The 115,343-nt window shown below is 74.4% G+C and carries 100 protein-coding genes and 1 tRNA gene (2 of these 101 running past the window's edge); 74 read left to right on the top strand and 27 right to left on the bottom strand.

The features are described 5' to 3' along the window. From ald to RSE42_RS10435, 3 genes are all read left to right on the top strand, one after another. Positions 1–911: the 3' portion of an alanine dehydrogenase gene (gene ald / locus RSE42_RS10445; RefSeq protein ID WP_415296095.1), read on the top strand. 205 nt of this gene lie to the left of the window's left edge; only the last 911 of its 1,116 coding nucleotides appear in the window; the start codon falls outside the window, past its left edge; the stop codon is at positions 909–911. A 100-nt stretch (positions 912–1,011) separates the two neighbouring features. Next, positions 1,012–1,647 (top strand): GNAT family N-acetyltransferase, encoded by a 636-nt coding sequence (locus RSE42_RS10440; RefSeq protein WP_415296094.1) that lies wholly within the window; start codon positions 1,012–1,014, stop codon positions 1,645–1,647. 78 nt (positions 1,648–1,725) lie between these two features. After that, complete coding sequence (locus RSE42_RS10435; RefSeq protein ID WP_415296093.1) at positions 1,726–3,867, top strand: M3 family metallopeptidase; 2,142 nt, start codon at positions 1,726–1,728, stop codon at positions 3,865–3,867. A 91-nt stretch (positions 3,868–3,958) separates the two neighbouring features. On the opposite strand, the gene RSE42_RS10430 is transcribed toward RSE42_RS10435, so the two are convergent. Further along, positions 3,959–4,678, bottom strand: a complete 720-nt coding sequence (locus RSE42_RS10430) for a response regulator (RefSeq protein WP_415296091.1) — start codon at positions 4,676–4,678, stop codon at positions 3,959–3,961. Then, a complete protein-coding gene (locus tag RSE42_RS10425) occupies positions 4,675–6,003 on the bottom strand; it encodes a sensor histidine kinase (protein WP_415296089.1) in 1,329 nt (442 codons plus the stop codon). The genes RSE42_RS10430 and RSE42_RS10425 overlap by 4 nt, the downstream gene beginning before the upstream one ends. A gap of 167 nt (positions 6,004–6,170) precedes the next feature. On the opposite strand from RSE42_RS10425, the gene RSE42_RS10420 reads away from it, so the two are divergent. From RSE42_RS10420 to RSE42_RS10410, 3 genes are all read left to right on the top strand, one after another. Further along, complete coding sequence (locus RSE42_RS10420) at positions 6,171–6,629, top strand: hypothetical protein (RefSeq protein ID WP_415296087.1); 459 nt, start codon at positions 6,171–6,173, stop codon at positions 6,627–6,629. Positions 6,630–6,870: 241 nt separating this feature from the next. After that, positions 6,871–8,589, top strand: coding sequence for a multicopper oxidase family protein (locus RSE42_RS10415; RefSeq protein WP_051027723.1), 1,719 nt, complete (start codon positions 6,871–6,873; stop codon positions 8,587–8,589). A 766-nt stretch (positions 8,590–9,355) separates the two neighbouring features. Further along, positions 9,356–10,729 carry a M20/M25/M40 family metallo-hydrolase gene (locus RSE42_RS10410; protein ID WP_415296086.1) on the top strand — a complete coding sequence of 458 codons (1,374 nt, stop codon included), beginning with the start codon at positions 9,356–9,358 and terminating at the stop codon, positions 10,727–10,729. A gap of 18 nt (positions 10,730–10,747) precedes the next feature. Here the strand turns inward: RSE42_RS10410 and RSE42_RS10405 are convergent, their stop codons facing one another. Together RSE42_RS10405 and RSE42_RS10400 are read right to left on the bottom strand one after the other, a co-directional pair. Continuing rightward, positions 10,748–11,596, bottom strand: coding sequence for a fructosamine kinase family protein (locus RSE42_RS10405; RefSeq protein WP_415296085.1), 849 nt, complete (start codon positions 11,594–11,596; stop codon positions 10,748–10,750). Positions 11,597–11,626: 30 nt separating this feature from the next. Further along, a complete protein-coding gene (locus RSE42_RS10400) occupies positions 11,627–11,860 on the bottom strand; it encodes a DUF5703 family protein (protein ID WP_009861400.1) in 234 nt (77 codons plus the stop codon). 101 nt (positions 11,861–11,961) lie between these two features. Between RSE42_RS10400 and RSE42_RS10395 the strand changes: the two genes are divergently transcribed. After that, a complete protein-coding gene (locus tag RSE42_RS10395; RefSeq protein ID WP_034651396.1) occupies positions 11,962–12,273 on the top strand; it encodes a hypothetical protein in 312 nt (103 codons plus the stop codon). 31 nt (positions 12,274–12,304) lie between these two features. Here RSE42_RS10395 and RSE42_RS10390 read toward each other — a convergent pair whose 3' ends face one another. Further along, positions 12,305–13,273: an aldo/keto reductase gene (locus RSE42_RS10390; protein ID WP_034651393.1), complete on the bottom strand. Its 969-nt coding sequence runs from the start codon at positions 13,271–13,273 to the stop codon at positions 12,305–12,307. Between the two features lie 141 nt (positions 13,274–13,414). Here RSE42_RS10390 and RSE42_RS10385 point away from each other — a divergent pair, with 141 nt between their 5' ends. Continuing rightward, complete coding sequence (locus RSE42_RS10385) at positions 13,415–14,290, top strand: undecaprenyl-diphosphate phosphatase (protein WP_034651390.1); 876 nt, start codon at positions 13,415–13,417, stop codon at positions 14,288–14,290. A gap of 16 nt (positions 14,291–14,306) precedes the next feature. Here RSE42_RS10385 and RSE42_RS10380 read toward each other — a convergent pair whose 3' ends face one another. After that, the gene (locus RSE42_RS10380; protein ID WP_415296081.1) at positions 14,307–15,371 is read right to left on the bottom strand and encodes a CorA family divalent cation transporter; all 1,065 of its coding nucleotides are present in this window, start codon (positions 15,369–15,371) and stop codon (positions 14,307–14,309) included. Positions 15,372–15,490: 119 nt separating this feature from the next. Here RSE42_RS10380 and mshC point away from each other — a divergent pair, with 119 nt between their 5' ends. Beyond that, a complete protein-coding gene (gene mshC / locus RSE42_RS10375; RefSeq protein WP_085387864.1) occupies positions 15,491–16,765 on the top strand; it encodes a cysteine--1-D-myo-inosityl 2-amino-2-deoxy-alpha-D-glucopyranoside ligase in 1,275 nt (424 codons plus the stop codon). A 46-nt stretch (positions 16,766–16,811) separates the two neighbouring features. On the opposite strand, the gene RSE42_RS10370 is transcribed toward mshC, so the two are convergent. Next, on the bottom strand, positions 16,812–17,678 hold the full coding sequence (locus tag RSE42_RS10370; protein WP_021482086.1) for a PAC2 family protein: 867 nt from the start codon (positions 17,676–17,678) through the stop codon (positions 16,812–16,814). A gap of 63 nt (positions 17,679–17,741) precedes the next feature. Further along, positions 17,742–19,664, bottom strand: a complete 1,923-nt coding sequence (locus RSE42_RS10365; RefSeq protein WP_415296079.1) for an alpha/beta hydrolase domain-containing protein — start codon at positions 19,662–19,664, stop codon at positions 17,742–17,744. A 283-nt stretch (positions 19,665–19,947) separates the two neighbouring features. On the opposite strand from RSE42_RS10365, the gene RSE42_RS10360 reads away from it, so the two are divergent. The 29 genes from RSE42_RS10360 to RSE42_RS10220 all read left to right on the top strand — a co-directional run bounded on the left by RSE42_RS10360 (position 19,948) and on the right by RSE42_RS10220 (position 54,545). Next, positions 19,948–20,628, top strand: coding sequence for an HAD family hydrolase (locus RSE42_RS10360; protein ID WP_260679284.1), 681 nt, complete (start codon positions 19,948–19,950; stop codon positions 20,626–20,628). A 73-nt stretch (positions 20,629–20,701) separates the two neighbouring features. Beyond that, entirely contained in the window at positions 20,702–21,880 is a 1,179-nt protein-coding gene (locus RSE42_RS10355) for a site-2 protease family protein (protein ID WP_415296077.1), read from the top strand. Positions 21,881–21,951: 71 nt separating this feature from the next. Continuing rightward, positions 21,952–23,094: a tRNA (adenine-N1)-methyltransferase gene (locus tag RSE42_RS10350; RefSeq protein ID WP_081599748.1), complete on the top strand. Its 1,143-nt coding sequence runs from the start codon at positions 21,952–21,954 to the stop codon at positions 23,092–23,094. 180 nt (positions 23,095–23,274) lie between these two features. Next, positions 23,275–24,933, top strand: a complete 1,659-nt coding sequence (gene arc / locus RSE42_RS10345) for a proteasome ATPase (protein WP_021479740.1) — start codon at positions 23,275–23,277, stop codon at positions 24,931–24,933. An 86-nt stretch (positions 24,934–25,019) separates the two neighbouring features. Then, a complete protein-coding gene (gene dop / locus RSE42_RS10340) occupies positions 25,020–26,657 on the top strand; it encodes a depupylase/deamidase Dop (protein WP_144723334.1) in 1,638 nt (545 codons plus the stop codon). A 150-nt stretch (positions 26,658–26,807) separates the two neighbouring features. Further along, positions 26,808–27,008, top strand: coding sequence for a ubiquitin-like protein Pup (locus RSE42_RS10335; protein WP_021479766.1), 201 nt, complete (start codon positions 26,808–26,810; stop codon positions 27,006–27,008). A 19-nt stretch (positions 27,009–27,027) separates the two neighbouring features. Further along, complete coding sequence (gene prcB, locus RSE42_RS10330; RefSeq protein WP_082774448.1) at positions 27,028–27,951, top strand: proteasome subunit beta; 924 nt, start codon at positions 27,028–27,030, stop codon at positions 27,949–27,951. Beyond that, on the top strand, positions 27,948–28,724 hold the full coding sequence (gene prcA / locus RSE42_RS10325; RefSeq protein ID WP_171467938.1) for a proteasome subunit alpha: 777 nt from the start codon (positions 27,948–27,950) through the stop codon (positions 28,722–28,724). The genes prcB and prcA overlap by 4 nt, the downstream gene beginning before the upstream one ends. Positions 28,725–28,730: 6 nt before the next feature. Next, positions 28,731–30,092, top strand: a complete 1,362-nt coding sequence (gene pafA / locus RSE42_RS10320; protein WP_021479769.1) for a Pup--protein ligase — start codon at positions 28,731–28,733, stop codon at positions 30,090–30,092. Positions 30,093–30,105: 13 nt separating this feature from the next. Beyond that, positions 30,106–31,176, top strand: coding sequence for an FKBP-type peptidyl-prolyl cis-trans isomerase (locus RSE42_RS10315; RefSeq protein ID WP_253705613.1), 1,071 nt, complete (start codon positions 30,106–30,108; stop codon positions 31,174–31,176). Beyond that, positions 31,173–31,943, top strand: coding sequence for an imidazole glycerol phosphate synthase subunit HisF (hisF, locus tag RSE42_RS10310; RefSeq protein ID WP_043651192.1), 771 nt, complete (start codon positions 31,173–31,175; stop codon positions 31,941–31,943). Before RSE42_RS10315 ends, hisF begins: the two co-directional genes overlap by 4 nt. Positions 31,944–32,195: 252 nt before the next feature. Continuing rightward, entirely contained in the window at positions 32,196–34,103 is a 1,908-nt protein-coding gene (locus tag RSE42_RS10305; RefSeq protein WP_378223157.1) for an ABC transporter ATP-binding protein, read from the top strand. Next, the gene (locus RSE42_RS10300) at positions 34,100–35,989 is read left to right on the top strand and encodes an ABC transporter ATP-binding protein (protein ID WP_415296073.1); all 1,890 of its coding nucleotides are present in this window, start codon (positions 34,100–34,102) and stop codon (positions 35,987–35,989) included. Before RSE42_RS10305 ends, RSE42_RS10300 begins: the two co-directional genes overlap by 4 nt. 117 nt (positions 35,990–36,106) lie before the next feature. Beyond that, positions 36,107–36,541, top strand: coding sequence for a phosphoribosyl-AMP cyclohydrolase (gene hisI / locus RSE42_RS10295; RefSeq protein WP_137280679.1), 435 nt, complete (start codon positions 36,107–36,109; stop codon positions 36,539–36,541). Further along, a complete protein-coding gene (locus tag RSE42_RS10290) occupies positions 36,538–38,115 on the top strand; it encodes an anthranilate synthase component I (protein WP_061267739.1) in 1,578 nt (525 codons plus the stop codon). The genes hisI and RSE42_RS10290 overlap by 4 nt, the downstream gene beginning before the upstream one ends. Beyond that, positions 38,112–38,753: a Trp biosynthesis-associated membrane protein gene (locus RSE42_RS10285; protein ID WP_415296071.1), complete on the top strand. Its 642-nt coding sequence runs from the start codon at positions 38,112–38,114 to the stop codon at positions 38,751–38,753. The genes RSE42_RS10290 and RSE42_RS10285 overlap by 4 nt, the downstream gene beginning before the upstream one ends. A gap of 86 nt (positions 38,754–38,839) precedes the next feature. Next, the gene (locus RSE42_RS10280; protein WP_228075274.1) at positions 38,840–39,115 is read left to right on the top strand and encodes an HGxxPAAW family protein; all 276 of its coding nucleotides are present in this window, start codon (positions 38,840–38,842) and stop codon (positions 39,113–39,115) included. Beyond that, positions 39,112–39,651 carry a DUF4190 domain-containing protein gene (locus tag RSE42_RS10275; RefSeq protein ID WP_415296069.1) on the top strand — a complete coding sequence of 180 codons (540 nt, stop codon included), beginning with the start codon at positions 39,112–39,114 and terminating at the stop codon, positions 39,649–39,651. Before RSE42_RS10280 ends, RSE42_RS10275 begins: the two co-directional genes overlap by 4 nt. Positions 39,652–39,663: 12 nt before the next feature. Continuing rightward, entirely contained in the window at positions 39,664–40,095 is a 432-nt protein-coding gene (locus RSE42_RS10270) for a DUF2752 domain-containing protein (RefSeq protein ID WP_415296067.1), read from the top strand. Between the two features lie 186 nt (positions 40,096–40,281). Further along, the gene (gene trpC, locus RSE42_RS10265; protein WP_043651188.1) at positions 40,282–41,094 is read left to right on the top strand and encodes an indole-3-glycerol phosphate synthase TrpC; all 813 of its coding nucleotides are present in this window, start codon (positions 40,282–40,284) and stop codon (positions 41,092–41,094) included. Positions 41,095–41,233: 139 nt separating this feature from the next. Then, on the top strand, positions 41,234–42,490 hold the full coding sequence (trpB, locus tag RSE42_RS10260; RefSeq protein ID WP_144683841.1) for a tryptophan synthase subunit beta: 1,257 nt from the start codon (positions 41,234–41,236) through the stop codon (positions 42,488–42,490). Further along, a complete protein-coding gene (trpA, locus tag RSE42_RS10255) occupies positions 42,487–43,389 on the top strand; it encodes a tryptophan synthase subunit alpha (RefSeq protein ID WP_076404781.1) in 903 nt (300 codons plus the stop codon). Before trpB ends, trpA begins: the two co-directional genes overlap by 4 nt. Further along, positions 43,386–44,399: a prolipoprotein diacylglyceryl transferase gene (gene lgt, locus RSE42_RS10250; RefSeq protein ID WP_415296064.1), complete on the top strand. Its 1,014-nt coding sequence runs from the start codon at positions 43,386–43,388 to the stop codon at positions 44,397–44,399. The genes trpA and lgt overlap by 4 nt, the downstream gene beginning before the upstream one ends. Positions 44,400–44,537: 138 nt before the next feature. Then, positions 44,538–49,121, top strand: coding sequence for a glutamate synthase large subunit (gene gltB, locus RSE42_RS10245; protein ID WP_061267745.1), 4,584 nt, complete (start codon positions 44,538–44,540; stop codon positions 49,119–49,121). Next, positions 49,114–50,580 (top strand): glutamate synthase subunit beta, encoded by a 1,467-nt coding sequence (locus tag RSE42_RS10240; RefSeq protein WP_415296062.1) that lies wholly within the window; start codon positions 49,114–49,116, stop codon positions 50,578–50,580. Before gltB ends, RSE42_RS10240 begins: the two co-directional genes overlap by 8 nt. A 112-nt stretch (positions 50,581–50,692) precedes the next feature. Continuing rightward, the gene (gene pyk / locus RSE42_RS10235; RefSeq protein ID WP_021480418.1) at positions 50,693–52,123 is read left to right on the top strand and encodes a pyruvate kinase; all 1,431 of its coding nucleotides are present in this window, start codon (positions 50,693–50,695) and stop codon (positions 52,121–52,123) included. 157 nt (positions 52,124–52,280) lie between these two features. Continuing rightward, a complete protein-coding gene (locus RSE42_RS10230; protein ID WP_415296060.1) occupies positions 52,281–53,147 on the top strand; it encodes a DNA polymerase beta superfamily protein in 867 nt (288 codons plus the stop codon). Between the two features lie 58 nt (positions 53,148–53,205). Next, entirely contained in the window at positions 53,206–53,562 is a 357-nt protein-coding gene (locus RSE42_RS10225) for a hypothetical protein (protein WP_170982112.1), read from the top strand. A gap of 158 nt (positions 53,563–53,720) precedes the next feature. Further along, positions 53,721–54,545 carry an alpha/beta fold hydrolase gene (locus RSE42_RS10220; RefSeq protein WP_171467933.1) on the top strand — a complete coding sequence of 275 codons (825 nt, stop codon included), beginning with the start codon at positions 53,721–53,723 and terminating at the stop codon, positions 54,543–54,545. A 33-nt stretch (positions 54,546–54,578) separates the two neighbouring features. Here RSE42_RS10220 and RSE42_RS10215 read toward each other — a convergent pair. Then, positions 54,579–54,652 (bottom strand) — tRNA-Leu (locus tag RSE42_RS10215). A gap of 190 nt (positions 54,653–54,842) precedes the next feature. On the opposite strand from RSE42_RS10215, the gene RSE42_RS10210 reads away from it, so the two are divergent. Next, positions 54,843–55,463 (top strand): ANTAR domain-containing response regulator, encoded by a 621-nt coding sequence (locus tag RSE42_RS10210; RefSeq protein ID WP_044144409.1) that lies wholly within the window; start codon positions 54,843–54,845, stop codon positions 55,461–55,463. Between the two features lie 235 nt (positions 55,464–55,698). Then, positions 55,699–56,364: a GNAT family N-acetyltransferase gene (locus RSE42_RS10205; RefSeq protein ID WP_255438184.1), complete on the top strand. Its 666-nt coding sequence runs from the start codon at positions 55,699–55,701 to the stop codon at positions 56,362–56,364. A 37-nt stretch (positions 56,365–56,401) separates the two neighbouring features. Here RSE42_RS10205 and RSE42_RS10200 read toward each other — a convergent pair whose 3' ends face one another. Beyond that, the gene (locus tag RSE42_RS10200) at positions 56,402–56,785 is read right to left on the bottom strand and encodes a hotdog fold thioesterase (protein ID WP_043651213.1); all 384 of its coding nucleotides are present in this window, start codon (positions 56,783–56,785) and stop codon (positions 56,402–56,404) included. Between the two features lie 100 nt (positions 56,786–56,885). Between RSE42_RS10200 and polA the strand changes: the two genes are divergently transcribed. Then, positions 56,886–59,591: a DNA polymerase I gene (gene polA, locus RSE42_RS10195; protein WP_085387879.1), complete on the top strand. Its 2,706-nt coding sequence runs from the start codon at positions 56,886–56,888 to the stop codon at positions 59,589–59,591. Between the two features lie 10 nt (positions 59,592–59,601). On the opposite strand, the gene RSE42_RS10190 is transcribed toward polA, so the two are convergent. Then, a complete protein-coding gene (locus tag RSE42_RS10190) occupies positions 59,602–60,459 on the bottom strand; it encodes a class I SAM-dependent methyltransferase (RefSeq protein ID WP_034651011.1) in 858 nt (285 codons plus the stop codon). A gap of 203 nt (positions 60,460–60,662) precedes the next feature. On the opposite strand from RSE42_RS10190, the gene RSE42_RS10185 reads away from it, so the two are divergent. After that, positions 60,663–61,688: a 6-phosphofructokinase gene (locus tag RSE42_RS10185; protein ID WP_034651013.1), complete on the top strand. Its 1,026-nt coding sequence runs from the start codon at positions 60,663–60,665 to the stop codon at positions 61,686–61,688. Between the two features lie 217 nt (positions 61,689–61,905). Next, positions 61,906–63,387, top strand: a complete 1,482-nt coding sequence (gene rpsA, locus RSE42_RS10180; protein ID WP_021483115.1) for a 30S ribosomal protein S1 — start codon at positions 61,906–61,908, stop codon at positions 63,385–63,387. A gap of 199 nt (positions 63,388–63,586) precedes the next feature. On the opposite strand, the gene RSE42_RS10175 is transcribed toward rpsA, so the two are convergent. Further along, positions 63,587–65,548, bottom strand: coding sequence for an ABC transporter ATP-binding protein (locus tag RSE42_RS10175; RefSeq protein ID WP_415296056.1), 1,962 nt, complete (start codon positions 65,546–65,548; stop codon positions 63,587–63,589). Between the two features lie 154 nt (positions 65,549–65,702). Between RSE42_RS10175 and RSE42_RS10170 the strand changes: the two genes are divergently transcribed. The 3 genes from RSE42_RS10170 (at position 65,703) to RSE42_RS10160 (ending at position 67,561) form a co-directional block, all read left to right on the top strand. After that, a complete protein-coding gene (locus RSE42_RS10170; protein ID WP_415296054.1) occupies positions 65,703–66,236 on the top strand; it encodes a MarR family winged helix-turn-helix transcriptional regulator in 534 nt (177 codons plus the stop codon). Positions 66,237–66,305: 69 nt separating this feature from the next. Then, a complete protein-coding gene (coaE, locus tag RSE42_RS10165) occupies positions 66,306–66,947 on the top strand; it encodes a dephospho-CoA kinase (RefSeq protein ID WP_415296053.1) in 642 nt (213 codons plus the stop codon). Then, positions 66,944–67,561, top strand: coding sequence for a pyroglutamyl-peptidase I (locus RSE42_RS10160; RefSeq protein WP_415296051.1), 618 nt, complete (start codon positions 66,944–66,946; stop codon positions 67,559–67,561). Before coaE ends, RSE42_RS10160 begins: the two co-directional genes overlap by 4 nt. A 52-nt stretch (positions 67,562–67,613) precedes the next feature. Here the strand turns inward: RSE42_RS10160 and RSE42_RS10155 are convergent, their stop codons facing one another. Next, positions 67,614–68,960 (bottom strand): choice-of-anchor A family protein, encoded by a 1,347-nt coding sequence (locus RSE42_RS10155; RefSeq protein WP_415296049.1) that lies wholly within the window; start codon positions 68,958–68,960, stop codon positions 67,614–67,616. 241 nt (positions 68,961–69,201) lie between these two features. Here RSE42_RS10155 and uvrB point away from each other — a divergent pair, with 241 nt between their 5' ends. The 3 genes from uvrB to RSE42_RS10140 all read left to right on the top strand — a co-directional run bounded on the left by uvrB (position 69,202) and on the right by RSE42_RS10140 (position 73,726). After that, the gene (gene uvrB / locus RSE42_RS10150) at positions 69,202–71,310 is read left to right on the top strand and encodes an excinuclease ABC subunit UvrB (RefSeq protein ID WP_031315536.1); all 2,109 of its coding nucleotides are present in this window, start codon (positions 69,202–69,204) and stop codon (positions 71,308–71,310) included. Positions 71,311–71,587: 277 nt separating this feature from the next. After that, entirely contained in the window at positions 71,588–72,586 is a 999-nt protein-coding gene (locus tag RSE42_RS10145) for a TerC family protein (protein ID WP_391515581.1), read from the top strand. A 6-nt stretch (positions 72,587–72,592) separates the two neighbouring features. Continuing rightward, the gene (locus RSE42_RS10140; protein WP_415296047.1) at positions 72,593–73,726 is read left to right on the top strand and encodes a TerC family protein; all 1,134 of its coding nucleotides are present in this window, start codon (positions 72,593–72,595) and stop codon (positions 73,724–73,726) included. 13 nt (positions 73,727–73,739) lie between these two features. Here RSE42_RS10140 and RSE42_RS10135 read toward each other — a convergent pair whose 3' ends face one another. Beyond that, positions 73,740–74,039, bottom strand: coding sequence for a YciI family protein (locus RSE42_RS10135; RefSeq protein ID WP_043651151.1), 300 nt, complete (start codon positions 74,037–74,039; stop codon positions 73,740–73,742). A gap of 121 nt (positions 74,040–74,160) precedes the next feature. Then, positions 74,161–74,868 carry an MBL fold metallo-hydrolase gene (locus RSE42_RS10130; protein WP_415296045.1) on the bottom strand — a complete coding sequence of 236 codons (708 nt, stop codon included), beginning with the start codon at positions 74,866–74,868 and terminating at the stop codon, positions 74,161–74,163. 174 nt (positions 74,869–75,042) lie between these two features. Between RSE42_RS10130 and uvrA the strand changes: the two genes are divergently transcribed. Continuing rightward, positions 75,043–78,039: an excinuclease ABC subunit UvrA gene (gene uvrA / locus RSE42_RS10125; protein WP_051027439.1), complete on the top strand. Its 2,997-nt coding sequence runs from the start codon at positions 75,043–75,045 to the stop codon at positions 78,037–78,039. 113 nt (positions 78,040–78,152) lie between these two features. Here uvrA and RSE42_RS10120 read toward each other — a convergent pair whose 3' ends face one another. Continuing rightward, positions 78,153–78,638: an OsmC family protein gene (locus RSE42_RS10120; protein ID WP_085388754.1), complete on the bottom strand. Its 486-nt coding sequence runs from the start codon at positions 78,636–78,638 to the stop codon at positions 78,153–78,155. 133 nt (positions 78,639–78,771) lie between these two features. On the opposite strand from RSE42_RS10120, the gene uvrC reads away from it, so the two are divergent. From uvrC to RSE42_RS10075, 9 genes are all read left to right on the top strand, one after another. Further along, a complete protein-coding gene (gene uvrC / locus RSE42_RS10115) occupies positions 78,772–80,886 on the top strand; it encodes an excinuclease ABC subunit UvrC (protein ID WP_061267762.1) in 2,115 nt (704 codons plus the stop codon). A gap of 19 nt (positions 80,887–80,905) precedes the next feature. Continuing rightward, the gene (gene rapZ, locus RSE42_RS10110; protein ID WP_051028082.1) at positions 80,906–81,892 is read left to right on the top strand and encodes an RNase adapter RapZ; all 987 of its coding nucleotides are present in this window, start codon (positions 80,906–80,908) and stop codon (positions 81,890–81,892) included. 8 nt (positions 81,893–81,900) lie between these two features. Next, positions 81,901–82,866 carry a gluconeogenesis factor YvcK family protein gene (locus tag RSE42_RS10105; protein WP_198163065.1) on the top strand — a complete coding sequence of 322 codons (966 nt, stop codon included), beginning with the start codon at positions 81,901–81,903 and terminating at the stop codon, positions 82,864–82,866. 139 nt (positions 82,867–83,005) lie between these two features. Further along, positions 83,006–83,986 (top strand): DNA-binding protein WhiA, encoded by a 981-nt coding sequence (gene whiA, locus RSE42_RS10100; protein WP_034655142.1) that lies wholly within the window; start codon positions 83,006–83,008, stop codon positions 83,984–83,986. Between the two features lie 362 nt (positions 83,987–84,348). Next, positions 84,349–85,353, top strand: a complete 1,005-nt coding sequence (gene gap, locus RSE42_RS10095; RefSeq protein ID WP_043654032.1) for a type I glyceraldehyde-3-phosphate dehydrogenase — start codon at positions 84,349–84,351, stop codon at positions 85,351–85,353. Positions 85,354–85,510: 157 nt separating this feature from the next. After that, on the top strand, positions 85,511–86,710 hold the full coding sequence (locus RSE42_RS10090; RefSeq protein WP_415296041.1) for a phosphoglycerate kinase: 1,200 nt from the start codon (positions 85,511–85,513) through the stop codon (positions 86,708–86,710). A gap of 71 nt (positions 86,711–86,781) precedes the next feature. Then, positions 86,782–87,579 carry a triose-phosphate isomerase gene (tpiA, locus tag RSE42_RS10085; protein WP_085387882.1) on the top strand — a complete coding sequence of 266 codons (798 nt, stop codon included), beginning with the start codon at positions 86,782–86,784 and terminating at the stop codon, positions 87,577–87,579. Positions 87,580–87,787: 208 nt separating this feature from the next. Continuing rightward, positions 87,788–88,030 (top strand): preprotein translocase subunit SecG, encoded by a 243-nt coding sequence (gene secG / locus RSE42_RS10080; RefSeq protein WP_021481808.1) that lies wholly within the window; start codon positions 87,788–87,790, stop codon positions 88,028–88,030. A gap of 130 nt (positions 88,031–88,160) precedes the next feature. Next, entirely contained in the window at positions 88,161–88,508 is a 348-nt protein-coding gene (locus RSE42_RS10075; protein WP_415296039.1) for an RNA polymerase-binding protein RbpA, read from the top strand. 28 nt (positions 88,509–88,536) lie between these two features. Here RSE42_RS10075 and RSE42_RS10070 read toward each other — a convergent pair whose 3' ends face one another. The 6 genes from RSE42_RS10070 to tkt all read right to left on the bottom strand — a co-directional run bounded on the left by RSE42_RS10070 (position 88,537) and on the right by tkt (position 96,147). After that, on the bottom strand, positions 88,537–89,229 hold the full coding sequence (locus RSE42_RS10070) for an O-methyltransferase (RefSeq protein WP_085387883.1): 693 nt from the start codon (positions 89,227–89,229) through the stop codon (positions 88,537–88,539). Beyond that, positions 89,226–90,020, bottom strand: coding sequence for a 6-phosphogluconolactonase (pgl, locus tag RSE42_RS10065; RefSeq protein WP_415296037.1), 795 nt, complete (start codon positions 90,018–90,020; stop codon positions 89,226–89,228). The genes RSE42_RS10070 and pgl overlap by 4 nt, the downstream gene beginning before the upstream one ends. Continuing rightward, positions 90,017–90,934 carry a glucose-6-phosphate dehydrogenase assembly protein OpcA gene (gene opcA, locus RSE42_RS10060; RefSeq protein WP_415296035.1) on the bottom strand — a complete coding sequence of 306 codons (918 nt, stop codon included), beginning with the start codon at positions 90,932–90,934 and terminating at the stop codon, positions 90,017–90,019. Before opcA ends, pgl begins: the two co-directional genes overlap by 4 nt. Positions 90,935–91,037: 103 nt before the next feature. Beyond that, positions 91,038–92,579, bottom strand: a complete 1,542-nt coding sequence (gene zwf / locus RSE42_RS10055) for a glucose-6-phosphate dehydrogenase (protein ID WP_085387885.1) — start codon at positions 92,577–92,579, stop codon at positions 91,038–91,040. 144 nt (positions 92,580–92,723) lie between these two features. After that, a complete protein-coding gene (gene tal / locus RSE42_RS10050; protein WP_034655764.1) occupies positions 92,724–93,863 on the bottom strand; it encodes a transaldolase in 1,140 nt (379 codons plus the stop codon). A gap of 121 nt (positions 93,864–93,984) precedes the next feature. Further along, positions 93,985–96,147, bottom strand: a complete 2,163-nt coding sequence (gene tkt / locus RSE42_RS10045) for a transketolase (RefSeq protein ID WP_415296033.1) — start codon at positions 96,145–96,147, stop codon at positions 93,985–93,987. Between the two features lie 353 nt (positions 96,148–96,500). Here tkt and RSE42_RS10040 point away from each other — a divergent pair, with 353 nt between their 5' ends. From RSE42_RS10040 to RSE42_RS09980, 13 genes are all read left to right on the top strand, one after another. Then, entirely contained in the window at positions 96,501–97,529 is a 1,029-nt protein-coding gene (locus RSE42_RS10040; protein ID WP_415296031.1) for a heme o synthase, read from the top strand. A gap of 30 nt (positions 97,530–97,559) precedes the next feature. After that, complete coding sequence (xerD, locus tag RSE42_RS10035; protein ID WP_085387888.1) at positions 97,560–98,513, top strand: site-specific tyrosine recombinase XerD; 954 nt, start codon at positions 97,560–97,562, stop codon at positions 98,511–98,513. A gap of 331 nt (positions 98,514–98,844) precedes the next feature. Continuing rightward, positions 98,845–99,660, top strand: coding sequence for a ParA family protein (locus tag RSE42_RS10030; protein ID WP_051028084.1), 816 nt, complete (start codon positions 98,845–98,847; stop codon positions 99,658–99,660). Beyond that, complete coding sequence (locus RSE42_RS10025; RefSeq protein WP_415296029.1) at positions 99,644–100,573, top strand: segregation and condensation protein A; 930 nt, start codon at positions 99,644–99,646, stop codon at positions 100,571–100,573. Before RSE42_RS10030 ends, RSE42_RS10025 begins: the two co-directional genes overlap by 17 nt. Then, on the top strand, positions 100,570–101,346 hold the full coding sequence (gene scpB / locus RSE42_RS10020) for an SMC-Scp complex subunit ScpB (RefSeq protein WP_415296027.1): 777 nt from the start codon (positions 100,570–100,572) through the stop codon (positions 101,344–101,346). Before RSE42_RS10025 ends, scpB begins: the two co-directional genes overlap by 4 nt. Before the next feature lie 349 nt (positions 101,347–101,695). Next, entirely contained in the window at positions 101,696–102,463 is a 768-nt protein-coding gene (locus RSE42_RS10015; protein ID WP_081600364.1) for a pseudouridine synthase, read from the top strand. Positions 102,464–102,536: 73 nt separating this feature from the next. Further along, positions 102,537–102,899 (top strand): chorismate mutase, encoded by a 363-nt coding sequence (aroH, locus tag RSE42_RS10010; protein WP_043660429.1) that lies wholly within the window; start codon positions 102,537–102,539, stop codon positions 102,897–102,899. Then, the gene (gene cmk, locus RSE42_RS10005; RefSeq protein WP_415296025.1) at positions 102,896–103,660 is read left to right on the top strand and encodes a (d)CMP kinase; all 765 of its coding nucleotides are present in this window, start codon (positions 102,896–102,898) and stop codon (positions 103,658–103,660) included. The genes aroH and cmk overlap by 4 nt, the downstream gene beginning before the upstream one ends. A 56-nt stretch (positions 103,661–103,716) precedes the next feature. Next, complete coding sequence (locus RSE42_RS10000) at positions 103,717–104,355, top strand: lysophospholipid acyltransferase family protein (protein WP_415296023.1); 639 nt, start codon at positions 103,717–103,719, stop codon at positions 104,353–104,355. A gap of 14 nt (positions 104,356–104,369) precedes the next feature. Continuing rightward, positions 104,370–105,290, top strand: coding sequence for an EamA family transporter (locus tag RSE42_RS09995; RefSeq protein WP_085387892.1), 921 nt, complete (start codon positions 104,370–104,372; stop codon positions 105,288–105,290). A 69-nt stretch (positions 105,291–105,359) separates the two neighbouring features. Continuing rightward, positions 105,360–105,731, top strand: coding sequence for an iron chaperone (locus RSE42_RS09990; protein ID WP_415296022.1), 372 nt, complete (start codon positions 105,360–105,362; stop codon positions 105,729–105,731). Positions 105,732–105,815: 84 nt separating this feature from the next. Next, positions 105,816–107,342, top strand: a complete 1,527-nt coding sequence (gene der, locus RSE42_RS09985; RefSeq protein ID WP_081600160.1) for a ribosome biogenesis GTPase Der — start codon at positions 105,816–105,818, stop codon at positions 107,340–107,342. Then, entirely contained in the window at positions 107,339–108,427 is a 1,089-nt protein-coding gene (locus RSE42_RS09980; RefSeq protein WP_415296019.1) for a hypothetical protein, read from the top strand. Before der ends, RSE42_RS09980 begins: the two co-directional genes overlap by 4 nt. A 21-nt stretch (positions 108,428–108,448) precedes the next feature. On the opposite strand, the gene RSE42_RS09975 is transcribed toward RSE42_RS09980, so the two are convergent. Continuing rightward, positions 108,449–109,012, bottom strand: coding sequence for an NADPH-dependent FMN reductase (locus RSE42_RS09975; protein WP_034656331.1), 564 nt, complete (start codon positions 109,010–109,012; stop codon positions 108,449–108,451). Then, the gene (locus RSE42_RS09970; RefSeq protein ID WP_114553277.1) at positions 109,009–109,641 is read right to left on the bottom strand and encodes a YczE/YyaS/YitT family protein; all 633 of its coding nucleotides are present in this window, start codon (positions 109,639–109,641) and stop codon (positions 109,009–109,011) included. The genes RSE42_RS09975 and RSE42_RS09970 overlap by 4 nt, the downstream gene beginning before the upstream one ends. Before the next feature lie 57 nt (positions 109,642–109,698). On the opposite strand from RSE42_RS09970, the gene RSE42_RS09965 reads away from it, so the two are divergent. Continuing rightward, positions 109,699–110,166, top strand: a complete 468-nt coding sequence (locus tag RSE42_RS09965; protein WP_034656327.1) for a MarR family winged helix-turn-helix transcriptional regulator — start codon at positions 109,699–109,701, stop codon at positions 110,164–110,166. Between the two features lie 58 nt (positions 110,167–110,224). On the opposite strand, the gene RSE42_RS09960 is transcribed toward RSE42_RS09965, so the two are convergent. From RSE42_RS09960 to RSE42_RS09950, 3 genes are all read right to left on the bottom strand, one after another. Continuing rightward, a complete protein-coding gene (locus tag RSE42_RS09960; RefSeq protein WP_415296017.1) occupies positions 110,225–112,081 on the bottom strand; it encodes an amidase family protein in 1,857 nt (618 codons plus the stop codon). 68 nt (positions 112,082–112,149) lie between these two features. Then, a complete protein-coding gene (locus tag RSE42_RS09955; protein ID WP_415296015.1) occupies positions 112,150–112,899 on the bottom strand; it encodes a cohesin domain-containing protein in 750 nt (249 codons plus the stop codon). Between the two features lie 172 nt (positions 112,900–113,071). Then, on the bottom strand, positions 113,072–114,589 hold the full coding sequence (locus RSE42_RS09950; protein ID WP_415298878.1) for an MFS transporter: 1,518 nt from the start codon (positions 114,587–114,589) through the stop codon (positions 113,072–113,074). A 196-nt stretch (positions 114,590–114,785) separates the two neighbouring features. Between RSE42_RS09950 and RSE42_RS09945 the strand changes: the two genes are divergently transcribed. After that, a protein-coding gene (locus tag RSE42_RS09945) for an alpha/beta fold hydrolase (protein ID WP_051028337.1) crosses the window boundary here: on the top strand, positions 114,786–115,343 show its 5' portion. It continues 279 nt past the right edge of the window; 558 of the gene's 837 nt are visible here — the first part of the coding sequence; its start codon is at positions 114,786–114,788; its stop codon lies off the right edge, out of view.

Raw genomic sequence — 115,343 nt, 5'->3', positions numbered from 1 at the left:
AGCTCGTCTGCAAGGTCAAGGAGCCGGTCGCGAGCGAGCACCGCTTCCTGCGCGACGACCTCCTGCTCTTCGCCTACCTCCACCTCGCGGCCGACGCGGCGTGCACGCGCGCCCTGCTCGACGCCGGCACCATCGCGGTCGCCTACGAGACCGCCCGGGCCCCGGACGGCACCCTCCCGCTCCTGGCGCCCATGAGCGAGGTCGCCGGACGCATGGCGACCCAGGTCGGCGCGTGGCTCCTCCAGCGCCCGGCAGGCGGCCGCGGCGTCCTGCTCGGCGGCGTGCCCGGGACGCGACCCGGCCGGGTCGTCGTGCTCGGGGGCGGCACCGCGGGGCGCCACGCCGCCGAGATCGCCGTCGGCATGCGCGCCGAGGTCACGGTCGTCGACCTCGCGCTGCCCGTGCTGCGCGCCGTCGACCGGGAGTTCTCCGGGCACGTGCGCACCGTCGTGTCGAGCGCGTACGCGATCGAGCGCGAGGTGCTGGAGGCCGACCTCGTCGTCGGCGCCGTGCTCGTCGCGGGGGCGCGCGCCCCGCGCCTCGTCACCGACGACCTCGTCGCGCGCATGCGGCCCGGCGCCGTGCTCGTGGACGTCGCCGTGGACCAGGGCGGGTGCTTCGAGGGGTCGCGGCCCACGACCCACGACGACCCGACCTTCGCCGTCCACGGCACCACGTTCTACTGCGTCGCGAACATGCCCGGCGCGGTTCCCGTGACGAGCACGCTCGCGCTGACCAGCGCGACGCTCCCGTACCTCGCGGCGCTCGCGGACGGCGGGGTCGACGCGCTGCGGGAGGACCCGCTCCTGCGGTCGGGGGCGTCCACCCACCGCGGCACGCTCCTCAACGCGGCGGTGGCCGCCGCGCACGACCTGCCGTGGACGCCCGTGGAGGACGCCCTGCGCCGGTGACGCACCCGGGTCCGGGACGGTCGAGAGCGGACGTCGCTGCGCGTCCCCGGGCCGGGAATCCGGGTGACGCCGTGCGGCGCGGCGTGCCAGGCTCGGGCGGGTGCACCCCTTCGCCCTCGACGACGGCCACGTCCACCTGTCCACCCCGACCCTCGACGACGTCGACGCGATCACGGCCGCGTGCCAGGACCTGGACGTCGCTGCGTGGACGGTCGTGCCGTCGCCGTACACGCGCGCGGACGCGGTGCAGTTCGTCGAGGAGTACGTCGGTCCCGGGTGGGAGCGCGGGGACGTCCTCACGTGGGGCGTGCGCGAGAGCGCGGGCCGGTCGGGCATCCCCGGCCCCGACGGCGTGGCCCCGCTCCTCGGCATGATCGGCCTCAGCCTCGACGACGCGCCCGAGGGCCGGCGGTCGGCCGAGATCGGCTACTGGACCGCCCCCGGCGCCCGGGGGCGGGGCCTCATGACGGCCGCGGGCCGCCTCGTCGTCGACTGGGCGTTCGACCCCGAGGGGGCGGGTCTCGCGCGGCTCTTCTGGCAGGCGTACGTCGGCAACTGGCCCTCGCGCCGGACCGCGTGGCGCCTCGGGTTCCGGGTCGAGGGCACGGTGCGCGGCTTCGCGCTCCAGCGCGGCGAGCGGCGCGACGCGTGGCTCGGCACGCTCCTGCCCGACGACCCGCGCGAGCCGGCGGAGCCGTGGCCGGCGGACGCGCCGCCGTCGGGCCGCGCGGCCTGACGCCGTACCGCCGCCGTGCTCCCGGGCGGCGGGGTGTCCGTTTCCGTCCCGCCTGCCCGCGGGGTCAAGATGGGCACCATGACCTCCGAGCCCACGACGCCCGCCGACGCGCCCGCGCCCACCACCGCGCCGGCCCTCCTCGACCTCGACCCCGCCAACCCGTTCGCGGCGCCGTCGGTGCTGCCGTACGAGCTGCCCGACTACGACGCGATCCGTGAGGAGCACTACCTCCCGGCGCTGCGGGCCGCGACGGCCGCGCAGCGCGCGGCGATCGAGGCGGTCGCGACCGACGACGCGCCGCCCACCGCCGCGAGCGTGCTCGAGGCGCTCGAGCGGTCGGGCCGCGACCTCGCGCGCGTGCTCAACGCGTTCTACAACCAGCTCTCGGCCGACGCGACGCCGGGCCTGGAGCAGATCGAGGAGGAGTTCGCGCCCGAGCTCGCCGCGCACCACGACGCGATCTACATGGACGCGCGCCTCTACGCCCGCGCCCGCGCGCTCCAGGACGCGGTGGACGCCGGCGAGCAGACCCTCGAGCCCGACGCCGCGTGGCTGCTCCGCACGCTGCTCGTCCGGTTCCGCCGCTCGGGCGTGGAGCTCGACGCGGAGCAGCAGGAGCGCCTGCGCGCGCTCAACGGCCGCCTGACCACGCTCGAGGCCGCGTTCGGCCGCAAGCTGCTCGCGGGCGCGAACGCCGCGAGCGTGCTCGTCACCGACCGGGCGGAGCTCGACGGGCTCGCCGAGGACGCCGTCGCGGGCGCGGCGGCGGCCGCCGCCGCGCGCGGGCACGAGGGCGCGTGGCTGCTGGAGATGCAGCTCCCCACCCAGCAGGGCGTCCTCGCCTCGCTCGCGCGCCGCGACGTGCGCGAGCGCGTGCAGCAGGCGTCGGAGTCACGCGGTGCGAGCGGCGACGACCACGACACGCGCGAGATCGTGCTGGAGACCGTGCGCCTGCGCGCCGAGCGCGCGCGCCTGCTGGGCTACGAGCACCACGCCGCGTACGTCGCCGAGGACGCGACCGCCAAGACGACCGAGGCCGTGAACGCGATGCTCGCGCGGCTCGCCCCTGCCGCCGTCGCGAACGCGCGCCGCGAGGCGGCCGACCTCGAGACGGCGCTGCGGGCCGACGAGCCGGGCGCGACGCTGCGCGCGTCCGACTGGTCGTTCTACGCCGAGCGCGTGCGCAAGGACCGCTACGCGCTCGACGACGCGCTCTTGCGCCCGTACCTCGAGCTCGAGCGCGTCGTGCACGACGGCGTGTTCCTGGCCGCGAACCGCCTGTTCGGCATCTCCTTCGCCGAGCGCCACGACCTCGTCGGGTACCACCCGGACGTGCGCGTCTTCGAGGTTTTCGACGCCGAGACGCCGGGGGAGCCGGGCCAGGGCCTGGGTCTCTTCCTCGCCGACTGGTACACGCGCGAGTCCAAGCGCGGCGGCGCCTGGATGAACAACCTCGTCGACCAGAACCACCTGCTCGGGCAGAAGCCGGTCGTCGTCAACAACCTCAACATCGTCAAGCCGCCGGCCGGCCAGCCCACGCTGCTCGTCTGGGACGAGGTCATCACGCTCTTCCACGAGTTCGGGCACGCGCTGCACGGCCTGTTCTCCGACGTGCGCTACCCGTCGCAGTCCGGCACCGAGGTGCCGCGCGACTTCGTCGAGTACCCCTCGCAGGTCAACGAGATGTGGGCGTGGGAGCCGACGGTCCTGCGCTCCTACGCGGTGCACCACGTCACGGGCGAGCCGATGCCCGCCGAGTGGGTCGACACCATGCTCGCCTCGCGCCAGTTCAACGAGGGCTTCGGCACGACCGAGTACCTCGCCGCTGCGCTGCTCGACCAGGCCTGGCACCAGGTCGGGCCCGACGGCGTCCCCGCGTCGGAGGCCGACGTCGTGCCGTTCGAGGCCGCCGCGCTCGAGGCGGCGGGCGTCGCGTTCGCGCCCGTCCCGCCGCGCTACCGCACGACGTACTACAACCACGTGTTCGGGGGCGGGTACGCGGCCGGGTACTACTCGTACATCTGGTCCGAGGTCCTCGACGCCGACACGGTCGAGTGGTACCGCGAGAACGGCGGCCTGTCGCGCGAGAACGGCGAGCGCTTCCGCCGCGTGCTGCTCGCGCGCGGCGGCTCGCAGGACCCGCTCCAGTCGTTCCGTGAGCTCCGCGGCCGCGACGCCGACATCGCGCCGCTCCTCGCGCGCCGCGGCCTCGACGCCTGAGGTGTGGGCCCCTCCCGTCGCGAGGTAGAGCCGTGGTAGCGCGAGGTAGAGGCCTGGTCATGACCACGCCTCTACCTCGCGGACCTCGGCTCTACCTGGGCGGGGTGCCCGGGCGGACCAGGCCGGTCTCGTAGGCGACGACGACGAGGCCGGCCCGGTCCCGCACCCCCAGCTTGGCGAGGATACGGCCCACGTGCGTGCGGGCCGTCGCCGGGCTCATGAACAGGGCCGCGCCGATCTCGTCGTTCGTCAGGCCGCGGCCGACGTGCGCGAGCACCTCGCGCTCGCGGTCCGTGAGCCGGTCGGCGACCGCGGCGACAAGCGCCTCTTCCCGTCGCCCGGCGTCCACCGCCTGCGCGACCACGCGCGCCGTCACCGCGGGGGAGAGCAGCGCGTCGCCCGCCGCGGCAGTGCGCACCGCGCCGCGCAGCTCGTCCGGGCTCGCGTCCTTGAGCAGGAAGCCCGACGCCCCCGCCCGTAGCGCCGCGAAGAGGTTCGTGTCGTCGTCGAACGTCGTGAGGACCACGACGCGCGGTCCGGCCGCCGCCCCGTCCGCGCCCGTCGCGCCGTCCGGTAGCCCCGAGCCGGGGGCCGCGTCGTCGACAATCTGCCGCGTGGCCGCGATCCCGTCGAGCACGGGCATCTGGAGGTCCATGAGAACGACGTCGGGGCGCACGCGGCGCGCGAGCGCGACACCCTCGCGACCGTCGGCCGCCTCGCCGACGACCTCGACGTCGTCCGCGCGCTCGAGCAGCGCGCGGATGCCCGTCCGCACGAGGGGCTGATCGTCGACCAGCACGACGCGGATCACGGGGCACCCCCGCCTGAGGAGTGCGGGTCCCGCACGGCGGCCGTCCCGCGCACCGCGGCGCCGGGCGTGACCGGCACGCGCGCCCGCAGCCGGAACCCGCCGCCGTCGGGTGCGTCGGTCTCGACCGTGCCGCCCAGGACCGCGACGCGCTCGCGCAGCCCGCGCAGCCCGAGCCCGCCACGGTCCGTGGCGTCACCCGCGCCCCGTGCCCCGGGGCCGTCGTCGCGCACCTCGACCGCGAGCACGTCGCCCGGTGCACCAGGCGCACGCTCCAACGCCACGCGGACGACGGCGGCGTGCGCTCCGGCGTGCCGCAGCACGTTGGTCAGGCCCTCCTGGACGACCCGGTACGCCGCCGCGCCCGCGGCGGTGCCCTCCGCGGTCCCCGAGGGCAGGTCGACGTCGAGGGTGACGTCGAGCCCGGCCGCCCGGGCCGTGAGCGCGAGGTCGTCGAGCCGGTCGATGCGCGCCTGTTCCGCGAGCCCCGCGGGCGCGGCCGTCCCGCGCAGCGCGCGCACCGTGGCGCGCAGGTCCGCCAAGGCGGTCGTCGTGGCCGTCCGGACGAGCTCGAGCTCGGCCCGCGCGGTCGCGAGCGCGTCCGACTGTGCGGCACCGACGGCGTCCACGTCGTCGAGTGCCTCGCGGGCGACGTTCGCGTGCAGCGAGACGACGGCGAGGTGGTGCCCGACGACGTCGTGCAGGTCGCGGGCGACGGCCTCCCGGTCGTGCGCGAGCCGGTCGGCGGCCTCGAGCTGGAGCGTCTGCTCGCGCAGCGCGTCCGCGTGGCGCCGCTGCTCGTCGCGCTGCCGGCGGGTGAACGACCCGTGCCCGAGGGCGATCGCCGCGGCCATGAGCGCCACGGTCGTCGCCAGCTCGTAGCCGATGACGTACCGGACGTCGTCGCCCTCGGCGAGCCGGAAGTACGTCGAGGTGACGACGAGCGCCGCCGCGACCCCGACGGCCCAGCCGAGCCGGCCCGCGACGGCCGCCGAGTACAGGGCGACCGAGACGGGCAGGGCGAGGCCGATCGCGGGCAGGTCCAGCGTGTAGTAGGCGCAGATGACGAGCGCGGTCGCGACGAGGACCCCGACGGGGAAGCGGCGCCGGCCGAGCACGAGCAGCCCCAGCACAAGGGCGATCGGGTACGCGACCCACGGGTCGGCCCGCGTGCCCCCGACGTCGGCGGCGATGGCGAACGCGACGACGTCGAACACCGCGAACCCCAGCAGAACGTCGACGAGCCACGGCGGGGGCGACGAGCGCGACGGCCGGGTCGCGGGAGGCGACCCGGCGGGCCGGTCGTGCGGGAGATCGCGAGACGTCACGACCACCGAGTCTAGGAAGACACACCCTGACGCGCGTCCGTCGTGGGGCGGGTCCAGGTCAGGGGTCGGCTACGTCGAGACGCGTACGCCCGGGGCGCGGGACGACGCATCGCGTCACGCGCCGGGGCGGACGCGGCGCCGCACCGCCGCTCCCTAGCGTCGACGTCATGAACCCGACTCCCGGACCCGCACCCCACCGCCCGGTCCCGCCCGGCCCGCCGCGCCCCACGCTCGGCGAGACGGTCCGCTCGCTGAGCTGGCCGCTCGTCCTCGGGCTCGGCGCGCTCGCGCTCGTCCGACCGCTCCTGAGCGTCACCGGCCTCGACGGCGCGATCGGACGGCCCGCGGCGCCCCTGCTCGCGACCCTCGTGCTCACGATCGTGTGGGTCGGCGCGATCGTCGTCGCCCGCCCGGCGCACCCGCTCGCGACCGGCGTGGCCGTCGGGCTCGCCTACGGTGTCCTCGCGCTGATCCTCAGCGCCCTGCTGTCGCCGATCCTCACCGGCGAGCTCCAGGGCCCCGTCGCGCACCCCGTCGCGATCGTTCCGATGCTGCTCACCAACGCGGCCTGGGGCGCGTTCGCGGGAGCCATGGCGCTCGGTCTCCTCGCGGCCCGACGTCGTTGAGGCCCCACCAGCCGACGTCTCGCCGCGCCACCCCGCTTCCCCGACTCCGAGACCGCCCCGTCCCTGGCACCACCCCGAGCCGCGGCCGCGCGCGCTCGGGGTCGGCTCCGGGCATGCGTACGCTGCCGAGCGGACGCGCCCGGCACCGCCCGGTACCTAGCGTCGACAGCGTCGCCCGCACCGCCGGGCCGCCGTCGAACCGCACCCGCCGCCCGCCGTCGTCCACCCTGGAGAAGACCCGATGACGACCACGCACACCACCCCGCCGCCCGCCGTCCCCCCGACCCCCGGGGCACCCGGCGGACCGCCCGGACGTCGCCCGCGACGGCGGCGTGGCCCGCTCGTCCGCGTCCTCCTCGTGCTCGGGCTCGTCGTCGTCCTGCTCGTCGGGGCCGTCGCAGTGGTCGTGGGCGTCGCGTGGGCGCGCGCCGCGACGAGCACGGCGGGAGCCGTGGAGTTCACGCGGCCGCTCGCCGTCCCGCCGCTCGCGGAGTCGCGCGTGGAGGACGGCGTGCGCGTCTTCGAGCTCGAGGCGCGCGAGGGCGTCGCCGACCTCGGCGCGTCCGCCCCCACTCCGACGATCGGGCTGAACGGCGACTACCTGGGGCCCACCTTGCGGGCCGCGCGCGGGGAGCGCGTGCGCGTCGACGTGACTAACGCTCTCGACGAGACGACGACGCTCCACTGGCACGGCATGCACCTGCCGCCCGCGATGGACGGCGGCCCCCACCAGATGGTCGAGCCGGGCGAAACGTGGTCGCCCACGTGGACGATCGACCAGCCCGCCGCGACGCTCTGGTACCACCCGCACCTGCACGGGCAGACCGCGAGCCAGGTGTACCGCGGGCTAGCGGGGATGTTCCTCCTCGACGACCCTGCCGCCGCCGACGGCCTGGCCGCCGACCTGCCGCACGAGTACGGCGTCGACGACGTCCCCGTCATCCTCCAGGACAAGAGCTTCCACGCCGACGGGCGGCTCGACGACGCCGTCTCCTTCCTCTCGCCGGTCGGCCCGCTCGGTGGCACGGTGCTCGTCAACGGCACCCCGGGGCCCTACCTCGACGTCGCGACCGAGCGCGTCCGTCTGCGCCTGCTCAACGGCTCCGACTCACGCGTCTACGACGTCGGCCTCGCCGACGGCGGCACGGTCCAGCTCATCGGGACCGACGGTGGGCTGCTCCCCGCTCCGCAGTTGGTCGAGCGCGTGCGCCTCTCCCCGGGCGATCGGGCGGAGGTCGTCGTGACCATGACCCCGGGGCAGCGCGCGGTCCTGCGCAGCTTCCCGCCCGAGCTGGGCGTCAACCCGATGTTCGAGCGCTTCTCGGGCGGCGAGGACACCCTCGACCTCCTCGAGCTCCGCGCGGCCGGCACGCTCGAGCCGAGCCCCGACATCCCGGGCACGCTCGGCGCCGCCGACCCCGCGGACGCGCTCGACGAGTCCGACGCCGTGCGCACCCGCCGCTTCCAGCTCGCCGGTACCGCGATCAACGGGCGCTCCATGGACATGGCGCGGATCGACGAGGTCGTCACGGTCGGCGAGACCGAGGTGTGGGAGGTCACCGGGCTCGACGACACCCCGCACAACTTCCACGTGCACGACGTCCGGTTCCGCGTCCTCGACGTCGCAGGACAGCGGCCCGGGCCGGACCTCGCCGGGTGGCAGGACACGGTCTACGTCCAGCCGGGGCACGTGACGCGCCTGCTCGTCCGGTTCGACGCCGCCGAGGGCACGACCGATCCGACCACCCCGTACATGTTCCACTGCCACCTCCTCACGCACGAGGACCGCGGCATGATGGGCCAGCTCGTCGTCGTCGCCCCGGGCGAGCAGGCGCCGTCCCGTATCGACGTCCCCGACGGCGGCACCCATCAGGAGCACGACGCCGACGCGCTCCCGGGCGACGGCACCGGCCCCCGCCACACCCTCGCACGGGACGGGAAGCACGACCCTGACCACTGACCCGTCGAGGTAGAGCCGTGGTTGTGCGAGGTAGAGCCGTGGTTGTGCGAGGTAGAGCCGTGGTCACCCTGCCCGACGGCGTGTGGTCGCCCTGGGTGGTCGTGGTGGGTGGTGGTGCCGCGTCTACCATCCGCCGTTCTTTCCTCGCGGCTCCCGCCAAGCCCGCCACGACGCGGCACCACCACCCACCCCGCCCGGCGTCGTCTTGCCTCGGTCTGTGCTCGCCCCGGGTGGCTGCCCGCGGGACCGTCGATCTCGCGACTTGCGCTTCGCGGTCCACTTCTCTCGCGTCGCACAGCGGCGCTCACGGCTGCACCGTGGTGCCGCGCCCTGGCGGCGCGCAGGTGATCTTGACGCGTCTCGTGCGTCTCGTGCGTCTGGTGCGTTCGGGTGCTTGCCCGATCCGCGCCGCTCACCGCCCGGGTTCAGCCCGGGCGACCCGACGGCCCTCGGCGGGGCCGACCACCTCGGATGGTGACCCAGCCGCAATGGTGGCCCCGACCGCGACGGGCGACCGGCCGCCGTCGGACACGACCACGGCTCTACCCGACCGGGCAGCGTTCTGCTTCGGTGGACCACGGCTCTACTTCGCGTGACCAGGGCTCTATCTCGCGTGACCAGGGCTCTACCTCGCGTGACCACGGCTCTATCTCGCGTGACCAGGGCTCTACCTCAGCCCACCGGGGTCCTCGCTCGGCGTGTCCGGCATACGGGCGGTCGGGCGGGGCGGTCCGCACGCCCGACGGCGACGGGTAGCGTGTCGCTCATGACCGCTCCGCACCCGGACTCCCTGGCCAGCGCCCCCGCGGCGACCGACGCGACCCCCGGCGCGGTGCCGCGCGCCGAGGACGAGGTCGTGCGGATCTGCCGCGAGCTGCTGCGGATCGACACGTCGAACTTCGGCGACGGGTCGGGCCCGGGGGAGCGGGCCGCCGCGGAGTACGTCATGGAGCTGCTGCACGAGGTCGGGCTCGAGCCGGAGCTGTTCGAGTCGGAGCCCGGCCGGGCGAGCGTCGTCGTGCGGCTCGAGGGCGCGGACCCGACGCGACCGGCGCTCGTGCTCCACGGCCACCTCGACGTCGTCCCCGCGCAGGCGGAGGACTGGTCGGTGGACCCGTTCGCGGGCGAGGAGATCGACGGCCTGCTGTGGGGGCGCGGCGCCGTCGACATGAAGGACATGGACGCGATGATCCTCGCGGTCGTGCGCCAGATGGTGCGCGAGGGCCGCAAGCCCGCGCGCGACGTCGTCGTCGCGTTCTTCGCGGACGAGGAGGCGGGCGGCGCCTACGGGGCGCGCTACGCCGTCGACCACCGGCCCGAGCTGTTCGAGGGTGCGACCGAGGCGATCAGCGAGGTCGGCGGGTTCTCGGTCGAGGTCGGGGGGCGGCGGGCCTACCTGCTCCAGACGGCGGAGAAGGGCATCGCCTGGCTGCGCCTCGTCGCGGAGGGCCGCGCCGGGCACGGGTCGCAGGTGAACGACGACAACGCGGTGACGCGGCTCGCCGAGGCGGTGGCGCGCATCGGGACGCACCACTGGCCGAACACGCTCACGCCGACGGTCGACAAGCTGCTGCGCGGCGTCGCGGACCTCACGGGCCTGCGGTACGACTCCGAGGACTCCCGGTCGATCGAGGCCCTCGTGGCCGCGCTGGGCCCGGCGTCGCGGTTCGTCGGCGCCACGGTGCGGCACACGTCGAACCCGACGCAGCTCTCCGCGGGCTACAAGGCGAACGTCATCCCCGGCCGCGCCGAGGCGGCGATCGACGCGCGCCTCCTGCCGGGCCACGAGGAGGACGGGTTCGCGACGCTCCGCGCGCTCGCGGGCGAGCACGTGCGGGTCGAGGAGATCCACCGCGACATCGCGCTCGAGGTGCCGTTCGAGGGCGACCTGGTGGACGCCATGGTGGACTCGCTGCTCGCGGAGGACCCGGAGGCGACGGTGCTGCCGTACACGCTGTCGGGCGGCACGGACAACAAGTCGCTCGCCCGCCTCGGGATCACGGGCTACGGCTTCGCGCCGCTGCGCCTGCCCGCCGACCTCGACTTCTCCGGCATGTTCCACGGCGTCGACGAGCGCGTGCCCGTCGACTCGCTGCGGTTCGGCGTGCGGGTCCTGGACCGGCTCCTGCGCACCTGCTGACCGACGGGCGTCGCGCGGTCAGGTCTCGCCGAGCAGCGCCCGGACGGAGGAGCGCAGCTGCGCGCGGTACCCGCCGCCGAACAGCACCGCGTGCACCGCGACCGGGTACACCTGGTGCAGCGCGACGCGGTGGCGCCACCCGCGCGCGAGCGGGTGCGCGGCGTCGTACGCGGCGAGGATGTCGTCGAGGAACGGCGCGCCGAACAGCGCGAGCATCGCGAGGTCGGCCTCGCGGTGCCCGCCGTGGGCGGCCGGGTCGATGAGCACCGCCTCGACCGCGCCCGCCGAGCCGCCCGTGCGGTCGTCCGGCCCGCCGCCCCGGCCTGGCGCCCACAGCACGTTGCCCGACCAGAGGTCGCCGTGCACGCGCGCCGGCGCGTCGTCGAGCGCCGGGCGGGCGAGGTCGGGCAGGCGCGCGGCGAGGCGGTCGAGGAGCCGCTCGTCCTCGGCGTCGAGCGCGCCCCGGTCGCGGCCCTGCCGCGCGACCGGCAGGAGGCGCGCCTCGGCGTAGAAGGTCGGCCAGTCCGGCCACGCACCCGTGGGCAGCGGCAGCGGGTCGTCGAGCGGGCCGAAGAACGCCTCACCGGACCACCCCGGCGGGGCCGCACCCCAGGCCGGCGCCCCGGCGTCGTGCACGACGGCGAGCGCCCGCCCGAACGCGCGGGCCGCCTCGCGGGTCGGCGCGGTCGTCGGCACGCGCTCCAGGTCGAGGTGGTCGGGGCCGACGTCGAGCACGCGGGCGACGCGCGGCCCGCCCGGGACGGCGAGCCACGCCAGCCCGGCGGCCTCGCAGCGGAAGAACCCTGCCGGGGCCGCGGCGCGCGACTTCGTGAAGACGGCCGGCGCCGCCTCGTGCTCGCCGCTCACCGGGCCGCTCTCACCGGATCGTGCTCGTGCTCACAGCGTCGAGCTGACCCGGATGATCTTGCGCCGCAGCCAGACCCGGCGCTCGCCCCCGACGTACAGCCGGGTGCGGGCGAGCTCCCAGCGCCCGTACTCCGCCTCGTCGGTGAGGAGCCTGCTCGCGTCCGAACGGCTCGTGGAGCGGTCGATCGTCAGGACGCGGTACTCGTACTGCCCGCCGTGCGCGGCCCATCCGGACCTCCGGCGTGACGTCGGCCTCTCCTCCACGTGCCACCGTCCTCTCTCGCCTGTCTCGGTCGCGGGCCGGGTGGTGGGACCGACCCGGCCAACGAGTGCCATTGTGCCCCTCTCGGCGCTACCGTCAGGGTATGACCGCTGACCCGCGTGCCGCGCTCGACCGGTTCATCGCCGCGCTCGAAGCCCACTACAACGCCGTCGCCGCACGTCGCGGGGAGGACGACCCCGCGGTCGACGACGCCTACTACGTCCTCGGGGACGCCTTCGAGGTGTACGACGAGGCGCTGGGACAGGTGCACGGGGAGGCGACGCCGTTCTACCTCGCGGAGGAGGACGACGACGAGGACGACGAGGACGACGACGCGGAGGAGGACGACGACCTCGACGACACGCTCGACGACGACGTCCTCTCCGGCGAGCTCGAGACCGACGGCGCGCGCTGAGACGCCCGAGGTCGCCGAGGGAGGGGCGGGGTCACCACCGCTCGGGGTAGCCGACGTCGAGCGCGCTCACGTCGTCGAGCGCTGCGCGCACGGCGTCGGGCAGCACGAGGTCGGTCGCGGCGAGCGACGTGCGCAGCTGCGCGGGGGTGCGCGCACCGACGACCGCGCTCGCGACGGCGGGGCGCCCCAGGAGCCAGGACAGCGCGACGTCGAGCGGCGCGCGGCCCAGGCCCTCCGCGGCGGTCACGACGGCCTCGACGATCCCCGACGACGCGTGGTCGAGGTACGGCTCGACGAACGCGGCGAGGTGCGGGGACGCGCCCCGCGAGTCGGCGGGGAGCGAGCGCCGGTACTTGCCGGTGAGGACGCCCCGCCCGAGCGGGGACCACGCGAGCAGGCCCAGGCCCAGCGACTCGGCGGCGGGGACGACCTCGCGCTCGGCACCGCGCTGGAGCAGCGAGTACTCGAGCTGGACGGCGGCGAGGCCGACGTCGTCGGTCCCGCCGAGCAGGGTCGCGGCCCGCGCCGTCGCCCACCCCGGGTGGTTGGACAGCCCGACGTAGCGCGCGCGCCCGGACGTCACCGCGTGGCGCAGCGCCGACAGCGTCTCGGTGAACGGCGTGCGCGGGTCGGGCGCGTGCACGAGGAACAGGTCGACGTGGTCGGTGCCCAGGCGCGCGAGCGAGTCGTCGAGCGAGTCGAGGAGCGCACCGCGGGACGCGTCGACCACGGGGCCCGACGGCGTGTGGCGCACCCCCGCCTTGGTGCACAGCAGGACGTCGCGCCGGTCGACCTTCGCCCCGAGCAGCGACCCGAGGAGCGACTCGGCGTCGCCGTCGGCGTAGGAGGCGGCCGTGTCCACGAGGGTGCCGCCGGCGTCCACGAAGTCCCGCAGCTGCTCGGCCGCGTCGAGCTCGTCCGTGTCCCGGGCCCACGTCATGGTGCCGAGCCCGAGCTCGGACACGCGCAGGCCGGTGCTGCCGAGGTGGCGGTTCTCCATGGTTGCCGAGGGTACCGGCGGGGGCCCGCGGGCGACCGTCGGGGCGCGCGGTCGGGGACCTGGTCGGCCCAGGTTCACCCGCTCGGCCTCGGGCCTGCAGGTGCGCGGCTGCGGCGCCCCGAGCGGGTATCGTGACCGCTCGTGAACGCGTGGGAAGCCGTCCTCCTCGGCCTCGTCCAGGGCCTGACCGAGTTCCTCCCGATCTCGTCGAGCGCCCACCTGCGCATCGTCGGCGAGCTGATCGGGTCGCAGGACCCGGGTGCCGCCTTCACGGCGATCACGCAGATCGGGACCGAGACGGCGGTGCTGCTGTACTTCCGGCGGGACATCGCGCGCATCTGCGCCGCGTGGTGGCGCTCGGTGCGCGGCGACCACGGCACGGACTGGCGGGCGCGGCTCGGCCGGCACGACCACGACGCCGCGATGGCCTGGTACATCGCGCTCGGCTCGGTGCCCATCGTGCTGCTCGGCCTGCTGTTCCAGGACGCGATCGAGAACACGTTCCGCAACCTCTACCTGACGGCGCTCATGCTCGCGGTGTTCGCGCTCCTGCTCGGCTGGGCCGACCGGGTGGGCGCCAAGCGCCGCACGCTGCGCGAGCTCTCGGCCGGGCAGGCGGTCGCGTTCGGCTTCGCGCAGGCGCTCGCGCTCGTCCCCGGCGTCTCGCGCTCGGGCGGCACGATCACCGCCGGCCTGCTCATGGGCTTCACGCGCGAGGCGGCGGCGCGCTACTCGTTCCTCCTCGCGATCCCGGCCGTCATGGGCTCGGGCTTCTACCAGCTCTTCAAGTCCGCGGACGAGCCGGCCCCCGGGGCCCCCGGCGCCGGGGCGACCCTCATCGCGACGCTCGTCGCGTTCGTCGTCGGGTACTTCGTCATCATCGCGTTCCTCAAGATCGTCTCGACCTTCAGCTACACGCCGTTCGTGGTCTACCGCCTCGTGCTCGCGGCGCTCGTCGTGCTGCTCCTGCTCGTGGGCGTGCTGGAGCCGGGCGGGACGGCCGTCTCGACGCCGTGACCCTCTCGGGCCGCGGTCAGAGCCAGCCGACGCGCTTGAAGACCCGGTAGAGCACGACGCAGCCGCCCGCCATGAGGGCGAGCGCGAAGGGGTAGCCGAACACCCAGTGCAGCTCCGGCATGTTGCGGAAGTTCATCCCGTACACGCCCGCGACGATCGTCGGGTACACGAGGATCGCCGCCCACGCCGAGATCTTGCGCATGTCCTCGTTCTGCCGCACCGAGACCTGGGTCATGTGGACCTGGAGCATGTCCGAGAGCAGGTCGTCGTGCGCGTCGAGGTGCCGGTCGATCCGTTCGACCGTCGTCACAACGCGCTCGAGCATGCGCCGGTTCACCCCGAGGTGGTCGGGGACGTCCGGGTCGAGCAGCTCGGGCAGCTCCGCCGTGACGGGCATGAGGGCGCGCCGCGCCTCGGTGATCTCGCGCTTGAGGTCGTAGATGCGCTCGACCGGGTCCTCGCGCTGCTGGTCGAACACCACGCGCTCGGTGTCGGCGACGGCGTCGCCCAGGCCCAGCTCGACCTGCGAGGCGCCGCCGACGATGGCGAGGACCGCGGCGGAGACGATCCGCTGGACGGGCGAGCCGTGGGGGTCGCCGGGCGCGGCGACCTTGTCGAGCATGATCGCGTGCACGTCCGCGTCGCCCTCCTCGGCGGTGAGGACGAGGCCCGGGCCGAGCAGCGCGGCGAACTGGCCCGTGTGCACCTGGCGGTCCGACTCGGTGAACCATGCCGTCGGGGTCACCAGGAGGAGCCAGTCCGCCGCGACGCGGCGCACGTGCGCCAAGGGGTGGCGGTTGTGCCGCGCGAGGTCCTGCCGCGTCGGGCCCACCCCGGTCGTGACCTGGGCCGCGGCGTCGAGCACGGCGTCGAGGTCCTCCAGACGCGCCCAGGTCACCGTGGCGCGGGCGGCGTGCCGGTCGCCAGGAGTGTCCAGGGTGCCGGGATCGGCCGGGTGCACGCCGTCGGCGCCGGGCTCGACCGTCCACGCCGCGACGGCGCGCACGGTCGGTCGTCGGGGCGCGGGGGCGGGCGCGCCGTCGGGCGGGGTGCCCGTCCGCGGCTCGGTGGGGTTCGTCACGTCCGCATTGTCCCGCGCCCCGCACGGACCTGCCCGGTCGCCGTCCGGCACGGCCTCGCGCGCGGCCCGCGTGCCGGACGGCGGTCCGACGCCCGCGCCCCGGCGGCTAAGGTTGACGCGTGCACAGCTGGCCCGCCCCGCAGATCCCCGAGCTCCCCGGACGAGGCCTCCCGGTCCGGGTGCACGACTCGTCGACCCGTGAGCTCGTCGTCGCCGCCGCGGGCGAGGACGCCACGCTGTACGTGTGCGGCATCACGCCCTACGACGCGACGCACATCGGCCACGCGGCCACCTACGTCGCGTTCGACCTGCTCGTGCGCGCGTGGACGGACGCCGGGCACCGCGTGCGCTACGCGTCGAACGTCACCGACGTCGACGACCCGCTGCTGGAGCGTGCCGCCGCGACCGGCGTCGACTGGCGCGCGCTCGCCGTCGAGCAGACCGCGCTGTTCGCCGAGGACATGACGGCGCTCGGCGTCGTCCCGCCCGACGTCTACGAGGGCGCGGTGGAGACGATCCCCGCCGTCGTGGACGCGGTGACCCAGCTCCTCGACGCGGGCCTCGCGTACCGCGTCCCGGTCGAGCCCGGCGCCGGCGGCACGGACCCCGGGCTGGGCGACGTCTACGCCGACCTCTCTGCCGACCGCGCGTTCGGCTCGGTCTCACGCCTCGCGCGCGACGTCATGGAGCACCTCTTCGCCGAGCGCGGCGGCGACCCCGACCGCGAGGGCAAGAAGGACGCGCTCGACCCGCTGCTGTGGCGCCGCGAGCGCCCGGGCGAGCCCGCGTGGGACGGCGGCGCGCTCGGCACCGGCCGCCCCGGCTGGCACGTGGAGTGCGCCGTCATCTCGCGCGACGGGCTCGGCCTGCCGTTCGACGTGCAGGGCGGGGGAGCGGACCTGCTGTTCCCGCACCACGAGATGTCGTCGTCGCACGACCGCATGCTCGCGGGCGGCGGTGCGCCCCGCGCGCACGTGCACGCCGGACTCGTCGCGTACGAGGGCGAGAAGATGAGCAAGTCGCGCGGCAACCTCGTGCTCGTGTCGAACCTGCGGGCCACGGGCGTCGACCCGATGGCGATCCGCCTCGCGCTGCTCGCGCACCACTACCGCGGCGAGTGGGAGTGGACCGACGACGACCTGCCCGCGGGCGTGCGACGTCTCGAGACGTGGCGCGACGCCGTGTCGGGCAACGGTGGCCCGGACGCGACCGCGACGCTCGCGGCCGTGCGCGCCGCGCTCGCCGACGACCTCGACGCCCCGACGGCGCTCGCCGCCGTGGACGCCTGGGCCGCGGAGTCGCTGCGCCCCGGTCGTGACACCTCGCGCGACGAGGAGGGTGCCCCGGGCGTCGTCGCGCGCGCGGTGAACGCCCTGCTGGGCGTCCGGCTCTGACGAGCCGCCCCGCGCTGGCACCGCCGCCCGCGAGGCGGGCCGTGCGTCAGACGGTCGGGCCCTTGCCCGGGTTGCCGCGGTCGCGGCGGCGCAGGTAGCGCTCGAACTCGCGCGCGATGGCCTCGCCGCTCGCCTCGGGGAGCTCGGCCGTGTCCTTCGCCTCCTCGAGCTGCTGGACGTACTCCGCGATCTCCGCGTCCTCCGCGGCGAGCTCGTCGACGCCGTGCTGCCACGCCTCGGCGTCCTCGGGCAGGTCGCCCAGCGGGATCGGCTCGGACAGCAGCTCCTCGATGCGCGCGAGGATCGCGAGCGTCGCCTTGGGCGACGGCGGGTGCGCCACGTAGTGCGGCACGGCCGCCCAGAGCGACACCGACTGCATCCCGCGCTCCGCCGCGGCGTGCTGGAGCACGCCGACGATGCCCGTCGGCCCCTCGTACGTGCTCGGCTCGACGTCGAGCACGGCCTGCAGGCCCACGCTCTCCGACGTCGCCGTCATGGGGATGGGCCGCGTGTGCGGCACGTCCGCGAGCAGCGCGCCGAGCGTCACGACCGTGCGCACGCCGTGCTCCTCCGCGACGTCGAGCAGCTCGCGGCAGTACCGGCGCCAGCGCATGGACGGCTCGATGCCGTGCACGAGCACCACGCGGCGACCCGTCGGCGACAGGACCGCCGACGCGATCGTCGTCGTGGGCCACGTGATCTCGCGGCGGCCGTCGTCGTCGGTCGTGACGACCGGGCGGTTCACCTGGAAGTCGTGGTACTCCTCCGGGTCCAGCTCGTCGACGTCCTCGGCGCCCCACACCTCGTGCAGGTGCTGGAGGGCGGCCGTGGCGGCGCTCCCGGCGTCGTTCCAGCCCTCGAACGCCGCGATCATCACGGTCTGGCGGGTGCCCTCGGTCGCGTTCTCGGTCATCACCCCAGCCTATGCGGCCGGGCCCGACGGCGTCGGGGCGGGTTCGCGCCCGGCGTAGCCGCCTCAGCCGCAGTCGAGCGCCGGGTAGGCGACGTCGTCCGACGACGACCGCCCGTCTCCCGTGGTCGTCACCCGCGCGCTGCCCGCGTCGAGCGTGTCCGAGCGCGCCGAGAACGACTGGTACGCGGACGCGCCGGGCGCGACGCCCGCCAGGGTGCGCTCGCCGAACGGCGTGCTCAGCGTGACGTCCGCGGGCACCGCGCCGTCGTTCGTCGCGCGGACCGCGACGTACGCCCGCCCGGCCAGGCACCGCGGGACGGCGGTCGCGGAGACGTCGGGGCCGTCGAGTGCGGCGGACAGCGCGAGGACGCCGAGCACGGCCGTGGTCGAGCGCACGACGCTCGCCGACGCGCCGGCGTCCTCGATCGCCGTGGAGCCGAGAGCGAGCGCCTCCTGGACCAGGGTCTGCGCCGCGTCCCAGTCACGCCGGTCCGCGGCCTCGAGCGCGCGCCGCATCCGGACCTGGACCTGCGCCCCGGCCTCCGGCTCGACCGTGCCCGCGGCGACGCGCTCGTCGACGAGGTCGACGACGTCGGTGTACCAGGAGGGGTCGGCCGCGACGTCGGCACCCACGAAGCCCGCCTCCACCGCGGCACGGGTCGACGCGACGACGGCGTCGCGGTAGTCCTCGGCGTCCGGGTACCAGGCCGCGAGCGTGGCGTCGTCCACCGGGCGCGAGCCGCCGTCGAGGAAGCAGAACCCGGGCCCGGCGTTGGCGCCGGAGTTGATCCGCGTCGGGACGTCCTGCTGCGCGAGCCGGACGCCGCCCAGGCCGAGGCCGCGCTCGTCGCGCACCACCTGGCGCGGCGCCTGGTCGGACAGCGTGATGGGCGCCGCCGACGGCGGGGTCGTCCCGTCCGCGACCCACGCGGCCACGTGGTCGTACACCGACGCCTGGACCAGGTGCTGGGGCACGCGGGAGCCGGACGGCTCCTCGCACGTCTGCGGCGTCCCGGGGTAGCCGCCGGGCGCGGAGCCGACGTCGCGGATCCGCAGCCGCCCGTAGTCGGTGATGAGCTTCCAGTCGCCGTGCGACGCGCCCGCGACCTCCCAGGTGCGCCGCACGTCGGTGTCGGGCTGGCGCTGCGCCGCCCCGAGGAGGTCGATCGCGACGTCGGTCTCGCTGTTGACCTTGAACACCGGCGTCTCGAGGTCGTCGCGCAGCAGCCCGCCCCCGCCGTGCAGCACGACGGCGTCGACGACCCCCGCGAGCGGGTCGACCGAGTTCACGTACGACCACAGCCGCCCCGCCGACTGCGAGTGCCCGGTCGCGACGACGCGCTCCGCCTCGAGCGGACCGAGCGGCGCCGTGCCCGCGGGGTCGCGCACCGCGGCCACGGCCTGGCTGAAGACGTCCCACGAGAGGGTGTCGTCGGTCACGGTGCCGCCGTCGGTGAGGTCGAGCGTGCCGTAGCGCTCGGGGCTCCAGGCCCGCAGGCCGGTGGGCGAGTGCACGCCCGCCCGCTGCGCCGACACCCCGACCCACGCGTAGCCCTCGCGCACCAGGTGCTCGTGCGTCTGGAACCAGTCGACCTCCTGGTCCCACTGGTTCGAGACGTTGTACCACTCGGCGATCACCGTGCCGTTGAACGTCGCGGGGTCGACGGGCCGGCGCACCACGACGCGGGTGCGGAAAGCGTGCCCGGTGCTGAGGACCGTCGCGTCCGTCACGCCGTCCGCCTGGTAGCGGGTCGCCTCGCCCTCGACGAAGAACTCCTCCTCGACGTAGCCGCGCGCGGCCAGGTCGTAGTCGGTCGCGAGGAAGGGGTACCCGTGGGCAGGGTCGCCGGGCGCCGTCGTCGTGGGCACCGGGCCGGTCACCACGGGGTCGGGGACGGCGGCGCTCGCGGGGAGCGCGGTCCCGGCGAGCACGAGCACCCCGGCGAGGGCGAGCGCGAGCGGGCGGCGGACGGGGGGTGCGGACATGGCGACTCCTTCGTCGGGCCCGACGGCGGTGGCGGGCGCTCAGCAGCCTAGGGAAGCCGCACGCTTCTGTCGACCGGCGCGCGAGTTCGGGAGCAGGATCGCCAGAAGCCGTCGCGCGCGACCGCACGCCCAGGAACGGCGGCGCGCCCGCGGCGGTGGCGTCCGGTTAGGGTCGAGGGTGCAGGGGTTCGTCGTACGACCGTTGATGGAGACCGCTTTGCCTTTTCGCCCTGACAGCACGTCCGCAGGTCAGCGCTCTGCCGAGCGTCCCGACGCCTCGGCGTTGCCCGAGGCGGTCCTGTGGGACATGGACGGGACGCTCGTCGACACCGAGCCCTACTGGATCGCGGCGGAGCACGAGCTCGTCGGCGCGCACGGCGGCACGTGGACGCACGAGGACGCGATGTCGCTCGTCGGCAACCCGCTGCGCGAGTCGGCGCGCATCCTGCGCGAGCGCGGCGGCGTCGACCTGCCCGTGGACGAGATCGTCGCGTTCCTCATCGGGCGCGTGATCGAGCAGGTGCGCGTCGAGGTGCCGTGGCAGCCCGGCGCGCGCGAGCTCCTCACGGCGCTGCGCGAGGCTGGCGTGCCGTGCGCGCTCGTCACGATGTCCTACCGCGAGCTCGCCCAGCCCGTCGCCGAGATGGCGCCGCCGGACGCGTTCCAGGTGCTGGTCTGCGGCGACGAGGTCGAGCGCGGCAAGCCAGACCCGGAGCCCTACCTCCTCGCGGCGCAGCGCCTGGGCGTCGACGTCACGCGCTGCGTCGCGATCGAGGACTCGCCCGCGGGGATCGCCTCGGCCCGCGCCGCGGGGGCCGCGACGCTGGGTGTCGAGGCCGTGGTCCCGGTGCTCCCGGCGCCGGGCCTGAGCCGCACGCCGTCGCTCGAGCTCGTCGACGTCGCGCTCCTGTCGCGGCTCGTCGCGGGCGACGTCGTCGACCTCATGGAGGACGACGCCGCCTGAGGCGCCGCCCGGCGGCCTGCCCGACGGTGCGCGGGCCGTCGGGACGAACCCGCCGAGCGCATAGGCTCTCAGGGTGGACGGACCCGAACCTCGAGCACCCCGCACGCCCGCACCGGCAGGCCCGCGCACGAAGGGCTGGGTGATCGGCCGCGTCGTCGGCGCACCGGTGATCCTCACGCCGTCCTGGTTCCTCGCCGCGGCGATCCTCACGGTCCTCTTCGCGCCGACGGTGCAGCGGCTCGCCCCGCACCTGGGCCCCGAGATCTACCTCGTGTCCTTCGCGTTCGTGCTGCTGCTGTTCGCGTCCGTCTTCCTGCACGAGGTCGCGCACGCGCTCGTCGCGCGCGCCCGGGGCCAGCACGTGACCGAGCTCGCGGTGACGCTCTGGGGCGGCCACACGGCGTACTCCGGGACGTCGTCGCGCCCGCTCGACGGCTTCCTCATCTCGGTCGTCGGCCCGCTGACCAACCTGGCGCTCGCGGTCGTGTTCTGGGTGACGTTCCAGGCGCAGCCGACCTTCTCCGTGCCCGCCCTCCTGCTGTACGCGGCCGCGTTCTCCAACGCGTTCGTCGGGTTCTTCAACCTCCTGCCCGGCCTCCCGCTCGACGGCGGCCAGATCCTCGAGTCCGCCGTGTGGGCCGCGACCGGGTCGCGGACGAAGGGCACGGTCGCGGCCGGCTGGGTCGGGCGCGCGGTCGCCGTCGGGGTCGTCGCGTGGGCGCTCGTGTGGCCGCTGACCTACGGCGGACGGCCGGACCTGTGGACCGTCGCCTGGGCGGCGCTCATCGGGGCGTTCCTGTGGAGCGGCGCGGGGCAGGCCATCACCGTCGCGCGCACCCGCGAGGCGGTGTCCGGGCTCACCGTCCGCAGCCTCGCGCGCCCCGCGGTCGCCGTGCCGTCCACGGCGACGGTCGGCGCGGTCGGGCGCTCGGTGGCGCTCGCGGGCGGTCCGCACGTGGTGGCCGTCCTGGTGGACGGCGCAGGCAGGCCCCTCGGGTACGTGGACCCCGCCGCGGCCGCGGCCGTGCCGCCCGACGCCGCCGAGACGACCCCGGTCGGCGCGGTCGCCGTGCCCCTGCCCGGGGCCGCGACGATCGACGCCCACAGCGCGGGGCAGGACATGCTCGCCGAGCTCTCGCGCGTCGGGCGGGACGCGGCGGTCGTCGTCGTGACCGACGGCGGCCGCGTCGTCGGCGCGCTCGAGGTCGCCCGGGTCGTCGCGGCGCTGCGGGACGCCCGGCACGGGCGGTGACCGGCGCGTCGTCCGCGCGCACGACCGACCGGCGTCGGGCGTGGGGCGGGCGGCCCGTAGGATGGTCGCCCGTGACCTCCGAGCCCGCCACCACGCCCGGCCACCCGACCCCGCAGCCCGGTGGGGACGGCGCAGCCGCCCCCGCGCACGGCGCGTCCGACCGCCCCGGTGCGACGGGCGCGGACGAGCGCCGCGGCCCGCTCCGCGTGGGGGACAAGGTCCAGCTCACGGACCCGCGCGGTCGCCTGCACACCATCACGCTCGCGCCGGGCGCGACGTTCCACACGCACAAGGGCTACCTGCGGCACGACGACCTCATCGGCCGCCCCGAGGGCAGCGTCGTGCGCAACACCGCCGAGATCGAGTACCTCGCGATGCGCCCGCTCCTCGCGGACTATGTGCTCTCGATGCCCCGCGGCGCGGCGGTCGTCTACCCGAAGGACGCCGGCCAGATCGTCGCGATGGCGGACATCTTCCCGGGCGCGCGCGTCGTCGAGGCGGGCGTCGGGTCGGGCGCGCTGACGATGTCGCTGCTGCGCGCCGTCGGCGACGCGGGCGAGCTCCACTCGATCGAGCGGCGCGAGGACTTCGCCGCGATCGCGCGCGGCAACGTCGAGACGTTCTTCGGTGGCGAGCACCCGGCCTGGACGCTCTCCGTGGGCGACCTCGCCGACGTGCTCCCGACCGTCGCCGAGGACGGCACGGTCGACCGCGTCGTGCTCGACATGCTCGCGCCCTGGGAGAACCTCGACGTCGTCGCGCGCGCGCTCGTGCCCGGCGGCGTCCTCGTGTGCTACGTCGCCACGACGACCCAGCTCTCACGCCTCGCGGAGGACCTGCGGGCCGACGGCCGCTACGCGGAGCCCGTCGCGTGGGAGTCGATGGTGCGGGGCTGGCACCTGGAGGGTCTCGCGGTGCGGCCGCAGCACCGCATGATCGGGCACACCGGGTTCCTGCTCACCGCACGGCGCCTCGCGGACGGCGTCGCGCCGCCCGAGCGCAAGCGCCGCCCGGCCAAGGGCGCGTACCCGACCGACGCCGAGCAGTGGTCGCCCGAGGAGCTGGGCGAGCGCCCGGTCTCCGAGAAGAAGATCCGGCGCGTGCGGCGCGACGTCGGCCAGGGCCCCGAGCAGACGACCGGTCCGGGCGCGGAGCACGGCGTGCAGAAGGGCGCGGAAGACGCCGACGGGGCGCCCGACGTGTCGGGCGCGTGACGGTCCGGTAACGATCGGGGCGCCGCCGTCTCACCCTGGGTGTCGTCCGTGTGCACGGGCGAGACTTGTGCCTAAGGTCTACACCCGACCGCCGGACGATGGTCGGCACGGGCGCCTCGCGAGGCCCGTCGTCCGCCGTCCACCCGTGGTCGGGCGAGCCGGCGGCGAGAGGGACACCCGATGAGCGAGACATTCGGCCGTAGCGACCAGGCCCCGCAGGACGGCGCGCGCGAGCTCGCGCTGCTGTCCGCGAAGAACGAGAGGCTCGCCGAGGCGCTGCGCGCGGCCCGGGACCAGATCCTCGACCTCAAGCGGCAGATCGACGACCTCGCCAAGCCCCCGGGGACGTACGCGGTGTTCCTCGCCGCGCACCCGGACGGGTCGGTCGACGTGTCCGCCGCCGGGCGCAAGATGCACGTCGGCGCGAGCCCCAGCCTCGACGTCCAGCGCCTGCGCCCGGGCCAGGAGGTCAAGCTCAACGAGGCGATGACCGTCGTCGCCGCGGGCGGCTACGAGCGCACGGGCGAGATCGTCACGGTCAAGGAGATCCTCGACGCCGACCGCGTGCTCGTCGTCGGCCGGGCCGACGAGGAGCGGGTCGTGCGGCTCGCCGGGTCGGTCGCGCGCACGACGCTCCGCGTGGGCGACTCGCTCACCATCGACACGCGCAGCGGCTTCGTGTTCGAGGTCATCCCGAAGTCCGAGGTCGAGGAGCTCGTCCTCGAAGAGGTCCCGGACATCGAGTACGAGGACATCGGCGGTCTCGGGCCCCAGATCGAGCAGATCCGCGACGCCGTCGAGCTGCCCTTCACGCACCCCGACCTGTTCCGCGAGCACGGCCTGCACCCGCCCAAGGGCGTGCTGCTGTACGGGCCGCCCGGGTGCGGCAAGACGCTCATCGCCAAGGCCGTCGCCAACTCGCTCGCGCACACGGTGGCGCGGGCGCGCGGCGAGCAGGTGGAGGACGGCTCGGGCGCGGCGCGCAGCTACTTCCTCAACGTCAAGGGCCCCGAGCTGCTCAACAAGTACGTGGGGGAGACCGAGCGGCACATCCGGCTGATCTTCGCCCGCGCTCGGGAGAAGGCGTCGCAGGGGACGCCCGTCGTCGTGTTCTTCGACGAGATGGAGTCGCTGTTCCGCACCCGCGGGACGGGGCTGTCGTCCGACGTCGAGACGACGATCGTGCCCCAGCTCCTCGCCGAGATCGACGGCGTCGAGCGGCTGGACAACGTCATCGTCATCGGTGCGTCGAACCGCGAGGACATGATCGACCCCGCCATCCTGCGGCCGGGGCGCCTCGACGTGAAGATCAAGATCGAGCGGCCCGACGCCGAGGGCGCCAAGGAGATCTTCGCCAAGTACCTCACGGAGGACCTGCCGATCCACGCGGCCGACCTCGCCGAGCACGGCGGCAACCAGCGCGAGGCCCTCGACGCGATGATCCGCTCGGTCGTGGAGCGCATGTACTCCGAGGAGGAGGAGAACCAGTTCCTCGAGGTCACCTACGCCAGCGGCGACAAGGAGATCCTGTACTTCAAGGACTTCAACTCGGGCGCGATGATCCAGAACGTCGTGGACCGGGCGAAGAAGTCGGCGATCAAGGACCTCCTCGCCACGGGACAGCGCGGCATCCGCGTCGACCACCTGCTCGCCGCGTGCGTCGACGAGTTCAAGGAGAACGAGGACCTGCCGAACACCACCAACCCCGACGACTGGGCGCGCATCAGCGGGAAGAAGGGCGAGCGCATCGTCTTCATCCGCACGATCGTGCAGAAGAAGGGCGAGGGCGGCTCGCCGCGCACCATCGACACGGTCACCAACACCGGCCAGTACCTGTAGCGGGGCGTGGTCGCGCCGCCCCGTGGACGGCGCGGCGCGGCGTCGGAGGGCGGACATAGGGTGAGCGCGTGAGCGTACGACGGGTCATGGGGATCGAGACGGAGTACGGCGTCCTGCAGCCGGGGAAGCCGATGGCGAACCCGATGCTCATGTCGAGCCAGGTCGTCACCACGTACCGGGCGCTCGCCGCGCGCAGCGACGGCGCCCGGGGCCGGGCGCGCTGGGACTACGACGACGAGGACCCGCTGCAGGACGCGCGGGGGTTCCACGTGCCGCGCGCGTCGGCGCACCCGTCCCTCCTCACGGACGACCCGTCGCGGCCCGCGCCGTCGGGTCCGGTCGACCGGGCCGCGGAGGGCGGCAGCGCCGAGGCCTCCCTCCAGGAGGTGGCGCGACCGACGACGGAGGAGTACGACGACCCGAGCGCGGCGAACGTCATCCTCACCAACGGCGCCCGGCTCTACGTGGACCACGCGCACCCCGAGTACTCCTCGCCCGAGGTCACGGTGCCGCACGACGTCGTGTGCTGGGACGTGGCGGGGGAGCGGGTCATGCTCGCCGCGTCGCGCGAGCTGGCCCAGGTGCCGGGCGGCGGCGTCGTGCTCTACAAGAACAACGTCGACGGCAAGGGCGCGAGCTACGGCACCCACGAGAACTTCCTCGTCGACCGCGAGGTGCCGTTCGGCGTCCTCGTGGAGATGCTCACGCCGTTCCTCGTGACCCGGCAGGTGTTCGCCGGCTCGGGGCGCGTGGGGCTCGGCCCGGCGGGGGAGGAGCACGGGTTCCAGATCTCCCAGCGCGCCGACTACGTCGAGGCGGAGGTCGGGCTGGAGACGACGCTGCGCCGTCCCATCGTCAACACGCGCGACGAGCCGCACGCGGACCGGCAGCGCTGGCGCCGGCTGCACCTCATCATCGGCGACGCGAACATGTTCGAGACCGCGACCTACCTCAAGACGGGCACGACGTCGCTCGTGCTCTTCGTCGTCGAGCACCTGGAGGAGCTCGGCCCGGAGGTGCGCGCCCGCCTGGCCGGGTTGCGCCTCGCGGACCCGGTCGCGGACGTCCAGCGCGTGAGCCGCGACCTCGAGCTGACGCGTCGTCTCGCCCTCGCCGACGGGCGCGAGCTGACGGCGCTCGAGGTCCAGCGCGAGTACCTGGAGGTCGCCGCCGACGCGGCGGAGCGCCTCGCGGGACCGGACGGGGTCGACGCCCCGACGCGCGACGTGCTCGCGCGGTGGCGCTCGGTGCTCGACCGCCTGGCGACCGACCGCGACGCGTGCGGGCGCGACGTCGAGTGGGTCGCGAAGCTCCGGCTCCTCGACCGCCTGCGCGAGCGCGACGGCCTCGACTGGGGCCACTCGCGTCTCGCGGCGATGGACCTCCAGTGGTCCGACGTGCGGCCCGAGCGCGGCATCTACCACCGCCTCCTCGCCGCCGACGCCGTGGACCGGGTGGTCACCGAGCGCGAGGTCGGCGCGGCGGTGCACCACGCGCCCGAGGACACGCGCGCGTTCTTCCGCGGCGAGGTCATGGCGCGCTACGGCGACGAGGTCTCCGCGGCGAGCTGGGACTCGGTGATCTTCGACGTGCCGGGCGCGCCGTCGCTCCAGCGCGTCCCGATGATGGACCCGCTGCGCGGGACGCGCGCCCACATCGGGGCGCTGCTCGACGCGAGCCCGGACGCCGCCGCGCTGCTGGCGGGTCTGGCAGGCCCGTCGTGACCGGCGGCGACTAGGCTGGACGCACGACGGCGCCCGCCCTCCGTGGGAGGGGCGCCGCGTGCGAGCAGGGCCGGGAAGGGCGCGAGCCCGGACGGGGTTGGAACGGACAGAGCGTCGGCGCGAGGCCGGCCGACGGACGAGGAGGCAGCCATGGCGGGTACCGAACGCACGCACGCGTCGCACGAGGACCGGCGTCCCGACGACGAGCCCGAGGCCCCGGCGACCCCGGTCGCGCCGCAGGCGCAGTCGCGCGACGCCGAGGTGGATGCGCTCCTCGAGGAGATCGACGAGGTCCTGGAGACGAACGCGGAGTCCTTCGTCCGGGGCTTCGTGCAGAAGGGCGGCGAGTAGGAAGGGTGACGGCAACCCGATGAGCACGGACCAGCCCGGGCGCCTGCCCGACGCGTTCACGACCCCCGGGTCGTCGTCCTTCCTGGAGTTCCTGTCCGGGCACGCCCCCGACCTGCTGCCGTCGCACCGCGTGGCCGGGCACGCGGCGTCCGGCACGCTTCCGGACGCGCCGCACGCCACCACGATCGTGGCGCTGACGTTCGGCGCCGAGGGCGTGGGCGCGGGCGTCGTGATGGCGGGGGACCGCCGCGCGACGATGGGCTCGATGATCGCGAACCGGGAGATCGAGAAGGTCTTCCCGGCCGACGAGTACTCGGCCGTGGGCATCGCCGGGACGGCGGGGATCGCCGTCGAGCTCGTGCGCCTGTTCCAGCTCGAGCTCGAGCACTACGAGAAGATCGAGGGCGCGCTGCTCTCGCTCGACGGCAAGGCGAACCGCCTGTCGACGATGATCCGGCAGAACCTCGGCCTCGCCATGCAGGGCCTCGCGGTCGTGCCGCTCTTCGCCGGGTTCGACCTCGACCGCGGTGCCGGCCGGATCTTCTCGTACGACGTCACGGGCGGGCGGTACGAGGAGCGGGCGTACCACTCGGTGGGGTCGGGCTCGGTCTTCGCGCGCGGCTCCCTGAAGAAGCTGTGGCGCACCGGTCTCGACCGGGCGGCCTCCGTGCGCGTCGCGGTCGAGGCGCTCTACGACGCGGCGGACGACGACTCGGCCACCGGCGGCCCGGACCCGGTCCGCCGCATCTGGCCGGTGGTCGCGGTCGTCACGGCCGACGGCTACGAGCGCGTGCCGGACGACGAGCTCGCGGCGGTCGTCGAGCAGATCGTGGCGGAGCGCTCCGGGGCGGGCGTGGAGCGCGGCCGTCCCCCGGTGACGAACGCCGAGGCCGTCCCGCACGACCGCCCGCAGGACGGCCCGACCGGAGGTGACGACGCGTGAACATGCCTTTCTACGTCTCGCCCGAGCAGCTGATGAAGGACCGGGCGGACTTCGCGCGCAAGGGCATCGCGCGCGGCCGGTCGGTCGTGGTCCTCGCCTACGAGGACGGCATCGCGTTCGCGACGGAGAACCCGTCGCGCGCGCTGCACAAGATCTCGGAGATCTACGACCGCATCGCGTTCGCCGCGGTGGGCAAGTACAACGAGTTCGAGAACCTGCGCGTCGCCGGGGTGCGGTACGCGGACCTGCGCGGCTACTCCTACGACCGCACGGACGTCAACGCGCGCGGTCTCGCGAACGCGTACGCCCAGACGCTCGGCACGGTGTTCACCACGGAGTCGAAGCCGCTCGAGGTCGAGCTCGTCGTCGCGGAGGTCGGTCGCACGGCGGAGCAGGACCAGCTCTACCGCATCTCCTACGACGGCTCCGTCGCCGACGAGCAGGGCGTGGTCGTCATGGGCGGCCAGGCCGACCAGCTCGGTCGCGTGCTCCAGGACGCGTGGCGGCCCGGTCTCGGGCTCGCCGAGGTGCTGCGCCTGGCGGTGCACGCGCTCGCGTCCGGCGGCGAGGGGGACGACGCCCGCACCATCCCGGCCGCGCAGCTCGAGGTGGCCGTCCTGGACCGCACCCGGCCCCGGCGCGCGTTCCGCCGTCTCACGGGCTCCGTCCTCGAGGGCCTCCTCGCGGACGACGACGCGGCGTCCACCACCGACGGGACCGCCGAGGGCGCGCCCGACGACACGACGGGCGCCGGCCCGACGGACGAGGGGTAGCGCCGCATGGACCGCAGGATCTTCGGGCTGGAGACCGAGTACGGCGTGACGTGCGCGTCCGACGACGGGCGCGGGCTCTCGGCGGACGAGGTCGCGCGGTACCTGTTCCGCAAGGTGGTCGCCTGGGGCCGGTCGTCGAACGTGTTCCTGCGCAACGGCTCGCGGCTGTACCTGGACGTCGGCTCGCACCCCGAGTACGCGACGGCGGAGTGCGACGACGTCCGTCAGCTCGTCGCGTACGACCGTGGCGGCGAGCGGATCCTCGAGGGCCTCGTGGCGGACGCGCAGCAGCGGCTCGAGCACGAGGGACTGCCCGGCCGGATCCACCTGTTCAAGAACAACACCGACTCGGCGGGCAACTCGTACGGCTGCCACGAGAACTACCTCGTGCGACGCCAGGGCGACTTCGCGCGCCTCTCGGACGTCCTCGTGCCGTTCCTCATCACGCGCCAGGTGCTCACGGGCGCCGGCAAGGTCCTCGCGACGCCGCGCGGCGCCGTGTACTGCCTGTCCCAGCGCGCCGACCACATCTGGGAGGCGGTGTCGAGCGCGACGACCAGGTCGCGCCCGATCATCAACACGCGCGACGAGCCGCACGCCGACGCCGAGAGCTATCGGCGCCTGCACGTCATCGTCGGCGACTCCTCGATGGCGGAGACGACGACCATGCTCAAGGTCGGCTCGACCGACCTCATCCTGCGCATGGTCGAGGCGGGGGTCCCCATGCGGGACCTGGCGCTCGAGAACCCCATCCGGTCGATCCGCGAGATCAGCCACGACATGACGGGCAAGCAGCCCGTCCAGCTCGCGAGCGGCCGGACGGTCACCGCGATCGACCTCCAGGGCGAGTACCTCCAGCGCGTGCGCGAGTTCGTCGAGCAGGACGTCGCGCCGACGCCCGTCGTCAAGCAGGTGCTCGACCTGTGGGAGCGCGGGCTGCGCGCCCTCGAGACGGGCGACCTCTCGCTCGTCGACCGCGAGCTGGACTGGGTCATCAAGTACCGCCTGATCCAGCGTTACCAGGCGAAGCACGGTCTCGAGCTCGACGACCCGCGGATCGCGCGCCTCGACCTCGCCTACCACGACATCTCGCGCACCGAGGGGCTGTACAACCTGCTCGCGGCGCGCGGCATGGTCGAGCGCGTCACCACCGACCTCGAGGTGTTCGAGTCGACGGCCGTGCCGCCGCAGACCACGCGCGCCAAGCTGCGCGGCGACTTCGTGCGCGCCGCGCAGGAGGCCCGCCGCGACTACACGGTGGACTGGGTGCACCTCAAGCTCAACGACCAGGCGCAGCGCACCGTGCTGTGCAAGGACCCGTTCCGGAACGTCGACGAGCGCGTGGAGCGCCTCATCGAGTCGATGTGATGCAGGACGTGATGTGACGAACCTGGCCCTCGCGGCCGGGCGCCCTCGGGGCGTCCGGCGCGCTCGTCGTGCGCCCGCGTCCCGGGCCGCGCTCGTGCTGCTCGTGGCGCTCCTCGCGGCGCTCGTGCTCGGTGCGTGCACGGAGCCGGAGGACGCGACGGAGACGCCGCTCAACACCGACCTCACGGTCGCCGGCTCGTCCGGCGCCCCGCCCGCGCTGGAGTACCGCGCGCCGCTCGACGTGCCGGACGCGCGGTCGGAGGTCGTGTGGCCGGGCGCCGGGGCGGAGCTCGTCGACGGCGGCCCGCTGCTGCTCAACCTCTACGCGGAGGACCTGCGCGACGGCACCGTCCTGCAGAACACGTACACGGACGCGCCGCGCTGGCGCACGCTGACCGACGAGTCCGTCGGCCGCGAGCTGCGCGACCTCCTGCGCGGGCAGCGCGTGGGAGCGCGCCTGCTGCGCCTCGAGGTGGACGACGGCGTCCCCGTCGCCCTCGTCGTCGACGTCCTGCCGACGCGCGCGTCCGGGGAGCCGGTCGAGCCGGTCGAGGGCCTGCCCACGGTGACGCTCGACGAGCAGGGCGCACCGAGCGTGACCGTCCCGTCGGAGGCCGCGGCGCCCGCGGGCCTCGTGGTGCAGCCGCTCGTCCGCGGCGACGGGCGCCAGGTCGAGGTCGGTCAGGTGGTCACCGTCCGGTACTCGGGCGTGCGCTGGTCCGACGGCGAGGTCTTCGACTCGACGTGGACGGACGGCGCGGCGCCCCTGTCGGTGATGATCGGTATCGGCGAGGTCATCGAGGGGTGGGAGCAAGGGCTCCTCGAGCAGTCGGTGGGGAGCCAGGTGCTCCTCGTCGTGCCGCCCGACCTGGCCTACGGCGCCACCGCCAACCCGCTGGCCGGCGAGACGCTCGTCTACGTCGTCGACATCCTCGACGCCCAGTTCCCCGTGACCGAGGAGAGCGCGGGCGACACCGGCACGGCCGACGACACAGCCGGCACCGATACCGGCACCGACACGACCGGCACGACCGGCACCGACACGACCGGCGGAGCGCCGGCCGACCGAGGAGACTCCCCATGACCGTCGCGATCCGCGTGATCCCGTGCCTCGACGTCGACGCGGGACGCGTCGTCAAGGGCGTGAACTTCGAGAACCTGCGCGACGCGGGCGACCCCGTCGAGCTCGCCGCGCGCTACGACACCGAGGGCGCCGACGAGCTGACGTTCCTCGACGTCTCCGCGTCCTCCGGCAACCGGGAGACGACGTACGACGTCGTGCGGCGGACCGCCGAGCAGGTCTTCGTCCCGCTCACGGTCGGCGGCGGGGTCCGCTCGGCGGACGACGTGGACCGTCTCCTGCGCGCGGGCGCGGACAAGGTCGGCGTGAACACGGCGGCGATCGCCCGCCCGGAGCTCATCGCGGAGATCGCGGACCGCTTCGGCAGCCAGGTGCTCGTGCTCTCGGTGGACGCCCGCCGCACGACCGGCGACGTGCGGACGGAGTCCGGCTACGAGGTGACGACCCACGGCGGGCGTCGCGGCACGGGGATCGACGCCGTGGAGTGGGCGTCGCGCGCCGCGGGGCTGGGCGCGGGCGAGATCCTGCTCAACTCGATGGACGCGGACGGCACGACGGCCGGGTTCGACCTCGAGATGCTCGCCGCGGTGCGCTCCGAGGTGCGCGTGCCGCTGATCGCGAGCGGCGGGGCGGGGACGCCCGAGCACTTCGTGGCGGCGGCGCGCGCCGGGGCTGACGCGGTGCTCGCCGCGAGCGTCTTTCACTTCGGCGCCCTCACCGTCGGTCAGGTGAAGGACGCGATGCGGGCCGAGGGCGTGCAGGTGCGCTGACCGGCGCGGACGCCCGGCGGCGGTGTCGGGAGCCCGTGAGAGGATCGGGCCACCCCCTGAACGAAAGACGAGGACCGTCCCGTGCCCGGCAGCAGGACGCGCCCCACCGGCGCCGACGCCCCGCCCGCCCCGACCGACCCGCCGGCCACCGCCGCCCGGCACGACCGCCCCCGCGACCGGCTCCCTGCCGAGCCGTCGGTCCGGCGACCGCACGCGCTCACCGGTTCCCGCGTCCGCCGCTCGCTCGCGCTCATGGGGCGCGGCATCCGCGACGAGCCCCGCACGTACGTGCTGGCGATCGGGTCCTCCGCGCTCTTCGGCGCGCTGACCGTCGCCGTGAGCGGCGCGGTCGGCCGGGTCACCGACGAGGTCGTGGTGCCCGCGCTCGCGGGCGACGAGGCCGCGCGCGGCCGCATCTGGGTCGCGGGCCTCGTGCTCGCCGGGATCGCGCTCTCGCTCGCGGTGAGCGTCGCCGCGCGGCGCATCTTCGCGGGCAACGGGTACGCCGCGCTGCAGGCGCGCCACCGCACCGCGGTGACCCGCCAGTACCTGCGCCTGCCGATGTCGTGGCACCGCTCGCACCCGGCCGGGCAGCTCCTGTCGAACGCGAACTCCGACGTCGAGGCCGCGACGGGCGTCTTCAACCCGCTGCCGTTCGCGCTGGGCGTCGTCGTCATGATCGGCGTCGCCGCCGTGATGCTCTTCCGGGTGGACGTCTGGCTCGCGTGCGCGGCGCTCGTGGTCATCCCGGTCGCCGTCGCCGTGAACATCGTGTTCCAGCGTTACATGTCGCCCGCCATCACGCGGGCGCAGCAGCTGCGCGCCGAGGTGTCCGACGTCGCGCACGAGAGCTTCGAGGCCGCGCTCCTCGTCACGTCGCTCGGCACCGCGGACCGCGAGGAGCGCCGCTTCGCCGAGCGCACCGACGAGCTGCGCGCCGCGAACGTGCGGGTCGGTGTCGTGCGCGCGTTCTTCGACCCCGTCATCGAGCTCCTGCCGTCGCTCGGCACGCTCCTCGTGCTGGGCGTCGGGACCGTGCGCCTCACCGCGGGCGACGTCGCGCCCGGTGACATCATCACCGCCGCGTACCTCCTGACCGTCATGGCCGTGCCGGTCCGCGCGTTCGGCTGGGTCCTCGGCGAGCTCCCGCGCGCGCTCGTCGGGTACGAGCGCATCAGCCGCGTCGTCGACGCCGGGGGCGTGCTGCGTCCCGGGACGTCGGCCCTGAGCGGGACCGGTGCCGGGCTGGGCGTGCGGCTCGAGGGCGTCGGTGTCGACGTCCGGGCGGGCGGCCGCGAGCTCACGCTGCTCGACGGCGTGGACCTGACCGTGGCGCCGGGGACGACGGTCGCCGTCGTCGGCCCGACGGGCGCCGGCAAGACGACGCTCGTCTCGCTCCTCGCGCGGCTCTCGGACCCGACGCGCGGGCGCGTGCTCCTCGACGGCACCGACGCGCGCGACGTGCGCGAGGCGGACCTCACGACGCAGGTCGCCCTCGTCGCGCAGCAGGCGTTCGTGTTCGAGGACACCGTGCGCGCGAACGTCACGCTCGTCGACGACGGCGATCCCGGCCCGGACGACGCGGAGGTCTGGGCGGCCCTGCGGCTCGCGCGCGTGGACGACGTCGTCGAGCGGCTCCCGGAGGGCCTCGACGCCCCGCTCGGGGAGCGGGGGGCCAACCTGTCCGGCGGCCAGCGCCAGCGTCTCGCGATCGCGCGCGCTCTCGTCCGGCGTCCGCGCCTGCTCGTCCTCGACGACGCGACGTCGGCCGTCGACCCGCGGGTCGAGCAGGAGATCCTCGCAGGCGTCGCACGGGGCGGCGACGACCGCCCGACGGTCGTCATGGTCGCCTACCGCATGTCGAGCGTCGCGCTCGCGGACGTCGTCGTGCACGTGGAGTCCGGGCGGGTGGTGGACGTCGGGACGCACGACGAGCTGCTCGCCCGCGATCCCGGGTACCGCGAGCTCGCGACGGCGTACGCGCGCGAGGCGGAGCGCCGGGAGAACGAGCGCGCCGACGCGACGGACGACTCCGTGCGCGAGGCGGGCGAGGACGACCAGGTCCGCGACGGTCGCCGGGACGACGACCTCGCGCGCCAGGAGGAGACGGAGGAGGACGACGTCGTGCGGCACGTCGAGACGGGGGCGCTGGAGGAATGACCCGGACCACGACCGAACGACCCGGGCGGTCGCCCCGCCGGGGCGGGGGCCCCGCCGTCGACGGCGGCGCGGACGTCCGCACCGGCGACGCGCGCATCGCCTCGGCGAGCTCCCTGGGCGTCCTCGCGACGCTGCGTCGCGGCGTGCAGGTGTCGCCGCAGATCCTCGCCGGCATCTGGGTGACCCTCGGCCTCGCCGTCGCCGCGGCGCTGGGCCGGGTCGTCGTGCCCGTGACCGTGCAGCAGACCATCGACACGGGCGTGCTCGCCGACGGCGGTCCGGACACGACGCGCGTCGCGGTGCTCGTGGGCGTCGCCGCCGTGATCCTCGTCGTCGCCGGGCTGTGCTCGGCCCTCGTCAACGTGCGCCTGTTCCGGTCGACCGAGGCCGGCCTCGCCGCGCTGCGCGTACGCGCGTTCCGGCACGTGCACGACCTGTCGGTGCTCACCCAGAACTCCGAGCGGCGCGGGTCGCTCGTCTCGCGCGTCACGAGCGACGTCGACACGATCTCGCTGTTCGTGCAGTGGGGCGGCATCATGCTGCTCGTCTCGGTGCTGCAGATCGGCGTCGCGACGGCGCTCATGGCGGTGTACTCGTGGCAGCTCACGCTCGTGGTGTGGGCGTGCTTCGTGCCGCTGTTCCTCGTCCTGCGCCCCGCGCAGGCGCGGGTCAACGACGCGTACACCCAGGTCCGCGCGCGGGTCGGCGCGATGCTCGGCGCGATCTCGGAGTCCGTCGTCGGCGCGGAGACGATCCGCGCGTACGGCGCCGGGGCCCGGACGGCCCGTCGCGTCGACGCCGCGGTCGACGCGACCCGGCGCGCGATGGTCCGGGCGCAGAAGCTCGTCGCCGTCGTGTTCTCGAGCGGCGTGCTCGTCGCGAACCTGGTGCTCGCGGTCGTCGTGGTCGTCGGGTCGCTGCTCGGCGTGGCGGGCGACATCTCGGTGGGCCAGCTCCTCGCCTTCCTCTTCCTCGTCCAGCTCTTCACCGGCCCCGTCCAGATGGCGACGGAGATCCTCAACGAGCTGCAGAACGCCGTGGCGGGCTGGCGCCGCGTCCTCGCGGTCCTGGAGACGCCGGTCGAGGTCGTCGACAAGGGCCTCGACGGCGTGCGAAGCCCGCGCGGCCCGGCCCACGTGCGTCTGGAGGACGTCCGGTTCGCCTACCCCGACGGGCCCGAGGTGCTGCACGGCGTCGACCTCGACCTCCCGGCGCGTGCCTCGGTCGCCGTCGTCGGCGCGACCGGCTCGGGCAAGACGACGATCGCAAAGCTCGTCACGCGGCTCATGGACCCGACGGGCGGGCGCGTGCTCCTGGACGGCACGGACCTGCGCGACCTGTCCGTGGCGTCCCTGCGCGAGCGCGTCGTGCTCGTGCCCCAGGAGGGCTCCCTGTTCGACGGGACGCTCGCCGACAACGTCGCCTACGGGCTCCGGGGCGTCGCCGAGGAGGAGCCGGCTGCCGCGCGTCGCGCCCGGATCGAGGCGGCCGTCGAGCGGCTCGGCCTCACCGACTGGGTCGCGGACCTGCCGGACGGGCTCGACTCCTCGGTCGGCCAGCGGGGCGAGTCCCTCTCCGCGGGCGAGCGGCAGCTCGTCGCGCTCGTCCGGGCCTACCTGGCCGAGGCGGACCTGCTCGTCCTGGACGAGGCGACGTCCGCCGTCGACCCGGCCACCGAGGTCCGGATCGCACGGGCGCTCGCGTCGCTCACCGCGGGCCGGTCGACGCTGACGATCGCGCACCGTCTCTCCACGGCCGAGGCGGCCGACCTCGTCGTCGTCGTCGACGCCGGGCACGTCGTGGAGGTGGGCCACCACGACGACCTCGCCCGCGCGGGCGGGGTCTACGCCCGCATGCACGACGCCTGGGTCTCCCAGACCCGCTGACCTGCCCGGTCGGGCGACCGACGTCACGCCGGGTCGGGCGAGACGGGGGACCGGCGGCAGCCCGGCGTCTGGCAGGATTCTCGGGTGCCCGACTCCACGACCGGCCCGCAGACCACGATCCCGTCCGCGCTCGACCCCGAGGTCGCCGCGCGGCTCAAGCGCGACGACGCCGGACTGGTCGCCGCGATCGTCCAGCAGCACGACACCGGCGAGGTGCTCATGCTCGGCTGGATGGACGACGAGGCGCTCCACCGCACCCTGACCACCGGGCGGGTGACGTTCTGGAGCCGGTCGCGCCAGGAGTACTGGCGCAAGGGCGACACGTCGGGCCACGTCCAGGTGGTGCGCTCGGTCGCGCTCGACTGCGACGGCGACGCGCTCCTCGTGCGCGTGCACCAGGTCGGCGCCGCGTGCCACACGGGCACCCGCACGTGCTTCGAGGCCGGGGGAGACCTGGGCGCCGTCGTCGGCGAGCTGCCGTCCGCGCCCGGTGCCCCGGACGCCGGGGCCGCGCCCGCCGTCGGACCGGACCACGAGGAGGAGGACCAGTGAGCACGACCGTCGACCCGGCCGGCACCACCACCGTCCCCGCGGGCGGGCCCGCGTGGGGCACGACGTGGCCCGTGCTCGACGGCTTCCGCGCGCTCGCCCGCTCCCGCCGGGTCGTCCCGGTCGTGCGGCGCCTCCTGGCCGACGACGTCACGCCCGTCGGGCTCTACCGCACCCTCGCGCAGGGTCGGCCGGGCACCTTCGTGCTGGAGTCCGCGGAGTCGGACGGGCGCTGGGCCCGGTACTCGTTCGTCGGCGTCGCGTCCCGCGCGACCCTCACGGCGCGCGACGGCCGGGCGGTGTGGTCGGGCGACGTGCCCGCGGGCGTCCCGCGCGAGGGCGACGTGGTCGAGGTGCTGGAGGCGACGCTCGACGTGCTGCGCACGCCCGCGGTCGACGGCCTCCCGCCGCTGACTGGCGGGCTCGCGGGGGCGATCGGGTGGGACGTCATTCGGCACTGGGAGCCGACGCTGCCCGCGCACGCGCCCGACGAGCTGGGCGTCCCGGAGCTCACGCTGTGCCTCGCGACGGACCTCGCGGTCGTCGACCACGCGGAGGGCAGCGTGTGGCTCGTGGCGAACGCGATCAACTTCGACGACACGGACGAGCGGGTCGACGAGGCGTACGCCGACGCGGTGCGGCGCCTGGACGCGATGCAGGCGCGCCTCGTCGCCGGCGGTGCGCACGTCGCGTCGGTCGTGGCCGCCGACGCCGTCGAGCCGGAGCTCGAGTTCCGCTCGACGCGCGACGAGTTCGAGGCGTCCGTCGTGGCGGGCAAGGACGCGATCCGCGAGGGCGAGGTCTTCCAGGTCGTCCTCTCGCAGCGCCTGGACCTCGACTGCCCGGCGGACCCGCTGGACGTCTACCGGGCGCTGCGCACGATCAACCCGAGCCCGTACATGTACTACTTCCAGCTCACGGACGCGGACGGGCGCGACTTCGCGGTCGTCGGGTCGAGCCCGGAGACGCTGGTCAAGGTCGAGGACGGGCGGGTCACGACGTTCCCCATCGCGGGCTCGCGGCCGCGCGGCGCGACGCCCGAGGAGGACGTCGCGCTCGGGGAGGAGCTGCGCGAGGACCCCAAGGAGCTCGCGGAGCACATCATGCTCGTCGACCTCTCGCGCAACGACCTCGTCAAGGTCTGCGAGCCGACGTCGGTCGAGGTCGTGGAGTTCATGGCGACTAAGCGGTTCAGCCACATCATGCACCTGTGCTCGACGGTCGTCGGCACGCTGCGCGACGGCGCGACCGCGCTCGACGCCTTCCGGGCCACGTTCCCCGCGGGGACGCTCTCGGGCGCGCCCAAGCCGCGCGCGATCGCCCTCATCGACGAGCTCGAGCCCGCCTCGCGCGGGATCTACGGTGGGACGGCCGGGTACTTCGACTTCGACGGGAACATGGACATGGCGATCGCCATCCGCACGGCGCTGATCCGCGACGGGCGCGCGAGCGTCCAGGCCGGGGGCGGGATCGTCGCCGACTCCGTGCCGGCGCTCGAGTACGCGGAGTCGCGCAACAAGGCGGCCGCGGCGGTCCGCGCCGTGCAGGTCGCGGCGCGGCTGCGGGGGCTCGCGTGAGCCGCCCGGGCGGCCCGGCCCGCCGCACGGCCATCTGGGTCCTGCTGCTCCTCGGGGGCGCGACCCTCGCGGCGGCCGTGCCCACGTGGCTGCGCACGACGGGGGCCACCGCGCTCGACCCGCAGGTCGACGTCGCGGTGGCCGGCACGTCGGCCGCACCCGGCGTGAGCGCGGCCGCGCTCGTGCTCGTCGCGGCCGCGCTCGCGCTCGGCCTCGTGGGACGGGTCGGCCGGTGGGTCGTCCTGGCGGTCGCGGCGGCGAGCGGCGTCGTCGCGACGGTGTCGGCGCTGAGCGTCGCGATCGACCCGGAGCCGACCGCCCGGTCGGCGGTGGCCGAGGCGACGGGCGTGACGGAGCTGACCGCACCGGTCGAGCTCACCGCGGCGCCCTGGGTGGCGGCCGTGCTCGGCGTGCTCACCGTGCTCGTGGTGGTGTGGGTGGCGCTCGGCGCGCGGTCGTGGGCGAGCGCCTCGACGCGGCACGAGCGGGCCGGGGCGACGCCCGCGACGGCAGCCGGCACGCCCGCGGACGGGATATCCGAGGTCGCGGGCGCGGCGGGCCCCGCCGACGCCGAGGACGTCTCCGACCACGACGCGTGGGACGCGCTCTCCCGCGGCGAGGACCCCACGGACCGCTGAGCAGCGCGGACGTGTCCCACGCGACGTCCGCCGACGTCCCGCGACGGGACGGGCCCCGGCCCGGTCCGATAGGCTCTGACCACATCTTGACGAAAGGCACGACCCTCATGGCCGAGAACCAGCAGACCACCGAGATCGCCTACCTGCCGCCCGCGGCACCGCCCACGAACCACGGCCACACCGTCGCCGCGTGGTTCACCATGATCGGCATCATGGTCGGCGCCCTCGTGGCCGCGATCGGTGTCGTGGTCGCCGCCGTCTGGCTGTTCTGGGTCGGCATGGGCGTCGTGGCCGTGGCGCTCGTCGGCGGCCTCGTGCTCCGCAACATGGGCTACGGGCAGAAGAAGCAGGACGCGCGGTGACACAGCCGCCGGCACCGGGCCCGCACGACGGCACGCCCCCGCAGGACGGGTCGCGGGCGCCGTACGGCTCGTCGGTGCCCGGCGGCCCGCAGCACCCCGGCCCGCAGGGTCCTGACCAGGGCTACCCCGGTCAGCAGCAGCCCGGTCAGCCGTACCCGGGCCAGCAGTACCCCGGGCAGCCGTATCCCGGGCAGCCGTATCCCGGCCAGCAGTACCCGGGCCAGCCGTACCCGGCAGGCGCCTACGCGCCGCCGCCGTACTACCCGAAGAACAACCTCGCGATCTGGTCTCTCGTTCTGGGCATCGCCGCGTTCGTGCTCAGCTGCGGCTTCTTCACGGGCATCCCCGCGGTCATCGTGGGCAACGCGGCGAAGCGTGCCGTCGCGGAGGGCCAGGCGGACAACGACGGCATGGCGACGGCGGGCATCATCCTCGGCTGGGTCGCGATCGGCCTGTCCGCGATCGGTCTGCTGCTCCTGCTGGTGTTCTTCCCCGCCGTCCTCGCCTGGGTCGGCACGATCCCCGACCAGTACTGACGGGGCGGCCACGTGACGTCCGAGGCGGTGCGCCGACGACTGGTGCCGCGCGAGGCCGTGGCGCCGCTCGCCGTCGGTGCACTCGTCGCCGCCGCGACGGCGTACGTGGGCGCCGTCGACCCGAACCGCCCGGGCCACTACGTCACGTGCCCGCTGCTCACCCTGACGGGCCTCGCGTGCCCCGGGTGCGGCGGCCTGCGGGCCACGCACGACCTCGTGCGCCTCGACCTCGCCGCGGCCTGGTCCATGAACCCGCTGTGGGTCGTCGTCACGCCGCTGCTCGTCGTGCTGTGGGGCCTGTGGCTCGTCCGTGCCTGGCGCGGACGCCCCGCGCCGCGCGTGCCCGCGGGGGTGGCGTGGACGTCGCTCGCCGTGCTCGTGCTCTTCGGGGTGCTGCGCAACGTGCCCGCCCTGGTCCCGTGGCTCGGCCCGGTGGCCGCCTGAGCCGGCGGCCGTGACCGCGACCGGCGGCGCCGCGCGCGTCTCGGGGGCTGGGCCGTGGTCATCGTCACTCGGGGGCGGCTCTACGATGGCAGGTACCTCCCTGTCAACGGGTCGGCCCGAACCTGTGGGTGCACGCCGGCCGACCGGCCCGGCAGGGGGCGGGACGACACGGGGAGTGGTGGGACGATGACGGTGCTGGACGACATCGTCGCGGGTGTGCGCGAGGACCTCGCGGCACGCCAGGCGACGACCTCGCTCGACGAGCTCAAGGAACGAGCCGCCCGCGTCCCCGGTGCGCTCGAGTGCGTGAGCCGCCTCAAGGCGGACGACGCCGTGGCCGTCATCGCCGAGGTGAAGCGGTCGAGCCCCAGCAAGGGCGCGCTCGCGTCCATCTCCGACCCGGCCGAGCTCGCGGGGGAGTACGAGAAGGGCGGCGCGGCCGCGATCTCGGTGCTCACCGAGCAGCGGCGGTTCAACGGGAGCCTCGCCGACCTCGACGCCGTCCGGGCGCGGGTCGACGTCCCCGTGCTCCGCAAGGACTTCGTCGTGACGCCGTACCAGGTGTGGGAGGCGCGCGCCCACGGCGCGGACATCGTGCTCCTCATCGTCGCGGCGCTCGAGCAGACGGTGCTCACGTCGCTCGTCGAGCGCGTGCACTCGCTCGGCATGACCGCGCTCGTCGAGGTCCACACGCTCGACGAGGTCACGCGCGCGCTCGACGCCGGGGCGCGGGTCGTCGGCGTCAACTCGCGCGACCTCAAGACGCTCGACGTCGACCGCACGACCTTCGCGCGCCTCGCGCCCGCGATCCCCGACGAGGTCGTCCGCGTGGCCGAATCCGGCGTGCGCGGGCCGCACGACGTCATGGACTACGCCCGCTCCGGCGCGCACGCCGTGCTGGTCGGCGAGGCGCTCGTGACCGACGACGCGCCGCGCTCGTCCGTCGCCGACCTCGTCGCGGCCGGGTCGCACCCGTCGCTGTGGTCCGTGCGGCCCTGAGGCACGACGGCACCGTCCGTCACGCCGCAGGCGCCGCGCCCCGGCCCAGCACACCCCACCACGCAGGAGGACCGGCCCCGTGCCCGACTCGACACCATCGACCACCCCTCCGAGCGGCGCGCACTCCGTCCGCGCCGACCTGACGCGCTCCCTCGCGACCCAGGAGGGCCCCTACTTCGGCGAGTTCGGCGGGCGCTACGTGCCCGAGGCGCTCGTCGCCGCGCTCGACGAGCTCGAGACCGAGTACCGCAAGGCGCTCGACGACCCGGCGTTCGTGACCGAGCTCGCGCGCCTGCAGCGCGAGTACACCGGCCGCCCGAGCCCGCTCACGGAGGTGCCCCGCTTCGCGGAGCACGCCGGCGCCTCGCGCGTGTTCCTCAAGCGCGAGGACCTCAACCACACCGGCTCGCACAAGATCAACAACGTCCTCGGCCAGGCGCTGCTCGTCAAGCGCATGGGCAAGAAGCGCGTGATCGCCGAGACGGGCGCCGGCCAGCACGGCGTCGCGACGGCGACGGCCGCGGCCCTGCTCGACCTCGAGTGCGTCGTGTACATGGGCGAGGAGGACACGCGGCGCCAGGCGCTGAACGTCGCGCGCATGCGCCTCCTCGGCGCCGAGGTCGTCCCCGTGACGATCGGCCAGCGCACCCTCAAGGACGCGATCAACGAGGCGCTGCGCGACTGGGTCGCCAACGTCGACACGACGCACTACCTGCTAGGCACCGTGACCGGGCCCCACCCGTTCCCCGAGATGGTGCGCGAGTTCCACCGCGTCATCGGCGAGGAGGCGCGCACGCAGATCCTCGACCGCATCGGGCGCCTGCCCGACGCGCTCGCCGCGTGCGTGGGCGGCGGCTCGAACGCGCTCGGGCTCTTCAACGCCTTCCTCGACGACGAGGGCGTCGAGCTCTTCGGCTTCGAGGCGGGGGGCGAGGGCATCGAGACGGGCCGCCACGCGGCCCGCTTCAGCGGCGGCGCACCGGGCGTCCTGCACGGCGCGCGCTCGTACCTCCTCCAGGACGAGGACGGCCAGACCCTGCCGAGCCACTCGGTGTCCGCAGGTCTCGACTACCCGAGCGTCGGGCCCGCCCACTCGTGGCTCCACGACCTCGGCCGCGCGACGTACCTGCCCGTGACCGACGCCGAGGCGATGGACGCGTTCCGGCTGCTGTGCCGCACCGAGGGGATCATCCCGGCGATCGAGTCGGCCCACGCCCTCGCGGGCGCGCTGCGGGTCGGGCGCGAGGCCGCGGCCGCGGGCCGCACCGACCACGTGATCCTCGTGAACCTCTCGGGGCGCGGGGACAAGGACGTGGCGACCGCCGCCCGGTGGTTCGACCTCGTGGACGACGACGCGATCGCCGAGACGGCGACGGGCACGGAGGGACAGCTGTGAGCGCCGCCCAGACCCAGGACGCACCCGGGGCGTCGACGCCGGGGACGGCGTCGGCCACCGCCCGCCGTCTGCTCGAGCTGCGCGCGGAGGGCCGTGCGGGGCTCGTCGGCTACCTGCCGGTCGGCTTCCCGACGGTCGAGCGCTCCGTCGAGGCGGCGCTCGCGCTCGTGGACTCGGGCGTGGACGTGCTCGAGCTCGGCATCCCGTACACGGACCCCGTCATGGACGGACCGGTCATCCAGGCCGCTGCCCAGGCGGCGCTCGACGGCGGTGCGCGCGTCGCGGACGTCTTCCGCGTCGTCGCGGCCGTCACGGAGCGCACGGGCGGACGCGTGCCGGTGCTCGTCATGACGTACTGGAACCCCGTGCTGCGCTACGGCGTCGAGGCGTTCGCGCGCGACCTCGCGGCGGCCGGGGGGGCCGGGCTCATCACGGCCGACCTCGTCCCCGACGAGGGCCGCGCGTGGCTGGACGCCGCCGAGGCGCACGGTCTCGACCGCGTGTTCCTCGTCGCGCCGAGCTCGACGCCGGAGCGCCTCCGGCTCACCGCGCGCGCGTCGCGCGGCTTCGTCTACGCGGCCTCGACGATGGGCGTCACGGGCGTGCGCGCCGCCGTCGGGCCCCAGGCCGCGCGGCTCGTCGCCGACACGCGCGCGGCGGGCGCCGAGCTCGTGTGCGTCGGCCTCGGCGTCTCCACGGCCGAGCAGGCCGCGGAGGTCGCGCGCTACGCCGACGGCGTCATCGTCGGCTCGGCGTTCGTCCGGCCCCTGCTGGGTGACGCCCCGTGGGACGAGCGGCTCGCCGCGCTCCGCACGGTCGCCGCCTCGCTGGCGGCCGGGGTGCGGTCCGCCCGCCAGGAGCAGCCCGGCACGACGACGCCCGGCGGGGTGGTCGCATGAGCGCCGCGCTCGCCGTCGGGCAGCTCGTGGGGGCCGCGGGCGCCCTGCCCTCGGCGATCCCGAGCCCGCCCCAGCACACCTGGTACCTCGGGCCGTTCCCTATCCGCGCCTACGCGCTCGCGATCCTCGCCGGGATCGGCGTCGCCCTGTGGCTCACGCGCCGCCGCTGGGTCGAGCGCGGGGGAGAGGCCGACGACGTCCTGGAGATCGCGTTCTGGGCGGTCCCGTTCGGGATCGTCGGCGGGCGGCTCTACCACGTCTTCTCGACGCCCGACCCGTACTGGGGTCCGAACGGGGACCCCGTCCGCGCGCTGTACGTGTGGGAGGGCGGCCTCGGCATCTGGGGCGCGGTCGCGCTCGGCGCGGTCGGTGCGTACATCGGGTGCCGGCGCCAGCGCGTGAGCTTCCCGGCGTTCGCCGACGCGCTCGCCCCGGGGCTGCTCCTCGCACAGGCCGTCGGGCGTCTCGGCAACTGGTTCAACCAGGAGCTGTTCGGCTCGCCCACGACGCTGCCGTGGGGCCTGCGGGTCGACGACTCGGTCGCCGCCGCGGCCGGCTACCCGCCGGGCACGCTGTTCCACCCGACGTTCCTCTACGAGATGGTCTGGAACATCGCCGCTGCCCTGCTCCTGATCTACCTGGACCGTCGGTTCCGGCTCGGTCATGGTCGGGTATTCTGGCTCTACGTCTTCGTCTACACGCTCGGTCGGGTGTGGATCGAGATGCTGCGCATCGACGAGGCCGAGCTCGTCCTCGGTCTCCGGCTGAACGTCTGGACCTCGATCCTGGTCGGTGTCGGTGCGTTGGTAGCGTTTATCGTTGTCGGGCGTCGCCACCCCGGGCGCGAGGAGACGGTGTCCCTCGACGCGCCGGGCGAGGCGCCCGCCACGGAGCCCACGGAGCCGGTCGAGGAGTCGACCGACGCCGTGGACCCCGAGAAGACCGCGGACTCCGACGACTCGGAGGAGTCCGAGCAGGCAGATGCCGCGCGACCAGACCCCGGTCGCTGAGCCTCCGTCACTCAACGGCGAATCCGCCGGGCGACCGCCCGGTGGTTCCGTCATGTCCACCAGGGCCGACGACGTCCCGAACCCCCCAGCTGGAACCAGCCCGGCCGTCTCGGTCGGGCGCCTGTGAGGACGGTGTTGATGACCACGCCGCAGTATCGGGACGCGCACCGGGCACCCGCCCTGTCCGCCCCTCCCACGGCATCCGGTCTGTACGACCCCGCCGCCGAGCACGACGCGTGCGGCGTCGCCTTCGTGGCGACGCTCCGCGGCACGCCCGGACGCGACATCGTGGACGCGGGGCTCACGGCCCTGCTCAACCTGGACCACCGCGGCGCGGTGGGCGCCGAGGAGAACAGCGGCGACGGTGCGGGGATCCTCACGCAGATCCCCGACGCCTTCGTGCGCGACGTGGTCGACGCCGAGCTCCCGCCCGCCGGGCACTACGCCATCGGCATGGCGTTCCTCCCGCAGGACCCCGAGGCGGCCGCGACCACGGCCCGCGCGGTCGAGGCGATCGCCGCCGAGGAGAAGCTCGAGGTCCTCGCCTGGCGCGACGTCCCCGTGACGGCCGACCTCGTGGGCCCGAGCGCGCGCGCCTCGATGCCGCTGTTCCGTCAGGTCGTCGTGGCCGACCCGTCGCGCGAGCTGGCCGGCGTCGACCTCGACCGCCGGACGTACCGCCTGCGCAAGCGCGCGGAGAACGAGCTCGGTCTCTTCTTCGCGTCGCTGTCGGCGCGCACGCTCACCTACAAGGGCATGCTCACGACGGCGCAGCTCGAGCCGTTCTTCCCGGACCTGTCCGACCCGCGGTACGCGAGCGAGATCGCGCTCGTGCACTCGCGGTTCTCGACGAACACGTTCCCGTCCTGGCCGCTCGCGCAGCCGTTCCGGATGATCGCGCACAACGGCGAGATCAACACGGTGCGCGGCAACCGGAACTGGATGGCCGCGCGCGAGGGCACGCTCGCGAGCGACGCCCTCGGCGACCTCGCGCCGCTGCTCCCGGTCTGCTCGGACGGCTCGAGCGACTCGGCGAGCTTCGACGAGGTGCTGGAGCTGCTGCACCTGTCGGGCCGCTCGCTGCCGCACGCCGTGCTCATGATGGTCCCGGAGGCGTGGGAGAACCACGCCGAGATGGACCCGGACCTGCGCGCGTTCTACGAGTACCACTCGACGCTCATGGAGCCGTGGGACGGCCCCGCGTGCCTCAACTTCACCGACGGCACGCTCATCGGCGCGGTCCTCGACCGCAACGGCCTGCGCCCCGGGCGCTACTGGGTCACCGAGGACGGCCTCGTCGTGCTCGCGAGCGAGGCGGGCGTGCTCGACCTCGACCCCGCGACGATCGTCCGCAAGGGTCGTCTCGAGCCGGGCCGCATGTTCCTCGTCGACACCGGCCAGGGCCGGATCATCGAGGACGAGGAGATCAAGTCCCAGCTCGCGGCGCAGCGCCCGTACGCGCGGTGGGTCGCGGAGAACGCGGTCTACCTCGACCAGCTCCCCGAGCGCGAGCACGTCGCGCACAGCCCCGCGTCGGTCGAGCGCCGCCAGCGTGCCTTCGGGTACACGCAGGAGGAGCTCAAGGTCATCCTCACCCCGATGGCCAACACGGGCGCCGAGCCCCTCGGCGCCATGGGCACGGACACGCCCATCGCCGTCCTCGCGAAGCGTCCGCGCCTGCTCTTCGACTACTTCACGCAGATGTTCGCGCAGGTCACGAACCCGCCGCTGGACGCGATCCGCGAGGAGCTCGTCACGTCGATCGGCGGGGCGATCGGCCCCGAGCCGAACCTGCTCGTCGACACCCCGGAGCACGCGCGCAAGCTCATGCTGCCGTTCCCGGTGCTCGACAACGACCAGCTCGCGAAGATCATCCGCGTCGACAAGGACCCGAACCTCGCGGGCGTCTTCCGCGCCGTGACGATCAAGGGCCTGTACCGCGTCGCGGGCGGCGGCGAGTCGTTGCTCGCGCGGCTCGAGGAGATCTTCGCCGAGGTCGACGCGCACGTCGCGGCCGGCGCGAGCTTCATCGTGCTGTCGGACCGCGACTCGGACGCCGAGCACGCACCGATCCCGTCGCTGCTGCTGTCGAGCGCGGTGCACCACCACCTCCTGCGGCGCCACACGCGCACGCAGGTGTCGCTCGTCGTCGAGGCGGGGGACGTGCGCGAGGTGCACCACGTCGCGCTCCTCATCGGCTACGGCGCCGCCGCGGTGAACCCCTACCTCGCGATGGAGACCGTCGAGGACCTCGCGCGCCGCGGCTACCTCGCGGTCGACCCGGCCAAGGCCGTCGCGAACCTCATCAAGGGCCTCGGCAAGGGTGTCCTCAAGGTCATGAGCAAGATGGGCATCTCGACCATCTCCTCCTACCGCGGCGCCCAGGTCTTCGAGGCCGTGGGTCTCTCGCACGACCTCGTGCAGGCGTTCTTCACGGGCACGACGTCGCGCCTCAGCGGCATCGGGCTCGACGTCGTCGCGGCCGAGGTCGCGGCGCGCCACGTGGACGCGTACCCGCGCTCCGGCAACCACCGTCCGCACGTCCGTCTGACCACGGGCGGCGAGTACCAGTGGCGCCGCGACAGCGAGGAGCACCTGTTCGACCCGGAGACGGTGTTCCGCCTCCAGCACTCGACGCGCGAGCGCCGGTTCGACATCTTCCGCGAGTACACGCACCGCGTGGACGAGCAGTCCTCACGGCTCATGACGCTGCGCGGCCTCCTCGAGCTGCGCGAGGGCGAGCGCCCCGCGGTGCCGCTCGACGAGGTCGAGCCCGTGAGCGAGATCGTCAAGCGCTTCAACACCGGCGCGATGTCGTACGGCTCCATCTCGGCCGAGGCCCACGAGACCCTCGCGATCGCGATGAACCGCCTCGGTGGTCGGTCGAACACGGGCGAGGGCGGCGAGGACCCCGAGCGCCTGTACGACCCGGAGCGTCGCTCGAAGGTCAAGCAGATCGCGTCGGGCCGCTTCGGCGTCACGAGCGAGTACCTGACGAACGCCGACGACATCCAGATCAAGCTCGCCCAGGGCGCCAAGCCCGGCGAGGGCGGTCAGCTGCCGGGCCACAAGGTGTACCCGTGGGTCGCGAAGACCCGGCACTCCACGCCGGGCGTCGGCCTCATTTCGCCGCCGCCGCACCACGACATCTACTCGATCGAGGACCTCGCGCAGCTCATCCACGACGCGAAGAACGCGAACCCGGCGGCGCGCGTCCACGTCAAGCTCGTCTCCGAGTTCGGCGTCGGCACGGTCGCGACGGGCGTGTCCAAGGCGCACGCGGACGTCGTCCTCATCTCGGGCCACGACGGCGGCACGGGCGCGAGCCCGCTGACGTCGCTCAAGCACGCGGGCACGCCGTGGGAGATCGGCCTCGCCGAGACGCAGCAGACCCTCGTGCTGAACAACCTGCGCGACCGCATCGTCGTGCAGGTCGACGGGCAGATGAAGACCGGGCGCGACGTCGTCGTGGCCGCGCTGCTCGGGGCCGAGGAGTTCGGCTTCGCGACCGCGCCGATGGTCGTCTCGGGCTGCGTCATGATGCGCGTGTGCCACCTGGACACGTGCCCGGTGGGCGTCGCGACGCAGAACCCGGAGCTGCGGGCCCGCTTCACGGGCAAGCCGGAGTTCGTCGTGAACTTCTTCGAGTTCATCGCGGAGGAGGTGCGCGAGTACCTGGCGCGCCTCGGGTTCCGGAGCATCGAGGAGGCGATCGGCCACGTCGAGTACCTCGACACGCGCCAGGCGATCGACCACTGGAAGGCGCAGGGTCTCGACCTCGCGCCCATCCTCGAGAAGCCCGTCCCCGTCGAGGGCGCGTCGCTGCGGAACACGACGACGCAGGACCACGGCCTCGAGAAGGCGCTCGACAACCAGCTCGTCGCGCTGGCCGAGGACGCGCTGGAGCGGCGTGAGCCGGTGCGGATCTCGCTGCCGGTCCGCAACGTCAACCGCACGGTCGGCACGATGCTCGGCCACGAGGTGACCAAGCGCTTCCGCGGCGAGGGCCTGCCGGACGACACGATCGACGTGACCCTCACGGGGTCCGCCGGCCAGTCGCTCGGGGCCTTCCTCCCGCGCGGCGTCACGCTGCGCCTGTTCGGGGACGCGAACGACTACGTCGGCAAGGGCCTGTCGGGCGGGCGGATCGTCGTGCGGCCGGACCGCAACGCGGTCCTCACCGGGTCGAGCAACGTCGTCGCCGGGAACGTCATCGGCTACGGCGCGACGTCGGGCGAGATCTTCCTGCGCGGCCGCGTCGGGGAGCGCTTCGGCGTCCGCAACTCGGGCGCGACGCTCGTCGTCGAGGGTGTGGGCGACCACGGGTGCGAGTACATGACGGGCGGCACGGTCGTCGTGCTGGGCCCGACCGGGCGCAACTTCGGCGCCGGCATGTCCGGCGGCACCGCGTACGTGCTCGACCTGCGCGAGAGCGCCGTGAACACGAGCGCGCTCGCGACCGGCGAGCTCGGGCTGAGCCCGCTCGAGGACGCCGAGGTCGCGCTCGTCGAGCGGCTCGTCCGCCGTCACCACGAGGAGACCGGATCGCCGCTCGCGGCCGAGCTGCTCGAGGACTTCGCCACGGCGGTGCAGCGCTTCACGCGCGTCCTGCCGACCGACTTCGCCCGCATGCGCTCGGCGCTCGAGAAGGCCGAGTCGGCCGGTCTCGACCCGGCCGCGCCCGGCGTGTGGGACCAGATCTTGGAGGTGGCCCGTGGCTGACCCCCGCGGATTCCTGAAGGTGCGGGAGCGCGAGCTCCCGCCGAACCGCCCGGTGGCCGTGCGCCTGCGGGACTGGAAGGACGTGCACGCGCACCTCGAGGAGGGTCAGCCGTTCCTCAAGGAGCAGGCGGGCCGCTGCATGGACTGCGGCATCCCGTTCTGCCACCAGGGCTGCCCGCTCGGGAACCTCATCCCCGAGTGGAACGACCTCGTCTACCGCGAGCAGTGGGCCGACGCGATCGACCGCCTCCACGAGACGAACAACTTCCCGGAGTTCACCGGTCGCGTGTGCCCGGCGCCGTGCGAGTCGAGCTGCGTGCTCGGCATCAACCAGCCGCCCGTGACGATCAAGAACGTCGAGGTCTCGATCATCGACGAGGCGTTCGAGCGCGGGTACGTCACGCCCCAGGTGCCGCAGCGGCTCACGGGCTTCACGGTCGCGGTCGTCGGGTCCGGTCCTGCCGGGCTCGCCGCCGCGCAGCAGCTCACGCGCGCCGGGCACACCGTCGCGGTGTACGAGCGCGACGACACCGTCGGGGGCCTGCTGCGCTACGGCATCCCCGACTTCAAGCTCGAGAAGCACCACATCGACCGTCGCGTCGCGCAGATGGAGGCCGAGGGCACGCGGTTCCGCCCCGGCGTCGAGATCGGCGTCGACATCACGTGGGACGACCTGCGGGCGCGCTACGACGCGGTCGTGGTCGCGACCGGCGCGACGGTGCCGCGCGACCTGTCGGTGCCCGGGCGCGAGCTCGGCGGCATCCACTTCGCGATGGACTTCCTGCACCAGGCGAACGCGGTCGTGGCGGGGCACGAGGTGCCCGACCAGATCGCGGCCACGGGCAAGCACGTCATCGTCATCGGTGGCGGCGACACGGGCTCGGACTGCCTCGGCACCTCGCTGCGCCAGGGCGCGGCGAGCGTCACGACGCTCGCGATCGGCAAGCAGCCGCCGCTCGAGCGGTCCGCGACCCAGCCGTGGCCGACCGACCCGATCGTGTTCGAGGTGTCCTCGTCCCACGAGGAGGGCGGCGAGCGCGAGTTCCTCGCGTCGACCGTCGCGTTCCTCGGCGACGAGAACGGAGCCGTGCGCGCGCTGCGCGTCGCGGAGACCGAGTACCTGCCCGACGGCCGTCGCGTGCCCAAGGAGGGCACCGAGCGCGAGATCCCCGCGGACCTCGTGCTCGTCGCGATGGGCTTCACCGGACCGGAGACGGCTGCCCTCACGACCCAGACCGGCGCGGACCTCACGGGGCGCGGCCTCGTGGCGCGCGGCGACGACTTCGCGTCTTCGCTGCCCGGGGTCTTCGTGGCCGGCGACGCCGGTCGTGGGCAGTCGTTGATCGTGTGGGCGATCGCCGAGGGGCGGGCGGCGGCGGCATCCGTCGACGCCTACCTTCAGGGAGGGACCGAGCTGCCCGCGCCCGTGCGCGCGAACACCGTGTCCTTGCGCGCTTGACGTGCACCCCGACGTCGGATGTCCGGCGCCGGGACGATGAGCGGGGCATCCTAGGGAGGGGCACCCCGCGACGACCGGCTCCTGGCCGGTCGGAAGACTAGAGGCTGGAGATATGCGCAGAGCAAAGATCGTCTGCACCATCGGACCCGCGACCGAGTCGAAGGAGCAGCTCCGCGCGCTCGTCGACGCGGGCATGGACGTGGCGCGGATCAACCGCAGCCACGGCAGCGCCGAGGAGCACGCGGCCGTCTACCACGGCGTGCGCGAGGCCGCCGCCGAGTCGGGCCGCTCCGTGGCCGTCCTCGTCGACCTCCAGGGGCCGAAGATCCGTCTGGGCCGCTTCGCGGGCGACGAGAAGCACTGGCTCGAGGAGGGTGACACCTTCACGATCACGACCGAGGACGTCGTCGGGACCAAGGAGCTCGTCTCCACGACGCACAAGGGCCTGCCGGGCGACGCCCGCGTCGGCGACCCGATCCTCATCGACGACGGCAAGGTGCTCGTCCGCGTCACCGCCGTCGAGGGCCCGCGCGTAGTCACGCGCGTCGAGGTCGCCGGCCCGGTGTCGAACAACAAGGGCCTGAACCTCCCGGGTGTCGCGGTCTCCGTGCCGGCGCTCTCCGAGAAGGACCAGGACGACCTGCGCTGGGCCCTCGCGCTCGGCGCGGACATCATCGCGCTGTCGTTCGTGCGGTCCGCGAAGGACTTCGAGGACGTCAAGCGGATCATGGACGAGGAGGGCCGCACGGTCCCCGTCGTCGCGAAGATCGAGAAGCCGCAGGCCGTCGAGAATCTCGCGGAGATCGTCGACGCGTTCGACGGCGTCATGGTCGCCCGCGGCGACCTCGCGGTCGAGCTTCCGCTGGAGCAGGTGCCGCTCGTCCAGAAGCGCATCGTCGAGCTCGCGCGTCGCAACGCGAAGCCCGTCATCGTCGCCACGCAGGTGCTCGAGTCCATGACGAACTCGCCGCGCCCGACGCGCGCCGAGGCGTCCGACTGCGCCAACGCCGTCCTCGACGGCGCCGACGCGGTCATGCTCTCGGGCGAGACGAGCGTGGGCGAGTACCCGATCCTCACGGTCCAGACGATGGCCCGGATCATCGAGGCGACGGAGGAGGCGGGCCGCGAGCGCATCGCGCCGCTCGGCTCGACGCCGCACACCCGCGGTGGCGCCATCACGCGCGCGGCGGCCGAGATCGGCGAGATCCTCGGTGCGAAGTACCTCGCGACGTTCACGCAGTCGGGCGACTCGGCGCGCCGCATGTCGCGCCTGCGCTCGTCCATCCCGCTGCTCGCGTTCACGCCGCGCGAGCACGTGCGCAACGTCCTGTCGCTCACGTGGGGCACCCAGACGTACCAGGTGCCCGAGGTGGAGAACACCGACGCGATGGTCGGCCAGGTCGACACGACCCTGCAGGCCAACGGCCTCGCCGAGGTCGGCGACCTCGTGGTCGTCGTCTCCGGCGCCCCCGTGGGCCAGCCGGGCACGACGAACTCGATCCTCGTGCACAAGATCGGCGACCACTCCGACACCCGGAACTGACGTCCGGAGCTCTCACCGGAGCTGACGCCGCGCGCCCGCCACGGGCGCTCGTGCTGCCCGACGGCGGCGCCCCCTGCGCGGGGGCGCCGCCGTCGGTCGTCCTGCGCGCCCGGGAAAGCCCGCGACACGGCCCCCGGCGCGCCCCTACCCTCGCGGGATGCGAGCCGTGCCTGCGTCCCTGGACCCCGCGGTCGTGCGTCGGGTCGACGCGCGGCTGGACGCCGTCGTGCGCGACGAGGGCGTCGCGGTCCCGCTCGCGGTGGAGAGCGGCAGCCGCGCGTGGGGGTTCCCGTCGCCGGACTCGGACTACGACTGCCGCTTCGTGTACGTGCGCCCGGGGGCCGACTACCTCGACCCCTGGCCGCGGCGCGACGTCGTCGAGACGCCGCTCGACGCGGTGCTGGACGTCAACGGGTGGGACCTCGTCAAGGCCGTGCGGCTGCTCGTGCGCGGGAACGCGACGCTGCTGGAGTGGCTGCGCTCGCCGATCGTCTACCGCGGCGACCCCGCGTTCCGCGCGGACCTGCTCGCGCTCGCCGAGCGGGTCGTCGACCGCGACACCGTGCGGCGCCACTACCTGCACGTCGCGCTCGGCCAGCGGGAGCGCTGGTGGACGGCGGACGACGTGCCGCTCAAGAAGCTCTTCTACGTCCTGCGCCCGGCCGCGACGCTGCGCTGGCTGCGCGTGCGGCCGGACGCCGTCCCGCCCATGCGCCTCGCGACGCTGCTCGACGAGGGCGAGGCACCGAGCGCGGTGGTGCAGGAGGCGTCCGGGCTCGTCGCGCTCAAGGCGGTCTCGCGCGAGATGGGCGCGGGCCCCGTCCCGGCCGTGCTCCGCCGGTTCGTCGACGACGAGCTCGCCGCCGCCACGGCGGCCGTGACGGTGGCGGGGGCCGGGGCCCTGACCGCTCGCTCGGTGGCGGGGGAGTTCTTCCGGTCGGCGGTCGCGCGGTACGGCCCGGCGGGGTCGCGGTCGACGACGGCTGCGGGCGCGCCGGGCGCCGCGTCGGGGGAGTGGCGGTGACCGACGGGCGCGCGCCTCGCTCGAGCGAGCGCGGCGGGTCGGCCCTACCCTCACGTGGGTGACCAGCGACCAGATCGAGGACGTCGACCAGGACCTGTACGCGGCGGCGAGCGACCCCGACGCCGACGGCGCGGCGGCCGCCGCGCGCGAGGCGACCTTCCGTGCGCTCGTCGCGCGCCGCGACGCGCGCGAGACCGCGGAGGCGGCCGCCACCGTGTGCGAGCAGGTCCAGCAGGTGGCGGAGGCCGCCGCACGCAGCGCGCAGGACGCGCTGACGTCCGCGACCGTCGCGCACTCCGCCGCTCTCCTCGGCGACGAGGCGATCGCCCGGCAGGCGGCGCGCGACGCGAGCGCCGCCGCCCGGGAGGCCGCGCGCGAGGCGGTCGTGCTGGACACGGCGCGGCCCGAGCTCTAGACGGCGTCGGTCCGTGCGCGGGGCCCCGCGGTCCGTCCGTGCCGTCCCGAGTCCCGCGGCACCGCTCGTCCTCGCCCTCTACCCTGGGCCCAGCGCTCGGCGACCGCTCGGTGCTGACCATCCAGCCACCGGTCGACGGTGGGAGAGCGAGGTCCGTCGTGCCCCGAGCGCACCGGCGCGGGCGCTCCTCGGGGAGCGCGGTCCTTCCGGCCCTCCAGGAGCGGTACGACCTGATCGACGGGGTGCGGGTGTACTCCGTCGTGGCGGAGCCGGACCGGACGGACTGCCCGGAGGGTCGCGCCGTACCCGCGGACGTGGTCCTCGTGCACGGGCTCGCGCTGTCGACCCGGTACCTGGAGCCGGGCGTCCGCCGGCTCGGGACGGACCGCCGCACCGCCGCACTGGACCTGCCGGGCGTCGGGCGCAGCGGCCGCCCGCCGCACCTGCCGTCGATGGCCGAGATGGCGGACGTCGTGGCCCGCTGGATGGACGGGCTCGACATGACGGGCGCGGACGTCGTCGGGCACTCGTTGGGCTGCCAGATCGTCAGTCATCTCGCCGCGGAGCGGCCCGACCTGGTCCGGCGGGTCGTCCTCGTCGGCCCTTCCCGGGACCCGGAGCACCCCCGGTGGTGGCAGAGCGCGTGGCGCCTGCTCCTCGACGGCCCGCGCGAGAGGTGGTCGCTGCTGCCGATCGCCGTCGTGGACTACCTGCGTGCCGGTCCGGTCGCGGCGGTGCGGGCCCTGAAGCAGGCGCGCCGCGCCGAGGTCAGCCACCTGGTGCAGAGCATCACGCAGCCCGTCCTCGTGGTCGTCGGGGACCGCGACCCGCTCGTCTCGGGGACGTGGGCCCGCCGACTCGTCGACGCGCTGCCCGACGGGCGGCTCGTCACGGTCCCGGGGGCTCCGCACGGGCTGCCGTACTCCAGCGTGGAGTCCTTCGTCACGACGACGCGGGACTTCCTCGACCGCGAGGAGCCGTGACGTCGAGCACCGTACGCCTGCCGAGATGAGGGGTGCCCCGGGTGGGATTCGAACCCACACTGGATCGGGTTTGAGCCGAACGCCTCTGCCGGTTGGGCTACCGGGGCCGCGCGCGGAGGTGTCCAGCCGGGCTCCGCCGCGCGGGCACCATCGAACCACACGCGCGCGCCTTCACGAGAATCACACTCCTCGGAGGGTGAAACGCGGGGGCGGCACCCGGTGCGGCGCACTACGATGAGTCCCGTGAGTGACCAGACAGCGCAGCCCGAGGACAAGCAGCCGCTCGACCTGCCCCCGATGATCGAGCCCGAGCCCGCCGCCACCCCCGCCCCGTCGGGTCGCGCCGCGCGCCGCGCCGTCGTCGCGGAGGACGAGGCCCTGATCCGTCTCGACGTCGTCGAGACGCTGCGGGACGCCGGGTTCGACGTCGTGGGTGAGGCCGGCGACGGCGCGACGGCGGTGAAGCTGGCGCTCGAGCTCAAGCCCGACGTCGTGGTCATGGACGTGAAGATGCCCGAGCTTGACGGCATCTCCGCGGCGGAGCAGATCGGCAAGGCGCACGCCGCCCCGGTCGTCCTGCTCACGGCGTTCTCGCAGGCGGAGCTCGTCGAGCGGGCGCGCGACGCCGGCGCCATGGCGTACGTCGTCAAGCCGTTCACCCCGGCGGACCTGCTGCCCGCGGTCGAGATCGCGATCTCGCGCTACTCGCAGATCTCGGCCCTCGAGTCCGAGGTGGCCGACCTCGCGGAGCGATTCGAGACGCGCAAGCGCGTCGACCGCGCGAAGGGCCTGCTCATGACGAAGATGGGCCTGTCGGAGCCGGAGTCGTTCCGCTGGATCCAGAAGACGTCGATGGATCGCCGCCTCACGATGCGCGAGGTCGCGGACGCCGTCATCGAGCAGGTCGGCGGCGCCTGAGCCGCCCGCCGCGCCCGGTGCGCCGCGCGGGGGTCCTGATCAGGACCTTTGTCACGGGGCTCCGGGCGGGCTATCGTCTTGGACTGGCGTCCAGCAGTTCCGGGGCGGTGAACACGGTCGCCACGTAGTGCTCATGTCGACGGCCGACGGTGCTGTCCGAGCGACGTGGACCTTCTCACGCCCCACGTCCCTCGGTGCCGCCGCCGGTCCCACGGTGCGAACGAGGAGGAGCGCAGTGCGCCCAGCAGTGGAGGTCAGGCCCGCGGTCGGTGACGACCTGCCGGGGATCGCTGTGCTGTGCTCGGAGGCACGCCGCGAGTCGGCGTCCGTGGCGCAGATCTGCGCGCCCGACGAGGACCGCCTGGTCCGGCACCTGTCGGTGCTGCTCACCCTGCCCGGCGGCAACGTGCTCGTCGCCCTGCACGACGGCCGCCCCGTCGGGTTCGTCCTGGCTCGCGTGCTCGACCCGCACCTGTTCGCGGACGAGCCGAGCCTGTACGTCGAGGCGGTGTACGTGGGGGAGGACGCCCGGCGGCGCGGCGTGGGCCACGCGCTCCTCAGCGCGACGGCCGAGCTCGCCGCGTCGTCCGGCGCGACGCACGTCTACTCCGTGCCCATCCCCGGTTCCCGCGGCGTGCAGCGCTTCCTCGCGCGACTGGGCTTCGGCCCGGTGGCCGGGCACCGCGTCGTCTCGACGGCGGTCCTGCAGCGACGGCTCGCGGCCGACCTCACCCCGGCCCGCCGGGGCACCCGCTCTCTCGAGGACCTCATCGCGCGCCGTCGGCGCGCCCGCACCGAGACGATGTCGGGGCCGGTCGACCTGCGCGAGTTCCAGGCCGAGTACAACCGCCGTGCGGGCGTGGTGACGCCGGCCGACACGCGCGAGACCCTGCCCGGCTGAGCCGGGCTCCCGCGCCCTGCGACCGGCGTCGCCCCGGTCAGCCCTGCGCGAGGATCATGCACGTGAGGCGCGCCGTGCACACGCGGCGACCCTCGTCGTCGGACACGACGATCTCGTAGCTCGCCGTCGTGCGCCCGCGGTGCACCGCGACCGCCTCGCCGTGCACCCAGCCGTCGCGCACGCCCCGGTGGTGCGTCGCGTTCACCTCGATGCCGACGGCCGCGCGCCCGGGCCCCCCGTGCAGCTGCGCGGCGATGGACCCCAGCGTCTCGGCGAGGACGACGGACGCGCCCCCGTGCAGCAGCCCCGCGGGCTGCGTGTTGCCCGCCACGGGCATGCGTGCGGTGACGCGGTCGGCCCCCACCTCGCCCAGCTCGATGCCCATGCGCTCGATGAGCGTCCCCTCGGTGCGCAGGCCCATCGCCTCGTAGGCGTGACGCGGGACGTCGGGTGTCGACGGGGTGGCGGGGGTCGGCGTCCCGGTCGGGGCGGCGTTCTGGTCGGAACCGTGCGTGTGGGTCATGGGCGATAGGTTGGCACCCGTGACGACCTCCGCGCGACCTCGCCTCCTGCTCATCGACGGACACTCCATGGCCTACCGCGCGTTCTTCGCGCTCCCGGCGGAGAACTTCTCGACGACCACGGGGCAGCACACGAACGCGGTCTACGGGTTCACCTCGATGCTCATCAACCTCCTGCGGGACGAGGAGCCCACGCACGTCGCCGTCGCGTTCGACGCCGGGCGCCAGTCCTTCCGCACCGAGATCCTGCCCAGCTACAAGGGCACGCGGGAGTCCACCCCCGAACCGTTCCGGGGCCAGGTGCCGCTCATCAAGGAGATCCTGGAGACGCTGCACATCCCGACGCTCGAGCGCGAGGGCTACGAGGCCGACGACATCTTCGCGACCCTCGCGACGCAGGGGGCCGCGGCCGGGATGGAGGTGCTCGTCTGCTCGGGGGACCGGGACTCGTTCCAGCTCGTCGGCCCCGACGTCACGGTGCTCTACCCGAAGAAGGGCGTCTCCGAGCTCGCGCGCATGGACAGCGCCGCCGTCGTCGAGAAGTACGGCGTGCCGCCCGAGCGCTACCCGGACCTCGCCGCCCTCGTCGGCGAGACGTCCGACAACCTGCCGGGCATCCCCGGCGTCGGTCCCAAGACGGCCGCCAAGTGGATCACGGCGTACGGCGACCTGGACGGCCTGCTGGACCACGCGGACGAGATCAAGGGCAAGGCGGGGGAGAACCTGCGGGCGCACCTCGACCAGGTCCGCCTCAACCGGCAGCTCAACGCGCTCCTGCGCGACCTCGAGCTGCCCGTCGGCCCCGACGACCTCGCGACCCGTCCCTGGGACCGCGAGGCCGCCCACCGCGTGCTCGACGCCCTGGAGTTCCGCGCCCTGCGCGACCGGCTCTTCGCGATCGCCCCCGAGGGCGAGGTCGCGGCCGAGGCGGGGTTCGACGTCGCGCTCGCCGACGTCCTGCCGGGGGGCCTGGGCGCCTGGCTGGCCGAGCACGGCACGCGCCCGCTGGGCGTCGAGGTGGCCGGCAAGGTCGTGCCGGGCGGCGGGGACGCGTGGGGCCTCGCGGTGTCCGACGACGCCGGGGCGGCCGTCGCGCTCGAGCTCGCCGACGTCGCAGGCGCCGACGACGAGGCGCTCGCCGCGTGGCTCGCCGACCCGGAGCGACCCAAGGTCGTGCACGGCGTGAAGTCGGCCTGGCACGAGCTCGCGGCGCGCGGCTACGACCTCGCGGGCGTCACGTTCGACACCGAGCTCGCCGCGTACCTGTGCCACCCCGACCAGCGGGGGTACGACCTGGGCGACCTCGTCGTGCGGCACCTGCACCGCGAGCTGCGCCCGGACACGGAGGCGGGCAACGACGCGCAGGGCGCGCTCGACCTCTCGCTCGACGGCAGCGGCGAGCAGGAGCGCGACGCGGTGCGCGCGCTCGCCGTCGCCCAGCTCGGCGAGGTCCTCGCGGGCGAGCTCGAGGACCGGGGGGCCACCACGCTCCTCGCCGACCTCGAGCTGCCGCTGTCCCAGGTGCTCGCGCGCATGGAGCAGCGCGGCATCGCGGCGGACGTCACGTACCTGCGCGAGCTCGAGCAGCACTTCGGCGACCTCGTCGCGACCGCCGCGTCGGAGGCCTACGCCGTCATCGGGCGCGAGGTGAACCTGGGCTCCCCGAAGCAGCTCCAGGAGGTGCTGTTCGACCAGCTCGGGATGCCCAAGACGAAGAAGATCAAGACGGGCTACACGACCGACGCGTCGGCGCTCGCGGACCTCTTCGTCAAGACGCAGCACCCGTTCCTCGAGCACCTGCTCGCCCACCGCGACGCGTCGCGGCTGCGCCAGACGGTCGAGGGGCTGCTGAAGTCCGTCGCCGACGACGGCCGCATCCACACGACGTTCCAGCAGACGATCGCGGCGACGGGCCGGCTCAGCTCGACCGAGCCGAACCTCCAGAACATCCCGATCCGCACCGAGGCGGGCCGGCGCATCCGGCGCGCGTTCGTCGTCGGCGAGGGCTACGAGACGCTCATGACGGCCGACTACAGCCAGATCGAGATGCGCATCATGGCGCACCTCTCGGGCGACGAGGGTCTCATCGAGGCGTTCCGGTCCGGGGAGGACCTGCACTCCTACGTCGGGTCGCGCGTGTTCGAGGTCCCGGCGGCCGAGGTCACGCCCGCGATGCGCTCGAAGATCAAGGCGATGTCGTACGGCCTCGCGTACGGGCTGTCGGCGTTCGGGCTCTCGCAGCAGCTCACCATCGAGGTGGGCGAGGCCCAGAAGCTCATGGACGACTACTTCGAGCGCTTCGGCGGCGTGCGCGACTACCTCACGGGCGTCGTCGACGAGGCGCGGGCCACGGGCTACACGGCCACCATCCTCGGGCGCCGCCGGTACCTGCCGGACCTCACGAGCGACAACCGGCAGCGCCGCCAGATGGCGGAGCGCATGGCCCTCAACGCGCCGATCCAGGGCAGCGCGGCCGACATCATCAAGGTCGCGATGCTCAACGTGCAGCGCGCGATCGACGAGCGCGGGCTGCGCTCACGGCTGCTCCTCCAGGTGCACGACGAGCTCGTGGTCGAGGTGGCCCCGGGAGAGCGCGACGCCGTCGAGGAGGTGCTGCGCACGCAGATGGGTGCCGCAGCGGACCTCGACGTGCCGCTCGACGTCTCGGTCGGCGTCGGCGCCACGTGGCACGAGGCGGGTCACTGACCCGCGCGTGTCAGCCCGGGAGGCGCGTGCGGAAGATCGCCGTCCCGGGCAGGTAGGCGCCGCGCACCGGTCCCCATCCGCCCCACACCTCGGCGTTGTCGGCGGGCCACTCGGGCTCGACGACGTCGCGCAGCTCCAGCCCGGCGGCGACCACCTCGCGCACGTGGTCGCCCAGGGTGCGGTGGTATTCGGCGTAGACGACACGGCCGGCCGCGTCGGTCTCGACGTAGGGCCGGCGGTCGAAGTAGGACCGGTTCGCGGTCAGCCCGTGCTCGCTCGGGTCGTCGGGGAACGCCCACCGGGTCGGGTGCGTCACCGAGAACGTCCACGTGCCGCCGGGCCGCAGCACGCGCGCGACCTCGCGGTGGACGGCCGCCGCGTCGGGCACGAACGGGATCGCGCCGAACGAGGTGAACGCGACGTCGAACGTGGCGTCGGCGAACGGGAGCCGGCGCGCGTCGGCCTGGACGGCCGGGACGCGCACGCCCGTCGCCCGGTCCAGCGCCGCCCCCGCGGCGAGCATGCCGCCGGACACGTCCGTCGCGACGACCTCCGCCCCCTGCGTGACGAGCCAGCGCGAGCACTGCGCCGCGCCCGCGCCGACCTCGAGCACCCGGCGCCCCGCGACGTCGCCGAGCAGCCGCGCGTCCCGCTCGCGCAGGCCCTCCGGGCACCAGCAGAAGTCCGCCGCGCCGAGGAAGGCCCCGTGCTCGTGGAGGTACTCCTGCGCGTTGGCGTCCCACCAGCCGCGGCCGGCGCGGCCGCCCTCGGTCGCGGGCACGTCGCGGTAGCCGGCGTCGGCGGTCGGACCGGGGGTCGCGCCCGAGGGCGCGACGACGGGCGGCTCGGGCGAGGAGGACGCGCTCATGCCCCCATTCTCCCGGTCCCGCCGCACGGCCCGTCCGGTCGGGACCTTGGTCGTCGGCGTGCCCGCGGACCGGGACGGGCGATGACCCGTCGCGCGGGGGTGGCTAGGGTTGAGGGCGACGCGGTGCCGCGGAGGTCGGCACCTCCGTCGACGCCCGGCATGCGCGCGAGGCCGCGCGACGCGACGACGAGACGGAGGAACAGGTGCGCATCGGACTTCTCACCGGCGGGGGCGACTGCCCCGGGCTGAACGCGGCGATCCGGGCCGTGGTCAAGCAGGGGACGGGGGAGTACGGGCACACCATCATCGGCTTCCGCAACGGCTGGCGCGGCGTCGTCGACGGCGACGTGCACCCGCTCGGCCGCCAGGACATCCGGAACGTCCTGCCCGTGGGCGGCACGCTGCTCGGCACCGCGCGGTTCCACCCGCGCGAGGAGGACGGCAGCATGGACGCCGTGCTCGCGACGGTCGAGGCCGAGCACCTCGACGCCCTGATCTGCATCGGCGGCGACGGCACGCTGCACGCGGCGAGCCGCGTCGCGGAGGCGGGCGTGAAGATCGTCGCCATCCCCAAGACGATCGACAACGACGTCGAGGGCACGGACCTGTCGATCGGGTTCCACACCGCCGTGAACATCGCGACGGAGGCGCTCGACCGCGTGCACACGACGGCGGAGAGCCACAACCGCGTCATGGTGGTCGAGGTCATGGGCCGCCACGCCGGCTGGATCGCGGTCAACGCGGGCATCGCCGGCGGCGCCGAGGTCGTGCTCGCGCCGGAGCAGCCGTTCGACATCGACCAGGTCGTGAAGTTCCTCCGCCACCGGCACCGCGCGCACGCGAACTTCTCGATCGTCGTCGTGGCCGAGGGCGCCGTGCCGCGCGAGGGGTCGTCGATGGAGTTCACGCAGCAGCTCGGCCGGTTCGGGGAGATCGTCGCCGGCTCCATCGGGGAGCGCGTGAGCGCCGAGATCGCGGAGCGCACCGGGTTCGACACCCGGCTCACGGTGCTCGGCCACGTGCAGCGCGGGGGCGAGCCCACGCCGACCGACCGGATCCTCGGCAGCCGCTTCGGCGTCGCGGCCGTGGACGCCGTGAGCGCGGGGACGTCGGGCGTCATGACGGCGCTGCGGGGCGAGCGGGTCGAGCTCGTGCCGCTCGCGGAGGTCGCGGGCCGGCCGAAGCGGGTCCCGGAGGAGCTGCTGCGGGTCGCCCGCGTGCTCGCGTGACGTGGAACCGGTAGTCGGGACGCCCCGGCGGGGCGCGCAAGACGCGTTGACCGCCGGGGTGACACCCGGATAAGGTGGACGGCGGTGCGCTGCGCCTGCCTTCATCCCGAGCCACGACGTCGACCATGACGCCGGAGCGTCCGGGGGCGTCGGCGGGAGACGCGCCGAAAACCCTACCCGCTCGACTACACCTGTCCGCATCGGAGCATCGAACTCAATGACCATCTCTACCCCCGCGAAGTCCGCACCCCAGGTTGCCGTCAACGACATCGGCACCGAGGAGGACTTCCTCGCCGCCGTTGACGCGACCATCAAGTACTTCAACGACGGCGACATCGTCGAAGGCACGATCGTCAAGGTGGACCGCGACGAGGTCCTCCTCGACATCGGCTACAAGACCGAGGGCGTCATCCCCTCCCGCGAGCTGTCCATCAAGCACGACGTGGACCCCGGTGAGGTCGTCAACGTCGGCGACGCGGTCGAGGCCCTCGTCCTCCAGAAGGAGGACAAGGAAGGCCGTCTGATCCTGTCCAAGAAGCGCGCCCAGTACGAGCGCGCCTGGGGCACGATCGAGAAGATCAAGGAGGAGGACGGCGTCGTCACCGGCACCGTCATCGAGGTCGTCAAGGGTGGTCTCATCCTCGACATCGGCCTCCGTGGCTTCCTCCCGGCCTCCCTGGTGGAGATGCGTCGCGTCCGCGACCTCCAGCCGTACGTCGGCAAGGAGATCGAGGCGAAGATCATCGAGCTCGACAAGAACCGCAACAACGTCGTCCTCTCGCGCCGTGCCTGGCTCGAGCAGACGCAGTCCGAGGTCCGCTCCACCTTCCTGCAGACCCTGCAGAAGGGCCAGGTGCGCCCCGGTGTCGTCTCCTCGATCGTCAACTTCGGTGCGTTCGTGGACCTCGGCGGCGTCGACGGCCTCGTGCACGTCTCCGAGCTGTCCTGGAAGCACATCGACCACCCGTCCGAGGTCGTCGAGGTCGGCCAGGAGGTCACGGTCGAGGTCCTGGACGTCGACTTCGACCGCGAGCGCGTCTCGCTGTCGCTGAAGGCGACGCAGGAGGACCCGTGGCAGACGTTCGCCCGGACCCACGCGATCGGTCAGGTCGTCCCGGGCAAGGTCACCAAGCTCGTCCCGTTCGGTGCGTTCGTGCGCGTCGAGGACGGCATCGAGGGCCTCGTGCACATCTCGGAGCTGGCCGTGCGCCACGTCGAGCTGCCGGAGCAGGTCGTCAACGTCGGTGACGAGGTCTTCGTCAAGGTCATCGACATCGACCTCGAGCGCCGCCGCATCTCGCTGTCGCTCAAGCAGGCCAACGAGGGCGTGGACCCGGAGTCGGACGACTTCGACCCCGCGCTCTACGGCATGGCCGCCGAGTACGACGAGCAGGGGAACTACAAGTACCCCGAGGGCTTCGACCCGGAGACCAACGAGTGGCTCGAGGGCTTCGAGGCGCAGCGCGAGGCGTGGGAGGCGGAGTACGCCAAGGCGCACGAGCGCTGGGAGGCGCACCGCAAGCAGGTCGCCGAGGCCGTCAAGGCCGACTACGACGCCGCGTCGGGCGAGACCACGAGCTCCTCGAGCTCGTCGTCCTCCAGCACGTCCTACTCGTCGGCCCCGGCCGCCGAGGCGACGGGCACGCTCGCGTCGGACGAGGCGCTCGCCGCGCTCCGCGAGAAGCTCACGGGCAACTGACCCGGCCGGCGGCCCCGCGCGGGACGCCACGCTGAGCAGACGAAGGCCCGCCACCCCTCGGGGTGGCGGGCCTTCGCCATGTCCGGCACGTGCCCTGGCGCTCACGGCGCCGACCAGGTGGTCCTGGTCCGTCAACGGCCCCGGACGAGCCAGGACCACCTGGTCGACGCCCCGGGACCGCCTGCTCGGCGGTCGGGCGTCAGGCCGTCGCCGGCTCGGGGGCCGTGGCAGCGGCCGGGACGGTGGCCGGGTCGGTGGCCGACGACGCGGGCGAGTCGGCGAACTGCGTCCGGTAGAGCGTGGCGTAGCGCCCGCCACGAGCCAGGAGCTCGGTGTGCGTGCCCGTCTCGACGACCCGGCCGGCGTCGAGCACGACGATGAGGTCGGCCTCGCGGACGGTGGAGAGGCGGTGCGCGATGACGAGCGAGGTCCGGCCGCGCAGCGCCTCGGCGAGCGCGGCCTGGACCGCCGCCTCGGAGTCCGAGTCGAGGTGCGCCGTCGCCTCGTCGAGGACGACGAGCTGAGGGGCCTTGAGGAACACCCTGGCGATCGCGAGGCGCTGCCGCTCACCGCCGGACATCCGGTAGCCGCGGTCGCCCACGACGGTGTCCATGCCGGACGGCAGGGCGGCGACGACGTCCCACACGTGCGCGCGCCGCAGCGCGGACTCGAGCTCGGCGTCGGTCGCGTCGGGCTTGGCGTACCGCAGGTTCTCCGCGATCGAGTCGTGGAACAGGTGCGCCTCCTGCGTGACCACGCCGACGGCGTCGTGCAGGCTCTCCTGCGTGACGTCGCGCAGGTCGCGACCGGCGATCCGGACGTGGCCGGCGCTCGGGTCGTACATGCGCGTCACGAGCTGCGACACGGTGGTCTTGCCCGCGCCGGACGACCCGACGAGCGCGACCATCGCGCCCGCGGGCACGGAGAACGAGACGTCGTGGAGCGTGTCGGTGGTCGGGTCGGTGCCCTCGACGGCCACGGACTCGAGCGACGCGAGGGAGACCTCGGCCGCGCTCGGGTAGCGGAAGGTCACGCCGTCGAGCTCGAGGCTCGCGCCCTCGCGCGCGACGTCCGCGGCGAGGTCGTCGGCGTCGGGGGCGTCCGTGACGGTGGGCTCGAGGTCGAGCACCTCGAGCACGCGCTCGAAGCTGACGAGGGCCGTCATGACGTCGACCTGGACGTTCGACATCGCCGTCAGCGGGCCGTAGAGACGGCCCAGGTAGGCGGTGAGCGCGACGACCGTGCCGACGGTCAGCGAGCCCGAGATGGCCATGACGCCACCGAGACCGTAGACGATCGCGACGGCGACGGACGCGACGACCGTGAGACCGACGCGGAAGACCGTCCCGTACATGGCCTGGCGGACCCCGATGTCGCGGACCCGACGCGCCTGGGCGGCGAACCGTGACGACTCGCGGTCCGGGTCGCCGAACACCTTGACGAGGTGGGCGCCCGCCACGTTGAAGCGCTCGTTCATCGTCTGCGCCGCCTCGGCGTTGAGCTCGTAGCTCTCCCGCGTGATCGCGGCGAGGCGCTTGCCGACCCAGCGGGCGGGCAGGACGAACGCGGGCAGGAGGGTGAGCGCGAGGAGGGTGAGCTGCCACGACATCGAGAGCATCGCGGCGAGCACGAACACGACGGTGAGCAGGTTGGAGAACACGTTCGACAGGGTCGACGTGAACGCCTGCTGGGCGCCGAGGACGTCACCGTTGAGGCGCTGGACGAGCGCACCGGTGCGCGTCCGGCTGAAGAAGGCGAGCGGCATGCGCTGGACATGGTCGAAGACCGCGGTGCGCAGGTCGACGATGAGCCCCTCGCCGATGCGGGAGGAGAACCAGCGCTGCGCGACGCCGAGCGCGCCGGAGAGCACGGCGAGGCCGGCGGCGACCGCCGAGAGCGCGACGACGAGGCCGACGTCGCCCGCGGTGATGCCGTCGTCGATGATGCGCTGGAACAGGAGCGGGGTGACGGCACCGGCGGCGGCGTCGACGGAGATGAGCACGAGGAACGCGGCGAGCTGGCGCCGGTAGGGCCGGGCGAACGTGAGGACCCGGCGGATCGTGCCGCGGTGCAGCCGGCGGGAGGTGACGGAGGCGTCCTGGCGGAAGGAGCGCATGCCGCGCCCGCCGCCGGCGCCGGGGAGGGATGAGGGGAAGGACATGGGGCCTCCTGGGTGGGGGAGGGGCGCGTCGTCCGCGGCGGCGGTGGCCGTCCGGCGGGCGCGGTCCGAGGATCGCTCGCGCGACAACGATAGTGAGTCTAACTCACAATGAGCCGATACCACAAGTGGGCCCGGGCCCGGTACGCTCGGCCTCGTGACGACCGACGCGAGCCAGCCTGCCACGCCGGGCGCACCCCCGGGCGGCCGAGCCACCTCCACCGACGAGGCGGGGGAGTTCCTCGCGCTCCTGCACGCCGCGTTGCGCAGCGTGCGCCGCGAGGCGAGCGAGCGGCTCGAGCCCGCGGGCACGACGCCTGGCCAGTTCCGGATGCTGCGCTTCCTCTCCCGCTGCGACGGCCCGTGCCGGCTCGGCGCGGTGGCGTCGGCGCTCGACGTCGCGCCGCGCTCGGTCACCTCGAAGGTCGACGACGCCGAGCACGCCGGTCTCGTGCGCCGCACTCCCGACCCGCAGGACCGCCGCGCCACGCTCGTCGAGCTGACGCCGCGCGGGCGCGAGGTCGTCGAGCAGGTCGGGGCGGAGAGGTCGTCGAGCGCGGGCACCCTGCTGGCCCGCCTGGACGCGCACGAGCGCGCCGAGCTGCTCCGGCTGCTGCGCGCGGTCGCGGGCGAGCGGCCCGACGACGGCGAAGCGGCCGAGGGCTCCCCGGGGGCGATCTCCTCCCGCTGAGCGCCGGCTGGTCGAGGGGCGCCCCGCGCCCCGACGCGGGGCGGTGCGCCGGCTGGCAGGATGGGACGCATGTTTCGCATCGGCCTGACCGGAGGAATAGCGGCGGGGAAGTCCGTCGCGCTCGCCCGCTTCGCCGAGCTGGGCGCGGTGGTCGTCGACTACGACGCCCTCGCGCGCGACGCCGTCGCGCCCGGCACCGTCGGGCTCGACGAGGTCGTCGAGGCCTTCGGGCCCGAGGTCCTCGGTGAGGACGGCGCGCTCGACCGGCCCGCGCTCGGGCGCGTGGTGTTCGGGGACGACGCCGCGCGCGAGCGGCTCAACGCGATCGTCCACCCCGAGGTCCGTCGGCTCGCCGCCGAGCGCGAGGCCGCGGCCGGTGCGGCCGACCCGCGAGCCGTCGTCGTGCACGACATCCCGCTCCTCGTCGAGACGGGCGACCCGGCGCGGTTCCACTGCGTCGTGGTCGTGCACACGCCCGAGGACGTCCGGGTGGACCGCCTCGTGACGTCGCGGGGGCTGAGCGAGGAGGAGGCGCGCGCGCGGCTCGCCGCCCAGGCCGACGACGCGGCGCGCCTCGCGGCCGCGGACGTCACCCTCGACGGATCGGGCGACCCCGACGCGCTGCGCGCGCAGGTCGACGCGCTCTGGGCGCGCGTGCGCGCGGAGGTCGACGCGGAGGCGCTCGCGGAGCTCGAGGAGCGCGAGGCGTGACGGTCGTGGTGAGCGGCTTCGAGCCCTTCGGCGGCGACGCCACGAACCCCTCGTGGGAGACCGCCCAGCTCCTCGCGGAGCGCGGCGAGGAGCTCGTGGGGGACCGCGTGGTCGCCGTCCGGCTCCCCGTGACGTTCGCCGGGGCGTGGCCCGCGCTCGACGCCGTCGTCCGGGAGCACGACCCGGCGGTTGTCGTGGCGCTGGGGCTCGCGGGCGGCGCCGGGCGCGTGCGCCTCGAGCGCGTGGCCGTCAACGTGCGCGACGCCCGGATCCCCGACAACGCCGGGGCGCAGCCGGTCGACGTGCCCGTCGTGCCGGGGGCGCCCGTCGGCCACTGGTCCACGCTCCCGCTCAAGGCGTCGCTCGTCGCCGTCCGGGAGGCCGGTGTCCCCGTAGAGGTGTCCGGGACGGCCGGCACGTACGTGTGCAACGACGTGTTCTACGCCCTCATGCACCACTGGGGCTCCGTGCCGGGCCGCCGCGCGGGCTTCGTACACGTGCCCGACGCCGGCGCGGTGCCCGTCGAGGACCAGGTGACCGCCGTCGCGGCCGTCGTGCGGCAGGCGCTCCTCGGCGCCCCCGAGCCGCGGGTCGCCGCGGGCACCGAGAGCTGAGCGGGCGCCGGGGGCCGGCAGGTCGCCCCGCCGGCCCCGGCGCCGCAGACCGTCAGCTCGCCGCGCGGCGACGGGCGACGACCACGAGCAGCGTCGCGCCCCCGGCGAGCAGGAGCGCCGCCACCACGGCGAGCACGACGACCGAGGAACCGGTCGAGGCCAGCCCGCCCTCCGGCGTGGACTTGCTGCTGGGGGCCGCCGACGGCGTCGGGTCCGTGCTCGCGACGGGCGTCGCCTGCGGAGCGGGCGTGCTCTCCGCGGCGGGCTCGCCCGGCACCTCGGCGCCGGGGGTCTCGGTGGTCGTCGGAGGCGTCGTCGTCTCGGTGCCACCCGGGGTCGGGGTCTCGGGCGTCGGCTCCGGCTCCGCGGCGACCGGGACCGGCTCGCACGGGCCCGCGAACGGGTAGTTGTGGTGCTCGATGCCGGCCCCGCCGGTGTACGCGACCGCGCCGTTCGCGAGGACGCGCCCGTTCGTCGACGTGGACACCGTGAGCGTCGCGTCGGCGCGCGGGACGACGATCGTGCCGGGGAACTGGTCGTTCGTGCCGAGCGCGACCTGCGTCGCGTCCGGGAACGCCCAGAGGAAGTGGGACGACAGGTACTGCGTCGCCTGGTAGAGGCGCACGCCGTCGTACGCGACGTACTGAAGGGACGGAATGCGCACCGTGGACCCGCTGACGCTGAGCAGCACCGGGCCGGTGCCCGTGACGTGCAGCTCGCGGAGCGACGCGGCACCCTCCGCGGTGAGCGCGTACCGCGCGCCCGCCTCGACGGTCAGGACGCCGTTCTCCGGGGCGACCTGCTCGGCGCCGTCGGTCGCGTCGGCGGCGATGCCGGCGACGAGCGCGGGGAGCTCGTCGTAGGGCGCGAGCGCCGCGTCCCGGCCGACACCCTGGCGCACGGACCCGTGCGTGCCGAGCGCGTTCGCGCTCTCGGTGCTCGGCGCCGAGCCCGTGATCGTGCCGCCCACCACGACGTTGCCGCCGCGCGACGCGTGGAACCCGACCTGCGTGTTCCGCGCGGTGGCGAGGTCGCCCCCGACGACGAGCATGTCGGTCCCGCCCGCGGGGGTGATCGCTGACCCGCCGCCGCCCGCGGTCCCGACGTTGAGGGAGCCGGCCCCCGCGAGGTCGGCGTCCCCGCCGACCACGACGCGGCCCTCGAGCTCGGTCGCGGTCGCGACGGTGAGCCCGCCGCCCGCCCAGATGCCGACGCCCGCGTCCTCCACCGCGGTGAGCTCGTAGACGCCGACGGGGCGGGTCGTGGCGTCCGCGGAGCAGACGTCGTCGGCGCCGACGGCGGGCGTCGCGCTCGCGGGCGCGACGAAGCCGACCGACAGGGCCAGGGTGGTGAGGGCGATCAGGGGGATTCCGCGGGGGCGCGCGGGGTGCAGGCGCATGAGGGCTCCAGGTCGAGGGGTCGTTGGCCGTGCTGACGAGAGCTGCGCGTGGGCCTCCACGCCCGTGGCCGGCCGGTCGCCGGAGCTCCACGGGCGTCGGGGAGCGGGCAGGTCGAGGGAACACTAGGGGTTCGGCACCACGCCTTCCAAATTGCGCGCGGGTGAAGTCGGGTGTATGGGGTGCGCGGCCCGGCGAGGCGCTCCCGCGAACGATGTGGGTGGCTGGACGTACCGTGGACACATGCGTCCCGTGACCGATCTCCAGCGCGCCACCGCTCCGTTCGAGGTCATCTCCGAGTACCAGCCGTCGGGCGACCAGCCCACGGCCATCGCGGACCTCTCGCAGCGCGTCCGCGCGGGCGAGAAGGACGTCGTGCTGCTCGGTGCCACCGGGACGGGGAAGTCCGCCACGACGGCCTGGCTGATCGAGGAGCTGCAGCGCCCGACCCTCGTCATGGCCCCCAACAAGACGCTCGCCGCGCAGCTCGCCACGGAGTTCCGCGAGCTGCTGCCGAACAACGCGGTCGAGTACTTCGTCTCGTACTACGACTACTACCAGCCCGAGGCGTACATCGCGCAGACGGACACCTACATCGAGAAGGACTCGTCCATCAACGACGAGGTGGAGCGGCTGCGCCACTCCGCGACGAGCTCGCTGCTCACGCGCCGGGACGTCGTCGTCGTGGCGTCCGTGTCGTGCATCTACGGCCTCGGCACCCCGCAGGAGTACGTCGACCGGATGGTGCGCCTCGACGTCGGGATGCAGGTGGAGCGCGACGACCTGCTGCGGCAGTTCGTCACGATGCAGTACACGCGCAACGACATGGCGTTCACGCGCGGCACGTTCCGCGTGCGCGGCGACACGGTCGAGATCATCCCGGTCTACGAGGAGCTCGCGGTCCGCATCGAGTTCTTCGGCGACGAGATCGAGAGCATCCAGACGCTGCACCCCCTCACCGGTGAGGTCATCCGCTCCGAGCCGAGCATCCACGTGTTCCCCGCGACGCACTACGTCGCCGGGCCGGAGCGCATGGAGCGCGCGATCTCCTCGATCGAGGCCGAGCTCACGGAGCGGCTCGACGAGCTCGAGCGGCAGAACAAGCTGCTCGAGGCGCAGCGCCTGCGCATGCGCACCACCTACGACATCGAGATGATGCGCCAGATCGGCACCTGCTCCGGGATCGAGAACTACTCCCGGCACATCGACGGCCGCGAGGCGGGGTCGCCCCCGAACACCCTGCTCGACTACTTCCCGGAGGACTTCCTCCTCGTCATCGACGAGTCGCACGTGACCGTGCCGCAGATCGGCGCGATGTTCGAGGGCGACATGTCGCGCAAGCGCAGCCTGGTGGACCACGGGTTCCGCCTGCCGAGCGCGATGGACAACCGCCCGCTGCGGTGGGAGGAGTTCGTCGAGCGCATCGGCCAGACCGTGTACCTGTCGGCCACGCCGGGCGACTACGAGCTCTCGATGGCGGACGGCGTGGTCGAGCAGATCATCCGCCCGACGGGTCTCGTGGACCCCGAGGTGATCGTCAAGCCGACCACCGGCCAGATCGACGACCTCCTGCACGAGATCCGAGAGCGGGTCGACCGCGACGAGCGCGTGCTGGTCACGACGCTCACCAAGAAGATGGCCGAGGACCTCACGGACTACCTGCTCGAGAAGGACGTGCGGGTCCGCTATCTCCACTCCGAGGTCGACACGCTGCGCCGCGTCGAGCTGCTGCGCGAGCTGCGCCTCGGCGAGTACGACGTCCTCGTCGGCATCAACCTGCTGCGCGAGGGCCTCGACCTGCCCGAGGTCTCGCTCGTCGCGATCCTCGACGCCGACAAGGAGGGCTTCCTGCGCTCGCCCAAGTCGCTCATCCAGACGATCGGGCGCGCGGCCCGCAACGTGTCCGGCCAGGTGCACATGTACGCGGACCGGATCACGCCGGCGATGGCCGCGGCGATCGAGGAGACCGAGCGGCGCCGCGAGAAGCAGATCGCGTACAACACCGAGCACGGCGTCGACCCGACGCCGCTGCGCAAGCGCATCTCCGACGTGACCGACATGCTCGCGCGCGAGGACGTGGACACCGCCGAGCTCCTGGCCGGCGGCTACCGCCAGCCGGGCAAGGGCGCGAAGGGCAAGGCCCCGGTGCCGGGCGGTCCGAAGGAGGGTGCGTCGTCGGGCAACCGGCTCGCGGGCGCGGCGGCGAGCGACCTCGCGGAGCTCATCCAGGAGCTGAGCGACCAGATGCACGCGGCCGCGGGCGAGCTCCAGTTCGAGCTCGCGGCCCGGCTGCGCGACGAGATCTCGGGGCTCAAGAAGGAGCTGCGCCAGATGCACGCCGCGACGGCCTGACCGGTTCTGGGGGACCGGCCGGGCGTCGCCGCGGGCGTGCCCGCGGAACAGTCCACGGTGGCGTGGTGTTGTCACACGAGCAGGAGCGATGGCCTATGCTGGCTCCTCGTTGAAGGGGAGTATTCCTCCGCGGTGATGTCGTCATCACGGTCGGCGCAGTCGTCGGCCCGGTGTCACCGGTCCCGCAACCACCAGCCCGCGTCTCGGACGCGCGCGCGTGGCGGTGCGTGGCGGAAGAGACCTTCGGTACTCAGTGCTACGTACCGGAGGTTTCTGCATGGACGTCCCCGTCTGGGCCTGGCTCGTCACCATCGGCGTGATCCTCGCGATGCTCGCCGTCGACTACGTCGGGCACGTGCGCACGCCGCACGCCCCGAGCCTGCGCGAGGCCAGCTGGTGGTCCGCGGGCTACGTCGCCGTCGCGGTCGTGTTCGGCGGCATCGTCTGGGCCGTGTGGGGCTCGACGTACGGCGGCGAGTACTTCGCCGGCTACATCACCGAGAAGAGCCTGTCGGTCGACAACCTCTTCGTCTTCGTGCTCATCATGACGAGCTTCCGCGTCCCGCGGCTGTACCAGCAGAAGGTCCTGCTGATCGGCATCACGATCGCGCTCGTCCTGAGGACGATCTTCATCCTCCTGGGCGCCGCGCTCATCGAGAACTTCAGCTGGATCTTCTACGTCTTCGGCGCGTTCCTGCTGTACACCGCGTGGACGCAGGTGAAGGCGGGCTCCGGTCACGACGAGGAGTTCCACGAGAACGGCGCGCTCAGGCTGACCCGCCGCCTGTTCCCGACGACGGAGACGTACGTCGAGGACAAGATGACGACCAAGATCGACGGGAAGCGCTTCATCACCCCGATGCTCATCGTCATGATCGCGATCGGCAGCGCCGACCTGCTGTTCGCCGTCGACTCGATCCCCGCGATCTTCGGCCTCACGCAGGAGACGTACCTCGTGTTCGCGGCCAACGCGTTCTCGCTGCTCGGCCTGCGCCAGCTCTACTTCCTCATCGACGGCCTGCTGGACCGCCTCGTCTACCTCGCCTACGGCCTCGCCGCGATCCTCGGCTTCATCGGCGTGAAGCTGCTCATCCACGCGCTGCACAAGAACGAGGTGCCGTTCATCAACGGCGGTGAGCACATCACCGTCATCCCGGAGATCCCGACCGCCCTGTCCCTCGGGTTCATCGTCGTCGTGCTCACGATCACCACGGTCGCGAGCCTCGCCAAGGACCGCGCCGACCGTCGACGCGAGGCCGAGATCTCGGAGGGCTAGCCACCGATGGTTCACGAACTTCCCGTCTGGTTCGAGTGGGCGTCGCTGTCGGCGCTCGCCGTCCTGCTCCTCGTCGACCTGTTCGTCGTCGGGCGCCGGCCGCACGTCCCGTCCATGCGCGAGAGCGCGCTCTGGGTCGGGTTCTACGTCGCGCTCGCGCTCGTCTTCGGGGCGGTCGTCGGAGCGGTGGGGGGCGCGGCACCGGCCGGGGAGTTCTACGCCGGGTGGCTCACCGAGTACAGCCTCTCGGTGGACAACCTGTTCGTGTTCGTGATCATCATGGCGCGCTTCGCGGTCCCGCGAGAGCAGCAGCAGCGCGTCCTCATGGTCGGGATCATCGTCGCGCTCGTCCTGCGGGGGGCGTTCATCCTGGCGGGCGCGGCGATCATCTCGCAGTTCGTCTGGGTGTTCTACCTGTTCGGCGCGTTCCTCGTGTACACGGCGATCAAGCTCGTGGCGGGCGGCGACGAGCCCGAGGAGTACCACGAGAACCGCGCCGTCCGGGCGCTGCGCCGGGTCCTGCCGCTCGGCACCCGGTACGACGGCGGCCGGCTGCGCACGGTCGAGGACGGCAAGCGGGTCTTCACGCCGCTCGTCGTCGTGTTCCTCGCGATCGGCAGCACCGACCTGCTGTTCGCGTTCGACTCCATCCCGGCCATCTTCGGGCTCACGCAGGACCCGTTCATCGTCTTCACGACGAACGTCTTCGCCCTCATGGGGCTGCGCCAGCTCTACTTCCTGCTGGGCGGTCTGCTCGAGCGGCTGGTCTACCTGCCGATCGGCCTGGCCGTCATCCTCGGGTTCATCGGCGTCAAGCTCATCCTCGAGGCCCTGCACGAGAACACGCTGCCGTTCATCAACGGCGGCGAGCACCTCGAGGCGGTGCCGACGGTCCCCATCTGGCTCTCGCTCGTGGTGATCGTCGGGGCGCTCGCGGTCACGACCGTCGCGAGTCTGCTGCGCACCCGCGCGCTGCACGCACGGAGCGAGCCGGCGGACGGCGAGGAGCCCGGGACCGTGGCGTCGTCCACGGAGGACGTCACGGAAGACGCCACGGAGACCGTGACCGACGAGGCGCCCGCCGCGGGGGAGACCCCGCCGCAGGGCGGCGGGGTCCCCCGTGGGGGTGCCGCGCGCTAGCGCGCGGCCCGGCTCAGACGCGGTCCGCCCAGTCGCCGATCACCGGCGACCACGGGCGGACCGCGCGCTGCGCGACCAGCCCGGCGCGCGCGAACGGGTCCTCGTCGAGGACCGCGGCGACGGCGTCGGGCGTCTCCCCGTCGAGGACGAGCAGCGCTCCGGCGGGCGCGCCCTCGTGGGCGGGGAGCGGACCGGAGGCGAGGAGCGTGCCCCGGGTGTGGAGGTCGGCGAGGAACGCGCGGTGCTCGGGTCGCAGGGCGTCGAGCTCGGCGCTGCGGTCGGCGTAGACGTAGGTGACGGCGTGGATCGGCATGGAGCCAGTGAACCAGGCCGTCCCGACGGCGTGCGGTCCGGTCCGCGCCTCGGCTGCGCCCCGTGCTCCCTGCCGCCCCCTACCGGCCGCACGCCACCGGCCGCCCGCTACCAGACCCGCGCTACCAGCCCCGCTCGCGCCACTCGGCGAGGTGCGGCCGCTCGGCACCGAGCGTCGTGTCGGCGCCGTGACCGGGATAGACCCACGTGGCGTCGTCGAACCGGTCGAAGACGCGCCCGACGACGTCGGACAGCAGGCTCGCGAACCGCGCCGGGTCGCGGTCGGTGTTCCCGACCCCGCCGGGGAAGAGCGAGTCCCCGGTGAACAGGTGCACCCGGCCAGGCACGGCCTCGGGCTCGGCGACGTCGTCCGGCTCGCGGTAGGCGAGCGCGACGGAGCCCGGCGTGTGCCCGCGCAGCGCCACGACCTCGAGGTCGAGCGCGCCCACCCGCAGCACGTCCCCGTGCCGCAGGCGGCGGGCGACGGGCACGCCGGACGCCGCGGCGACCGCGTCCGCGTCGGGCTCGCCGGCAGCCGACCACGCGCCCGTCGCGGCGATGACGGACGCGAGCGCCCGAAGATGGTCGGCGTGCCGGTGCGTCGTGACGACGCCGTCGAGCCGTCCTGACGGCGAGCCCGCCCGCACGAGGTCGAGCACGTCGTCGGGCGCGTCGGCGGCGTCGACGAGGAGCTGGGCACCGGTACGCCGGCACGTGAGGAGGTAGACGTCGTTCGCGAGCGCCCCGACGGCGAGCTTGCGGATCTCGACCTCGTCGAGGCGTCGCAGGTCGTGCGGGCCGCCCACGGCGACCTGTCCGGTGTACGTCATACGCCCAGTGTGCCGTCGGCTCGCGGCGGGCGGTGCGCCGCGCCCCCGGGCCGCGTGACCCGGGTCACGGCGGAGAGCCCGGACGTGGGGCGCTCGTGTGCGTTCGCCGGGTGCCGTGCGGAGGTGACGTCGAACACCTGTGCGAGTGTGGGTGGTCGGCCGTACGATGCTGCGGTGAGCAATCGCCTCGTCATCTCCGGTGCCCGCGAGCACAACCTGCGCAACGTCGACCTCGACCTCCCGCGCGACAAGCTCATCGTCTTCACGGGGCTCTCCGGCTCGGGCAAGTCGTCGCTCGCCTTCGACACCATCTTCGCGGAGGGGCAGCGCCGGTACGTCGAGTCGCTGTCCGCGTACGCGCGCCAGTTCCTCGGCCAGATGGACAAGCCGGACGTCGACTTCATCGAGGGCCTGTCGCCCGCGGTCTCGATCGACCAGAAGTCCACGAACCGCAACCCGCGCTCGACCGTCGGCACCATCACCGAGGTCTACGACTACCTGCGCCTGCTGTTCTCGCGCGCCGGGACGCAGCACTGCCCGGTGTGCGGCGAGCGCGTCACCGCGCAGACCCCGCAGCAGATCGTCGACCGCCTCCTCGAGCTCCCCGAGGGCACGCGCTACCAGGTCCTCGCCCCGGTCGTGCGCGGCCGCAAGGGCGAGTACTCCGAGCTCTTCAAGGAGCTCCAGACCAAGGGCTTCGCCCGTGCCCGCGTCGACGGCGAGGTGCGCACCCTCACGGACGTCCCGGCGCTCGAGAAGAAGCTCAAGCACGACATCGAGGTGGTCGTCGACCGCCTCGTCGCGCGCGAGGGCGTCCAGCGCCGGCTCACCGACTCCGTCGAGACGGCCCTCGGGCTCGCGGGCGGGCTCGTCGTCGTCGAGCTCGTCGACGCGGACGCGGACGACCCGGCCCGGGAGCGCCGTTTCTCGGAGAAGCGCGCGTGCCCGAACGACCACGAGCTCGCGCTCGACGAGATCGAGCCGCGCACGTTCTCCTTCAACGCGCCGTACGGCGCGTGCCCGGAGTGCACGGGCATCGGGTTCCGTCTCGAGGTGGACCCGGACCTCGTGGTGCCGGACGACGAGAAGTCTCTGCGCGAGGGCGCGGTCGCGCCGTGGGCGCAGATCTCGTCGGAGTACTTCGAGCGCGTCCTCACGGCGCTCGCGGACGACCTGGGCTTCTCCATGGACACGCCGTGGCGCGCGCTCCCCGAGCGGGCGAAGAAGGCCGTGCTCCACGGCCAGAACCACCAGGTGCACGTGCGGTACAAGAACCGCTGGGGCCGTGAGCGGCAGTACTCGACCGGGTTCGAGGGCGTCATCACCTTCCTCGAGCGCCGGCACACCGAGACCGAGTCGGACTGGTCGAAGGAGAAGTACGAGGCCTTCATGCGCGAGGTCCCGTGCCCCGTGTGCCAGGGGGCCCGGCTCAAGCCGGAGGTGCTCGCGGTCAAGGTCGGCGGCAGGTCCATCTGGGACGTGTGCCGCCTGCCCCTGCGCGAGGCCGCGGCGTTCCTCGGGTCGCTCGAGCTGGGAGCGCGCGAGCGCGCCATCGCGACCGAGGTCCTCAAGGAGATCGACGCGCGCCTCGGGTTCCTGCTCGACGTCGGCCTCGACTACCTCTCGCTCGAGCGACCGGCCGCGACGCTCTCCGGCGGCGAGGCGCAGCGCATCCGGCTCGCGACGCAGATCGGATCGGGCCTGGTCGGCGTGCTCTACGTGCTGGACGAGCCGAGCATCGGCCTGCACCAGCGCGACAACCGCCGGCTCATCGAGACGCTCACGCGCCTGCGCGACCTCGGGAACACGCTCATCGTCGTCGAGCACGACGAGGACACCATCCGCACCGCGGACTGGGTCGTCGACATCGGCCCGGGGGCGGGGGAGCACGGGGGGCGCGTCGTGCACTCGGGCGACTACGCGGGCCTGCTCGAGGCGCCGGAGTCCGTCACGGGCGCGTACCTGTCGGGGCGGCGCAGCATCCCGCTCCCGGCGCAGCGGCGCCCGACGGACCCGGGCCGTCAGATCAAGGTGGTCGGTGCGCGCGAGCACAACCTCACGGGCATCGACGTGAGCTTCCCGCTCGGCACGTTCACCGCGGTGACGGGCGTCTCCGGCTCCGGCAAGTCCACGCTCGTGAACTCGATCCTCTACACCGTGCTCGCCAACGAGCTCAACGGGGCCCGGCAGGTCGCGGGCCGCCACACGCGCGTCACCGGCCTCGAGCACCTCGACAAGGTCGTGCACGTGGACCAGGGCCCGATCGGGCGCACGCCGCGGTCGAACCCCGCGACGTACACCGGCGTGTGGGACCACGTGCGCAAGCTGTTCGCGGAGACGACCGAGGCCAAGGTGCGCGGGTACACGCCGGGCCGGTTCTCGTTCAACGTCAAGGGCGGCCGCTGCGAGGCGTGCTCTGGCGACGGCACGCTGAAGATCGAGATGAACTTCCTCCCGGACGTCTACGTGCCGTGCGAGGTGTGCCACGGCGCGCGCTACAACCGCGAGACGCTCGAGGTGCACTTCAAGGGCAAGACCGTCGCGGACGTGCTCGACATGCCGATCGAGGAGGCGTCCGAGTTCTTCGCGGCCGTGCCCGCGATCTCGCGGCACCTCAAGACGCTCGTCGAGGTCGGCCTGGGCTACGTCCGGCTCGGGCAGCCGGCCCCGACGCTCTCGGGCGGCGAGGCGCAGCGCGTCAAGCTCGCGAGCGAGCTGCAGAAGCGCTCGACGGGCCGCACGATCTACGTGCTCGACGAGCCGACGACGGGCCTGCACTTCGAGGACATCCGCAAGCTGCTCGGCGTGCTCCAGTCGCTGGTCGACAAGGGCAACAGCGTCCTCGTCATCGAGCACAACCTCGACGTCATCAAGAGCGCGGACTGGGTCGTCGACATGGGCCCCGAGGGCGGCTCCGGCGGCGGCAAGGTCGTCGCGCAGGGGACGCCCGAGCAGGTCGCGCGCGTGGAGGCGAGCCACACCGGGCGCTTCCTCGCGGAGATCCTCGAGGGGCACGACCCCGTGCCCGTCGGGCCCGCGCCGTCGGCGTCCTCCGGGGCGTCGGCGCCTGCGGCGAAGGCCGGCAAGTCGACGAAGGGCCGGTCCGCGGCGGCGCGTCGGGCGACCGACGAGAAGCCGAAGACGGGGCGCCGCAAGGCGTCCGCGGCGTAACGACGGTGCGGCGCGGGTGCGGGCTCGAACAGGCCCGTACCTGCGCGGGCCCGCACCCGCGCGGCGTGCTCGGTGCTCGCCGCGTCGGGGCCGCGCGCTCGCCGTGCCCGGCGTCAGGCGGCGGCGCGCCGGGCGGGCGCCGGCTCGACGAGCACGCGGAAGTTCACCGAGCGCGCGATGAAGCAGTGGTCGTGCGCGCGCTGGTGGAGGGTCGCCAGCGCCGCCTCGTCCGTGCCGGGTCCGTCGTCGACCACCACGCGCGGGTGCAGCGTGACGTCCGTGAACTGGCCCTCGCCCCCGGACTCGACCCGCATGGTGCCGGTCGCGTCGTCGACGTACTCGCGCACGACGACGCCCGCCGCGGCCGCGAGGTGGAGGAACCACAGCATGTGGCACTGCGACAGGCTCGCGAGGAACAGCTCCTCGGGGCTGTACCGGGTCGGGTCGCCGCGGAACGCCGGGTCCGCGGAGCCGGGCAGCGGCGGCCTCCCGTCGAGGAGCACCTCGTGGTCGCGGCTGTAGGCGGTGTAGGACGCGGTGCCGCGGTCGCCCGCGCCGGTCCAGCGGGTCGTCGCGGCGTAGCCGTGCTGTGCGCTCATGGCCGCCACCCTAACGGCCGGTGACGCGCGTCACACGGCGCCGTCCCCGCGCCACCGCGTCCGTCGTCCCGCGTCCCCGCGTCGCCCCACACCCGAGCCACCGGCGTCGGTGGCCTGACCTAGGCTGGAGAACATGGCAGATCCCGCGACGTACCGCCCTGCGCCGGGGGAGATCCCCACCTCGCCGGGCGTCTACCGGTTCCGCGACGAGCACGGCCGTGTGATCTACGTCGGCAAGGCCAAGAACCTGCGCGCGCGCCTGTCGAACTACTTCCAGGACGTCGCGAACCTGCACCACCGCACCCAGACGATGGTCACGACGGCCGCGTCGGTCGAGTGGACGGTCGTCGGCACCGAGGTCGAGGCGCTCGCGCTCGAGTACACGTGGATCAAGGAGTTCGACCCGCGGTTCAACGTCAAGTACCGCGACGACAAGTCGTACCCGTACCTCGCGGTGACGATGGGCGAGGAGTTCCCGCGCGCCCAGGTGATGCGCGGCGCGAAGCGGCCCGGCACGCGGTACTTCGGGCCCTACGGCCACGCGTGGGCGATCCGCGAGACGCTCGACCTCCTGCTGCGGGTGTTCCCCGTGCGCACGTGCTCCGCGGGGGTCTTCAAGCGCGCCCACCAGACGGGCCGGCCGTGCCTGCTCGGCTACATCGACAAGTGCTCGGCGCCGTGCGTCGGGCGCATCACGCCCGAGGACCACAAGGCGCTCGCCGAGGACTTCTGCGACTTCATGGCGGGCGACACGCAGCGGTTCGTGCGCCGGCTCGAGCGCAAGATGAACGAGGCCGCCGCCGCGATGGAGTACGAGGCCGCGGCACGGCTGCGCGACGACATCGCCGCGCTCCAGCGCGCGACGGAGAAGAACGCGGTCGTGCTCGGCGACGGCACCGACGCGGACGTGTTCGCGCTCGTGGGGGACGAGCTCGAGGCGGCCGTCCAGGTGTTCCACGTGCGCGGCGGTCGCATCCGGGGTCAGCGCGGCTGGATCGTCGAGAAGGTCGAGGACGTCACGGACGCCGAGCTCGTCGAGCACCTGCTCCAGCAGGTGTACGGCGCGGCGGAGGAGGCCGTGGCGGCGGACGCCGGGACGCGCGCCGGGCGCGACCTCGCGCGCGACGCCGTGCCGCGCGAGGTCCTCGTGCCCGTCCTGCCGCCGGACACCGACCAGGTCACCACGTGGCTCTCCGGGCTGCGGGGCGCGCGGGTCGACGTCCGGGTGCCGCAGCGTGGCGACAAGAAGGAGCTCGCCGCGACGGTCCGGGCCAACGCGGAGCACGCGCTCGCGCTGCACCGCACGCGGCGCGCGGGCGACCTCACGACCCGCAGCCAGGCGCTGCGCGAGATCCAGGAAGCGCTCGAGCTCGAGACGGCGCCGCTGCGCATCGAGTGCTACGACGTCTCGCACAACCAGGGCACGTACCAGGTCGCCTCGATGGTGGTCTTCGAGGACGGGCTCGCGCGCAAGAGCGAGTACCGGCACTTCACGGTCCGCGGCCCGGACGGCGACGGCGCGGCCGACGACACGGCGGCGATGTACGAGGTGATCTCGCGCCGCTTCAAGCGCTACCTGTCCGACCGCTCGCGCTCGGGCGAGGTCGAGCTGGACCTCGAGGCGGACGACGTCGCCGACGGGTCCGACGCCGCGGCGCGCCGGGCGGAGCGTGCCGCGGAGGCGGCGGGCTACGTGCCGCGCAGCGGCGAGGTCGACCCCGACGCGCCCGTGGACCGGCGCGCGCGCTTCGCGTACCCGCCGAACCTCGTCGTCGTCGACGGCGGCCCGCCGCAGGTCGCCGCCGCGGCGCGCGCCCTGGCCGACCTCGGCATCGACGACGTCGCGCTGTGCGGCCTCGCCAAGCGGCTCGAGGAGGTCTGGCTGCCGGGGGAGGAGTACCCCGTCATCCTCCAGCGTTCCTCCGAGGGCCTGTACCTGCTCCAGCGCGTCCGCGACGAGGCGCACCGCTTCGCGATCGCCCAGCACCGCAGGCAGCGCAGCAAGGGCATGACGGCCTCGGCGCTCGACGACGTCCCCGGCCTCGGCCCGGCGCGGCGCACCGCGCTCCTCAAGCACTTCGGCTCCCTCAAGCGGCTGCGCGCCGCGAGCGTCGAGGAGATCGCGAGCGTCCGCGGCATGGGCGAGCGGACGGCGCAGGCCGTCGTCGCGGCGCTCGGCGGCGGGACCACGGACGACCGGCCCTCGCAGGACACTCCGGCGCAGGACGAGGCCGCGGCCCGCGCGTGACGGCTGGCATGCTGGGGGCATGACCTCGGAGCCGACCCCGGACCTCAGCCCGCAGGGCCAGCCTGCCCGCGTGCCGGAGCCCTCCCCGACCACCGTCCCCAGCGGCATCCCCGCGATCGAGGCCGCGACCCACGCCCCCGAGCCGAGCGAGGCCGAGGTGCTCATCATCACGGGCATGTCGGGTGCCGGCCGCACCCGGGCCGCCGCCGTGCTGGAGGACCTCGACTGGTACGTCGTCGACAACCTGCCGCCGCGCATGATCGTCCCGCTCGTGGACCTCATGACGCGGTCCGGCTCGACGCTCGAGCGCATCGCGGCCGTCGTCGACGTGCGCGGGCGCGAGTTCTTCACCGACCTCGTCGAGGTGCTCGACCACCTGCGCCAGAGCGGCGTGTTCTACCGCATCCTGTTCCTCGACGCGTCCGACGAGGTGCTCGTGCGGCGCTACGAGCAGGTCCGGCGCCCGCACCCGCTGCAGGGGGAGGGGCGCATCCTCGACGGCCTCGCCGAGGAGCGCCGTCTGCTCGCGAGCCTGGAGGAGCGGTCCGACGTCGTCATCGACACGTCCGAGCTCACCGTGCACGACCTCGCGCGCGAGGTGCGCGCCGCCGTCGCCGACGGCACCCCCGAGACGCTGCGCATCAACGTCGTCTCGTTCGGGTTCAAGTACGGGCTGCCGCTCGACGCGGACCACGTGGTCGACGTGCGGTTCCTCGCCAACCCCTACTGGATCACCGAGCTGCGCCACCTCACCGGCCGCGACGCGCCCGTGCGCGACTACGTGCTCGGGCGCCCCGGCGCGCTCGAGTTCGTCGACCGGTACGTGAACGCGCTCGAGCCGGTGCTGGCCGGGTATCTGGGCGAGGAGAAGCGGTACGTGACCATCGCCGTCGGCTGCACGGGCGGCAAGCACCGGTCCGTCGCGATCAGCGAGGCGATCGCCGCACGCCTGCGCGCCCAGGGGCAGCGCGTCATCGTCACGGCCCGCGACCTCGGCAAGGAGTGACCGGCGCCGTGGTCAGCCTGCGCAACCCCGCCGTCGTCGCCCTGGGCGGCGGCCACGGGCTCTCCGCGAGCCTGTCGGCGCTGCGGCTCATGTCCGACCGTCTCACGGCGGTCGTCACCGTCGCCGACGACGGCGGCTCCTCGGGGCGCCTGCGCGAGGAGCTCGGCGTCCTGCCGCCGGGGGACCTGCGCATGGCGCTCGCGGCCCTGTGCGACGACTCGGAGTGGGGCCGCACGTGGAGCGCGCTCCTGCAGCACCGGTTCACGTCGGAGGGCGACCTCGACAACCACGCGGTGGGCAACCTGCTCATCGTCGCGCTGTGGGAGCTGCTCGACGACCCGGTGGCCGGTCTCGACTGGGTGGGCAAGCTCCTCGGGGCGCGGGGCCGGGTGCTCCCCATGGCGGCCGTACCGCTGCGGATCGAGGCAGACGTCTGGACGCAGGGCCGGCTCGAGACGGTCGTCGGGCAGAGCCGCGTCGCGGTCACCCACGACCGCATCGAGCAGCTCCGGCTCGTGCCCGCCGACCCGCCCGCGTGCCCGGAGGCGGTGCGGGCCGTGGAGGAGGCGGACTGGGTCGTGCTCGGTCCGGGATCGTGGTTCTCGTCGGTGATGCCGCACCTGCTCGTCCCCGAGCTCGCACGCGCGCTGCACGAGACGTCGGCGCGCCGGTGCGTCACGCTCAACCTGTCGAGCGAGACGGGGGAGACGTTCGGGCTCACCGCGACGGAGCACCTGGAGGTGCTGCACAAGCACGCGCCGGAGCTGCGGATCGACGCCGTCGTGGCCGACCCGTCCGCCGTCGAGGACACCGAGCAGCTCGCGGAGGCCGCGGCGCGCATGGGCGCCCGGCTCCTGCTGCGCCAGGTCCGTCGGGGCGACGGCACGCCGCGGCACGACGCGCTGCGGCTCGCGGCCGCCTACCGCGACGTGTTCGACGACGTCCTCGGGGACGTCGGCTCGCCCGCCCGCTGAGCCCTCGCCGCCTCCGGCGCCCGTCGTGGACCGGCGCGCGAGGGGCCCGGGCCCGGGTGCGCACCGGACATCGCGACGGCCGCCCGCGCGCTCCGGGACGCCGCCGCGACACGCTCCCATCGGTGGCAGGATGTCCCGCATGGCGCTCACGGCACAGGTGAAGGACGAGCTGGCACGACTGCGGGTGGACAAGACCTCGTGCCGCAAGGCGGAGGTGTCCGCGATGCTCCGCTTCTCGGGCGGCCTGCACCTCATCTCCGGTCGTGTGGTCATCGAGGCCGAGCTCGACACGGCCATCGCCGCGCGGCGCCTGCGCGAGACCATCGCCGACGTCTACGGCCACACGAGCGAGCTGATCGTGGTGTCCGCCGGGGGGCTGCGCAAGAGCAGCCGGTACGTCGTGCGGGTCGTGCGCGACGGCGAGTCCCTGGCCCGCCAGACGGGCCTCCTCGACCAGCGCGGCCGGCCCGTGCGCGGGCTGCCCCCGCAGGTCGTCTCCGGCGGGGTGGAGGAGGCCGAGGCCGCGTGGCGCGGCGCCTTCCTCGCCCACGGGTCCCTCACGGAGCCCGGGCGCTCGTCGGCCCTCGAGATCACGTGCCCCGGCCCGGAGGCCGCCCTCGCGCTCGTCGGCGCGGCCCGGCGCCTGGGGGTGTCCGCCAAGTCGCGCGAGGTCCGCGGGATCGACCGCGTGGTGATCCGCGACGGCGACGCGATCAGCGCGCTCCTCACGCGCCTCGGCGCGCACGAGGCGGTCCTCGTCTGGGAGGAGCGGCGCGCGCGTCGTGAGGTGCGCGGCACGGCGAACCGGCTCGCCAACTTCGACGACGCCAACCTGCGCCGCTCGGCGCGCGCCGCCGTCGCGGCGGGCGCCCGGGTCGAGCGGGCGTTCGAGATCCTGGGGCCCGACCTGCCCGAGCACCTCCGCGAGGCCGGCGAGCTGCGCCTCGCGCACAAGCAGGCGTCGCTCGAGGAGCTCGGTCAGCTCGCCGACCCGCCGCTCACCAAGGACGCCGTCGCGGGGCGCATCCGGCGCCTGCTCTCGACGGCGGACAAGCGCGCCGCCGAGCTCGGCATCCCGGACACCGAGGCGGGGCTGAGCCCGGAGCTGCTCGACCTCTGAGGAGCGCGGCCCTCCGCCCGCGACCGTCGCGCCGCGCGCCCGACGCCGCGGCGCCCGTCCCCTGGACGTCACGCACCGGCGGGACGATGGTCCCGAAGCATGGGATTCAGGTCACATGACGGAGTGGTGTTGGTATAGGCTCGTCAGTGTCAGGTGACAACGACGTGCTCCTTCGCTGACACCCCTCGTGGGCGTGGGTGGTCCCGGCTGTCGCCGTGACGGTCCACGAGCACGGAGGGTGCTGTGCCGGGATCCGGGCAGCGGGGCACGGGCGCGATCACCACCTGCGTACGACGGCGTACGTGATCGTTCGGCATCAACCGTGTGCGTCGGGACAACCGGCGCGCCCTGAGGAGGGCATTGTGACCATCCGCGTCGGTATCAACGGCTTCGGTCGTATCGGACGGAACTTCTACCGCGCCATCGTCGAGTCGGGCGCCGACATCGAGATCGTCGGCGTGAACGACCTCACGGACAACAAGACGCTCGCGCACCTGCTCAAGTACGACACGGTCCTCGGCCGTTTCCCGCTGAGCGTGGACTTCGACGACGACAACATCGTCGTCGACGGCAAGAAGATCCGTGCGCTCGCGGAGCGCGACCCGGCGAACCTCCCCTGGGGCGAGCTCGGCGCCGACATCGTCATCGAGTCGACCGGCTTCTTCACCGACGCGACCAAGGCGAAGGCGCACATCGACGCCGGCGCCAAGAAGGTCATCATCTCGGCCCCGGCCAAGAACGAGGACGCCACGTTCGTCATGGGCGTGAACTCGGACCAGTACGACCCGGCCGCGCACCACATCATCTCGAACGCGTCGTGCACCACGAACTGCCTCGCCCCGCTGGCCAAGGCGCTCAACGACTCGATCGGCATCGAGCGTGGTCTCATGACCACGATCCACGCCTACACAGGTGACCAGAACCTCCAGGACGGCCCGCACCGCGACCTGCGTCGTGCCCGCGCCGCCGCGCAGAACATCGTCCCGACCTCGACCGGTGCGGCCAAGGCCGTGTCGCTCGTCCTGCCCGAGCTCAAGGGCAAGCTGGACGGCTACGCGCTGCGCGTCCCGGTCATCACGGGCTCGGCGACGGACCTCACCTTCACCGCCTCGCGCGAGGTCACGGTCGACGAGGTCAACGCCGCGCTCAAGGCGGCGGCCGAGGGCCCGCTCAAGGGCATCCTCGAGTACGTCGACGACGAGATCGTGTCGAGCGACATCGTCACCAACCCGCACCAGAGCATCTTCGACTCGAAGCTCACGAAGGTGATCGGCGACCAGGTCAAGGTCGTCTCCTGGTACGACAACGAGTGGGGCTACTCGAACAGCCTCGTCGCGCTGACCGCCCTGGTCGGCGAGAAGCTCTGAGCCACCTGCTGACGCAGCACATCCCTGCGTAGCACCATGCGTCCGCGTGCGCGTCCCGGCACCGCCCGGTGACGCGCACGCGGACGTCCTCATGTGCGGGCCGGGCCGGCTGCCGGCAGGCGTCCCGCACGACGGCGACAGAACCGTAGGAGACCGCATGAAGACCATCGACTCCCTGGGCGACCTGCGCGGCAAGCGCGTCCTCGTCCGCTCCGACTTCAACGTCCCGCTCGACGGGACGACCATCACGGACGACGGGCGCATCCGCGCCGCGCTCCCGACGCTGAAGAAGCTGACGGACGCGGGCGCGAAGGTGATCGTCACCGCGCACCTCGGCCGCCCCAAGGGCGAGCCGGACCCGAAGTACTCCCTCGCGCCCGTCGCGGCCCGCCTGGGCGAGCTGCTCGGCGTGCCGGTGCACCTGGCGCAGGACGTCGTCGGCGACTCGGCGCGCGAGACGGTCGCCGCGCTCGGCGACGGCGAGGTCGCGCTGCTGGAGAACATCCGGTTCGACCCGCGCGAGACGTCGAAGGACGACGCGGAGCGCCAGGCGCTCGCCCGCGACCTCGCGCAGCTCGCGGACGTCTTCGTCTCCGACGGCTTCGGCGTCGTGCACCGCAAGCAGGCGTCGGTCTACGACGTCGCGCAGGTGCTCCCGTCCGCGGTGGGCGAGCTCGTCCTCAAGGAGGTCGACTCGCTGCGCAAGGCGACGGAGGACCCGCAGCGCCCCTACGCGGTCGTGCTCGGCGGCTCGAAGGTCTCCGACAAGCTGGGCGTCATCGCGAACCTGCTCACCAAGGCGGACCGCCTGCTCATCGGCGGCGGCATGGTGTTCACGTTCCTCGCGGCGAAGGGCTACGGCGTCGGGAAGTCCCTCCTCGAGGAGGACCAGATCGACACGGTCAAGGGCTACCTCGCGGACGCGGAGAAGAACGGCGTCGAGATCGTCCTGCCGACGGACATCGTGGTGGCCGACGCGTTCGCCGCGGACTCGCCGCACGAGGTCGTCGCCGCGGACGCGATCCCGTCCGACAAGATCGGCCTCGACATCGGCCCCGAGTCGGCCAAGCTCTTCGCGAGCAAGATCGTCGACGCGAAGACCGTCGTCTGGAACGGCCCCGCCGGCGTGTTCGAGTTCGAGGCGTTCTCGGGCGGGACGCGCGCCGTGGCCCAGGCCCTGGTCGACGCGACGGCGAACGGCGCGTTCACCATCGTCGGCGGCGGCGACTCGGCCGCCGCGGTCCGCATCCTCGGCTTCGACGAGGCGGGCTTCAGCCACATCTCGACCGGTGGCGGCGCGAGCCTCGAGTTCCTCGAGGGCAAGGACCTGCCGGGGATCTCCGTCCTCGAGGGCTGACCGCCCCCCGTACCCCTCCGCGCCGCCCGCTCCCGCGGGCGGCGCGGGCCCCACAGAGAGAAGAAGGACCCGTGGCGAACACCCGCACCCCGCTCATGGCGGGCAACTGGAAGATGAACCTGGACCACCACCAGGCGACCCACACCGTGCAGAAGCTCGCGTGGACCCTCAAGGACGCGAAGCACGACTACGCGGCCGTCGAGGTCGCCGTGCTGCCGCCGTTCACCGACCTCCGGTCGGTGCAGACGCTCGTGGACGCGGACAAGCTCGAGCTCAAGTACGGCGCGCAGGACGTCTCGGCGCACGCCGAGGGCGCGTACACGGGCGAGATCTCGGCGTCGATGCTGGCCAAGCTCGGCGTGAGCTACGTCGCCATCGGGCACTCAGAGCGCCGCCAGTACCACGGCGAGACCGACGCCCTGGTGAACGAGAAGATCGTCGCCGCCGTGGGTCAGGGCATCGCCCCGATCCTGTGCGTGGGCGAGGGCCTGGACGTGCGCAAGGCTGGCGAGCAGATCCCCTACACGCTCGCCCAGGTCGAGGGCGCCCTCGCGGGCATCCCCGCCCCCCAGCTCGCGACGCTCGTCATCGCGTACGAGCCCGTGTGGGCCATCGGCACGGGCGAGGTCGCGACGCCCGAGGACGCCCAGGAGGTCTGCGGTGCGATCCGCGGCGCCCTCGGCGACCTGTACGACGCGGACCTCGCGAACGCGACGCGCGTCCTGTACGGCGGCTCGGTGAAGTCGTCGAACGTGGCCGCGATCATGGCCCAGCCGGACGTCGACGGCGCGCTCGTCGGCGGCGCGAGCCTCGACCCCGAGGAGTTCGCGAAGATCGCGCGCTACCAGTCGCACGCGACCGGCGCCTGACCTCCGCCTCGCACCCCGCACCGACGGCCCCGGGACCGCGTCCCGGGGCCGTCGGCCGCCGTCCGGGGACGACGGCGGACGGGGTTGGCCGCGGCGGCCCCACGTCGCCTACTCTTGTCCCCTGTGCCGCGGGTCACGCCCGCGCACGACAACCGTGCGGTCGGTCCCGACATCGGTCGGGCCGGCCCTGAGCCTCAAGGACGTACTCGTGGACGTGCTGCGCATCATCCTCCAGATCCTGCTGGTGCTGACCAGCGCCTTCCTCACCCTGCTCGTGCTCATGCACAAGGGGAAGGGTGGCGGCCTCTCCGACATGTTCGGCGGCGGGATCTCGAGCTCCGTGGGCAGCTCCGGCGTCGCCGAGCGCAACCTCAACCGCATCACCGTGGCGTTCGCCCTCGTCTGGGCCGTCGTCATCGTGCTCCTGGGTCTCCTCCAGAAGGTCGTCTGACCGCACGCGCCCACCGGGGCGTCGTCGGGACGGCAGGAGAGTCCGCAGTCGGCAGGGGGCAAGCCGCGCACGGTCGCGCGGTCCGGGCAGGAACGAGTGCCGACGGCGGCACGGACGGGGGAGAGAGCACGTGGCAGGTGGTAACGCGATCCGAGGGTCGCGCGTCGGGGCGGGACCGCTCGGGGAGTCGGAGCGCGGCGAGATCGCGCCGCGCTTCTGGGTGTCGTACTGGTGCGCCAACGGCCACGAGACGCGACCCAGCTTCTCGTCGGAGGCGGGCATCGAGGCGCCGGAGACCTGGGACTGCCCGCGGTGCGGGTTCCCGGCCGGTCAGGACCAGGAGCACCCGCCGTCGCCGTCGCGCAACGAGCCCTACAAGACGCACCTCGCGTACGTGAAGGAGCGGCGCAGCGACGAGGACGGCGTCGCGATCCTCGACGAGGCGCTCGCCGCGCTGCGCGCCCGCCGCGGCCGCTGAACCCGGCCGGGACGGTCCGGGTAGCGGCTCAGCCGCGCACGCGCGCGAGCACGAAGCCGTCGTAGCCCTTGGACCCGACGGTCTGCACGGCCGTGGCGTCGAGGCGCGGGTCCGCGACGACGCGATCCGCCATCTCCCGCACGCCGAGCACGTTCGGGTCGGTGCTCGCCGCGTCCGCGACGGCCCCGCCGCGGACGGTGTTGTCCACGACGAGGAGCGTCCCGGGGCGCGAGAGCCGCAGCGCGAGGTCGAGGTAGACCGGGTTCGAGGGCTTGTCGGCGTCGACGAACACGAGGTCGAACGGCGCGGCGCCGTCCGCGACGAGCCCTCGCAGCGTGTCCGCGGCCGGTCCGACGACGACGTCCACCGTTCCGGAGAGCCCGGCCGCGGCCAGGGACTCGCGCGCGACGGCGGCGTGGGCCGGGTCGATCTCGCACGTGACGAGCGTGCCGTCGGCGGGAAGGGCCCGGGCGAGCCAGATCGTCGAGTAGCCGCCCAGGGTGCCGACCTCGAGGATGCGCCGCGCGCCCGACGCGAGCGCGAGGAGCTGCAGCAGCCGACCCTGGGCGGGGGAGACCTGGATCTCGGGGAGACCGGCGTCCCGGGCGCGCGCCGACGCGGCGGCGAGCACGTCGTCCTCGGCCACCAGGGGCGCGAAGTACGCGTCGACGGCGTCCCACGTGGCCGCGGGGTCCGCCGGGTGCTCGCCGCCGGTCGTCACGCGCGACCCTCGTCCGTCTCGGTCGGGGTCCCGGTGCCGGCCGCGGCGACGTCGACGAGCCACAGCGTGGCCTCCGTCCCCGCGACCGCGGCGGCCGGGGTCTCGCGCGTCGGCGCGCCGGCGAGCGCCGACGCGACCGCGGGCGCCTTCTCGGCTCCCGCCGCGACGACCCACACCTGACGGGCCCGCGCGATCGCCTCGAACGTCAGCGTGACGCGCTCGGGCGGCGGCTTGGGGGAGCCGTGGACGCCCGCCGTCGGGGTGCCCGTGACGTCGAGCCCGGGGTGGTCCGGGAAGAGCGACGCGACGTGGCCGTCGGGGCCCATGCCGAGCAGCAGGACGTCGAAGGCCGGGACCCGCTCGCCGTCCGGCGCGTGCTCCGCGAGCGTCGCCGCGTACGCGGTCGCCGACTCCTCGGGGGTCGCGGCCGCGTCCGCGGCCGGCATCGGGTGCACGTTCTCGGGCGGGAGGTGCGGCAGGTGGTCGAGCAGCGCCGCGCGCGCCTGCGTCTCGTTGCGCTCGCCGTCGCCGCACGCGAGGAAGCGCTCGTCGCCCCACCACACGTGCACGCCGGACCAGTCGACGGCGTCGCGCGCGGGATGGCGCGCGAGCGCGGCCAGGCTCGCGATCCCGACGGTCCCGCCCGTCAGCACGACGTGCACGGGGCGGCGGACCGACTGCACGTCGAGCAGGCGGGTCACGAGCCGCGACGCCACCGCCTCGGCGAGCACGCCGGCGTCGGGGTGCACGACGACCAGGCGCGCCGGGGTGCCCGGCCCCGCGGCGGTCACGCGCCCTCCTTCTGCAGGCCCTTGGTGAGCACCTCGCCGTAGATCTCGTCGGGGTCCAGCCGGCGCAGCTCCTCGATGAGGGCCTCGCTGAGCGTCCGGATGGGCAGCGCGACGCGGCGGTCGGGCTTGCCCGGCTGGCTGATCGTCACCGTGCGGCCGTCGGGGCGGTCGAGGACGATCGGCCCGCTCTTGCGCTCGAGCGTCACGCGCGTGATCGCCTCGGCACCGCGCCGTCGCACCACCTGCGCCGGGCAGCGCAGTCGCGAGCCCAGCCACGCGGCGAGCAGGTCGAGCGACGTGTGCTTCGCCTGGCCCTCGACGACGACGCTCGTCACCGGCTCGTAGGGCGGCTGGTCGAGCGCCGCGGCGATGAGGCCGCGCCACAGCGTCACGCGGGCCCACGCGAGGTCGGAGTCGCCCGGGCCGTACGTCTGCGCGAGCTGCGCGAGCGTCGCCTCGGGGTCCTTCGCCGTGATCGAGTCGGTGATGCGCCGCTGCGCCATGGCGCCGACCGGGTCGTCGTCGGGGGACGCGGGCGGCTGGCCCGGCCACCACACGACGATGGGCGCGTCGGGCAGCAGGAGCGGCATGACGAGCGTGTCCGCGTGCTCGAGCAGCGGCCCGGCGGTGCGGAGCACGACCACCTCGGACGCGCCCGCGTCGCCGCCGACGCGGATCTGCGCGTCGAGGTGCGGCGTCGCGCTGCGCCCGGACGGCGCGACGACGATGACGCGGCACGGGTGCTCGCGGCTCGCGTCGTTCGCGGCCTCGATCGACGTCTCGACGTCGGACTCGCGCGCGATGACGACGAGCGTGAGGACGCGGCCCAGCGCGATCGCGCCGCCCTCGTCGCGCAGGCGCACGAGGCGCTTGTTCACCGCGTTCGTCGTCGTGTCGGGCAGGTCGATGATCATCGCGGGGTCCTCGCCGGTCGGAGGGTCGTGCCGCGTACCGGCGCACGACGGGGTCGGGGGGTCTCTCGGGTGCGCGCGGCCCGCTCGGCGGGCGCCGGGGCGCTCACGGGCGCCGCCAGGCGCGGCCGTCGCGCGCGAGCATCGCGTCGGCGGACTCCGGCCCCCACGTGCCCGACCGGTACGGCTCGGGCTTGCCCTTCGCGGCCCAGTGCGCGGTGATCGGGTCGAGGATCTTCCAGGAGAGCTCGACCTCCTCGCGCGTGGGGAACAGCGGCGGGTCGCCGAGCAGGACGTCGAGGATGAGGCGCTCGTACGCCTCCGGCGACGACTCCGTGAACGCGTGCCCGTAGCCGAAGTCCATCGTCACGTCGCGGACCTCCATCGCGGTGCCCGGGACCTTGGCGCCGAAGCGCATCGTCACGCCCTCGTCCGGCTGGACGCGGATCACGAGCGCGTTGTTCCCGAGGTCCGACGCCTGCGAGCTCTCGAACGGCAGGTGCGGGGCCTTCTTGAACACGACGGCGACCTCGGTCACGCGGCGCCCGAGGCGCTTGCCCGTGCGCAGGTAGAAGGGGACGCCCGCCCAGCGGCGGTTGTCGATGTCGACGCGGACCGCCGCGTACGTCTCCGTGGTGGAGGTGTCGGGGATGCCGTCCTCCTCGAGGAAGCCGATGACCTCCTCGCCGCCCTGCCAGCCGGCGGCGTACTGCCCGCGGGCCGTGTGCCGGGACAGCTCGCGCGGCAGCCGCACGGCGGAGAGCGCCTTGATCTTCTCGGCCCGCAGCGAGGGCGCGTCGAACGACACCGGCTCCTCCATCGCGACGAGCGCGAGCAGCTGGAGCAGGTGGTTCTGGATGACGTCGCGCGCGGCGCCGATGCCGTCGTAGTAGCCGGCGCGGCCCCCGATGCCGATGTCCTCGGCCATCGTGATCTGCACGTGGTCGACGTAGTTCGCGTTCCAGATGGGCTCGAACATCTGGTTGGCGAAGCGCAGGGCGAGGAGGTTCTGGACCGTCTCCTTGCCGAGGTAGTGGTCGATGCGGAAGACCGAGTCGGGCGGGAAGACCTCCGACACGACGGCGTCGAGCTCGCGCGCGCTCGCGAGGTCGTGGCCGAACGGCTTCTCGATGACCACGCGCCGCCACGCGTCCTCCGCCGAGCGGGACAGCCCCGACTCGGCGAGCTGGCGGCACACGACGGGGAACGCGCTCGGCGGGACCGACAGGTAGAACGCGTGGTTGCCGCCCGTGCCGCGCTCGGCGTCGAGCGTCTCGACCGTCTCGCGCAGGCGCTCGAACGCCTCGTCGTCGTCGAACGAGCCCTGGACGAACCGGATGCCCTCGGAGAGCTGGCGCCACGTCGCCTCGCGGAACGGCGTGCGCGCGTGCTCCTTGACGGCGTCGTGCACGACCTGCGCGAAGTCCTGGTCCTCCCAGTCGCGGCGCGCGAAGCCCGTGAGCGCGAAGCCCGGGGGGAGCAGGCCGCGGTTGGCGAGGTCGTAGACGGCGGGCATGAGCTTCTTGCGGGCGAGGTCGCCCGTGACGCCGAAGATGACGAGCCCGCACGGGCCCGCGATCCGGGGCAGGCGCAGGTCGAGGGGGTCGCGCAGAGGGTTGTGCTCTGGCGTGATCTTGGCCGGTCTCACCTGGTGGCACCGTTCCGTTCGGGGAGGGGTCGGAGGACTGCAGAAGGGCTTGGGCGTCTGCGGATCATAGGGGCGTCGCGACGGGGTGCGCCGCCGTTCCCGCAGGTCGGACGCGCGGCCGGGACGCCGGCCGCGCGCCGGAGGTCAGGAGGAGGCGAGGCGGCGGAGGTTGTCGCGCGTCGTGGCGAGGAGCTCGGTCCAGCTGTCCTCGAACTTGCGCACGCCCTCGGCCTCGAGGCGGTCGGTGACCTCGACGAGGGAGACGCCGAACGACTCGACGGTCTCGATCGTGCGCCGCGACGCGGTCGCCGTGCCGGTGACCGTGTCGCCCGTCACGACGCCGTGGTCCGCGAACGCCTGGAGCGTCGCCTCGGGCATGGTGTTCACGACGCCGTCCGTGACGAGCTCGTCGACGTACATCGTGTCGCGGTACTCGGGGTTCTTCACGCCCGTCGAGGCCCACAGGGGACGCTGGGGCTGCGCGCCGGACGCGACGAGCGAGCGCCAGCGGTCCGTCTGGCGGAACTCCTCGTAGGCCTCGAACGCGAGGCGCGCGTTCGCGACGGCGGTCTGCCCGCGCAGGTCGAGCGCCTCGGGCGTCCCGACCTTCTCGAGCGCGGCGTCCACCGCGGTGTCGACGCGCGAGACGAAGAACGAGGCGACGGAGCCCACGGGCGCAAGGTCGACGCCGTCGGCGCGCGCCTGCTCCAGCCCGATCGCGAACGCCTCCATGACCGCGCGGTAGCGCGCGAGGGAGAAGATGAGGGTCACGTTGACGCTGATGCCCTGCGCGAGCGTGCGCGTGATCGCGTCGAGGCCCGCGACCGTCGCCGGGATCTTGATGTAGACGTTCGGGCGGTCGATCGTGCGCCACAGGCGCTCCGCCGTGACGACCGTCGCGTCGGCGTCGTGGGCGAGGCGCGGGTCGACCTCGATCGAGACGCGCCCGTCGACGCCGTCGGTGGCGTCGTAGACGGGGCGCAGGAGGTCGGCGGCGGCGCGAACGTCGTCGGTCGTGATGCGCTCGACGGCGGCCTCCACGGCCGCGTCGTCGGTGCCCGCGGCCGCGAGGTCGGCGAGCTGGGCGTCGTAGGCGTCGCCCTTCGCGAGCGCCGACGCGAAGATCGTGGGGTTCGTGGTCACGCCGACGACGCCGCGCGTCGCCACCAGCTCGGCGAGGTTGCCGGTGCGCAGCCGTTCTCGGGAGAGGTCGTCGAGCCAGATCGACACGCCCGCTCCCGTGAGCTGCTCGATGGGGCCGGGGACGGTGGTGGGCTGCGTCATCGGACTTCCTCTCGTGGTGCTCTCGCTGCGGACGTGCGCCCGGGTCGCCGCTCGTGGCGGTCGTCCGGGGTGTCCCGAGGTGGGGCCGCGTGCACGGCCCCACCTCGGAATCTACGAAGGGTCAGCGCAGGTCGCCAGTGCCGCCCTCCGAGGGAGTGGGCTCGGCGCCCGGGGCGTCGCCGCCGCGCGCCGCGGCGATCGACTCGCGCGCCGCCGTCGCGACGGCCTCGGACGTGATGCCGAACTCGCGGTACAGCACCTGGTAGTCCGCGGACGCGCCGTAGTGCTCGAGGCTCACGGAGCGGCCGGCGTCGCCGACGAGCTCGCGCCAGCCCTGCGCGACGCCCGCCTCGACCGAGACGCGCGCGCGGACGGCGGGCGGCAGGACCGACTCGCGGTAGGCGTCGTCCTGGCCGTCGAACCACTCGCGGCTCGGCAGCGACACGACGCGCGCCTGCACGCCCTCGGCCGCGAGGATCTCGCGCGCCTCGACGGCGAGCTGCACCTCGGAGCCGGTGCCGATGAGGATGACGTCCGGCGTGCCCTCGGTGTCGAGCAGCACGTAGCCGCCGCGCGCCGTGCCGGACGCGTCGGCGTAGCCGTCGGTCCCGCGCGGGAACGTCGGCACGTTCTGGCGCGTGAGGATGAGGCCCGCCGGGCGCTCGGTGTTCTCGAGCACGGTGCGCCAGGCCCACGCGGTCTCGTTCGCGTCGGCCGGGCGCACGACGTCGAGGCCCGGGATCGCGCGCAGCGCCGCGAGGTGCTCGACGGGCTGGTGCGTCGGGCCGTCCTCGCCGAGGCCGATCGAGTCGTGCGTCCACACGAACGTCGTCGGGATCTCCATGAGGGCGGCGAGCCGGACGGCGGGACGCATGTAGTCGCTGAACTGGAGGAACGTGCCGCCGTAGGCGCGCGTGCCGCCGTGCAGGACGATGCCGTTGAGGATCGCGCCCATGGCGTGCTCGCGGATGCCGAAGTGCAGCGTGCGGCCGTACTCGTGGCCCGGGAACTTCTTCGTCGCGTGCTCGGCCGGCACGAACGACGGCTCGCCGTCCATCGTCGTGTTGTTCGAGCCCGCGAGGTCGGCGGAGCCGCCCCAGAGCTCGGGCAGCACGTCCTTGAGCGCGGTGAGGACCTTGCCGGACGCGGAGCGCGTCGCGACGGCCTTGCCCGCCTCGAACGTGGGCAGCGCGTCCTCCCAGCCGGCCGGGAGCTCGCGGCGCGAGAGGCGGTCGAGCAGCTCGGCGCCGGACGGGTTGGCGGTCTTCCACGCCTCGAACGCCCGGTCCCAGGCGGCGCGGGCGTCGGCCTGGCGCTCGCCGACGGCGCGCGTGTACGCGAGCACCTCGTCGTCGATCGCGAAGCTCGCCTCGGGGTCGAGGCCGAGCTCGACCTTGAGGCCCTTGATCTCGTCGGCGCCCATGGCGGAGCCGTGGATGCCGCCGGTGTTCTGCTTCGTGGGCGACGGGTACCCGATGATCGTGCGCAGCGCGATGATCGACGGCTTGCCCGTCTCGGCCTTGGCGGCCTCGATCGCGGCGTGCAGCGCGTCGACGTCCTCCGCGTAGCCCGTGCCGCCGTTGGTCCAGTCGACGCGCTGGGTGTGCCAGCCGTACGCGGCGTAGCGCGCGAGGACGTCCTCGGTGAACGCGATGTCCGTGTCGTCCTCGATCGAGATCTTGTTGTCGTCCCAGATCACGACGAGGTTGCCGAGCTGCTGGTGGCCCGCGAGCGAGGAGGCCTCGCTCGTCACGCCCTCCTGCAGGTCGCCGTCGGAGGCGATGACGTAGACGTGGTGGTCGAACGGCGACTCGCCCGGCGTGGTGGACGGGTCGAGCAGGCCGCGCTCGCGGCGCGCCGCGAACGCCATGCCGACCGACGACGCGAGGCCCTGGCCGAGCGGGCCGGTCGTGATCTCGACGCCGCGGGTGTGCTTGTACTCGGGGTGGCCGGGGGTCTTGGAGCCCCACGTGCGCAGCGCCTCGATGTCCTCCATCTCCAGGCCGTACCCGGCGAGGAAGAGCTGGAGGTAGATCGTCAGCGACGAGTGGCCCGCGGAGAGCACGAACCGGTCACGACCCACCCAGTGGTCGTCGGACGGGTCGTGGCGCATGACCTTCTGGAACAGCAGGTACGCGGCGGGGGCCAGCGAGATCGCGGTGCCCGGGTGGCCGTTGCCCACCTTCTCCACGGCGTCGGCGGCGAGCGCCTTGATCGTCTTGACGGCCCGGTCGTCCAGGTCCGTCCAGTCCAGGGGCGTGTGAGCAGGGGACAACGCGTTCACCGAACCTCATTCCCGTCCGGAGCGCGCGCCCCGGATCCTCGCGACAACTCGAAGCAACCGTTGAACATTTCCCGGCCTCGCGCCTCAGGGGGCGGGGCGGCCCGGTGCCCGTCGCGCGGCCCGGAGGCCACGTCCGTGGCGGGCGGTCCGACGCGGGACGGTCGCGGGCACCAGCCTATACGCGTGCGCCGTTCCCGGCCGGGCGGTGCCCACGTGCTGGATTTCGGTCGGATGTCACACAATCGCCCGGCCCGTCCGGTCGGCCCCCGCGCAGGCGGGGACGTACGATGAGCGAGGACGACCGGCGGTCCGTCCCAGCTCGCCCCCCACCTCAGAACGGAACACCGAAGCGCGTGCACACCACGAGCCAGGCACCGATCGACGGGACCGGAAGCCCGTCGAGCGCCGCGTCGACCCAGCAGCCGTCCTCTCCGACGGCCCCCGCGACCTCCGTCGCCCCGACGGCCGAGGTCGCCGGCGCGACCCGCGCGCTGCGCGAGCGGGTCGGCGCCTACGTCGCCCTCACCAAGCCGCGCATCATCGAGCTCCTCCTCGTCACGACGGTCCCGACGATGATCCTGGCGCAGGGCGGGCTGCCGGGCATCGGGCTGATCCTGGCGACGCTCGTCGGCGGCACGCTCGCCGCGGCCTCCGCGAACGTCTACAACTGCTACCTCGACCGCGACATCGACGAGGTCATGAACCGCACCAAACGGCGCCCGCTCGTCACGGGCGAGATCACCCCGCGCGCGGCGCTCGTGTTCGCGACCGTCCTCGGCGTGGTGTCGCTGGTCTGGTTCGCGCTGCTGGTCAACGTCGTGTCCGCGTGGCTGACGTTCGGGGCGATCGCGATCTACGTCGTCGGCTACACGATGATCCTCAAGCGCCGTACTCCGCAGAACATCGTGTGGGGCGGCATCGCGGGCTGCATGCCGGTGCTCATCGGCTGGTCGGCGGTCACGGGCTCGCTGAGCTGGGCGGCGCTCGCGCTGTTCCTCGTCATCTTCTTCTGGACCCCGCCGCACTACTGGCCGCTGTCGATGAAGTTCAAGCGGGACTACGCGAACGCGGGCGTCCCGATGCTCCCCGTCGTCGCGGACGACAGCAGGGTCGCGCGCGAGATGATCCTCTACGGCGTCGCGATGGTCGCCTCGTCCCTCGCGCTGTGGCCGCTCGCCAGCATGACCTGGGTCTACGGCGTCGTGGCCACGGCCCTCGGCGCCTGGTTCCTGACGTCGTGCGTGACGATGCTGCGCCGGGCGCGCGACAAGGCCGACGGCAAGGGCGGCAAGGTGGGGGAGATGAAGGTCTTCCACGCGTCCATCACGTACCTGACCCTGCTCTTCGTCGCGGTGGCGGTCGACGTCTTCCTGCCGCTGTGAGCCCGGCCGTCCCGGCAGGGCAGTGACGCCATGAGCCCCGGCGAGGCCCACGTGCCCGAGGCGCTGGACCGCGCCGCGCGCGAGTACCTGGCGCACCTCGCCGTCGAGCGCGGGCTGTCCGCCAACACGGTCGCGGCCTACCGCCGCGACCTCGCGCGCTACGTCGCGTTCCTCGCGTCGCGCGGCAACCACGCCGTGCGCGACGTCGAGGCGGACGACGTCGCCGACTACGTCACCGCGCTGCGCACCGGGGCCGACGGCGGCGCGCCCCTGTCGCCGTCGTCGACCGCCCGGTCGGTGGCGGCCGTGCGCGGCTGGCACCGCTTCTGCGCGGCCGAGGGCCTGGCCGACGCCGACGCGTCGGCCGACGTCCGTCCGCCCGCCCAGGGCAGGCGGCTGCCGAAGGCCATCTCTACCGACGAGGTCGCACGCATCCTCGAGGCGTCCGGCGTCGGGGACGGGCCCGGCCCCCTGCGCGACCGCGCGCTCCTGGAGCTCGTGTACTCGACCGGCGCGCGCATCACCGAGGCGGTGAGCCTCGACGTCGACGACCTGGACCTCGACAGCGGCGCCGTGCGCCTCCTGGGCAAGGGCGGCAAGGAGCGCGTGGTGCCCGTCGGGTCGTTCGCGCGCCGCGCCCTCGACGCCTACCTCGTGCGCGGGCGCGCCGCGCTCGCCGCGAACGGGCGGGGGACGCCCGCGGTGTTCCTCAACACGCGCGGCGCGCGCCTGTCCCGGCAGAGCGCGTGGGCCGTGCTGCGCACCGCGGCCGAGCGCGCCGGGATCGAGCACCCCGAACGCATCTCGCCGCACACGCTGCGGCACTCGTTCGCGACCCACCTGCTCGCCGGCGGCGCGGACGTGCGCGTCGTGCAGGAGCTGCTGGGCCACGCGTCGGTCACCACGACCCAGATCTACACGCTCGTGACGCCCGACACGCTGCGCGAGGTCTACGCGGCCGCGCACCCCCGCGCGCTGGGCTGATCCCGCGCCGCGACGGGGCCATAGCGCCCCCCGGCACCGCCGCAGCACCGCCGCCAGTACCGCCGCGCCGCGTCGTCCCGGAACGCGGCGCGCGGGCGCGTACGCACGGGACCGGGCGAGGTCCTGCGATACCGTGGCGGACGTGAGCAGCCAGGCCGAGACCCAGCCCGAGACGCGCGGCGCGCACGGCTCGCACGGCGACGCCGTCCGTCCGGTCGTCCCGCAGACCTCCGCCGAGGGGAACGCGGCGCCTCCCGCCGACCGCCCCGTCGAGCAGCCCGCGGACCGTTCGGCCGCCGCCGAACCGCGCGTCGACGTCGTCGGCCGCACCCTGCCGGAGTTCCCCGTCCCGGCCTCGCTCGCCGCGCACGGCCCGGGCCGCATCATCGCCATGTGCAACCAGAAGGGCGGCGTCGGCAAGACGACGACGACCATCAACCTGGGCGCCGCGCTCGCCGAGTACGGGCGCAAGGTCCTGCTCGTCGACTTCGACCCGCAGGGCGCCGCGTCCGTCGGCCTCGGCGTGAACCCGCACGAGCTCGACCGCACGGTCTACAACCTGCTCATGGAGCGCGGCGCGGACATCCACGACGTGCTCGTGAGCACCGACGTCGAGAACCTCGACCTGCTGCCCGCGAACATCGACCTCTCGGCCGCCGAGGTGCAGCTCGTGGGCGAGGTCGCGCGCGAGTCCGTCCTGTCGCGCGTCCTGCGCCCGGTCGTGGACGACTACGACGTGATCCTCGTCGACTGCCAGCCCTCGCTCGGCCTGCTCACCGTGAACGCGCTCACCGCCGCGCACGGCGTGCTCATCCCGCTCGAGTGCGAGTTCTTCGCGCTGCGCGGCGTCGCTCTGCTCGTCGAGACGATCGAGAAGGTGCGTGACCGGCTCAACCCGCGCCTCGACGTCGACGGCATCCTCGCCACGATGTTCGACTCGCGGACGCTGCACTCGCGCGAGGTCGTCGCGCGCGTGCACGAGGCGTTCGGCGACAAGCTGCTCCACACCGTGATCGGGCGCACCGTGAAGTTCCCGGACGCGTCCGTCGCGGCCGAGCCCATCACCGTGTACGCGCCGAACCACCCGGGCGCCGTCGCGTACCGGCAGCTCGCCCGGGAGCTGGTCGCCCGTGGCGACGCCGCCTGAGCCGCCACCACCGACGGAGCCGCCCGCGCGGGCCGGGTTCGAGGTCCGGCTCGACAACTTCAGCGGGCCCTTCGACCTGCTGCTGTCGCTCATCACGAAGCACAAGCTCGACATCACCGAGGTCGCGCTCGCGCGCGTGACGGACGACTTCATCGCGTACATCCGCGCGGCCGAGCGCGCCGCCGCCGTCGCGCGGGCCGGGGGGGAGGACCACCCCGGCTGGGACCTCGGCACCGCGAGCGAGTTCCTCGTCGTCGCCGCGACGCTGCTCGACCTCAAGGCGGCCCGGCTGCTGCCGACGGGCAGCGTCGAGGACGACGAGGACCTGGCGCTCCTGGAGGCCCGCGACCTGCTCTTCGCGCGGCTGCTGCAGTACCGCGCGTACAAGGACGTGTCGGGCCTGCTCGCCGAGCGGCTCGAGAGCGCCGGGCGCCGGTTCCCGCGCGTCGTGCAGCTCGAGCCGCACCTGGCCGCCCTGCTGCCCGAGCTCGTGTGGACCATGGGTCCGGACCAGCTCGCCGTGCTCGCGGCCCGCGCGCTCGCCCCCAAGGCGCCGCCGCCCGGCGTCTCGCTCGACCACCTGCACGCCCCCGCCGTCAGCGTGCGCGAGCAGGCGGGGATCGTCGTCGACCGCGTGCGCAGCCACGGCACGACGACGTTCCGCGCCCTCGTCGCGGACGCGGGGGAGACCGCCGTGGTCGTCGCGCGGTTCCTCGCGCTGCTCGAGCTGTTCCGCCAGGCGCTCGTCGCGTTCGACCAGGTGACGCCGCTCGGCGAGCTCACCGTGCGGTGGTCGGGCGACGACGACGCGGCCGAGCCGCCGCTCGCCGACGTCGGCAGCGAGTTCGACGAGGGCGACGAGCCCGACCCGGCGGCCATCCTCGCCGCCACCGACCAGGAGGTCCCCGCGTGACGCAGCCCCACGACGGCCCGGCCCCGGACGACGCCCGCCCGCCCGCCGTGCACGACCTCCCGGGCGGTCTGCCGTCCGCGCTCGAGGCCGTGCTCATGGTCGCGGACGAGCCGATCCCGCCGGTCGAGCTCGCGGCGGCGCTCGCGGTCCCGGTCGACGAGGTGCTGGACGCGCTGCACGAGCTCGCGGCCGAGTACCGCGGCGACGACGGCGGTCGGCCCCGCGGGTTCGAGCTGCGCGCGGCGGGCGGCGGGTGGCGCGTGTACTCCGCGCCCGCGCACGCCGAGGTCGTGGGGAGGTTCGTGCAGGGCGGCCAGACGGCCCGGCTCACGCAGGCGGCGTTGGAGACTCTGGCCGTGATCGCGTACCGTCAACCGGTCAGCCGCGGCCAGGTGTCGGCGGTGCGAGGGGTCAACGTGGACGGCGTGGTGCGCACGCTCGTGGCGCGCGGGCTCGTGGCCGAGGTCGGCCAGGACCCGCACACCGGCGCCGGCCTCTTCGGCACCACGGGGTACTTCCTCGAGCGCATGGGTTTCACGTCGCTCGACGAGCTCCCCCCGCTCGCGCCGCACCTGCCGGACATGGACGACCTCGAGGGCCTCGACGGGCTCGCCGACCTGCGCGCTCCCGCGCGGCCGACGGGCGTCGCGGCGCCGCCGGACGCTCCCGACGTCGCGGCTGACGACGCGGACGGCGCACCGGCGCCGACCGCCACGACACCCGGCGTGACGCACGACGTCACGCACGGACCGACGGACGAAGGACACGCATGAGCTCGAAGGACGGACGCCGCTCCGGCGACGGAGGGCGCGGGCGCACGCCCCGCGACGGGGCGGGCGACGCACGCCGCGGCGGGAACGGCGACGCGCGTCGTGGCGGCCCGCGGGGCGGCGACGGCGTACGCGCGGGCGGCGCGCCCCGGCGCGGCGGCTCGTCCGCGCAGGGCTCGTCCGCGGGCGGCGGCGCGGCGAGGGCCGGGAGCAGGGCGCCGGTCGTGGCCAGGGTGCCGGTCGGGCGACCGGCGCGGGCCGCGGCGCGGCTGTCGGTCGGGGTCGCCCTGCCGCGGGTCGCGGCACGTCGGCGCCCCGCGCCGGCCAGGCGGCGGGCCGGCCGCGCCGTCCCGTGCGCGGGCAGCCCAGCGAGCCCCAGCGCGACGTCCACGTCGAGGACGGCGTGCGCCTGCAGAAGGTGCTCGCGTCGGCCGGGCTCGGGTCGCGCCGCGCGTGCGAGGACCTCATCGCGCAGGGCCGCGTCGAGGTGGACGGCGTGCGGGTCACCGAGCTGGGCGTGCGGGTCGACCCGGCGCGCGCCGTCGTGCACGTCGACGGGATGCGCCTGCAGCTCGACTCCTCGCGCGTGACGCTCGCCCTCAACAAGCCGCGCGGCGTCGTGTCGACCATGCACGACCCGGACGGCCGCCCGTCCATCGCGGAGCTCGTCGCCGACCGGCCCGAGCGCCTGTTCCACGTGGGCCGCCTCGACGCGGACAGCGAGGGCCTGCTGCTCCTCACGAACGACGGCGAGCTCGCGAACCACCTCGCGCACCCGTCGCACGAGGTGGCCAAGACGTACCTCGTCACGGTGCGCGGCAAGGTCGCGGGCAACGTCGCGAACAAGTTCCTGCACGGGATCGAGCTCGAGGACGGGGTCGTGCAGGCGGACGCGTACCGCGTCGTCGACCAGGTCGCGGACCAGACGATGATCGAGGTCGTGCTGCACTCCGGCCGCAACCGGGTCGTGCGGCGCATGTTCGAGGAGGTCGGCTACCCCGTGACGCGCCTCGTGCGCACGCGCATCGGCCCGATCGCGCTCGGCAACCTGCGCCCAGGCACGACGCGCGTGCTCGGTCGCACCGAGCTCGGCACGCTCATGGCGGGCGTCGGGCTCTAGGTCCGCGCGTCCCGCACCACCACCCCGACGGACCGCCGCGAGGCGGGCCGTCCCGCACGAAGGAGCACCATCCATGCCGGTCCGGGCGATCCGGGGCGCGACCCAGCTCGACGCCGACGAGCGCGAGCACCTGTTCGCGCGCACGCGCGAGCTCGTCCAGGAGGTGCTCGACGCGAACGCCGTCGACACCGGCGCGCTCATCTCGATCCTCTTCACGTGCACCCCCGACCTGGTGGCCGACTTCCCGGCCGCCGCGGCGCGCGAGATGGGTCTCGGCGACGTGCCGCTCATGTGCGCGACGGAGATCGCGGTGCCCGGCGCGCTGCCCCGCGTGGTGCGCCTCATGGCGCACGCGGAGCTCGACGTCGACCGCGCGGCGGTCCAGCACGTCTACCTGCACGGGGCGACGGCGCTGCGCAAGGACCTCGCCCAGTGAGCGCGGGGACGCCGGGCGCGGGGGAGGGTCGCGCCGACGGCGCGCTGACGGTCGTGATCGACGGGCCGTCGGGGTCCGGCAAGTCGAGCGTGTCCAAGGGCGTCGCGCGCCGCCTCGGCCTCGCCTACCTCGACACGGGCGCGATGTACCGCGCCGCCACCTGGTGGTGCCTGCACCGCGGCGAGGACCTCGCCGACCAGGACGCCGTCGCGCACGCCGTGCGCGTCATGCCGCTCGTCATGGGCCTCGACCCGTCCGGTCCGACCGTCCACGTGGACGGGACGGACGTCGGCGAGGCGATCCGCTCGACCGAGATCTCGACGGCCGTGAGCGCCGTCGCGACCAACCTCGCGGTGCGCGCCGAGCTGCGGCGTCTCCAGCGCGCGGTCATCGAGACCGAGCGCACGCCCGCGGGCTTCGCCGGCGGCCGCGGCGTCGTGGCGGAGGGCCGGGACATCACGACGGTCGTCGCCCCCGACGCCGACGTGCGCGTGCTCCTCACCGCGAGCGAGGAGGCCCGCCTCGCGCGCCGCTCGCTCGACGTGCACGGGACGGCCGACGCGGCCGCCGTCGAGGCGACGAAGGACCAGGTGCTGCGGCGCGACCGCGACGACGCGACGGTCTCGCAGTTCCAGGTCGCGGCCGACGGCGTCGTGACCGTCGACTCGTCCGACCTCGACCTGGAGCAGACGATCGACGCGGTGCTCTCCGTGGTCGAGCAGGTCACCGGGCGGGTGGTCGGCCCGCGCCAGGGCTCGTGAGCCGCGGCACGGGAGATGGCGTCCCATCGCCCGCCGGGCCGGCGTGGTCGCGCTGGGTGGGCCGCTTGCTCGCGCGCGTCGTGTGGGCGACGGAGGTCGTCGGCGCGGAGCACGTCCCGGCCGAGGGTCCGGTCGCGCTCGCCGCGAACCACACCGGCGTCGTCGACGGGCCGCTCGTCCTCGGGGTCGCGCCGCGCCCGCTGCACGTCCTCGTCAAGGAGGAGATGTTCACCGGGCCGGTCGGCTGGGTGCTGCGCGCCGCCGGGCAGATCCCCGTGGACCGCACCGGCGGGCGCCCCGCGCTCGCGGCCGGGCTCGGCGTGCTGCGGCGCGGCGGCGCGGTCGGCGTCTTCCCCGAGGGCGCCCGCGGGCGCGGCGACGCCACCTCTGCGCGTGCCGGGGCCGCGTGGCTCGCGCTCAACGGTCACGCCCGCGTGGTGCCCGTCGCCGTGCTCGGCACGCGCCGCGCGGGCGAGGGCGTCAACCGGATCCCCGGGCTGCGCCGTCGGCTCGTCGTCCGCTTCGGCGAGCCGCTCACCGTCGAGCGCGCGCCCGGGGTGAGCGGCAAGCAGGCGCTCGAGGACGCGAACGAGCGCATCCGCACCGCGCTCGCCGAGCTGGTCGCCGACACCGTCGCGCTGACCGGCGTGGCGCTGCCGCTGGACGACCCGCGCGGGGACCGGCCGACGCCGTGAGGCCGGACCGCCCGGTGGCGCACGTGGTGGGCGACCGCCCGGGCACGGGTCTGCTCGTCGGGCTCGCGTCCGCCCTCGCGTTCGGCGCGAGCGGCCCGTTCGTCAAGCCGCTCCTCGAGGCGGGCTGGACGCCGGGCGCCGCCGTCCTCGCGCGCGCCCTGTGCTCGGCGCTCGTCCTCGCCCCGGTCGCGGCCGTCGCCCTGCGCGGCAGCCACCGCCTCCTGCGCGAGGAGTGGCGGCTCGTCCTCGGGTTCGGCCTCGTCGCCGTCGCGGGGACCCAGCTGTGCTACTTCGCGGCCGTCGCGCGCATGCCCGTCGGCATCGCGCTGCTCGTCGAGTACCTCGCGCCCGTGCTCCTCGTCGGCCTCGCCTGGGCCCGCACGCGCCACGTGCCGCCCCGGCTCACGCTCGCCGGCTGCGCCGTCGCGGTCCTCGGGCTCGTGCTCGTCGTCGACCCGGGCGGCGCCCGCCCCGACCTCCTCGGCGTCCTCCTCGCGCTCGGCGCGGCGGTAGGGCTGGGCGCCTACTTCGTGCTGTCCGCGCGCCCGACGCGCCTGCCGCCCGTCGCGCTCGCCGCGAGCGGGCTCGGCGTCGGGGCGCTCGCGCTCGGCGCGGCGGCGCTCGCGGGCGTGCTGCCCTTCGCCGCCCCGCTCGTCGACGTCACGCTCCTCGGCTCGTCGGCGCCCTGGTACGTCCCGCTCGCGGTCGTCGTGCTCGTCGCGACGGCGTTCGCCTACGTGTCCGGCGTCGCCGCGACCGTGCGCATGGGCGAGCGCCTCGCGTCGTTCGTCGGGCTGTCCGAGGTGCTGTTCGCCGTCGCCATCGCGTGGCTCCTGCTCGGCGAGGTGCCGAGCCTCGTGCAGGCCGCGGGCGGCGTGCTCGTCGTCGCCGGGGTCGTGCTCGTGCGTCTCGCGGGCACGCCCGTCGCGCGGTAGGTTCGCGCTCAGGCGCCGACGCCCCGTCGCAGGGCCGGGCAGGCGCCGCCCGCGGGGGAGGGAGCACGCATGGCCGAGCCGCCCGGCAAGCCCACGACCGTCGACGAGTACCTCGCGACGCTCGCCCCGGACGCGCGCGAGGTCGTCGCGCGCCTGCGCGCCGTGGTGCACGACACGGTGCCCGGCCTGGGCGAGCGCATCAGCTACGGCATCCCGACCTTCACGCGCGACGGCCGGTACGTCGTCTACCTCGCGGGCTGGGCCCACCACGTCTCGCTCTACCCCGTGCCCGAGGTCGACGACGCGCTCGCGCGCCGCATCGCGCGCTACCAGGACGGCAAGGGCACGCTGCGGTTCCCGCTCGCGGAGCCCGTGCCCGACGACGTCGTGCGGGCCGTCGTCGCGCGGCTCGCCGCCCGCCGGGACGGTGCCGCGGGCTGACGCCGGGCGCGCCGGACGGGTGCCCGCACGACGCGCCCGCGGCCCGGTTCGGAGCCTGGCCCGCGGCCTGGGAGAATAGACCCCATGACCACACCCGACCCCGCCCAGCCCGGCACGCCCGGACAGACCGACGCCGTCGGTCAGGCCGAGGAGCCCCTGGCGCCCGCGGACGCCGCGGACGACGAGGCGCGCGAGCGCGCGCTGCGCGCCGGACTCGACGACTACGAGCTCGAGGACGCCGACCTCGCGCTGCTCGACGCCGACGAGGACGCGCTCGACGGCGCGGCGCCCGAGGCGCCCCTGCCCGTGCTCGCCGTGGTCGGGCGCCCGAACGTCGGCAAGTCGACGCTCGTCAACCGCATCCTCGGCCGCCGCGAGGCCGTCGTCGAGGACAAGCCGGGCGTCACGCGCGACCGCGTGAGCTACCCGGCCGACTGGGCCGGACGCCGCTTCACGCTCGTCGACACCGGCGGCTGGGAGGTCGACGTCGCGGGCATCGAGTCCAAGGTCGCCGAGCAGGCCGAGGTCGCGATCTCCCTCGCCGACGCGGTGCTCTTCGTCGTCGACGCGACCGTCGGCGCGACCGCGACGGACGAGCGCGTCGTGCGCCTCCTGCGCGAGTCGGGCAAGCCCGTCGTGCTGTGCGCCAACAAGGTCGACGGGCAGTCGGGCGAGGCGGACGCCGCGTACCTGTGGAGCCTGGGCCTCGGCGAGCCGCACCCCGTGTCCGCGCTGCACGGCCGCGGGACGGGCGACCTGCTCGACGCCGCGATGGCGGCGCTGCCCACGGAGTCCGAGCACGGCCAGGTGCGGCCGACCGGGCCGCGTCGCGTCGCGCTCGTCGGGCGCCCGAACGTCGGCAAGTCCTCGCTGCTGAACAAGCTCGCGGGCGCCGACCGCGTCGTCGTCGACGAGGTCGCGGGCACGACGCGCGACCCGGTCGACGAGCTCGTGACGATCAAGGACGTCCCGTACGTCCTCGTCGACACCGCCGGCATCCGGCGCCGCGTGCACCAGACGAAGGGTGCCGACTTCTACGCGTCGCTGCGCACGCAGGCCGCGATCGAGAAGGCGGAGCTCGCCGTCGTGCTCGTGGACGCATCCGTGCCGCTCACCGAGCAGGACACGCGCGTCATCTCCCAGGTCGTGGACGCGGGCCGCGCGCTCGTCATCGCGTACAACAAGTGGGACCTCATGGACGACGACCGTCGCCCGTACCTCGAGCGCGAGATCGAGAAGGACCTCGTGCAGGTGCAGTGGGCGCCGCGCGTCAACGTGTCGGCCCGCACCGGCTGGCACACCGACCGCCTCGCCCCGGCGATGGAGCGCGCGCTCGACTCCTGGGACACGCGCATCCCGACGGGCCGCCTCAACGCGTTCCTCGGCGAGCTCGTCGCCGCCCACCCGCACCCGCTGCGCGGCGGCAAGCAGCCCCGCATCCTCTTCGCGACGCAGGCCTCGACGCGCCCGCCGCGGTTCGTCGTGTTCGCGACCGGGTTCCTCGAGGCGGGCTACCGCCGCTTCATCGAGCGCCGCCTGCGCGAGACGTTCGGGTTCGAGGGCTCGCCCATCGAGATCAGCGTCCGCGTGCGGGAGAAGCGCAAGCGGTGAGCACGGGCACGGGGCGCGCCTCCGCCGGGGCCTCCCGGCGGAGCCGCGCCCTACGCCTGGGCGCGGCCCGGGACACCGCGGCCGTGCGGCACGTCGTGACGTTCCTCGTGGTCGCCGTCGCGACGGTGCTCGTGACGCGGTTCTTCCTCGCGGCGTCGGGGTACCCGCAGGTCGGCGGGGGAGACCTGCACGTCGCGCACGTGCTGTGGGGCGGTCTCGGCATGGCGCTCGCCCTCGTGCTGCTGCTGTCCTTCGTGGGCCCGGCGCTGCGCTCGCTCGGCGCGTTCGTGGGCGGGATCGGGTTCGGGCTGTTCGTCGACGAGATCGGCAAGTTCGTCACCGCGGACAACGACTACTTCTACGAGCCGACGGCGGCGCTCATCTACGCGACGGTCGTCGTGCTCGTCCTCGTCGTCGAGGCGCTGCACGGGTGGCGGCGCCACCACCCGGCCGAGTACCTCGCGGTCGCGACCGACCGCGCCGTCGCGGGCGTCGCCGGCGGGTTCACCGACGACGCGCGCGACGAGGCCCGCGCGCTCGTCGCGCTGGGCCGCGGCGAGCCGACGGCCGACGAGGTCGCGGCGCTCGTCGAGGCCGTGCCGCGCGACGACGTCGACGTGCCCGACCCGGTGCGCGCCCTCGTGCGGCGCTCGTCGGCCTGGTTCGCGCAGACGCTCCAGCGCCGCTGGGCCGCCGTCGTGGTGGTCGTGCTCGTGCTCGGGACGGCGCTGGGCTCGCTGCTCGCGGGGCTGCGCGTGCTGGTCGGCGACGTCGACGTGCCCACCTGGGTCGGGGCCGGCATCGCCGCGGGCGTCGCCGCGACGGTCGCGTGCGTCGTCGTCGGCGTGGTGGCGTCCCGTCGCGGACAGCCCGAGGACCGCCGCGCCGGCGCCGTCTGGGTCCGGCGCGGCGTGCTCGTCTCGCTCCTGCTCACGCAGCTCCTCGTGTTCCGCGCGCTGCAGTGGGTCGGCGTCGCCGGGCTCGTGGTGGACCTGCTCGTGCTCGCGGCGCTCGGCGCCGCCCTCGGTGGCGACGACGAGCGCCGTCGGACACCGCGGTCCCGGCCGGGCCGGACCGGCACCTGAGCGCGACGTCGCACGGCGGCGTCAGACCGGGACGGACGCGGGCCGCAGCAGCGCGGTGAGCCGACGGACGTCACCGACCATCCGCGCGGCGGCCCCTGCGAGCGTGCCGTCGTCGTGGACGCGGCCGTCGTCGCCGAGCCAACGACGCAGGTGCACCGTGACCGCGGTCCCGACGGGGACCATGCCGAGCGCCACGACGACGGGCGTGATCGCCTCGACCGCGCGCATCCCTCCGGACGTCATCCCGTAGGAGACGAAGCCCACCGGCTTGTCGCGCCACTCGTCGGCGAGGTAGTCCAGCGCGTTCTTCAGCGGGGCCGTGTACCCGCGGTTGTACTCCGGCATGACGAGCACGACGGCGTCGGCCGCCTCGACACGCGCGCTCCACGCCCGCGTGTGGGGGTGCACGTACCCGCCGGAGTGCGCGTCGACGGGCTCGTCGAGGAACGGCAGGGCGATGTCCGCGAGGTCGGCGACGTCGACCTCGAGGCCCGGGTCGGCGGGCACCTGGGCGAGGAACCAGTCGGCGACGGCGGGACCGACGCGGGTCGGGCGTGTGCTGGCGACGACGACGAGCAGCTTCACGACGACTCTCCTGAGGGGGTGGGAGCGGGGCCGAGACGGTCCGCGGGTCGCGGCGTCCGGACGGTGAACAGGGTGAGGAACGGCCGGACCAGCGGCCCGACCGCGAGCGCGTAGACGACGGTGCCCGCGCCGACCGTGCCGCCGAGCGCGATGCCGATGCCGAGCACGGCGAGCTCGATCGCGAGGCGCGACCAGCCCAGCGGCCAGCCGCGTGCCGCGAGACCGGTCATGAGCCCGTCGCGGGGCCCGGGGCCGTAGCCCGCACCGATGTAGAGGCCCGTGGCGGCGGCGTTGAGCACGACGCCCGCGACGAGCAGCACGATGCGCCAGGGGAGCGGCTCGACGGCCGGGAGGACCGCGAGCGACAGGTCGACGAAGACGCCGACGAGGACCACGTTGGCGACCGTGCCGAGGCCGGGACGCTGGCGCAGCGGGATCCAGAGCACCAGCACCGCGACGCTCGCCAGCACCACGACGACGCCGAGCGGCAGGCCGGTCGCCCGGGCGACGCCCTGGTGCAGCACGTCCCAGGGGAACAGCCCCAGACCGGCCCGGACGAGGACGGCGATGCTCGCCCCGAAGAGCGCGAGGCCCAGCACGAGCTGGACGAGACGCCGTGTCGTTGACATGTCATCGATAAGACCATGTACTCGATGACATGTCAACGAGTGTGGGATGCTGGTGGCATGACCGACGCCGAACCCCGGTGGCTCTCGCCCGACGAAGAGCGCGCGTGGCGCGCGTACCGCCGCATGCAGACCGTCCTGCCGGTCGCGCTCGCGCGGGATCTCGCGCTGGACTCCGGGCTATCGGAGCCGGACTACGACGTGCTGTCGACGCTGTCGGAGCAGACCGGGCACCGCTGGCAGCTCCGCGAGCTCGCCGACCGCATGCTCTGGTCCCGCAGCAGGCTCTCGCACCACCTGGCGCGCATGGAGACGCGCGGCCTCGTGGCGCGCGAGCCGGACCCCGACGACGGGCGCAACGCGGTCGTCGTCCTCACGGACCACGGGTTCTCCGTCCTCCGCGCGGCGGCGCCTGCGCACGTCGAGTCCGTGCGCCGCCATCTCGTCGACCTCGCGACGCCCGCGGAGCTCGCGGCGCTCGCCGCGCTCGCGGAACGCGTCGTGGCCGAGGTGGGCGACCTCTCCTGACGCACGACGGCGGCCGCCCCCGGGGAGGGGACGGCCGCCGTCGGCGGTGGTGGGCCGCTCAGCCGAGCGGGCCGTACAGCGCGGGGGAGGTGCGGGCCTGCGTGGCCTGCTCGAGCGCGTACGCGAGGCCGAGCAGCGGGCCCTCGTCGAAGTCGCGGCCGAGCAGCTCGAGGTTGACGCCGCCGCCGGTGACGGTGCCGTCGGTCGCGACCGCCTGGCCGACCGGGACGGTCACGGCGGGCAGCCCGGTGTTCGGGCTGAGCCGCAGGTTGGTGCCGATCGTCCCGTACGGGTTGGCGCTCGGGTAGACGAGCGCGTCGAGGTCGGCGTCGTCGAGCATCGCGGTGACGAGCACCTTGCCCTCGGCGAGCACCTTGGTGTGCGACCCCTCGGGGCCGGCCCACGCCTGGTACGCCTCCTCGGTGACCGCGTCGCGCGAGACGTACGTGCTGCGGCGGGACGGCACGTAGCGGCCCGAGTCGACGATCCCCTGGAGCGTCCGGGCCTCGACCTGCGGGGCGAGGTGGGTCGCCACGTACGCGTCGAGGTCGTGCTTGAACTCGTTCGTCGAGCCCGACCCCTCGGAGAGGACGCTCGCGAAGCCGTTCGGCAGGACCGGCGACCACGTGGTGGGCGGCGTGACCTCGACGACGGTCGCGCCGAGCGACTCGAGCGTCGCGCGGGTCTGCGCCCACAGGCGGAGCGTCGCCGCATTGCTGCCGAGCATGGACGGCACGTAACCGATGCGGGCGCCGTCGAGCGCGCCCTCGTCCAGGTACTGCGTGTACGACGCCGGGACCTCGCCCTCCTGGCGCGACGTCACGGGGTCGGCGGCGTCGACCCCGGCGACGGCGTCGAGCGCGACGGCCGCGTCGAGGACGGTGCGCGCCATCGGCCCGCCCGTGTCCTGGCTCAGCGCGAGCGGGATGATGCCGTCGCGGCTCGCGAGGCCGACCGTCGGGCGCACGCCGACGAGCTGGTTGTACGACGACGGGACGCGGATCGACCCGCCTGTGTCCGTGCCGAGGCCGAGCCCGGCGAGGTTCGCCGCGACGGCCGCCCCCGTGCCGCCGCTGGACCCGCCGGCCGTGCGGCTCGTGACGTACGGGCTCGCGACGAGCGTGCTCGCCCCGGCGCCCTGGAAGGACGAGAACTCCGACGCGAACCCGAACGCGAACTCGTCCAGGCTGGCCTTCGCGAGGATCACCGCGCCGTCGGCGCGCAGGCCCTCGACCATCGTCGCGTCGGTCGTCGTCCGGTTGTCGTCCCAGCAGCCGCAGCCGCCCGTGGTGGGCATGTCCTTCGTGTCGTAGTTGTCCTTCACCGCGACGGGCACGCCGAGCAGCAGGCTCGTCATGCCGTCCGTCGCGCGGACCGCGTCGGCGCGCGCTGCGGCCTCCAGCGCGACGTCGCTCGTGCTGATGATCGAGTGCAGCGGTCGCCCGCCCGCGCCCGTGTCGATGAGCGTCGTGTCGTACGCCTCGATCCGGTCGAGGTACTCCTGGGTGATCGCGACCGACGTCGTGGTGCCCGCGTTCATCGCGGCCTGCATGTCGAGCACGGACGCCTCGACGAGCTCGAACGGGCCGTCGTCGTACACGATGCGCTGCGAGACGGCGGCGAGGTCGGTCACCGTGATCGTGCCGTCCCCGTCCGTGTCGGCGGGCGCGACGTCGTCCCACACCGCGTCCGCCGACGTCGCGCCGAGCGCCGCGGCGACGACCGCGAGGTCGTCCGTCGTGACCTGCTGGTCACCCGTGAGGTCGAGCGCGGTCCAGTAGGGGGCGAGGAGCGGCGCGGGCTCGGCGCCGGGCGCACCGGTCGCGGCGGGTGCCGTCGTGACGCCGAGGACGAGGCCGCCGATCGTCAGGGCGGCGAGCCCGCCGGTGGCGGCGCGCCGGTGGGTCGTGGTCACGGACGGCTCCTTCGAGGGGACGGGCGCGAGGTGCGCGAGCGGCTGGTCGGGGCGGGGCAGCGGGCCGGTCATCGCGTGGCCGCCCGACGCCGCGCGAGCAGGATGCCCGTGCCGACAGCGACCGCGAGGAGCGCGGCGCCGACGAACCACGCGACGCTCGCCCCGGTCGACGCGAGCGGGCCGCCCGAGGCCGACCCGGACGGGGACGACGACGAGTCGGACGCGCCGTCGTCCCCGGGGGGCGTGGTGCCGCCGTCGCCGACCGGCGGCGTGGTGGTCCCGCCCGTCGGCTCCGCCGTGGGCGGGACGTCGGCCGCGGTGACGGTCGTCGTGGCGCTCGCGGCGTCGGTGAGCGTCGCCGTCCCGGCGTCGGCGCCCACGAGCGTGGCGGTCGGGACGGCGAAGGCCGCCACGCCGTCGGACACGGCGGTGAACGTCAGGGTCGCGAGGGTGACGTCGCCCTCGAGGCCGGGCGACGTGCCGAGCCGCGTGTGCGTGACGGCGACCGTCCCGGCCGCGTCGTCGGTCGCGTCGGCGAAGCCGCCGTCCGGGGTCACGACGGAGTCGTCCACGAGCGCGACGAGGTCGGGGTCGTAGGCGACGGCGAGGTCGTAGGCGTAGAGGTCGACGACGCCGCTCGCGGCGAACGTGACGGTGATCTCCGCGCCGACCTCGACCGACGCGGGCGCCGTGAGGGAGACCTGGGCGACGGACGGTGCGGCGTGCGCGGGGGCGGCGAGGGCCGCCGCGGCGACCGCGAGACCGCCGACGAGGGCGGCGCGGGCGCGGAGCCGTCTGCGGGGGACGGGACGGGTCATGGGCGAGCGGTCCTTCCTCCGGGCGCGCGGAGGTACGGCGCGACCGGCGGTCGTGTGGTGGGGCCCCCTGCCGTCAGCGATGCTCACAAGTCGCTGTTTCCCCGGCGTTTCGCGACGGTTAGCACGAGCAACGAACCGGGTCTCGGTCCGGTCACGATCCCGACGACGCGGGTCAGCCGAGGACCGGCGGCTCGCCCTCGCGCACCTCGGGGTCCGGCAGGCGGCGCATGCGCAGCGCCGCGACGACGCCGAGGAGCCCCGCGACGAGGGGCACGAGGAGCGCGACCTGCAGCGCCCGCGCCCGCACGTCGTCGTTGATAGCCACGACCTCGGCCCGCACCGCGGGCGGCTCGTCGGCGAGGAGCTCGACGAGCTGGGCGTCGCTCATGATCTCGGCGTCGTCCTCGAGCACCCGGGCGACCTGCTCCTTGTCGTCCGGGGGCAGCACGTCGCTCGCCTCCGCCCGCGCCGTGAACCCCGCCGCGAGCGACGCCAGCATGACCGCGCCCGCGACGGCGAGTCCGAGCGAGAGGCCGAACGACCCGGCGGCCGAGCTCACGCCTGCGGCCTCGCTCGCGCGCTCCTCCGGCACGGGGGAGAGCGTGTACGCGTTGAGCTGGGAGACCAGGAGCCCCAGCCCGGCGCCCGCCACGACGAGCGGCAGCGCGAGCCACCAGCCCGACGGCGCCCGCGGCACCACCGCGACGAGCGCCACCACGCCCACGACGAGCAGGAGGAAGCCCGCGAGCACGCGGGAGGCCGGCCGCCGTCGGCCGGGGCGCTTGCCCGCGACGAGGGCGGCGGCGAACATCGTCAGCGACAGCGGGGCGAGCGAGAGGCCCGCGAGCAGCGCGTCGTACCCGAGCGCCATCTGCAGGAAGATCGGCAGCGCGATCATCGCCCCGCCCAGCGCGACCTGCTGCAGGAGCTGCTGCGACACCCCGATCCGGAACGCGGGCGAGCGGAACAGCCCCGGGTCGACGAGCGTCGTCCGCCCCGCCCGCGCGCGGCGCACGAGCCACCACGCGAGGCCCACCAAGCCCAGCGCACCGACGAGGACGAGCGCCCCGACCGCCTCGCCGCCCTCCTGCCACACCAGCACGCCCAGCACGACGCCGCCCATCCCGACGACGGACAGGACCGTCCCGACCACGTCCACCGCGCGGTCGCCCGTGTACGGGACGTCGCGCACGAGCCGCACGCCCACGAGGACGACGACGATCACCACGGCCTCGAGCCCGAACGCCACGCGCCACGACAGCGTCGTCGTGATGACGCCGCCGAGCAGCGGCCCGACCGCCGCCGCGATCGACGCCGCCGCGCCCACGAGCGCGTACGCCGCCTTGCGCGCGGTGCCCTCGAAGTTGCCGTGCACGAGCGACTGCATCGCCGGCAGCAGCAGCGCGGCTCCGAGCCCGCCGATGACCGACCAGAAGATCACGACCGCCACGAGGCTCTGCGCGAGCGTCATCGCCACCGCGCCCGCCCCGTACGCGAGCAGCCCGACGACGTACGCGCGCCGCCGGCCCACGAGGTCGCCGACCTTGCTGCCCACGAGGATGAACGACGCCGACACGAGCGCCTCGAGCGCGATCGCCGTCTGGACGCCGCTCACGGTCGTGCCCAGGTCGCGCACGACGGCGGAGATCGACACGTTCATGAACGACGTGTCGACCACGAGCACGAACATGGCGGCGGCCAGGAGCAGCGCGAGGCGCCGGTCGGCCGCCGTCGGCCGACCCGCGGTGCGACCCGTGCTCTGCTCCACGTCGACCCCCGTCCGGCGTCCATGCTCGCCGCCCGGGTCGTCCCGGCGCCTCACCCGTCGCGGGTGCTCCGCCGCCCGCGCCGCCGAGGTCGGCGCGGGGGACTGGGAGGATCGCGGTATGGCCGCAGAGGGGTGGACGTCGCGCCACGTCACCGTCGAGGGCCGCGAGGTCTTCGTGCGCTCCGGACCCGAGGTCGCGGGCGCCGTGCCGATCGTGCACGTGCACGGCTTCGCCATCTCCGGCACCTACCTCCTCCCGACGGCCGAGCGTCTGGCTCACCGCGCGACCGCCGTCGTGCCGGACCTGCCCGGGTACGGACGCAGCGAGGAGTGGGGCCACCCGCTCGGCATCCCGGCCCTCGCGTGGGCGCTCCTGTCGACGCTCGACGCCCTCGGGCTCGACCGGGTCGTCCTGCTCGGCAACTCCATGGGCGGGCCCGTCAGCCTCGAGGTCGCGCACGCCGCCCCCGACCGGGTCGCCGGCGTGGTGCTCGCGTCGCCCGCCGGGGGCGTGCACAACCAGCCGTTCGGGCGCGCCCTCACCCAGCTCGCGCGCGACGCCGTGCGCGAGAGCCCGCGCATGGCGCGCGTCGCCGTGCCCGACTACGTGCGGTTCGGGCCGGTCAACGCGCTCCAGCTCTTCGCCGAGCTCGCCCGGTTCCCCTCGCTCGAACGC

The organism is Cellulosimicrobium sp. SJTW-1 (assembly GCF_047716875.1).
Taxonomy (GTDB): domain Bacteria; phylum Actinomycetota; class Actinomycetes; order Actinomycetales; family Cellulomonadaceae; genus Cellulosimicrobium; species Cellulosimicrobium funkei.
The sequence above is the reverse complement of the archived record's forward strand: the minus strand, read 5'-3'. Positions and strand labels throughout refer to the sequence as shown.

Coding starts and splice junctions, on each gene's coding strand:
- RSE42_RS10130 (WP_415296045.1), bottom strand. CDS start 74,868: ATGACGTACACCGGACAGGTCGCCGTGGGCGGCCCGCACGACCTGCGA.
- RSE42_RS10410 (WP_415296086.1), top strand. CDS start 9,356: ATGACCGCTCCGCACCCGGACTCCCTGGCCAGCGCCCCCGCGGCGACC.
- rapZ (WP_051028082.1), top strand. CDS start 80,906: ATGACCTCGGAGCCGACCCCGGACCTCAGCCCGCAGGGCCAGCCTGCC.
- RSE42_RS10175 (WP_415296056.1), bottom strand. CDS start 65,548: ATGTCCTTCCCCTCATCCCTCCCCGGCGCCGGCGGCGGGCGCGGCATG.
- dop (WP_144723334.1), top strand. CDS start 25,020: ATGGGGATCGAGACGGAGTACGGCGTCCTGCAGCCGGGGAAGCCGATG.
- der (WP_081600160.1), top strand. CDS start 105,816: ATGACCACACCCGACCCCGCCCAGCCCGGCACGCCCGGACAGACCGAC.
- RSE42_RS10335 (WP_021479766.1), top strand. CDS start 26,808: ATGGCGGGTACCGAACGCACGCACGCGTCGCACGAGGACCGGCGTCCC.
- prcB (WP_082774448.1), top strand. CDS start 27,028: ATGAGCACGGACCAGCCCGGGCGCCTGCCCGACGCGTTCACGACCCCC.
- pyk (WP_021480418.1), top strand. CDS start 50,693: ATGCGCAGAGCAAAGATCGTCTGCACCATCGGACCCGCGACCGAGTCG.
- rpsA (WP_021483115.1), top strand. CDS start 61,906: ATGACCATCTCTACCCCCGCGAAGTCCGCACCCCAGGTTGCCGTCAAC.
- RSE42_RS10300 (WP_415296073.1), top strand. CDS start 34,100: ATGACCCGGACCACGACCGAACGACCCGGGCGGTCGCCCCGCCGGGGC.
- RSE42_RS10155 (WP_415296049.1), bottom strand. CDS start 68,960: ATGCGCCTGCACCCCGCGCGCCCCCGCGGAATCCCCCTGATCGCCCTC.
- pafA (WP_021479769.1), top strand. CDS start 28,731: ATGGACCGCAGGATCTTCGGGCTGGAGACCGAGTACGGCGTGACGTGC.
- RSE42_RS09965 (WP_034656327.1), top strand. CDS start 109,699: ATGACCGACGCCGAACCCCGGTGGCTCTCGCCCGACGAAGAGCGCGCG.
- RSE42_RS10370 (WP_021482086.1), bottom strand. CDS start 17,678: ATGACCGAGAACGCGACCGAGGGCACCCGCCAGACCGTGATGATCGCG.
- lgt (WP_415296064.1), top strand. CDS start 43,386: ATGAGCGCCGCGCTCGCCGTCGGGCAGCTCGTGGGGGCCGCGGGCGCC.
- RSE42_RS09990 (WP_415296022.1), top strand. CDS start 105,360: ATGGCCGAGCCGCCCGGCAAGCCCACGACCGTCGACGAGTACCTCGCG.
- tal (WP_034655764.1), bottom strand. CDS start 93,863: ATGACGCAGCCCACCACCGTCCCCGGCCCCATCGAGCAGCTCACGGGA.
- RSE42_RS10415 (WP_051027723.1), top strand. CDS start 6,871: ATGACGACCACGCACACCACCCCGCCGCCCGCCGTCCCCCCGACCCCC.
- arc (WP_021479740.1), top strand. CDS start 23,275: ATGAGCGAGACATTCGGCCGTAGCGACCAGGCCCCGCAGGACGGCGCG.
- RSE42_RS09970 (WP_114553277.1), bottom strand. CDS start 109,641: ATGTCAACGACACGGCGTCTCGTCCAGCTCGTGCTGGGCCTCGCGCTC.
- RSE42_RS10395 (WP_034651396.1), top strand. CDS start 11,962: ATGACCGCTGACCCGCGTGCCGCGCTCGACCGGTTCATCGCCGCGCTC.
- RSE42_RS10435 (WP_415296093.1), top strand. CDS start 1,726: ATGACCTCCGAGCCCACGACGCCCGCCGACGCGCCCGCGCCCACCACC.
- RSE42_RS10365 (WP_415296079.1), bottom strand. CDS start 19,664: ATGTCCGCACCCCCCGTCCGCCGCCCGCTCGCGCTCGCCCTCGCCGGG.
- RSE42_RS10305 (WP_378223157.1), top strand. CDS start 32,196: ATGGGGCGCGGCATCCGCGACGAGCCCCGCACGTACGTGCTGGCGATC.
- polA (WP_085387879.1), top strand. CDS start 56,886: ATGGGCGATAGGTTGGCACCCGTGACGACCTCCGCGCGACCTCGCCTC.
- whiA (WP_034655142.1), top strand. CDS start 83,006: ATGGCGCTCACGGCACAGGTGAAGGACGAGCTGGCACGACTGCGGGTG.
- RSE42_RS10135 (WP_043651151.1), bottom strand. CDS start 74,039: ATGCCGATCCACGCCGTCACCTACGTCTACGCCGACCGCAGCGCCGAG.
- trpC (WP_043651188.1), top strand. CDS start 40,282: ATGACGGTGCTGGACGACATCGTCGCGGGTGTGCGCGAGGACCTCGCG.
- xerD (WP_085387888.1), top strand. CDS start 97,560: ATGAGCCCCGGCGAGGCCCACGTGCCCGAGGCGCTGGACCGCGCCGCG.
- RSE42_RS10145 (WP_391515581.1), top strand. CDS start 71,588: ATGGACGTCCCCGTCTGGGCCTGGCTCGTCACCATCGGCGTGATCCTC.
- opcA (WP_415296035.1), bottom strand. CDS start 90,934: ATGATCATCGACCTGCCCGACACGACGACGAACGCGGTGAACAAGCGC.
- uvrB (WP_031315536.1), top strand. CDS start 69,202: ATGCGTCCCGTGACCGATCTCCAGCGCGCCACCGCTCCGTTCGAGGTC.
- uvrC (WP_061267762.1), top strand. CDS start 78,772: ATGGCAGATCCCGCGACGTACCGCCCTGCGCCGGGGGAGATCCCCACC.
- RSE42_RS10210 (WP_044144409.1), top strand. CDS start 54,843: ATGATCGAGCCCGAGCCCGCCGCCACCCCCGCCCCGTCGGGTCGCGCC.
- RSE42_RS10200 (WP_043651213.1), bottom strand. CDS start 56,785: ATGGGCCTGCGCACCGAGGGGACGCTCATCGAGCGCATGGGCATCGAG.
- RSE42_RS10190 (WP_034651011.1), bottom strand. CDS start 60,459: ATGAGCGCGTCCTCCTCGCCCGAGCCGCCCGTCGTCGCGCCCTCGGGC.
- RSE42_RS10390 (WP_034651393.1), bottom strand. CDS start 13,273: ATGGAGAACCGCCACCTCGGCAGCACCGGCCTGCGCGTGTCCGAGCTC.
- aroH (WP_043660429.1), top strand. CDS start 102,537: ATGCCGGTCCGGGCGATCCGGGGCGCGACCCAGCTCGACGCCGACGAG.
- hisF (WP_043651192.1), top strand. CDS start 31,173: ATGACCGTCGCGATCCGCGTGATCCCGTGCCTCGACGTCGACGCGGGA.
- RSE42_RS10120 (WP_085388754.1), bottom strand. CDS start 78,638: ATGAGCGCACAGCACGGCTACGCCGCGACGACCCGCTGGACCGGCGCG.
- RSE42_RS10140 (WP_415296047.1), top strand. CDS start 72,593: ATGGTTCACGAACTTCCCGTCTGGTTCGAGTGGGCGTCGCTGTCGGCG.
- RSE42_RS10420 (WP_415296087.1), top strand. CDS start 6,171: ATGAACCCGACTCCCGGACCCGCACCCCACCGCCCGGTCCCGCCCGGC.
- coaE (WP_415296053.1), top strand. CDS start 66,306: ATGTTTCGCATCGGCCTGACCGGAGGAATAGCGGCGGGGAAGTCCGTC.
- gltB (WP_061267745.1), top strand. CDS start 44,538: ATGACCACGCCGCAGTATCGGGACGCGCACCGGGCACCCGCCCTGTCC.
- RSE42_RS09955 (WP_415296015.1), bottom strand. CDS start 112,899: ATGACCCGTCCCGTCCCCCGCAGACGGCTCCGCGCCCGCGCCGCCCTC.
- RSE42_RS10090 (WP_415296041.1), top strand. CDS start 85,511: ATGAAGACCATCGACTCCCTGGGCGACCTGCGCGGCAAGCGCGTCCTC.
- RSE42_RS09950 (WP_415298878.1), bottom strand. CDS start 114,589: ATGTTCGTGCTCGTGGTCGACACGTCGTTCATGAACGTGTCGATCTCC.
- RSE42_RS10230 (WP_415296060.1), top strand. CDS start 52,281: ATGCGAGCCGTGCCTGCGTCCCTGGACCCCGCGGTCGTGCGTCGGGTC.